The sequence below is a fragment of the Arthrobacter pullicola genome, assembly GCF_014836875.1.
Classification (GTDB): domain Bacteria; phylum Actinomycetota; class Actinomycetes; order Actinomycetales; family Micrococcaceae; genus Arthrobacter_B; species Arthrobacter_B pullicola.
This window is the reverse complement of the sequence record NZ_JACSQC010000008.1, coordinates 1-115,343: the sequence shown is the minus strand read 5'-3', so window position 1 is coordinate 115,343 and position 115,343 is coordinate 1. Positions and strand designations below refer to the sequence as shown.

General features: G+C 66.1%; 97 protein-coding genes, 1 tRNA gene, 1 pseudogene and 2 riboswitches (1 of these 101 running past the window's edge). Of the genes and pseudogenes, 57 read left to right on the top strand and 42 right to left on the bottom strand.

The window, feature by feature from the left end:
• A protein-coding gene (locus H9638_RS15320; RefSeq protein WP_191748845.1) for a DoxX family protein crosses the window boundary here: on the bottom strand, positions 1-175 show its 5' end (the start). Its footprint begins 197 nt before the window's first position; 175 of the gene's 372 nt are visible here — the first part of the coding sequence; it begins with the start codon at positions 173-175; the stop codon falls past the left edge of the window.
• Between the two features lie 313 nt (positions 176-488).
• Here H9638_RS15320 and H9638_RS15315 point away from each other — a divergent pair, with 313 nt between their 5' ends.
• Positions 489-4,442 carry a lamin tail domain-containing protein gene (locus H9638_RS15315; RefSeq protein WP_191748843.1) on the top strand — a complete coding sequence of 1,318 codons (3,954 nt, stop codon included), beginning with the start codon at positions 489-491 and terminating at the stop codon, positions 4,440-4,442.
• Positions 4,443-4,610: 168 nt separating this feature from the next.
• Here the strand turns inward: H9638_RS15315 and H9638_RS15310 are convergent, their stop codons facing one another.
• Positions 4,611-5,654, bottom strand: a complete 1,044-nt coding sequence (locus H9638_RS15310; protein ID WP_191748841.1) for a LacI family DNA-binding transcriptional regulator — start codon at positions 5,652-5,654, stop codon at positions 4,611-4,613.
• Positions 5,655-5,659: 5 nt separating this feature from the next.
• The gene (locus tag H9638_RS15305; RefSeq protein ID WP_191748839.1) at positions 5,660-7,384 is read right to left on the bottom strand and encodes a glycoside hydrolase family 13 protein; all 1,725 of its coding nucleotides are present in this window, start codon (positions 7,382-7,384) and stop codon (positions 5,660-5,662) included.
• Positions 7,385-7,664: 280 nt separating this feature from the next.
• Here H9638_RS15305 and H9638_RS15300 point away from each other — a divergent pair, with 280 nt between their 5' ends.
• The 3 genes from H9638_RS15300 (at position 7,665) to H9638_RS15290 (ending at position 11,567) form a co-directional block, all read left to right on the top strand.
• Positions 7,665-8,951 (top strand): sugar ABC transporter substrate-binding protein, encoded by a 1,287-nt coding sequence (locus H9638_RS15300; protein WP_066301830.1) that lies wholly within the window; start codon positions 7,665-7,667, stop codon positions 8,949-8,951.
• Positions 8,952-9,027: 76 nt separating this feature from the next.
• Entirely contained in the window at positions 9,028-10,635 is a 1,608-nt protein-coding gene (locus H9638_RS15295; protein WP_191748837.1) for an ABC transporter permease subunit, read from the top strand.
• On the top strand, positions 10,632-11,567 hold the full coding sequence (locus H9638_RS15290; RefSeq protein ID WP_191748835.1) for a sugar ABC transporter permease: 936 nt from the start codon (positions 10,632-10,634) through the stop codon (positions 11,565-11,567). The genes H9638_RS15295 and H9638_RS15290 overlap by 4 nt, the downstream gene beginning before the upstream one ends.
• Positions 11,568-11,590: 23 nt before the next feature.
• Here H9638_RS15290 and H9638_RS15285 read toward each other — a convergent pair whose 3' ends face one another.
• Positions 11,591-12,568: an aldo/keto reductase gene (locus H9638_RS15285; RefSeq protein ID WP_191748945.1), complete on the bottom strand. Its 978-nt coding sequence runs from the start codon at positions 12,566-12,568 to the stop codon at positions 11,591-11,593.
• A gap of 192 nt (positions 12,569-12,760) precedes the next feature.
• Here H9638_RS15285 and H9638_RS15280 point away from each other — a divergent pair, with 192 nt between their 5' ends.
• Together H9638_RS15280 and H9638_RS15275 are read left to right on the top strand one after the other, a co-directional pair.
• Positions 12,761-13,717: a CHAD domain-containing protein gene (locus H9638_RS15280; protein ID WP_191748833.1), complete on the top strand. Its 957-nt coding sequence runs from the start codon at positions 12,761-12,763 to the stop codon at positions 13,715-13,717.
• 134 nt (positions 13,718-13,851) lie between these two features.
• The gene (locus H9638_RS15275; protein WP_191748830.1) at positions 13,852-15,417 is read left to right on the top strand and encodes an MFS transporter; all 1,566 of its coding nucleotides are present in this window, start codon (positions 13,852-13,854) and stop codon (positions 15,415-15,417) included.
• Here H9638_RS15275 and H9638_RS15270 read toward each other — a convergent pair.
• The gene (locus tag H9638_RS15270; RefSeq protein WP_191748828.1) at positions 15,414-16,451 is read right to left on the bottom strand and encodes an LLM class flavin-dependent oxidoreductase; all 1,038 of its coding nucleotides are present in this window, start codon (positions 16,449-16,451) and stop codon (positions 15,414-15,416) included. The genes H9638_RS15275 and H9638_RS15270 overlap by 4 nt on opposite strands.
• A gap of 247 nt (positions 16,452-16,698) precedes the next feature.
• Between H9638_RS15270 and H9638_RS15265 the strand changes: the two genes are divergently transcribed.
• On the top strand, positions 16,699-17,772 hold the full coding sequence (locus H9638_RS15265) for a lipid II:glycine glycyltransferase FemX (protein WP_191748827.1): 1,074 nt from the start codon (positions 16,699-16,701) through the stop codon (positions 17,770-17,772).
• Between the two features lie 27 nt (positions 17,773-17,799).
• Complete coding sequence (locus H9638_RS15260; protein WP_318241903.1) at positions 17,800-19,638, top strand: threonine/serine exporter family protein; 1,839 nt, start codon at positions 17,800-17,802, stop codon at positions 19,636-19,638.
• A gap of 49 nt (positions 19,639-19,687) precedes the next feature.
• Here the strand turns inward: H9638_RS15260 and H9638_RS15255 are convergent, their stop codons facing one another.
• Together H9638_RS15255 and H9638_RS15250 are read right to left on the bottom strand one after the other, a co-directional pair.
• Positions 19,688-20,530 (bottom strand): siderophore-interacting protein, encoded by an 843-nt coding sequence (locus H9638_RS15255; protein ID WP_191748825.1) that lies wholly within the window; start codon positions 20,528-20,530, stop codon positions 19,688-19,690.
• 29 nt (positions 20,531-20,559) lie between these two features.
• Positions 20,560-21,273 carry a uracil-DNA glycosylase gene (locus H9638_RS15250; protein ID WP_318241907.1) on the bottom strand — a complete coding sequence of 238 codons (714 nt, stop codon included), beginning with the start codon at positions 21,271-21,273 and terminating at the stop codon, positions 20,560-20,562.
• Between the two features lie 265 nt (positions 21,274-21,538).
• Between H9638_RS15250 and H9638_RS15245 the strand changes: the two genes are divergently transcribed.
• The 3 genes from H9638_RS15245 to H9638_RS15235 all read left to right on the top strand — a co-directional run bounded on the left by H9638_RS15245 (position 21,539) and on the right by H9638_RS15235 (position 22,906).
• Positions 21,539-21,847, top strand: coding sequence for a DUF3263 domain-containing protein (locus tag H9638_RS15245; protein ID WP_191748821.1), 309 nt, complete (start codon positions 21,539-21,541; stop codon positions 21,845-21,847).
• Positions 21,848-21,880: 33 nt separating this feature from the next.
• A complete protein-coding gene (locus H9638_RS15240; protein WP_191748819.1) occupies positions 21,881-22,501 on the top strand; it encodes a LytR C-terminal domain-containing protein in 621 nt (206 codons plus the stop codon).
• Between the two features lie 201 nt (positions 22,502-22,702).
• Entirely contained in the window at positions 22,703-22,906 is a 204-nt protein-coding gene (locus H9638_RS15235; protein WP_191748817.1) for a cold-shock protein, read from the top strand.
• A 114-nt stretch (positions 22,907-23,020) separates the two neighbouring features.
• Here H9638_RS15235 and H9638_RS15230 read toward each other — a convergent pair whose 3' ends face one another.
• Positions 23,021-23,593: a TM2 domain-containing protein gene (locus H9638_RS15230; protein ID WP_191748815.1), complete on the bottom strand. Its 573-nt coding sequence runs from the start codon at positions 23,591-23,593 to the stop codon at positions 23,021-23,023.
• Between the two features lie 401 nt (positions 23,594-23,994).
• Here H9638_RS15230 and groL point away from each other — a divergent pair, with 401 nt between their 5' ends.
• A complete protein-coding gene (gene groL, locus H9638_RS15225; RefSeq protein ID WP_191748813.1) occupies positions 23,995-25,632 on the top strand; it encodes a chaperonin GroEL in 1,638 nt (545 codons plus the stop codon).
• A 121-nt stretch (positions 25,633-25,753) separates the two neighbouring features.
• Here groL and H9638_RS15220 read toward each other — a convergent pair whose 3' ends face one another.
• The 6 genes from H9638_RS15220 to H9638_RS15195 form a co-directional block, all read right to left on the bottom strand.
• On the bottom strand, positions 25,754-26,044 hold the full coding sequence (locus tag H9638_RS15220) for a WXG100 family type VII secretion target (protein ID WP_191748811.1): 291 nt from the start codon (positions 26,042-26,044) through the stop codon (positions 25,754-25,756).
• Positions 26,045-26,235: 191 nt separating this feature from the next.
• Positions 26,236-27,840, bottom strand: a complete 1,605-nt coding sequence (locus tag H9638_RS15215; protein WP_191748809.1) for a sensor histidine kinase — start codon at positions 27,838-27,840, stop codon at positions 26,236-26,238.
• A gap of 55 nt (positions 27,841-27,895) precedes the next feature.
• A complete protein-coding gene (locus H9638_RS15210) occupies positions 27,896-28,609 on the bottom strand; it encodes a response regulator transcription factor (RefSeq protein WP_066301796.1) in 714 nt (237 codons plus the stop codon).
• A gap of 181 nt (positions 28,610-28,790) precedes the next feature.
• The gene (locus H9638_RS15205; protein WP_191748807.1) at positions 28,791-30,437 is read right to left on the bottom strand and encodes a DNA repair helicase XPB; all 1,647 of its coding nucleotides are present in this window, start codon (positions 30,435-30,437) and stop codon (positions 28,791-28,793) included.
• Positions 30,430-32,865 carry a helicase-associated domain-containing protein gene (locus H9638_RS15200; RefSeq protein WP_191748805.1) on the bottom strand — a complete coding sequence of 812 codons (2,436 nt, stop codon included), beginning with the start codon at positions 32,863-32,865 and terminating at the stop codon, positions 30,430-30,432. The genes H9638_RS15205 and H9638_RS15200 overlap by 8 nt, the downstream gene beginning before the upstream one ends.
• Positions 32,866-32,905: 40 nt before the next feature.
• Positions 32,906-33,094, bottom strand: a complete 189-nt coding sequence (locus H9638_RS15195) for a hypothetical protein (protein ID WP_191748803.1) — start codon at positions 33,092-33,094, stop codon at positions 32,906-32,908.
• 438 nt (positions 33,095-33,532) lie between these two features.
• Here H9638_RS15195 and H9638_RS15190 point away from each other — a divergent pair, with 438 nt between their 5' ends.
• The 3 genes from H9638_RS15190 to H9638_RS15180 are packed head-to-tail and all read left to right on the top strand — an operon-like array spanning position 33,533 to position 35,779.
• A complete protein-coding gene (locus H9638_RS15190; protein ID WP_191748801.1) occupies positions 33,533-33,916 on the top strand; it encodes a cold-shock protein in 384 nt (127 codons plus the stop codon).
• A 15-nt stretch (positions 33,917-33,931) separates the two neighbouring features.
• Positions 33,932-34,450: a DUF3027 domain-containing protein gene (locus H9638_RS15185; protein WP_191748799.1), complete on the top strand. Its 519-nt coding sequence runs from the start codon at positions 33,932-33,934 to the stop codon at positions 34,448-34,450.
• A 54-nt stretch (positions 34,451-34,504) separates the two neighbouring features.
• Entirely contained in the window at positions 34,505-35,779 is a 1,275-nt protein-coding gene (locus tag H9638_RS15180; RefSeq protein ID WP_191748797.1) for an MFS transporter, read from the top strand.
• A gap of 51 nt (positions 35,780-35,830) precedes the next feature.
• Here the strand turns inward: H9638_RS15180 and serC are convergent, their stop codons facing one another.
• The gene (serC, locus tag H9638_RS15175; RefSeq protein ID WP_191748795.1) at positions 35,831-36,958 is read right to left on the bottom strand and encodes a phosphoserine transaminase; all 1,128 of its coding nucleotides are present in this window, start codon (positions 36,956-36,958) and stop codon (positions 35,831-35,833) included.
• Between the two features lie 230 nt (positions 36,959-37,188).
• Here serC and H9638_RS15170 point away from each other — a divergent pair, with 230 nt between their 5' ends.
• The 8 genes from H9638_RS15170 (at position 37,189) to H9638_RS15140 (ending at position 43,878) form a co-directional block, all read left to right on the top strand.
• Positions 37,189-37,896, top strand: coding sequence for a metal-dependent transcriptional regulator (locus tag H9638_RS15170; RefSeq protein WP_191748793.1), 708 nt, complete (start codon positions 37,189-37,191; stop codon positions 37,894-37,896).
• A 135-nt stretch (positions 37,897-38,031) separates the two neighbouring features.
• Positions 38,032-38,244, top strand: a riboswitch (cyclic di-AMP (ydaO/yuaA leader).
• A gap of 3 nt (positions 38,245-38,247) precedes the next feature.
• Positions 38,248-39,015, top strand: a complete 768-nt coding sequence (locus H9638_RS15165; protein ID WP_191748791.1) for a M23 family metallopeptidase — start codon at positions 38,248-38,250, stop codon at positions 39,013-39,015.
• A gap of 125 nt (positions 39,016-39,140) precedes the next feature.
• A riboswitch (cyclic di-AMP (ydaO/yuaA leader) is annotated at positions 39,141-39,297 on the top strand.
• 4 nt (positions 39,298-39,301) lie between these two features.
• On the top strand, positions 39,302-40,099 hold the full coding sequence (locus tag H9638_RS15160) for an NlpC/P60 family protein (RefSeq protein ID WP_191748789.1): 798 nt from the start codon (positions 39,302-39,304) through the stop codon (positions 40,097-40,099).
• A 28-nt stretch (positions 40,100-40,127) separates the two neighbouring features.
• Positions 40,128-40,892: an NlpC/P60 family protein gene (locus H9638_RS15155; RefSeq protein WP_191748787.1), complete on the top strand. Its 765-nt coding sequence runs from the start codon at positions 40,128-40,130 to the stop codon at positions 40,890-40,892.
• Between the two features lie 225 nt (positions 40,893-41,117).
• Positions 41,118-41,615, top strand: a complete 498-nt coding sequence (locus H9638_RS15150; RefSeq protein ID WP_191748785.1) for an HNH endonuclease — start codon at positions 41,118-41,120, stop codon at positions 41,613-41,615.
• Complete coding sequence (gene mobA, locus H9638_RS15145) at positions 41,615-42,262, top strand: molybdenum cofactor guanylyltransferase (protein ID WP_225217502.1); 648 nt, start codon at positions 41,615-41,617, stop codon at positions 42,260-42,262. Before H9638_RS15150 ends, mobA begins: the two co-directional genes overlap by 1 nt.
• Positions 42,263-42,304: 42 nt before the next feature.
• Positions 42,305-42,589, top strand: a complete 285-nt coding sequence (locus H9638_RS16910; RefSeq protein ID WP_225217501.1) for a DUF6457 domain-containing protein — start codon at positions 42,305-42,307, stop codon at positions 42,587-42,589.
• On the top strand, positions 42,586-43,878 hold the full coding sequence (locus tag H9638_RS15140) for a molybdopterin molybdotransferase MoeA (protein WP_191748783.1): 1,293 nt from the start codon (positions 42,586-42,588) through the stop codon (positions 43,876-43,878). The genes H9638_RS16910 and H9638_RS15140 overlap by 4 nt, the downstream gene beginning before the upstream one ends.
• Here H9638_RS15140 and H9638_RS15135 read toward each other — a convergent pair.
• Positions 43,829-46,180 carry an FdhF/YdeP family oxidoreductase gene (locus tag H9638_RS15135; RefSeq protein ID WP_191748941.1) on the bottom strand — a complete coding sequence of 784 codons (2,352 nt, stop codon included), beginning with the start codon at positions 46,178-46,180 and terminating at the stop codon, positions 43,829-43,831. The genes H9638_RS15140 and H9638_RS15135 overlap by 50 nt on opposite strands.
• 76 nt (positions 46,181-46,256) lie before the next feature.
• Here H9638_RS15135 and fdhD point away from each other — a divergent pair, with 76 nt between their 5' ends.
• Positions 46,257-47,120, top strand: coding sequence for a formate dehydrogenase accessory sulfurtransferase FdhD (gene fdhD, locus H9638_RS15130; RefSeq protein ID WP_191748781.1), 864 nt, complete (start codon positions 46,257-46,259; stop codon positions 47,118-47,120).
• Here fdhD and H9638_RS15125 read toward each other — a convergent pair.
• Entirely contained in the window at positions 47,117-48,787 is a 1,671-nt protein-coding gene (locus H9638_RS15125) for a sensor histidine kinase (RefSeq protein ID WP_191748779.1), read from the bottom strand. The two genes, fdhD and H9638_RS15125, sit on opposite strands and share 4 nt — an antisense overlap.
• A 206-nt stretch (positions 48,788-48,993) precedes the next feature.
• Between H9638_RS15125 and H9638_RS15120 the strand changes: the two genes are divergently transcribed.
• From H9638_RS15120 to H9638_RS15105, 4 genes are all read left to right on the top strand, one after another.
• Positions 48,994-50,913, top strand: a complete 1,920-nt coding sequence (locus H9638_RS15120) for an ABC transporter ATP-binding protein (RefSeq protein WP_191748777.1) — start codon at positions 48,994-48,996, stop codon at positions 50,911-50,913.
• 242 nt (positions 50,914-51,155) lie between these two features.
• Complete coding sequence (locus H9638_RS15115) at positions 51,156-51,590, top strand: hypothetical protein (RefSeq protein ID WP_066301744.1); 435 nt, start codon at positions 51,156-51,158, stop codon at positions 51,588-51,590.
• A 49-nt stretch (positions 51,591-51,639) separates the two neighbouring features.
• A complete protein-coding gene (locus H9638_RS15110) occupies positions 51,640-52,302 on the top strand; it encodes a S26 family signal peptidase (protein ID WP_318241902.1) in 663 nt (220 codons plus the stop codon).
• 302 nt (positions 52,303-52,604) lie between these two features.
• The gene (locus H9638_RS15105) at positions 52,605-53,186 is read left to right on the top strand and encodes a hypothetical protein (RefSeq protein ID WP_151724042.1); all 582 of its coding nucleotides are present in this window, start codon (positions 52,605-52,607) and stop codon (positions 53,184-53,186) included.
• A gap of 69 nt (positions 53,187-53,255) precedes the next feature.
• Here H9638_RS15105 and H9638_RS15100 read toward each other — a convergent pair.
• Together H9638_RS15100 and H9638_RS15095 are read right to left on the bottom strand one after the other, a co-directional pair.
• A tRNA-Arg gene (locus tag H9638_RS15100) sits at positions 53,256-53,329 on the bottom strand.
• Positions 53,330-53,451: 122 nt separating this feature from the next.
• Entirely contained in the window at positions 53,452-53,928 is a 477-nt protein-coding gene (locus H9638_RS15095) for a MarR family winged helix-turn-helix transcriptional regulator (protein WP_066301732.1), read from the bottom strand.
• A 90-nt stretch (positions 53,929-54,018) separates the two neighbouring features.
• On the opposite strand from H9638_RS15095, the pseudogene H9638_RS15090 reads away from it, so the two are divergent.
• Positions 54,019-55,980: pseudogene (locus H9638_RS15090) on the top strand (MMPL family transporter); the annotation flags it as partial.
• Positions 55,981-56,004: 24 nt separating this feature from the next.
• Here H9638_RS15090 and H9638_RS15085 read toward each other — a convergent pair.
• Positions 56,005-56,649 (bottom strand): hypothetical protein, encoded by a 645-nt coding sequence (locus H9638_RS15085; protein ID WP_225217498.1) that lies wholly within the window; start codon positions 56,647-56,649, stop codon positions 56,005-56,007.
• Positions 56,650-56,717: 68 nt separating this feature from the next.
• Here H9638_RS15085 and H9638_RS15080 point away from each other — a divergent pair, with 68 nt between their 5' ends.
• The 5 genes from H9638_RS15080 (at position 56,718) to H9638_RS15060 (ending at position 63,895) form a co-directional block, all read left to right on the top strand.
• Positions 56,718-57,518: an inositol monophosphatase family protein gene (locus H9638_RS15080; RefSeq protein WP_191748771.1), complete on the top strand. Its 801-nt coding sequence runs from the start codon at positions 56,718-56,720 to the stop codon at positions 57,516-57,518.
• A gap of 79 nt (positions 57,519-57,597) precedes the next feature.
• Positions 57,598-60,111 (top strand): DNA helicase PcrA, encoded by a 2,514-nt coding sequence (gene pcrA / locus H9638_RS15075; protein ID WP_191748769.1) that lies wholly within the window; start codon positions 57,598-57,600, stop codon positions 60,109-60,111.
• A 210-nt stretch (positions 60,112-60,321) separates the two neighbouring features.
• Positions 60,322-61,491: an ADP-forming succinate--CoA ligase subunit beta gene (sucC, locus tag H9638_RS15070; RefSeq protein ID WP_191748767.1), complete on the top strand. Its 1,170-nt coding sequence runs from the start codon at positions 60,322-60,324 to the stop codon at positions 61,489-61,491.
• A 30-nt stretch (positions 61,492-61,521) separates the two neighbouring features.
• Positions 61,522-62,424 carry a succinate--CoA ligase subunit alpha gene (gene sucD, locus H9638_RS15065; protein ID WP_066301718.1) on the top strand — a complete coding sequence of 301 codons (903 nt, stop codon included), beginning with the start codon at positions 61,522-61,524 and terminating at the stop codon, positions 62,422-62,424.
• Positions 62,425-62,503: 79 nt separating this feature from the next.
• Complete coding sequence (locus tag H9638_RS15060; RefSeq protein WP_191748765.1) at positions 62,504-63,895, top strand: sugar porter family MFS transporter; 1,392 nt, start codon at positions 62,504-62,506, stop codon at positions 63,893-63,895.
• Here the strand turns inward: H9638_RS15060 and H9638_RS15055 are convergent.
• Positions 63,857-64,426 (bottom strand): hypothetical protein, encoded by a 570-nt coding sequence (locus H9638_RS15055; protein ID WP_191748763.1) that lies wholly within the window; start codon positions 64,424-64,426, stop codon positions 63,857-63,859. The genes H9638_RS15060 and H9638_RS15055 overlap by 39 nt on opposite strands.
• A gap of 393 nt (positions 64,427-64,819) precedes the next feature.
• Between H9638_RS15055 and H9638_RS15050 the strand changes: the two genes are divergently transcribed.
• Together H9638_RS15050 and H9638_RS15045 are read left to right on the top strand one after the other, a co-directional pair.
• Positions 64,820-65,458 (top strand): TetR/AcrR family transcriptional regulator, encoded by a 639-nt coding sequence (locus H9638_RS15050; protein WP_318241901.1) that lies wholly within the window; start codon positions 64,820-64,822, stop codon positions 65,456-65,458.
• The gene (locus H9638_RS15045; RefSeq protein WP_191748759.1) at positions 65,455-67,101 is read left to right on the top strand and encodes an MDR family MFS transporter; all 1,647 of its coding nucleotides are present in this window, start codon (positions 65,455-65,457) and stop codon (positions 67,099-67,101) included. Before H9638_RS15050 ends, H9638_RS15045 begins: the two co-directional genes overlap by 4 nt.
• Positions 67,102-67,203: 102 nt before the next feature.
• On the opposite strand, the gene H9638_RS15040 is transcribed toward H9638_RS15045, so the two are convergent.
• Positions 67,204-68,334, bottom strand: a complete 1,131-nt coding sequence (locus H9638_RS15040; RefSeq protein ID WP_191748757.1) for a VIT1/CCC1 transporter family protein — start codon at positions 68,332-68,334, stop codon at positions 67,204-67,206.
• Between the two features lie 333 nt (positions 68,335-68,667).
• On the opposite strand from H9638_RS15040, the gene H9638_RS15035 reads away from it, so the two are divergent.
• The 3 genes from H9638_RS15035 (at position 68,668) to H9638_RS15025 (ending at position 72,500) form a co-directional block, all read left to right on the top strand.
• Complete coding sequence (locus tag H9638_RS15035; RefSeq protein WP_191748756.1) at positions 68,668-70,437, top strand: long-chain-fatty-acid--CoA ligase; 1,770 nt, start codon at positions 68,668-68,670, stop codon at positions 70,435-70,437.
• A 47-nt stretch (positions 70,438-70,484) separates the two neighbouring features.
• Positions 70,485-71,630 carry an AI-2E family transporter gene (locus H9638_RS15030; protein WP_191748755.1) on the top strand — a complete coding sequence of 382 codons (1,146 nt, stop codon included), beginning with the start codon at positions 70,485-70,487 and terminating at the stop codon, positions 71,628-71,630.
• A 291-nt stretch (positions 71,631-71,921) separates the two neighbouring features.
• Positions 71,922-72,500: a helix-turn-helix domain-containing protein gene (locus tag H9638_RS15025; protein ID WP_191748754.1), complete on the top strand. Its 579-nt coding sequence runs from the start codon at positions 71,922-71,924 to the stop codon at positions 72,498-72,500.
• A gap of 4 nt (positions 72,501-72,504) precedes the next feature.
• Here H9638_RS15025 and H9638_RS15020 read toward each other — a convergent pair whose 3' ends face one another.
• Positions 72,505-74,208, bottom strand: a complete 1,704-nt coding sequence (locus H9638_RS15020) for an FAD-dependent monooxygenase (RefSeq protein WP_225217497.1) — start codon at positions 74,206-74,208, stop codon at positions 72,505-72,507.
• Between the two features lie 151 nt (positions 74,209-74,359).
• On the opposite strand from H9638_RS15020, the gene speB reads away from it, so the two are divergent.
• The 3 genes from speB to H9638_RS15005 all read left to right on the top strand — a co-directional run bounded on the left by speB (position 74,360) and on the right by H9638_RS15005 (position 78,682).
• The gene (gene speB, locus H9638_RS15015; protein WP_066301691.1) at positions 74,360-75,331 is read left to right on the top strand and encodes an agmatinase; all 972 of its coding nucleotides are present in this window, start codon (positions 74,360-74,362) and stop codon (positions 75,329-75,331) included.
• Positions 75,328-76,983 carry a thiamine pyrophosphate-binding protein gene (locus tag H9638_RS15010; RefSeq protein WP_191748753.1) on the top strand — a complete coding sequence of 552 codons (1,656 nt, stop codon included), beginning with the start codon at positions 75,328-75,330 and terminating at the stop codon, positions 76,981-76,983. The genes speB and H9638_RS15010 overlap by 4 nt, the downstream gene beginning before the upstream one ends.
• A gap of 118 nt (positions 76,984-77,101) precedes the next feature.
• Positions 77,102-78,682 carry a Na+/H+ antiporter gene (locus tag H9638_RS15005; protein WP_191748752.1) on the top strand — a complete coding sequence of 527 codons (1,581 nt, stop codon included), beginning with the start codon at positions 77,102-77,104 and terminating at the stop codon, positions 78,680-78,682.
• A 24-nt stretch (positions 78,683-78,706) separates the two neighbouring features.
• Here the strand turns inward: H9638_RS15005 and H9638_RS15000 are convergent, their stop codons facing one another.
• From H9638_RS15000 to H9638_RS14985, 4 genes are all read right to left on the bottom strand, one after another.
• Positions 78,707-80,008: an FAD-dependent oxidoreductase gene (locus H9638_RS15000; RefSeq protein WP_318241900.1), complete on the bottom strand. Its 1,302-nt coding sequence runs from the start codon at positions 80,006-80,008 to the stop codon at positions 78,707-78,709.
• Positions 79,972-80,625 (bottom strand): class I SAM-dependent methyltransferase, encoded by a 654-nt coding sequence (locus H9638_RS14995; RefSeq protein WP_191748751.1) that lies wholly within the window; start codon positions 80,623-80,625, stop codon positions 79,972-79,974. Before H9638_RS14995 ends, H9638_RS15000 begins: the two co-directional genes overlap by 37 nt.
• Positions 80,626-80,707: 82 nt before the next feature.
• Positions 80,708-81,901, bottom strand: a complete 1,194-nt coding sequence (locus H9638_RS14990) for a type III polyketide synthase (RefSeq protein WP_191748749.1) — start codon at positions 81,899-81,901, stop codon at positions 80,708-80,710.
• Positions 81,902-82,046: 145 nt separating this feature from the next.
• Complete coding sequence (locus H9638_RS14985; protein WP_191748747.1) at positions 82,047-82,775, bottom strand: cytochrome c oxidase assembly protein; 729 nt, start codon at positions 82,773-82,775, stop codon at positions 82,047-82,049.
• Between the two features lie 209 nt (positions 82,776-82,984).
• Between H9638_RS14985 and H9638_RS14980 the strand changes: the two genes are divergently transcribed.
• From H9638_RS14980 to H9638_RS14970, 3 genes are all read left to right on the top strand, one after another.
• The gene (locus H9638_RS14980; RefSeq protein ID WP_191748745.1) at positions 82,985-83,281 is read left to right on the top strand and encodes a DUF503 domain-containing protein; all 297 of its coding nucleotides are present in this window, start codon (positions 82,985-82,987) and stop codon (positions 83,279-83,281) included.
• Positions 83,282-83,384: 103 nt separating this feature from the next.
• Positions 83,385-84,128, top strand: a complete 744-nt coding sequence (locus H9638_RS14975) for an SDR family NAD(P)-dependent oxidoreductase (protein ID WP_191748743.1) — start codon at positions 83,385-83,387, stop codon at positions 84,126-84,128.
• Positions 84,129-84,130: 2 nt separating this feature from the next.
• Positions 84,131-84,607 carry a MarR family winged helix-turn-helix transcriptional regulator gene (locus tag H9638_RS14970; RefSeq protein ID WP_318241899.1) on the top strand — a complete coding sequence of 159 codons (477 nt, stop codon included), beginning with the start codon at positions 84,131-84,133 and terminating at the stop codon, positions 84,605-84,607.
• 66 nt (positions 84,608-84,673) lie between these two features.
• Here H9638_RS14970 and H9638_RS14965 read toward each other — a convergent pair whose 3' ends face one another.
• Positions 84,674-86,350 carry a thiamine pyrophosphate-dependent enzyme gene (locus H9638_RS14965; protein ID WP_191748742.1) on the bottom strand — a complete coding sequence of 559 codons (1,677 nt, stop codon included), beginning with the start codon at positions 86,348-86,350 and terminating at the stop codon, positions 84,674-84,676.
• Between the two features lie 256 nt (positions 86,351-86,606).
• On the opposite strand from H9638_RS14965, the gene H9638_RS14960 reads away from it, so the two are divergent.
• Positions 86,607-89,018 carry a Tex family protein gene (locus H9638_RS14960; RefSeq protein WP_191748932.1) on the top strand — a complete coding sequence of 804 codons (2,412 nt, stop codon included), beginning with the start codon at positions 86,607-86,609 and terminating at the stop codon, positions 89,016-89,018.
• A 21-nt stretch (positions 89,019-89,039) separates the two neighbouring features.
• Here H9638_RS14960 and H9638_RS14955 read toward each other — a convergent pair whose 3' ends face one another.
• Genes H9638_RS14955 through H9638_RS14945 form a run of 3 tightly spaced genes read right to left on the bottom strand, consistent with a single transcriptional unit; the run spans position 89,040 to position 90,405 of the window.
• Positions 89,040-89,207, bottom strand: a complete 168-nt coding sequence (locus tag H9638_RS14955) for a hypothetical protein (protein WP_191748740.1) — start codon at positions 89,205-89,207, stop codon at positions 89,040-89,042.
• A 33-nt stretch (positions 89,208-89,240) separates the two neighbouring features.
• Positions 89,241-89,918: an HAD family hydrolase gene (locus tag H9638_RS14950; protein ID WP_191748738.1), complete on the bottom strand. Its 678-nt coding sequence runs from the start codon at positions 89,916-89,918 to the stop codon at positions 89,241-89,243.
• Positions 89,911-90,405 (bottom strand): very short patch repair endonuclease, encoded by a 495-nt coding sequence (locus H9638_RS14945; RefSeq protein ID WP_191748736.1) that lies wholly within the window; start codon positions 90,403-90,405, stop codon positions 89,911-89,913. Before H9638_RS14945 ends, H9638_RS14950 begins: the two co-directional genes overlap by 8 nt.
• Positions 90,406-90,531: 126 nt before the next feature.
• Here H9638_RS14945 and H9638_RS14940 point away from each other — a divergent pair, with 126 nt between their 5' ends.
• A complete protein-coding gene (locus tag H9638_RS14940) occupies positions 90,532-91,512 on the top strand; it encodes an asparaginase (RefSeq protein ID WP_191748734.1) in 981 nt (326 codons plus the stop codon).
• A 122-nt stretch (positions 91,513-91,634) separates the two neighbouring features.
• The gene (locus H9638_RS14935; protein WP_191748732.1) at positions 91,635-91,871 is read left to right on the top strand and encodes a YegP family protein; all 237 of its coding nucleotides are present in this window, start codon (positions 91,635-91,637) and stop codon (positions 91,869-91,871) included.
• A 93-nt stretch (positions 91,872-91,964) separates the two neighbouring features.
• On the opposite strand, the gene H9638_RS17000 is transcribed toward H9638_RS14935, so the two are convergent.
• A complete protein-coding gene (locus H9638_RS17000; protein ID WP_263599654.1) occupies positions 91,965-92,096 on the bottom strand; it encodes a hypothetical protein in 132 nt (43 codons plus the stop codon).
• Between the two features lie 185 nt (positions 92,097-92,281).
• Between H9638_RS17000 and H9638_RS14930 the strand changes: the two genes are divergently transcribed.
• Positions 92,282-93,949 carry an FAD-binding dehydrogenase gene (locus tag H9638_RS14930; protein ID WP_191748730.1) on the top strand — a complete coding sequence of 556 codons (1,668 nt, stop codon included), beginning with the start codon at positions 92,282-92,284 and terminating at the stop codon, positions 93,947-93,949.
• 63 nt (positions 93,950-94,012) lie between these two features.
• Here the strand turns inward: H9638_RS14930 and H9638_RS14925 are convergent, their stop codons facing one another.
• Positions 94,013-94,558 carry a hypothetical protein gene (locus H9638_RS14925; RefSeq protein WP_191748728.1) on the bottom strand — a complete coding sequence of 182 codons (546 nt, stop codon included), beginning with the start codon at positions 94,556-94,558 and terminating at the stop codon, positions 94,013-94,015.
• A gap of 296 nt (positions 94,559-94,854) precedes the next feature.
• On the opposite strand from H9638_RS14925, the gene H9638_RS14920 reads away from it, so the two are divergent.
• Positions 94,855-95,487, top strand: a complete 633-nt coding sequence (locus tag H9638_RS14920; RefSeq protein ID WP_191748726.1) for an FMN reductase — start codon at positions 94,855-94,857, stop codon at positions 95,485-95,487.
• Positions 95,488-95,500: 13 nt separating this feature from the next.
• Here H9638_RS14920 and H9638_RS14915 read toward each other — a convergent pair whose 3' ends face one another.
• A complete protein-coding gene (locus tag H9638_RS14915; RefSeq protein WP_191748724.1) occupies positions 95,501-96,304 on the bottom strand; it encodes a cyclase family protein in 804 nt (267 codons plus the stop codon).
• A gap of 166 nt (positions 96,305-96,470) precedes the next feature.
• Between H9638_RS14915 and H9638_RS14910 the strand changes: the two genes are divergently transcribed.
• Positions 96,471-98,129, top strand: coding sequence for a thiamine pyrophosphate-binding protein (locus H9638_RS14910; protein ID WP_191748931.1), 1,659 nt, complete (start codon positions 96,471-96,473; stop codon positions 98,127-98,129).
• Between the two features lie 101 nt (positions 98,130-98,230).
• Here H9638_RS14910 and H9638_RS14905 read toward each other — a convergent pair whose 3' ends face one another.
• Positions 98,231-99,967, bottom strand: a complete 1,737-nt coding sequence (locus H9638_RS14905) for a glycerol-3-phosphate dehydrogenase/oxidase (protein ID WP_191748722.1) — start codon at positions 99,965-99,967, stop codon at positions 98,231-98,233.
• Positions 99,968-100,086: 119 nt separating this feature from the next.
• Between H9638_RS14905 and H9638_RS14900 the strand changes: the two genes are divergently transcribed.
• Positions 100,087-101,073 (top strand): sugar-binding transcriptional regulator, encoded by a 987-nt coding sequence (locus tag H9638_RS14900; RefSeq protein ID WP_191748720.1) that lies wholly within the window; start codon positions 100,087-100,089, stop codon positions 101,071-101,073.
• Here the strand turns inward: H9638_RS14900 and H9638_RS14895 are convergent.
• From H9638_RS14895 to H9638_RS14870, 6 genes are all read right to left on the bottom strand, one after another.
• Positions 101,042-101,737, bottom strand: a complete 696-nt coding sequence (locus tag H9638_RS14895; protein WP_191748718.1) for a DUF4166 domain-containing protein — start codon at positions 101,735-101,737, stop codon at positions 101,042-101,044. The two genes, H9638_RS14900 and H9638_RS14895, sit on opposite strands and share 32 nt — an antisense overlap.
• Entirely contained in the window at positions 101,734-102,456 is a 723-nt protein-coding gene (locus tag H9638_RS14890; protein WP_191748716.1) for an SRPBCC family protein, read from the bottom strand. Before H9638_RS14890 ends, H9638_RS14895 begins: the two co-directional genes overlap by 4 nt.
• A gap of 77 nt (positions 102,457-102,533) precedes the next feature.
• Positions 102,534-102,992, bottom strand: a complete 459-nt coding sequence (locus H9638_RS14885; protein ID WP_191748714.1) for a MarR family winged helix-turn-helix transcriptional regulator — start codon at positions 102,990-102,992, stop codon at positions 102,534-102,536.
• 43 nt (positions 102,993-103,035) lie between these two features.
• Positions 103,036-106,344, bottom strand: coding sequence for a DEAD/DEAH box helicase (locus H9638_RS14880; RefSeq protein ID WP_191748713.1), 3,309 nt, complete (start codon positions 106,342-106,344; stop codon positions 103,036-103,038).
• A gap of 165 nt (positions 106,345-106,509) precedes the next feature.
• Positions 106,510-108,102 carry a sulfite exporter TauE/SafE family protein gene (locus H9638_RS14875; protein WP_191748711.1) on the bottom strand — a complete coding sequence of 531 codons (1,593 nt, stop codon included), beginning with the start codon at positions 108,100-108,102 and terminating at the stop codon, positions 106,510-106,512.
• A gap of 74 nt (positions 108,103-108,176) precedes the next feature.
• Positions 108,177-109,424, bottom strand: coding sequence for an NAD(P)/FAD-dependent oxidoreductase (locus H9638_RS14870; protein WP_191748710.1), 1,248 nt, complete (start codon positions 109,422-109,424; stop codon positions 108,177-108,179).
• Between the two features lie 107 nt (positions 109,425-109,531).
• Here H9638_RS14870 and H9638_RS14865 point away from each other — a divergent pair, with 107 nt between their 5' ends.
• The 5 genes from H9638_RS14865 to H9638_RS14845 all read left to right on the top strand — a co-directional run bounded on the left by H9638_RS14865 (position 109,532) and on the right by H9638_RS14845 (position 114,036).
• A complete protein-coding gene (locus tag H9638_RS14865) occupies positions 109,532-110,041 on the top strand; it encodes an Lrp/AsnC family transcriptional regulator (RefSeq protein WP_191748708.1) in 510 nt (169 codons plus the stop codon).
• A 137-nt stretch (positions 110,042-110,178) separates the two neighbouring features.
• Positions 110,179-110,667: a gluconokinase gene (locus H9638_RS14860; protein WP_191748706.1), complete on the top strand. Its 489-nt coding sequence runs from the start codon at positions 110,179-110,181 to the stop codon at positions 110,665-110,667.
• 35 nt (positions 110,668-110,702) lie between these two features.
• Positions 110,703-112,106, top strand: coding sequence for a GntP family permease (locus tag H9638_RS14855; protein WP_191748704.1), 1,404 nt, complete (start codon positions 110,703-110,705; stop codon positions 112,104-112,106).
• Between the two features lie 95 nt (positions 112,107-112,201).
• Positions 112,202-112,975 (top strand): SDR family oxidoreductase, encoded by a 774-nt coding sequence (locus H9638_RS14850; protein ID WP_191748702.1) that lies wholly within the window; start codon positions 112,202-112,204, stop codon positions 112,973-112,975.
• An 8-nt stretch (positions 112,976-112,983) separates the two neighbouring features.
• The gene (locus H9638_RS14845; protein WP_191748700.1) at positions 112,984-114,036 is read left to right on the top strand and encodes an L-idonate 5-dehydrogenase; all 1,053 of its coding nucleotides are present in this window, start codon (positions 112,984-112,986) and stop codon (positions 114,034-114,036) included.
• A 329-nt stretch (positions 114,037-114,365) separates the two neighbouring features.
• Here H9638_RS14845 and H9638_RS14840 read toward each other — a convergent pair.
• Positions 114,366-115,343 (bottom strand): HNH endonuclease (locus H9638_RS14840; RefSeq protein WP_191748698.1); only part of this gene is annotated, 978 nt, incomplete at its 5' end.

The following is a 115,343-nucleotide window of genomic DNA, read 5'->3' as shown; positions in this document are numbered from 1 at the left end:
CGATCGCTCCGAGGATTTCAGCGACGCCAATGAGCTTGACCGCCCAGGCCGGGAAATCGGCCGGCCAGCGAAGCACCCGGACCAGTTTCGAATACGGCTGAACCAGGCGCATCGCGCCCAAGCCAAAGTAGAGCAGTGCCATAACGATCTCTGCCACCCATAGAAACACCAGCATTGATGATCCTTCATTCCCCCTGAGTTGCCGGAAGCCCGGCACCGCCATCCTATCCAGCCGGGCAGACGCGCGTAACACTTTTCGCTCCGTTCACCCGGCGTCCATTTGGGATGGGGACACTCGGCCTGTCTACCTCCCCAGCCGGGCACGCCGAGGCGCCGCGCCGGGCTCCAGTGAAAGGCCACACAACGTGTTACCCCAAAGACAAGCGAGCACCCGGGATGCAGGGTCATCCCGCCACCGCTCCCAGCGATTAGCCGCACGCGCTGCGGGTGCCGCGCTCCTGGCGTCAGTGCTCGGGCTCGGAGCCGTGATGCCTGCCCAAGCGGCGCTGCCCCTGCGCTTCGACGTCCAGCCAGGTTCGGACGTGCTGATTAGCGAGGTGGCCAACGGCGGGGCGGGTGCCAACCCCCAGTCCAACCGGGCTGCGGCCAGGAACTTCATTGAGATCACCAACTACGGCAGCGGCCCGATGGACATCTCGGGTTGGAAGATCTTCCGCTGCGGGCAGACCGGCGGCGGCTACGGCCCGCAGGCAGTGATTCCGGACGGCACCGTCCTCTCGCCCGGAGACCAGTTCACCGCGGCCAGGGATACCTCCGGGTACACCGCCGATGCCTTCTATGGCACCAGCCTGCATGACTTCGGATTCGGCGCCTTCCTGGAGGACGCCGGCGGCCAGCGGGTGGACGCTGTGGGTTTCTACCATCCCGACGTCGCCACCGACTGTGAGCTGGACGGAAAGTGGCTGCACCGTTCCCTGCAGCACCGCCTCGACGAGTCCCATCAGCGGGTTTCAAACACCGGCGATCTGGAGCAGGACTGGGTGATCGCCACCCGCACCGTGGACGCTCCGAACGCAACGGCCTCCACTGTTAAAAGCGCCGGCAACGGCCTGCGCGTCACGGAGCTGACCAACAGCGGCTCCGCCTCCACCTCGGACCAATACGTCGAAGTTACCAACCTCGGCGACGCCCCCGTGGATATGTCCGGCTACCAGCTCTTCCGCTGCGGCGAGAACGGCACGCAGTACCTGCAGGTAGGCGCGGTTGCTTCCGGGTCCGTTGTCCAGCCCGGGGCGAGCTTCCTCTTTGCGCATGCAGCCGGCGCATACCGGGACCAGGCGGACGCTACGTACGCCACCGGCATGCACTGGAGGGACTTCGGCGCTATGCTGCTGACCGCTGACGACGAGATCGTCGACGGTGTGGGTGCCTACGACAACCGCAACAGTTCCTGCACCACGGGTGCGCCGGTGGAGCAGAAACTGAATGCCTTCGACAACGAGGTGTACCACCGGGTCTCTGACACCGGGAACAACGCCGTGGACTTTGCCGTCACCACCGCCCGGACCCCGGGAACGCACGACCCCGGTGCCGTGCTGGAGACGGCCTCGGTCTCGGAGTACACCGATGTGGCGTTCAGCGAACTGACGGCCGCAGGTCCGCAAGGCAGCAACGACGAATTCGTTGAGATTGCCAACTATGGTTCGGCTCCGGTCAACCTCTCGGGTTTCTCCGCCCACCGCTGCTACGGCACCGGCCAGCCGGGCCTCGGGGCTGAGGCGCAGGTGGCGGACCTCGGTGACGTGGTGCTGCACCCGGGCCAGACCTACCTGATGGCACCCGCCAGCGCCCCGGCGGAGCTGCGCGCAGCGGCCCAGGCAACCTACGCCACCGGCTTGAACCAGGCCGATGGCTACGGCATGTACCTCACCGACCCCGACGGCGCCCGGGTCGACGCCGTCGCCGTCTACGATCTGGGCGTTAATGCCTACACCCCGTGCCGCCAGGGCGAGGAAGTGCGCAACTACACCAAATTTGAGGAAGGCGGGAGCGTTACCCGCGCCCGGCACACCGGGGACAACGAAAACGACTACGCCATGGCTTCCCGCACGCCGGGTGTCCTGCAGGACGCCGTGTACGTCGACCCCGCACTTCCGCTGCCGGGCGAACTGGATCCTGTTTCCCTGCCCGCGAACTCCGTCCCCGGCACTCCCGCGGTTTCGGGCGGTGAGGGAAACAGCCTGGCCGCGGAAATCAGCGTCTCCGATGCTGACGGAGGCCAGCTGGAGGTCAGCACCCGGGTGGCTCCGGTCCTCGGCACTGATAAAGCGGTGGTCCGCGCGGGCATCAGCAGCCTTCCCGTTCCGCTCTCCCTCCAGATCGAAGGCGAACAGGTCCTTCCCGACGCCCGTGGACTGGAAACCCCCGGCACGGCAACGGGTTTCCCGTTCCAGCGCTTCGAAATCCCAGTGGACGACGCCGCTGCGGAGTTCGTGTGGAGCGGCACCACGGAGCCGCGCAACGAAATCCAGCTGCTCGCCTGGACGGGTACAGCATGGGAGGCCCTGGACGCGGCCGTTCCGAGCGCCGACGGGAACATCACCCTGACCGCCCCGCTGCCGGCCGCGGCCCTGGCCGGTGGAACAGCGGACGTCCTGGTGATCGACGGTCCGCGGACCACCGGCGGCCTCCTCGAGGAAGGCGGGGTCACCGACCAGGCCTTCGCCGACCCGAGCCAGTACGACTTTGCCGTGAACCACATGACCGACACCCAGTTCTACTCCGAGGGCTTCCGCGATGTTTTCCGCCGGATGACCAGCTGGGTGGTGGCCAATGCTGACGCCCGCAAGATCGAGTACAACTCGCTCACCGGGGACATCATCGAAAACTGGATCAACGGCAATAACTCCGCCGAACGCGCCAACCGCGAGTTCCAGTCCGCCCAGGACATCATGGGACTGCTCAACGATGCCAATGTGCCCAACGGTGTGCTGCCGGGCAACCACGACAATATGTGGGGGCACAACAACGACAAGTACAACGAGTACTTCCCGGTCAGCATGTATGAAGGTAAGGACTGGTACGGCGAGGCCTGGGCAGCGGGAGACAACTCCGCCCACACCGATTACTTCTCCGCCGGCGGCGTGGATTTCCTGGTGATCAATCTGCCCTACCGTTCCTCGGACGAGCAGATGGCCTGGGCCGCGCAGCAGGCAGCAGCCCACCCGGACCACAACGTCATCCTGGCCACGCACTCCTACATCCACACCAGCGCTGTCCGCGACAACATCGATCTTCGGTACACGGCTACCGGAGAGGAACTCTGGAATACGGTGGTCGCGCCCAATGACAACGTGTTCCTGGTGCTCGGCGGCCACTTCCACGGAACCGTGACCAACTACGCCGATCCGGTGACGGGCGGGCAGGTGGATGCCACCGACGTCGCGAACCAGACCTACGCGATCTCGAACGTTGGTGCCACCGGCCGCACGGTCGTGGAGATGCTGGCCGACTACCAGGGGTACCGCTCCACCCTGCTCGAGGACCCGGCCGCCACCCGCAGTGATCTGCTGGACCGGGACACCGGTTTCCAGCGGCTGCTGCAGTTCGACCTCGACGCCGGGCTGATGGCCGTCAACGCGTACTCGCCGACGCTGGATTCCTTCGAAGCCTGGAAGTATGACGAGCCTGCCTTCCGGGGGGATGCCGCCCGCTACGACGCTTCGGACGACGAGTTCGTAGCCGCCGTGTCGCTGCTGCGCAGCACCACCCTTTCCACCGGAACCTGGGCGCTCACGGGTGCCGGGTCCGTGCTGGAAACAGTGCAGCTCGAATCCGGCAAGCAGCACTCGGTGAAGTTTGAGCCTGCCGCGGCGGACCGTTTGTGGTTTGTTGAGGCCGCCGACCCCAGCGGCAACATGGTCCGCTCCGTTCCCCGGGTGCTGACGGGAACGGGAGATGCCGGCCAGGAACCGGATCCCACTCCCACTCCGGAACCCAACCCGGAGCCCACCACCCCGGCCCCGGATCCGAGTCCCACCCGGGACCCGGAGCCCACGCCGGCCCCGTCTGCTCCCGCGGTTCCGGGTCCCACCGGACCGGGAGCGGGAGTGATCCTGCCCGGCGCCGCCGCACCCCAGCCGGTGCCGAGTCAACGCAGCTATCCTGTGTGGCCTGCCGGTACGCTCCTCCCCAACCTCTTCGCACCGGCGGGCGGGGACAGCGGCGAAGAAACCGGTGCCGAGGAGGAATCTGCCGGGGAACCCGAGGAGAAGGCCCCCGCAGGGAAGCCGTCCGCAGCGCCGCGGGACCCGTCCACCACGGAAACCGGTTCCGGCAGTTTGCAGGCTGAAGAGGAGCGGGCCGACAGCTCCGGCGGGCTGAACCTCGGAGCCCTGGCCCTTGGCGCGGCGGCGGTCGTCCTGCTCGCCGGGGCGGGGCTCCTCATCGCCCGGCGGAGAGGATTTCCCTCCGGACTGTAGCGGCCGCGCCGCAGCGGACTGAACCCGCGATGTGAACGATTAGCTGCGGCCCTGCCGTCCTGGCGGGGCCGCAGCCAGTCTTTCTGTGCCGGGAGGGGTAGACACTCCGGCCGGGCTACGCGGTCATACCGCCTGCCGGGCCCGGGTTTCCACATCGATTGGTGGTTTTCAGGCCCGGAGGGTTGAAGGCACCGCGGTGCTGGAGCGCACCACGAATTCCGTGGGGTAGAACCCATGCAGCAGATCCTCCGGAACCGGGTGGTTCTGCAGCAGGGACAGGACAGCACCGACGGCGGCGGCGCCCTGGCCGGCCGGATCCTGGCTGATGGTGGTCAGCCCAAAAACCGCGGAGAGTTCATGTCCGTCGATGCCGATCACCGAGACGTCTTCGGGAACCCGAAGGCCAAGCTCGCGTGCGGCCAGGATGGAGCCAACGGCAATCTCGTCTGCGGCGCAGAAGATTCCGGTGATCCGGCTGGCAGGATCGGCCAGCAGGCGCTTCGCTGCGGCGAATCCTCCGGCGACGCTGAATTCGGAACTGCTGAGCCAGCGCGGATCCACTGCCAGCCCGGCTTCGGACATGGCCTGCAGATAGCCGTCCTGCCTGGTGCTGCCCAGCCCGAAGTCGCGTTCGAGTTCTTCACCGCCGCCAATGTGCGCGATCCGGGTGTGGCCGAGGGAAATGAGGTGCCGTGTCGCCAGCGCCGAGATGCTGAATTCATCGACACGGATGGTTGGTGTCTCTGGCAGCGGCCCGCCGATGGCCACGATTGGTTTGCCGACCTCCCGCAGCTGCCCAAGTTCCTCATCGGTCAGGCGCAGGGCCACCGTAATGACGGCATCGAGCCGTTTGCGGCGCAGCATCTCCTTCAGGACGCTCTCACGGTGACCAGGTCCGTCACTGGTGTTGTAGAGCGTGAGGTCATAGCCGGCCTCGATCAGCGCTGATGCTGCTCCTTCAAGGACCTGCGAGAAATACCAGCGCCCGACCGTGGGGATGACAATGCCGATGTTCCGGCTGCGCCCTGACGCGAGGGACGAGGCGTTATAGGAAATGACAAATCCAAGCTCGTCTGCCGCTTCCTGGACCTTGCGGCGCGTGGCCTCCGAAACCCTCCCGTTTCCGCTGAGCGCCCGCGAAACAGTCGCCGCCGAGACCCCTGCCAGGGCAGCCACTTCCTTGATACCTGCCCCGCGGGCGTTCCGTTCCACGCTGTTCAGGCTAACCGAAGCCACACGGCGGTGTCCGGAGCCAGGAAACCATCCCTGCCTGCTTCCGGCGCGCTGCTCACCAGCAGTTCTCCGGCCGGGAGTTCCACGGAAGAGGTACCCATGTTCATCACCACCAGCACCCCGTTGTTCAGGAAGGCGACAACGCCTTCGGCGTCGTATTCCGGCCACCACGCGAGCGAGCCGTGACCGAGGGAGAGCTCCCGCCGCAGCCGCAGGGCCGTCCGGTACAGGCTAAGGGTCGACGCCGGCTCCAGGGCCTGCAGGTTGCGCGCGAGTCCGCGCCACTCTTCGGGCTGGGGGAGCCAGGCTTTTCCGGTGCTGCTGAACCCGAACGACGGCGCATCCGCCGTCCAGGGCAGCGGCACCCGGCAGCCGTCCCGGCCCAACCGCTCGCCGTTGGTCCGGTGGAACGTCGGGTCCTGCCGGTGGCCATGGTCCAGTGCAGTGTGGTCGGGCAGGCCGAGTTCCTCGCCCTGATAGAGATAGACGCCGCCGGGCAGGCCGAGCATCAGCAGGCTTGCTGCCCGGGCCCGGGCCTGGCCGAGCACATGGTCGGGCTGGTTGTCCTCCGGACCGAGGCCGTCGCCGGAGCGGGCATGACCGCCGGTAAGCCCGAAGCGGGAGACGTGGCGGACGACGTCGTGGTTGGAGAGCACCCAGGTGGTGGGGGCACCGACCTTATCGAATGCCTTCAGCGAGGCTTCGATGGTGCTGCGCAGATCCCCGGCGTCCCAGGGGTGGTGGAGGTAGGCGAAATTGAAGGCCTGGTGCATTTCGTCGGACCGGACCCAGTCGGTGAGCCGGTCCAGCGGGTCGATGGTCGCTTCGGCGCAGAGCACGCGGTCGCCGTCGTAGTCCTCCAGGATTTTCCGCCAGGACCGGTAGATGTCGTGGATTCCGGCCTGGCCGAACATGGGTGCCTCGTGGCCGGGGAAGCCTTCGATGGAGGCGCCGTCGGCGCGGCCGCCCCAGTCCGGGAGGCCGGACTTCTTGATCAGGGCGTGGGCGACGTCGACGCGGAAGCCGCCGACGCCGCGGTCGAGCCAGAAGCGCAGGATCCGTTCGAATTCCTGGTGGACGGCGGGGTTGTCCCAGTTGAAGTCGGGCTGGGTGGAGTCGAAGAGGTGCAGGTACCACTGGCCGGGGGTGCCGTCGGGGTTGGTGATGCGGGTCCAGGCGGGGCCGCCGAAGTGGGACTGCCAGTTGTTCGGCGGGTTTTCGCCGTTTTCGCCGGTGCCGTCGCGGAAGATGAACATGTCCCGGGCGGGGGAGTTCTCCGGTGCGGCGAGGGCGGCCTGGAAGAGGGCGTGCTGGTCGGAGCAGTGGTTGGGGACCAGGTCAACGATCACGCGGATCCCGTGTTTCTTGGCGGTGGCGACCAGGGCGTCGAAGTCTTCGAGGGTGCCGAAGATGGGGTCTACGGAGCAGTAGTCGGCAACGTCGTAGCCGGCGTCTTTCTGCGGGGATTTGTAGAAGGGGGAAAGCCAGATCGCGTCGATGTCCAGTTCGGCGAGGGCGGGGATTTCGGCGGTGATGCCGGGCAGGTCGCCGATGCCGTCGCCGTGCAGATCGCGGAAGGAACGGGGGTAGATCTGGTATATCACCGAGGAACGCCACCATTGGCGGTCACGTTCAGCGGAAGCCTCATGGACGGGAACAGGGGAGGCTCCCGGCAGCAGTGCGGACGGGGCAGCGACGGAGCTAAGCATGCCTTGCATCCTAAGGGACACCGCGAGCCAAAATGCAAACGCTTGCGCAGAGTTTTGTGGTGTGTCGGGACTCGGCATTTCCGTTCCTGTCTGCAAAGTTGCTTCGAGAGTCGCCTGGCAAGCGGTTCATCAACATCGATTTGGGCTGTGACTAGACGCACAGTGTGCACGCGCTTACACTTTCTCCCATGCCGACGTCCGGTCCCCGGGCAGGCAAACAGCATTTCCCCGGCCCGCAAGGGCTTTCATCCCAGACCTAAACCACAGAAGAGGTACACCAATGAAGGTGCGCACAACGGGTACGCCGGCGTTTGGCCGGCGTACCTTTACTCTCGGTGCCGCGTCGGTCGCCGCAGCCCTGGTCCTCAGCGCCTGCGGCGGTTCCGACGCCGGTGAGTCCGCGGAACCCAGCGACCAGGCCTCCAGCGGAGCCACCACCCTGACCATGTGGGTAGATGCCGAACGCTCACCCGCACTGACCGACGTCGCTGCCAAGTTCAAGGAAGACACCGGCATCGAAGTCAAACTGGTCACCAAGGACTTCCAGCAGGTATCCGACGACTTCATCACCCAGGTTCCCAGTGGCAAGGGCCCGGACCTGATCGTCGGCCCGCACGACTGGCTGGGCAAGTTCGTCCAGAACGGCGTGGTCGCACCCGTCGAACTGGGCGATAAAGCCGGACAGTTCCAGGAGGCCGCCGTGCAGGCCATGACCTATGAGGGCAATACCTACGGCGTGCCGTACTCCATCGAGAACATAGGCCTGCTGCGCAACACCGACCTGGCACCTGTTCCGGCCGCGACCATGGACGAGGTCATCGCCAACGGCAAGGCAGCCGTGGCGGCGGGCGCCGAATTCCCCTTCCTTGTGGGGCTCGATCCCAAGCAGGGCGATCCATACCATCTCTACCCGCTGCAGACATCGATGGGAGCCCCGGTCTTCGGCACCGATGAGACCGGCAGCTACGACGCATCCAAGCTGGAGCTGGGCAACCCCGGCGGTGCCGAGTTCGCAGCAAAGCTGCTTGCCTGGGGCGAAGCAGGAGAAGGCATCCTGAACTCCAACATCACCCCGGACATCGCCAAGGAGAAGTTCAACGCCGGCGCCTCGCCGTACTTCCTCACCGGGCCGTGGAACGTCCCGGACGCCGAAGCCGCGGGCATTAACCTCGCGGTGGATCCGCTGCCCACTGCCGGAGACCTGCCTGCTCAGCCATTCGTCGGCGTCAACGGCTTCTTCATCAGCTCCAAGAGCCAGAATGCCCTGGCCGCGAACGAGTTCGCACTGAACTACCTCACCACCGAGGCCGTGCAGGACGCGATGTTCGAAGCCGGCGGACGTCCGCCGGCGCTGACCGCCTCGTTCGACAAGGCAGCCTCGGATCCGATCGTGGCCGCCTTCGGCGCGATTGGCGCCGAAGGCGTGCCGATGCCCGCCATTCCGGAAATGGAAGCTGTCTGGGCTGACTGGGGCGGTACGGAACTTGCCCTGATCAAGGGCGAGGGCGATCCCGCTGCAGCGTGGGCCGCCATGGTCTCCAACATCCAGTCCAAGATCAGCAAGTAGCGGCGCACAACACGCCGCAGGCATCAGCAGGGACCGGGCGGGTCATCCCGCCCGGACCCTGCTGGAGGAGAACCCCATGGTCGTATCCCTGGACACCGCTGTCCGCCCCACCGAACCCGCACCCGTCCGCAAGCCGAAGCGCGGCCCGGACTCGCTGGCCGGCACGCTGGCCAAGATCCTGCTGCTCGGGCTCGTGGACGCGTTTGCGGTCTACGTCCTGATTGTCCTGTTCCTGGCGGAGGAATGGATTGTCCTGGCTGTCGCCGCAGCCGTGACGCTGGCAATCAACTGGATCTACCTGCGCCGCGGCGGCCTTCCGGCCAAGTACCTGGCTCCCGGGGTGCTGTTCCTGCTGATCTTCCAGGTCTTCGTGGTGGTGTACAGCGGATACGTCGCCTTCACCAACTACGGGGACGGCCACAACAGCACCAAGGACGACGCCGTCGCCGCCATCTCGCTGACAGCCCAGCAGCGGGTGCCGGATTCGGCGGCCTACCAGGTGTCCGTGCTGGAGAAGGGGAACGAGCTCTTCCTGCTGGTGACCGACCCGGACGGGCGGGTCCAGCTCGGCGGCGCCGAACAGCCCCTCGAAGAAGTCCAGGACGCGCAGCTGGGCAGCACCGGCAAGGCGGCCGGCGTCGAGGGCTACGAAACTCTCGCCTTCAATGACCTCCTCAACCGCCAGTCGGAGATCCTGGAGCTCACTGTTCCCTTCTCCGAGGACCTCGACGACGGCACGCTCAAGACCGCCGACGGGTCCAACGCGTACGTCTACAAACCGGTGCTGGTCTATGACGAAGCCGCGGATACCTTTACCAACACCGAGACAGGTGCGGTCTACCGTGACAGCGGGGAGGGCACCTTCGTCTCCGACAGCGGAGAAGCCCTGGCCACGGGCTGGAAGATCGACGTCGGCTTCGAGAACTTCCAGCGCGCCGTCACCGACCCTGAACTGCGCGGACCGCTGCTCAGCGTGATCGGCTGGACCTTCACCTTCGCCGTCGCCTCGGTGGCGCTCTGCTTCGGACTGGGCCTGTTCCTGGCCATTACGTTCAACCACCCGACCCTCAAGGGCAAGCGGACCTACCGGATCCTCATGATCATGCCCTATGCCTTCCCGGCCTTCCTGGCAGGCCTGGTCTGGTCCGGCATGCTGAACCAGGAGTTCGGGTTCATCAATAACTCCCTGCTGGGCGGTGCGTCCATTCCCTGGCTGAACGACCCGTGGCTGGCCAAGGTGAGCGTGCTGCTGGTCAATACGTGGCTCGGGTTCCCGTACATGTTCCTGGTCTGCACCGGGGCGCTGCAGTCGCTGCCGGAGGAGGTCAACGAGGCCGCCAGGATGGACGGAGCCACGGCGTGGCGGATCTTCCGCTCGATCAAGCTTCCGCTGCTGCTGGTCTCCACGGCACCCCTGCTGATTTCCACGTTCGCGTTCAATTTCAACAACTTCAATGTGATCTTCATGCTCACCGGCGGCGGTCCGCGCTTCCCCGGCACCAGCCAGGACATCGGGGCCACCGACCTGCTGATCACAGTGGTCTACAAGGTGGCCTTCGGGCAGGGAACCGGCCGTGACTATGGCCTCGCCAGCGCCCTGGCCATCCTGATCTTCATCATCGTGGCAGTCATTTCCGCCGTCAGCTTCAGGCAGACCAAGTCGCTGGAAGAAGTGAATTCATGAGTACCTCCACCGCAGTTCCGCCCCGTTCCACTTCACCCGAGCCAGGTCCCGGACCGGCCGTCCGCCCCTCGCGGCGCCGTTTCGGTGCCTGGTTCCGGGACACCGGCTGGCGGCATCTGGTGGGCCTGGTCATGACGGCATTCGCGCTGCTCCCGTTGGCTTATGTCTTGTCGGCCGCACTGAGTCCGACCGGCACCCTGGTCGCCTCCAGCGGATTGTTCCGCGATATTGGCTTCGAGAACTTCCAGGCACTCTTCACCGATCCACAGAAGCCCTTCGGCCGCTGGTTCCTCAACACAGTGGTCATCGGCCTGGTCACCAGCGCGGCGACGGTGTTCCTCGGCGCCCTGGCCGCGTACAGCTTCTCCCGGATGCGTTTCACCGGCCGCCGCGTTGGACTGCTGAGTCTGCTCCTGCTGCAGATGTTCCCGCAGATGCTGGGCGTCGTGGCCATCTTCCTGCTGCTCTCCGAGATTTCCGACGTCGTGCCCTGGCTGGGACTGGGCAGCCAGCTGGGCCTGATCATGGTGTACCTCGGCGGCGCACTCGGCGTGAACACCTACCTGATGTACGGCTTCTTCAACACCGTGCCGAAAACCCTGGACGAAGCCGCCCGCATCGACGGTGCCGGGCACTTCCAGATCTTCTTCACGATCATCCTGCGCCTGGTCACCCCGATCCTGGCCATCGTCGGCCTGCTGACCTTCATCACCACCACGGGGGAGTTTATGATCGCCTCGATCGTGCTGAACGATCCGGACTCCCAGACCCTCGCCGTAGGGCTCTATTCCTTCGTGGGGGACAACCAGTCCCGGACCTGGGGCGTCTTCTCAGCCGGCGCTGTGCTGGCGGCGCTGCCGGTGATGGCGCTGTTCCTCTTCCTGCAGCGCTACATTGCCTCCGGCCTGGTCGCGGGCGCAGTCAAGGGCTAGCTCTCCTGAGATCCGGCACCGGGCTAGAAGCCGACGACGCCGTGCGGCACGTAGTGCTCCTCCAGCAGCTCCAGATTCTCCGCGGTGAGCTCCAGGTCAAGGGCGCCGACGTCGTCCTCCAGCTGACTCACGCTGGTGGCTCCGATGAGCGGCGCCGAAACCACCGGATGCGCCAGCACCCAGGCGAGGCCCACCCGCGCCCGCGACACACCGTGACCCTCGGCAACCTGGCCGATGGCTTCGGACACTTGGCGGTCGGCCGCCTCCTGCATCCCGTACAGGGCATCGCCCAGCGTGTCCTGCACCCGCCGGCGGCTCACCTCATCCCAGCCCCGTGCCAGCCGTCCCCGGGCCAGCGGTGAGTACGCGAGGACGCCGATGCCCTGGTCCAGGCACAGCGGATACATCTCCCGCTCCTCCTCGCGGTAAATCAGGTTGTAATGGTCCTGCATGGTGATAAACGGCGCCCAGCCGTGTTCGCGCTGGAGGCAGAGGGCGCGGGCGAACTGCCAGGAGTACATGCTGGAAGCGCCAAGGTAACGGACCTTTCCGTCCCGGACCAGCTGGTCGAGGGCTGCGAGGGTTTCCTCCAGAGGGGTGGACGCGTCCCAGCGGTGCACCTGGTACAGGTCGATGTAGTCGGTGCCAAGCCGCCGCAGGCTTTCCTCCGCCTGCCACAGGATGTGTTTGCGGGACAGCCCCCACCCGTTGGGCCCGGGACCCATCTCCCCGTGCACCTTCGAAGCAATCACCAGTTCCTCACGGCGGGCATATTCACCCAGTGCCTGACCCAGGATCCGTTCGCTGTCCCCGGTCGAGTAGACATTGGCGGTGTCGAAGAAATTGATGCCAAGTTCCACAGCCCGGCGGATAAGCAGCCGTGCCTCTTCCTCCCTGAGCGTCCAGCCATGGGGACCGCGGTGCGGATCGCCAAAGCCGAGGCACCCCAGGCCGACGGCGGAGATGGTTGCTCCGGAATGGCCGAGTTTGACGTAGCGCATGGAGTTCATGGACCTTGCCTCCAGGAAGCCTTGGACAGCAGGAGCACCGGCGCCTGCATCGGTACTGCCGATGCTACGGGGACGGCTCCGCCGGGTACAGAGTTGGCCGCGGGATGCACCTGCAGGCTGCTTGGGAACTGGCCGGAGCGGCGGGGACTGCCAGCCCGGTATCCCACCGACCTATACTGAGCCATGGCTTCCCCAGACCTTCCCGCCGCGGGTGCGCAGCGGCGGGACGATCCAGCACCTGCCGTTCCCCGGCAGGGCGGCCCGGGAACCCGTCCAGGCGGGGAGGTTCCGGCCCGGAAGCTGCTGCTGGACTACCTGCAGGAACAGCTGAAAGAACTGCTCAGGGAACAGGAGCGGGTCCAGGCCGGGGAAGCTGACGCAATCCACAAAATGCGGGTCAGCACCCGCAGGCTGCGCTCAGCCCTGGCCAGTTACCGCAGGCTGCTTTCCCCTGAGCCTGCCCGGTTCCTCCGCTCTGAACTCAAGTGGCTGGCACAGGTGCTGGGGGCCGCCCGCGATGCCCAGGTTATGCGTCACAGGCTGCAGGACCTGGTGGCTTCCCAACCACCCGAGCTGGTCCTGGGTTCTGTTTCGGCGCGGATCGATGAAGTACTGCTGGCTGACTACAACGCAGCGCTGCGCACCATCAGCAAAGAACTGGCAGGGGAGCGCTACCACCGCGCGGTGGAAGGGCTCCAGGCTCTGGCCGCGGACCCGGGCTGGACGGAAGCAGGCCAGGACCGGTCCACCGCCGGCCGGATGATCCGCAAAGACCGGGCGCGCCTGCGCTCACGGGTCCGCCAGGCCCGGCGGGAACACGATCGGGAAGCGCGCGCGGAGATCCTGCACGAAGCACGGAAGGACGCGAAGCGGCTGCGCTATGCGGCCGAGACCTGGAGGCCCGCGGGAGGACAAGCCGCGGAGGCAATGGTGGATGCAGCCGAAGCGCTGCAGAAAATCCTCGGCGAGCACCAGGACAGTGTGGTGGCCCGCGCGCTGCTGCGCCGGTTGGGCAGCACCGCCGGTTCCGGAGAAGACGGCTTCACGTACGGCCGGCTGCACGCTATTGAGGAAGGCAGGGCGGACGCCGCGGAGAAACAGTTCCGCCGCCTCTGGAAGGACTTTCCCAAGCTCCCCTGATTCGCCGGGTCCGGGGTGGGAGATGGACAGGCTATGGACGCCGGCAGCCGCACGGACTTAACCTGCAGGGAGCGGCTGACCGTTCTTCCGGCAAAGACCGGGCGGCGGAGCGCAGCCGCTGACGGAGGGATCCAATGGAATCTCCCTGGGCGCCCCTGCGGAACCGGATGTTCTTCATCCTCTGGCTGGCCCAGCTCGGGTCCAACATTGGTGCCTGGATGCAGACAGTTGGGGCACAGTGGTATCTGGTGGAAACCGGCGCCAACCCGGCCCTGGTTTCCCTGGTGCAGACGGCGTCGCTGGTGCCTACGCTACTGCTGGGACTGATCGCCGGCGTCCTGGCCGATGCGTTCAACCGCCGCCGGCTGATCCTGGGGAGCAACCTCTTCGCGGCCGGGGCCGCGATCCTCCTGACCGTCATAGCCGCCCTTGGCCTCCTCACTCCGGACTCGCTGCTGCTCTACACGTTCCTGATTGGCTGCGGTGTGGCCCTGAGTGCCCCGGCCTGGCAGGCCGTCACCCCGGCCCTGGTTCCCAGGACCCAGATTCGGTCGGCTTCCGCGCTTGGCTCGGTGGCAGGAAACGCCGCCCGCGCCATTGGTCCCGCGGTGGGCGGCCTGCTGGTTTCCCTGGCCGGTCCGGCCTTCGTGTTCGGGATCAACGCGGCATCCTTCCTGGGGACAGCACTTGCCGTTTTCATCTGGCGCAACGCGCCGGATGATCCGGAAGACCGCGAACAGATCGGCGAAGCGCTGGCAGCCGGCATCCGGTACATCCGGGCAGCACCTAGGATCCGCCGGATCCTGCTGCGCTGCGTGTTCTTTATGGTTCCGGCCAGTGCCCTCTATGCACTGCTTCCGGTGGCCGTCAACGGGCACCTGCAGCTGGGGTCAAGCGGTTACGGACTGCTCCTGGCCGCCCTGGGCATCGGCGCAATCCTCGGCGTCGTCCTGCTCTCGCGGACCCGGGCAATCCTGCACGACAACGCCCTGCTTGGCCTGTCCGCAGGGGTCTTCGCGGCCGGTGTCTTCGCCGCCGGGTACCTGCCGGTGCTGCCGCTGGCCATCCTGCTGGTCCTTTCCGGCGCAGCCTGGATCAACACTTTCTCGACATTGAACAGTGCCATGCAGCTGACCCTTCCTGAGTGGGTCCGGGCCCGGGGACTTGCCATTTACCTAATGGTTTTCACAGGAACCCAGGCGATGGCTTCCCTGCTCTGGGGCTCCTTGGCCACCGCCTACGGGTACGCTCCCGTGCTGGAGGCCTCCGCCGTCGTGCTGGTGCTGGTGGGCCTCAGCGTCCTGGTGCTTCCCCTGCTGCCGCGCACCGGGAAACTGGACCGCAGCGTTCCGGATCCGGAGCTGGGGCTGGAAGTGGAAACCGAACCAAAACCAAACGACGGTCCGGTGACGATCCTGGTGGCTTACGAACTCGAACCCGACAAAATACCGGATTTCGTGGAGGCCATGCACGAAGTCCGGCTCTCCCGGATGCGGACCGGGGCCACCATGTGGGAACTGGTGCATTCGGTGACTGACTCCCGGGAGTTCCGGGAGATTTACGACGTCCCCACCTGGCGGGAATACATGCGGCAGGAACACCAGCGCCTGACCGGTGAGGACAGGACCAACATCCGGCGTGCGGCGGCGATGGCGGTGGAGGAACCACGCACCCGGTGGTTCCTCCCCGCTGCAGCCTAGGCCGCCAGTGCTTCGCGGACCCGCGGAGCGACTTCAGTGCCGTAGAGCTCGATTGCCGTCATCAGCTTCTCGTGCGGCAGGGTGCCCAGGCTGTATTTGAGGTCGAACCGGGACAGCTCCAGGGTCCGGGCCGTGCGCACGATCTTGGCGGCCACGGTTTGCGGGGACCCGATGAACAGGGCTCCGTCGGGACCAGCCATGGCCTCGTAGTCCCGGCGCGTCGCCGGAGGCCAGCCGCGCTCGCGGCCGATCCGGTTCTGCATCCGTTCGTAGTGCGGCCAGGCTTCTTCCAGAGCCTGCTCATCAGTCTCGGCGAGATAGCCGGGGGAGTGCGCCCCGATGGGCAGCGCGGGCTTGCCGAACTCCTTCAGTGCCCGTTTGTAAAGGGACACAAACGGCGTGAAACGGGCCGGTTCGCCGCCGATGATGGCCAGCATCAGGGGCAGCCCGTAATGCGCTGCCCGGACAACGGACTGCGGCGTACCCCCGACGGCGATCCACGTGGGGATGGACCCGCTCTCCGTGGGCGGGTAGACCAGCTGGTTCTGGAGCGGGGGCCGGGTGGAACCCTGCCAGGTCACCGGTTCCTCGCGGAGCAGCCGGGTGAATAGTTCCAGCTTTTCCTCGAACAGGACCTCGTAGTCCGCCAGTTCGAAGCCGAACAGCGGGAAGGATTCGGTGAAGGAGCCGCGGCCGAGGATGACCTCGGCCCGGCCGTTCGACACGGCATCGAGGGTGGCGAACCGCTCAAAGACGCGAATCGGATCGTCGGAGGAAAGCACCGTGACGGCGGAGCCGAGTCGGATGCGGCTGGTCTGCCCGGCGATCGCTGCCAGTACCGTCTCCGGCGAGGAGACAGCGAAATCGTCACGGTGGTGTTCGCCGATGCCGATGAAATCGAGTCCAACCGAATCGGCCAGGACGGCCTCGGCCACAACGTTGCGGATTACCTGCGCCATCGGAAGCTTGTCTCCCGCAGCGTCATAGGTCACGTCCCCAAAGGTATCCAGTCCAAGTTCAATGTGCTGTGCCACTCACTCCACCCGCCCGTCGTCGTATGCTTATGCATCTATTATTGCGGACAACCCGCGCGGGGGCTGACCTATTCCCGGCGGGACCCGCCGGACCGCGCGGCCGGCTGCGGCTGCCCGGTGCCGGCCCGCCGCAGCCGGCCGTACTGGTGCCAGGCAGCCTGCGGATAGACTGGGAAACGGCCCGGAGCCGGAGCTCCGTGCGGGGGCAAAAGGATTGATCCACCAACCGAGGACTAGTTGAGGAACTTTGCGAGACTTTAGTGCACGCCTGGCCACTGCCGAGGAGATAGCGGACTGGGACAGCCACGTTCAGGCGAATCCGGGCGGCGGTAACGTCCTTCAATCCGCAGCCTACGCGGAGGTTAAATCGCACCACGGCTGGAACCCAATATATTTGGTCTTCACCTGCGCGGACTACACCTCCTATAACCTGGCGATCGAAAAGAAGGTCCCGGTCCTGGGTAGCCTCTGGTACCTCATTAAGGGTCCGGACGCGGCAGCACCGGAGGACGTCCCCGCCATGGCCGAGGCCCTGGCTGACTTCATCAAGCTGACCGGGCGCCGGGTCTTTGCCCTCAAGGTGGAACCCGATGTGGTGGACGGTGAGGACGTGCGGAAGCTGTTCACCGGTGCCGGCCTGGTCAAGACCTTCAACCTGCAGCCCAACGACTCCACCGCACTGCTGGATACCACTCCGGACACGGAGCAGATCCTCAAGAACATCTCTTCCCGCGCGCGCAACGCCGTCCGCCGGGCCATCCGCGAAGGCGCCGACGTGCGCCGGGTGGAGCCCACGGAGGAAAACATGCGGGCGATGTACAAACTCATGAGCCATATCGAGGACCGGTCCTCCGCACGGATGCGTTCTTATGAGTACTACCGCCGCTTCTGGTCCAACTTCGTGGCCGCGGGGCAGGGCCGCTTCTACTTCGCCTTCGAGGACGGCGAGCCGAGCGTCGGTGCCTTCGTGATCGCCTACGGGAAGAAGGGCACCTACAAGGACGGCGGGTCCAAGCCGCGGCGTAAGCAGTACGGTGACTCCCATCTGGTGCAGTGGACCGCGCTGACCGAACTCAAGGAAGACTTCGGTATCGAGGAATACGATTTCTGCGGGACTCCTCCGAGCAGCGAATTGAAGAACAAGGAACACCCCCATCACGGGCTGGGACTGTTCAAGACCAGCTTCTCAAAGACTGTCACCGACTTCGCCGGGTGTTATGACCTGGTCCTGGATCCGCTCCGTTACCGGATCTGGAACACCATTGGCGAGCGTGTGACGCGCCAGGTCTACTGGCGCCGTCACCACCAGCCGTTCTACTAAACCGCACGCACGAAGGGACCTTCTGGGGTGGACACCGTGGATAACGACGACGACCGCCACAAGCCTGCCTCGAATCCTGAGCCTGTGGCAGGCCTGATTCCGGTCATCAAGGTCCCGGAACGCAACGGCCGGGGAGCCGGGCTCCGCCCCGGGGAAGCACCGCCCCGCCCCGGAGAAGCACCGGGCGCACGCCCGGAGCCTCCGGAGGAGACGGCTCCGCTTTCCGTGCCCGGAACGGGCGGGCTGCGCAGCACCAAACCCAAGCCGCCGCCGGCCACCACATCGGTAGTCCGCCTGGCGAAGGCTGCCGCCCGGAAGACTGCGGCTTCGCAGGGTGCGGGAGCCCCAGCTGCGCCGCGGCCTGGAGCACCAGCCCGGCCCGGGAAGCCGCGTGCCCGCAAAACCACTCCCCGTCAGCACAGCCAGAGTGCCGCTCAGCGCGCGGATTCCTCTTCAGCCGCGGCGCGCAGGATGCTGCGCCGGCTGGTCCAGGGTGAGACTCCGCCGACCCAGGCCATGTCGATCGTTGAACGTCTGGCCGGGAGTCCTTACGCGAACCCCCGGGTCCGCTCGGGCGGCCCGGATGCCAGTGCCCGCAAGACGCTGGACCTGGCGCTGAGCATGGCGGAAACGATGTTCCGCTACGGTGCGGGTGCCCTGGAGGTTGAGACGGCGATGATCGCAGTCACCGCAGCCTACGGCCTGGACAATATCGAGGTGGACATCACCAACCAGTCCGTCCTGCTTAACTACTCGCCCAAGGACCAGACGCCGATTACCGTGATGCGGGTTGTGCGCTCCTGGACGAACAACTACGCCGGACTGGCCCTGGTCCACCGGCTGGTCACGGACATCGTGGACGGCAATGTATCCCGCCCCGAGGCGGCACAGCAGCTGAACACCATAGTTCACCAGCCCAAGCCCTTCCCGCGGTGGGCGGTAACGTTCTCCGCCGGATTGTTCGCCGCGGCGATAGTTGCCTTCATCGGCAGCGGTCCGCTGGGTTCCGCCGTGGCCTTCTTCAGCACCATCCTGGTCAGCCTGCTGCAGCGGCTGCTGGGGCGCTGGCGCGTGCCGGACTTCTTCACCACGGCTGCCAGCGGCTTCCTGGTCACGGCATTGGCCATGCTGTTTTGGGCGCTGGATGCCACGGATTCCCTGGAGCTGGACATCGCGCCGGGAATTGTGGTGGCCGGGGGCATCCTGCTGCTGCTGCCAACCGGCCGGCTCGTTTCGGCGGTGCAGGATGCCATCAACGGCTTCCCGGTCACGGCGGCCGGGCGTTTCCTGTCCGCATTCCTGACCTTTGGTGCCATCGTGGCGGGCATCGCCGTCGCCCTGGTGGTGGGCGCGTTGATGGGCGTGCCCCGCTTGGAAGTCACCGAAGTGGCATCGTCCCAGTACCCCTTCGCGGTGACGGTGCTCATGCTGGCTGTGGCCCTGGCAACCATCAGCGTCACGGAGCAGTCCCCGGTGAACCTGGTGCTGCCCACGGTGCTGATCGGGCTGGGCGGTTTCCTGGTCGGAAACCTCTCCGAGGCGATTGGCGTGGGCCCGCGGCTGACTCCGGCGATCGCCGCCATAGTGATCGGCATGGCCGCGCGCATCGTGGCCTTGCGGATGGGGGCACCGCAGCTGGTGATCGCCGTGCCCGCGGTTCTTTTCCTTTTCCCCGGGCTAAGCATCTTCCGCTCCATGTACGGGTTGAGCATCGGCCTGGACGACGTCTCCCTAGGCGTTATAGGCCTGTTCAACGCGCTGACCGTGATCCTGGCGATCGCGGGCGGGGTGGTCTTCGGCGATAACCTGGCCCGTCCCCTGACCCGGAACCTGAACGGCAACGACCGGCGCAACCGCCGCCGCTGACCCCGGGATCCCGGTTCCGGTCCGGCAGGTTCCGGAACCGGGTGGGGAGCTACAGGACCTTTCCGGCAGGGGTTTTCTTCTCGGCCTGGAAAGCGTCCTCGGTTCGTCCCGCCGCCCAGTAACCGGACAGGGACACCTGGCTGCGTTCGAGTCCATGCCGGGTGAAGAATATTTCCCGCAGGGACTTCATTGCCTCACGCTCGCCGTGCGCGAAGACCTGGACCCGTCCGGCACGCCAGGCCAGTGCGCCCACAGCCTCCGAGAGGGGAGCCCCGGGTGCGGCTTCCCCCCGGTGCACCCAGGTGACAGTCATGCCCTCGGGGGCTGCCAGCGGCAGTTCGTCAGCGGGGCCACCCACCTCGATCAGCGCGTGGCCGGCAGCGTCGGCGCTGAGCGCTTCCAGGGCTGCTGCCGTGGCAGGCAGCGCGGACTCGTCTGCGGCGAAGAGATACCAATCGGCATCGGGATCGGGGGAGAAGGCGCCGCCCGGACCGCCAAACGTAAGCATGTCGCCGGGCTGTGCCGTTTCGGCCCACGGGCCAGCGAGGCCGTCAGCGCCGTGCACCACAAAGTCCATCGCCAGTTCGCGCTTTTCCATATCCACCCAGCGCACCGTGTAGGTCCGGGAGACCGGCCAGTTTTCGCGCTCGGTCTGCTCCCGGAGGTCCTCCAGGCTTACGGAGCCATCCAGGGGTCGGCCATCCGGCCCGAACCAGATTTTGCAGTAGGCGTCTGTCCGCCCGTTCGGTTCGAAGGAATCGAAGCCGTGGCCGCCGGCAACGATGCGGACCATGTGCGGGGAAAGCTGTTCACGGCGCAGCACCTGCATGGTGTGGACCGGGCGTGGACGCCTCGCCGGGGCCTCGACACGGGTGGTAGGGACATCAGGCATAGCGGATTTTCTCCTTGGTGGGTTTGCCTCTACCGTACCCCGGGCAGCCGCCAGTCCACGGGGGCTGCGCCCTGAGCAAGTAACATCTCGTTGGCCCGGCTGAAGGGTCGGGAGCCAAAGAAGCCGCGGGACGCAGAGAGTGGGCTCGGATGTGCCGATTCAATGCGCGGAACACCATCAAGCAGGGGAGCCAGGGCCTGCGCCTGGCGGCCCCAGAGGATTGCCACCAGCGGAAGACGGCTGCCGTCCGGGCGGCGCCGCGCAGCCAGGGCGCGCACCGCCAGGTCCGTAATGGCTTCCCAGCCGTGTCCCCGGTGCGAGTTTGCCGCTCCGGCCTCTACGGTCAGGGCGCGGTTAAGCAGCAGCACTCCCTGGTTGGTCCAGGCGCTGAGGTCTCCGTGCGGTGCAGGAGGAATATCCAGGTCAGCGGCGAGTTCCTTGTAGATATTGGCCAGGGACCGCGGCAGCGGCCGCACACCTGCATCAACAGAGAAGGAAAGCCCGACGGCGTGCCCCGGGGTCGGGTACGGATCCTGGCCGGTGATGAGCACCCTGACCTCTGCCATCGGGCGCTGGAAGGCACGGAGAATGTTATCCGGGCCAGGGAGGATACGGGCTCCCGCGAGGCGCTGCCGCTCCAATTCGTCTCCGAGGGCATAGAGCCGGGATGCCTCAGGCTCCAGCGCCCGGGCCCAATCCGCGGCCATCACCTCCGCAAGCGGCGTGCCGCTGGTAAAGGGGATTGCCGCGCCTTCGGACTGGCCTGGGCCAGGCTCTGCGGGGCAGCCGGCGGCCGGGGGGTCGTAGCTGAAGAGGGCGGGTTCATCGCTGCTTGTCACCCTCCCAGTCTTGGCTATTTGCGGGAAAGATCCCAGCTGGGGCCTGGTCCGCTCAAATGACAACCCTGTTATTCCGGTTTACGATTGCTGCAGGAAGCAGACTCTTTTTCCCTGGAACCCGCGCCATGCGGCTGTGCCCAGGGAACGGCACGGAAACGGGGACAACTCAGTGGCAGGATCAGCCGAAGCCGGGGAATTTTCACTGGACGGTGCCGTCGATCCTGACAGTCCCCTGAGCGAACGGGAGCAGCAGATGCTCTCCCTGGAGCGTTCCTGGTGGAAGTACGCCGGTGCCAAGGAACAGGCCATCCGCGACCTGTTCGGACTCTCTGCCACCAGCTACTACCAGATCCTCAACGCACTGATCGATACCGAGGAAGCGCTCGCGCACGATCCTATGCTGGTAAAGCGGCTGCGTAGACTACGTACTACACGCCAGCGTGCGAGGACCGCCCGCCGTATCGGTTCAGACGCCTAGGCCGAGCCAAAGACCAAGGACAACAACACAACCATGAGCCAATATCCCAGGGACGAGTTCGACAAGGTCCCCGAGACCTCGACGCGGCAGGGTGTCCACCGTGAACGCCTTATTCCCGCCCGCTCCAGCGGCGTCGGACTGATCATCACCGTTGGTGTCCTTGCTCTCCTTGTAGGACTCGCTGCCTACTTCGTGCTGCCGCGGCTCGGGATCGGTGCTGAGGGCAATGCCAGCCCGGCCGCTTCGGAGACACCCGCCGCGGAGCAAAGCGAATCCCCGTCCGATTCCCCGAGTGACTCTCCGTCTCCCGCTCCGTCTCCGTCGTCGACGCCATCGGCTTCGCCGTCAGAAACTCCTGAACCGACGCCCCCGGCCCCGGTGGCGGACAGGACGCAGCCGGTGGTGGTCCTCAACGCCAGCGGGATATCCGGCCTGGGTGCCGGCATCTCGACTCGCATCGGAGCCGACGGCTGGACGACGGCCCAGGTGGGTAACTGGGCAGGGACCCCGCTGCAGACCTCGGTGATCTTCTACAACGGCGAAGCCCAGCTGGCCAACGCCGAGGAGCTGTCCGCACTCCTGGGGATTCCTACGCTGAGCGAATCACCCGAGTTCTCCAACGTCACCGTCGTGGCGGGACCCGGATTCCAGTAGGCCGGCGCGGCCGGTGCCCAGCCATAAGTAAAATCTCGATAACTATCCTCCCGGCCCATGGGTGTTGTTTCCACCTGTGGCTAAAGTAAGGGCCAGCCGCCCGGAAACAGAGACCTGGCCATACATCGGCCCGGCTCAATCCGGCGGCTGTTCCGGTGGACCCACGTCCGCTGGAACGGAACCGAAAAAGGGGAGAGAAGCATGGCGCAGGGGATCGTCAAATGGTTCAACGGGGAAAAGGGCTACGGATTCATCACCGTTGACGAGGCCCAGACCGATGTCTTTGTTCACTGGTCAGCGATCCAGTCCGCAGGATACCGGACGCTGGAAGAGGGACAGCGGGTCGAATTTGACATCGGTGAGGGCCAGAAAGGGCCGCAGGCAGAAGACGTCCGGACTGTGTAGTCCGCCCTCCCGGTGAGAACCGGGACCATCATCAGTGCCGGCAGCCGGAATCACGGCCGCCGGCACTGTTTTGCCCGGCTGCAGTTGTTCGCGCCGCGGTTATTCGCGCAGCGGTTATTCGCGCAGCGGTACTCCGCGGGCATCGGTGCGGAATGTCTGTGCGCCTGCCAGGATCATGATGCCCTCCACGAACCCCCACACCGCACCGAGACCCCAGGTGAACACAGTGACCACGATCTGCACCACACCAATGCTGGTGTAACCAAGGTAGAACCGGTGGATGCCGAAGCCGCCGAGGAAGATCCCGAGCAGTCCGGCCGCCAGCCGGGACTTCGGCGGTTCCACGGCGTAGTAGTAACCGGGAGGGTATTGCCCCTGCGGTGCGGACTGGTAGTAACCGCCGGGGGGTCCCTGTGGATTGGTACCCTGCGGCGGGTAACCCTGCGGGAAGGGCGGCTGTCCCTGCGTACCGTTGCCAGGCTGGGCCTGCTGGTTCCAAGCGGGGCCCGGCCCCTGCTGCCGGTCGTTACCCTCCGGTCCCTGCGCACCGTATTCCCCAGGTGCGCGCCCGTACGGCGGTGGCGGCGGAGCAGCGCTGGCGCCATGGGTGGCCGGCCCGGGCGCTGCTCCGGTGCCGTCGTCCCCTTCCTCTGAAGGATGCTGGTTTGGCGGCTGGTTCATGGACATGGTCCGGTCCTCACGGGGTCGGGGGAGTGCCGGCCGGCTTTGCTGTGCCGGGCGGGCGCCTGGGAGCTGCTGCAGAACCAATCTACGCCGCCCCGCGGTCAATCGGGTGAGGCTCCAGGCAGATTGTCCGTCCGTGTTCGCCGAGGGGAAGAAATAGCACTGAAACCCGGGTCACAAGCCCCCGTGACTGCTTGCACTCAAGGAGCGGGAGTGCTAATTATTGACTTAGCACTCTTACGGGTTGACTGCTAAGTCACCGGTGTTGAGTGAACCAGCAAGCCACTGGGGTGAGGGGTCGGGGTGCACGTAAATAGATCGTGCGCTTTGCTCCGTCCGTCGCGGGCGCCTCAGCCAGGAATGCAACATTCAAGCATGACTGTTCCGGAAGGACGATAGCCGTTATGGCCAAGATCATTGCATTTGACGAAGAGGCACGCCGCGGCCTCGAGCGGGGCCTGAACACCCTCGCCGACGCCGTCAAGGTCACCCTCGGCCCGCGTGGCCGCAACGTCGTACTCGAAAAGAAGTGGGGTGCCCCCACGATCACCAATGACGGCGTTTCCATCGCCAAGGAGATCGAGCTGGACGATCCCTACGAGAAGATCGGCGCCGAGCTGGTCAAGGAAGTTGCCAAGAAGACGGACGACGTCGCAGGCGACGGCACCACCACGGCAACCGTCCTCGCCCAGGCACTCGTGAAGGAAGGCCTGCGCAACGTTGCTGCCGGTGCCGATCCGCTGGGCCTCAAGCGCGGCATCGAGAAGGCTGTCGAAGCCGTCACGGCCGAACTGCTGAACTCCGCCAAGGAAATCGAAACCAAGGAGCAGATCGCTGCCACGGCTTCCATCTCCGCCGGCGACCAGCAGATCGGCGACCTGATCGCCGAGGCGCTGGACAAGGTTGGCAAGGAAGGCGTCATCACCGTCGAAGAGTCCAACACCTTCGGGCTGGAGCTTGAGCTCACGGAGGGCATGCGCTTCGACAAGGGTTACATTTCCGGCTACTTCGTCACCGACGCTGAGCGCCAGGAAGCTGTCCTCGAGGACCCGTACATCCTGATCGTCAACTCAAAGATCTCCAACGTCAAGGACCTTGTTGCTGTCCTGGAAAAGGTCATGCAGTCCGGCAAGCCGCTGCTGATCATCGCCGAAGATGTCGAGGGCGAAGCCCTGGCTACTCTGGTTGTCAACAAGATCCGCGGCACCTTCAAGTCCGTTGCCGTCAAGGCCCCGGGCTTCGGCGATCGCCGCAAGGCCCAGCTGGCTGACATCGCCATCCTCACGGGTGGCCAGGTCATCGCCGAGGAAGTTGGCCTCAAGCTGGAGAACGCCACGCTGGACCTGCTGGGCAAGGCACGCAAGGTCGTTGTCACCAAGGACGAGACCACCATCGTTGAGGGTGCCGGCGACGCCGACGAAATCGCAGGCCGCGTCAACCAGATCCGTGCCGAGATCGAGAACTCCGATTCCGACTACGACCGCGAGAAGCTGCAGGAGCGCCTGGCCAAGCTGGCCGGCGGCGTTGCGGTCATCAAGGCCGGTGCTGCAACCGAGGTTGAGCTCAAGGAACGCAAGCACCGCATCGAAGATGCTGTGCGCAATGCCAAGGCAGCAGTCGAAGAAGGCATCGTTGCCGGCGGCGGCGTGGCACTGATCCAGGCTGGCCAGAAGGCATTCGCGAACCTGAAGCTGGAAGGCGATGAAGCAACCGGCGCCAACATCGTCAAGGTTGCCATCGACGCTCCGCTGAAGCAGATCGCGTTCAACGCCGGCCTTGAGCCGGGCGTTGTGGCTGACAAGGTCCGCGGCCTTCCCGAAGGTTTCGGCCTGAACGCGGCCACTGGCGAATACGAAGACCTGCTGGCGGCCGGCGTCAACGACCCGGTCAAGGTAACCCGCTCTGCACTGCAGAACGCGGCTTCCATCGCCGGCCTGTTCCTGACGACCGAAGCCGTTGTTGCCGATAAGCCTGAGAAGGCTGCTCCGGCAATGGGCGGCGGGGACGACATGGGCGGCATGGGCGGTATGGGCGGCTTCTAGTCCCCACCCCGCCGGCCAGCGCCGGCGAGCCTAAGCAACGCTGAATGGGCGCGGCACCCAACCGGGTGCCGCGCCTTTTTCATGTTATGGGTTAGCCCCTCCGCTGGCAGTCCAAGGCTGTTCAGCGCATAAAGAGCGAGGTGTTCGCTGCCTCCGTCTCGGCGTACTGCGCGGAGGCATACGCCAGCGCCTGGTTGATGCTGGCCAGGGACTCCTCCACCCGTGCCTGGGTGGCCCGCCAATCGGCGATCAGGAGCTGGAAGTTCGCTGATGCCTGTCCCTGCCAGGATTCGCCCAGCGACTGGAGCCCGGCCTGCATAACGTTGACGTCCGCCTGCAGGCGGTCGATCGTCCCGCGCACCTCAGCGCTCTTAGCCGCCAGGATGTCGCTGTCTACAAAAAAACCCGCCATGGAAATCCTCCGATCCTCGTGGCCCGCGCGATGCGTGCCCTGGCGCCAGACTCTAGGTCCGGACCGCCCCGTGCGGACTGGAAGGTGCCGCCCGTGGGAGCAAACCCTCCAGCAGCGGCAGCACGGCAGCGGGATGTGGAGGAAGAGTTGACGGGAGTGGCCCTGCGCCGGTGGCGTACCGGTGGCGGAACCTAGGGGCGCGGCGGATCTTCGGGAGGGGTTTGGCTGCCGGTATCCCGGAGATGCGGCTCGCTCCCGCCCACACCGGAGGTTCCGTCCTGAGCTTCGGTTCCGCGGGCTCCGCCGTCTGCTTCGCCGGTCCCGCCGTCTGGTTCACGGGTCCCGCCATCTGCTTCGCCGGTCCCGCCGCTGCCGGCCGGGGAGGGGGAGCCGCCGTCGTCCTCATGCTCCGGGATGTTTTCGGGCTGCTGGTAGGGGAGCCGGATGGACATCGTGGCCCCGCCGCCTTCCGTTTCGGTCAGCCGGACGGTGCCGTCGTGCTGTGCCACCAGGGCAGCCACGATGGCCAGGCCCAGACCGGTTCCGCCCGTCTCCCGGTACCGTGAGGAATCGGCCCGGTAGAAGCGCTCGAAAACCCTGGCCGCGTCTTCGTCGGAAATGCCCGGTCCATGGTCGCGGACTTCAAGGACGGCGTCCATGCGGTCATGGATCACCGGAGCGACGCCGACGGCCACCTCGATGGGTGAGCCGGCGGGGGTGTAACGCAAGGCGTTGGTCATCAGGTTGGCCACGACCTGCCGCAGGCGGGCTTCGTCGCCCATCGTGGGAGCGGTCCGCGGAGCCCGGCCATCAAGCCCGACAACTCTGATCTCCCGGTCCGGCGCGCTGGCCCGGGCATCGAGGGCGGCATCATTACCCAGGATCATGAGGTCCACGGGACGGTATTCCAGCGGACGCTGTTCATCGACCCGGGCCAGCGTCAGCAGGTCCTCGACGAGCTGGCCCATCCGCTTCGCTTCGCTCTCGATCCGGCCCATTGCCGCCTCCACGTCTTCAGGTTTCTGCAGTGCTCCGTGCCGGTAGAGCTCGGAGAAGCCGCGGATGGTGACGAGGGGAGTGCGGAGTTCATGTGATGCGTCCTGGACGAAGCGGCGCATCTTCTGCTCGGACTGGGTACGGGCAGCGAAGGCGGTTTCGATGTGCGCCAGCATAGCGTTCAGGGAGCGTGAGAGCCGGCCGATCTCAGTGGCGGGGTTGCCTACCTCGACGCGCCGGGACAGGTCACCGGCAGCGATGGCCGCAGCCGTTTTCTCGACCTGGCTGAGGGGACGGAACTGCCGGGTCACAGCCCAGTAGGCGATGCCCGTCGCGCCAAGGGTGCCAAGGAGCCCCACAGAAAAGACCAGGGAGGCTGCCTCGTCCACAGTCTCCGCCACCGAGTCCAGCGGAACGGCGACAGCCACAGACCCCGGGAAATTGGCGATATGGAAGACCTGTACCCGCCAGCCTTTGCTGCCGGGCGCGGTGCCCGGGACGTCGAACCCGCGCGCGTTAATTTCGTCGACGGTTTCCGAGTCGATGGTGCCGAGCATCGGGGTATCGAAGTTGTCCTCGGAATGGGTTTCCGGACCGTGTTCGCCGTCCTCGTTGAGATAGAGGCCGTAGAAACGGAAGAGTGAGGTATCCACGGCTGGACCGCCCGAAATGAGGTAACGGGAGATTGCTGTGGCGTTGTCCTGGATATCGGCGTCCAGGCGGCTGACCAGGATTTGCCGCAGGACATAGATAGTGGCCAGTCCGGTGATGGTTACCGTCACGACCATAAGCACGGCCATAATGGCCACCAGCTGCGATCGCAGTGAGGCCGATCTCCAGCGTCGGGTCAACGTTTTAGCGCTTCTCCGTCGTGCGCAGCAGATAACCGACGCCGCGCTTGGTCTGGATCAGTGCCGGAGCGTCCGGGCTGCGGTCAATCTTGCGGCGCAGGTAGGAAATATAGGACTCCACGATCGAGGCGTCGCCGTTGAAGTCGTACTCCCACACGTGATCAAGGATCTGCGCCTTCGACAGGACACGGTTGGGATTCAGCATCAGATAGCGCAGCAGCTTGAACTCGGTGGGGGAGAGGTCGATGGTGACGCCGCCGCGGCGTACCTCGTGCGCGTCGTCGTCGAGCTCCAGGTCCTCCACCCGGATCACCGCGTCATCATCGTCGAGCGGCTGGGTGCGCCGGAGCACGGCCCGGATCCGGGCGACCACCTCATCGAGGCTGAAGGGCTTGGTCACGTAGTCGTCGCCACCGACTGTGAGGCCGGTGACCTTGTCCTCCGTGTCATCCCGGGCGGTTAGGAAGACGACCGGGAAGTGCCGCCCGGCGGCCCGCAGCCGGCGGGTCAGGGTGAAACCGTCCATGTCCGGCAGCATCACGTCCAGGACCGCCAGGTCGGGGCTGTGCTCATCAACCGCGGCGAGGGCTTCACGTCCGTTCCCAGCCGCGACGACGTCGAAACCTGCGAAGCGCAGCGACGTTGAGAGCAGCTCGCGGATGTTCGGCTCATCATCGACAACGAGGAGGCGTGCTTCGGGTGCAGACGATTTGTTCACCCGCCTAGTTTCTTACATTTAGCTGGACGTTGTCTGTAGGCCGGCCTTAAGCGGGCTGGAAACATCCAATGTGACAGCTGGGGCAGCCGCGCCGTCCAGAGGGTACAGAATCCTTCGGCCGGCGCGGCTTGGAACCGGGGTCCAGCGCCGCGGCGCTGCGCGGATGGAAACGCCGCAGCGGCTACACAGGCTTTTCGATGTCCGCCGCGTCCTGGATGGAGTACGCGTAACCTTGCTCCGCAAGGAACCGCTGCCGCTTCGCTGCGAAGTCCTGGTCCAGGGTGTCGCGTGCGACGACGGTGTAGAAGTGCGCGGCCCGGCCGTCGGCCTTGGGGCGCAGCAGGCGTCCCAGCCGCTGCGCTTCCTCCTGGCGTGAGCCGAAGGACCCGGAGACCTGGATGGCCACGGAGGCTTCGGGCAGGTCGATGGAGAAGTTCGCGACCTTGGAAACCACCAGGGTCTTGAGCTCGCCTTCGCGGAAGGCGGCGAACAGCCGCTGGCGTTCCTTCACCGGGGTCTCGCCCTTGATTACCGGGGCGTCCAGGCGTTCAGCCAGTTCGTCCAGCTGGTCAATGTACTGTCCGATCACCAGGATCTGGTCTCCGTCGTGGCGGCGGACCAGCTGCTCAACGACCTTGGACTTGGTTTCCGACGTCGAGCACAGCCGGTACTTGTCCCCGTCCTCGGCCATGGCGTAGGTGACCCGCTCGTCCCGGGGCAGGTCCACCCGGACCTCGATGCAGTCAGCAGGCGCAATGTAGCCCTGCGCCTCGATGTCCTTCCACGGCGCGTCGTAGCGCTTGGGCCCAATGAGGGAGAAGACTTCGCCCTCCCGTCCGTCCTCGCGCACCAGGGTAGCGGTGAGGCCGAGCCGGCGGCGGGCCTGCAGATCCGCGGTCATCCGGAAGATCGGGGCCGGCAGCAGATGGACCTCGTCATAAATGATCAGGCCCCAGTCATTGGCATCCAGGAGCTCCAGGTGCGGGTAAAGCCCGCCGCGCTTGAGGGTCAGAACCTGGTAGGTGGCGATCGTCACCGGCCGGACTTCCTTCACGGCACCGGAATATTCACCAATCTCATCCTCGGTGAGGGAGGTGCGTTTGAGCAGCTCGTCCTTCCACTGCCTGGCGGACACCGTGTTGGTCACCAGGATCAAGGTGGTGGTGGAGCTGGTCGCCATGGCGGCCGCCCCGACCAGGGTTTTCCCTGCGCCGCACGGCAGCACCACCACGCCGGAGCCACCGGCCCAGAAATTCTCCGTGGCGAGCTTCTGGTACGGGCGCAGTGCCCAGCCGTCCTCATTGAGCAGGATGGGATGGGGGGTTCCGTCAACGTAGCCGGCAAAGTCCTCAGCGGGCCAGCCAAGCTTGAGCAGCAGCTGCTTCAGCTGGCCGCGCATGGCCGACTGCACCACCACGGTTTCGCCGTCGATCCGCGGCCCGAGCAGGGGCTGGATCTTCTTGGCGTGCAGCACTTCCTCGAGCACCGGGTAATCGTTGGTCCGCAGCACCAGTCCGTGCTGCGGATCCTTCTCCAGGCGCAGCCGTCCGTACCGGGACATCGTTTCCTCGATGTCAATCAGCAGCGAGTGCGGCACGGGGAAACGGGAATAGGTCAGCAAAGTGTTCAGCACCTGCTCGGCATCCAAACCCGCGGCCCGGGCATTCCACAGCCCCAGCGGCGTCAGCCGGTAGCTGTGGATGTGCTCAGGGGCGCGTTCAAGCTCCGCAAAGGCGGCGATCGCGTGCCGCGCTTCGGTGGCCTGTGCGTGATCCACTTCCAGCAGGATGGTCTTATCACTCTGGACAATCAAAGGTCCGTCAACCATGTGCCGGGCTGCCCTCCACTAATTCCACGTCCATTATCCGATGTATCGACACTACGCGCTCAACGTCGCGGCGCGGATCGAAGACCCGTACCCGGCCTTCTCCCACTGACAGGGGAACAAAGATCTCCTGCCGCTCATTCCCCTGGCTGTCCACCACACCCATGCGGACTGAACTCTTGGTCCGGATGGCCGTGCGCAGGGTTTCCAGCCCCACCAGCGGCATCGACTCATCGTGCTTCTGGGCACCGGCAGGTCCGCGTCCGCGCAGGGCGGCTATCTGAGCATCGAGGTCGGCGTCGGTCAGTTCCCACTGGTTCACCCGGGTACGGGATGACGACGGCGCGGGCACGGGCGGGCGGGCGTGGGAGCCGTTGGCTTCGCGTGCCCGTCCCTCCATCACCGGCGCATACCCGAGATCCCGGATCGCCAGGGCCAGCTCCTGGGGAGTCGCTGCCGAGGAGATGACGGTGGGTGCAAGCCGGGTCAGCCCCAGGGACGCGGAGCGCGGATCGGCCATCAGGGCATTCAGCCCGGCTTCGTCGTCGCTGCGCAGGTAGCTCCACGCGGCCCCGATGCGCAGGCGTCCGTGCCGGGCAGCGGTGTCCTCCACCAGGTACCGCAGCGGCTGCGGGATCTCGGTGGCGGAATAGTGGGCCAAAAACTCCAGAATGGACGCCGCATCCATCTCGGCGTCCAGCGCCCGCCGGATCGAGTCGGCAGAGAACCGGTAGATTGCCGCGGGGCCCTGGCCCTCGGGGGTGGACATCAGGGCAAGCTGGCGGGCCACTGACGGCTCCAGGTAGCCGGGAGCAACGGCCGTGAGGTCGGCCTGCAGCAGGAAGGAACTGAGCGGCTCGGGCAGGGCTTCGCGGAGCCGGCTGGCCGCCCGGTCAAAGTCGGACGCGGCGACTGCCTCGCCGAGCTCGGTCAGGGCGCCGGACCCGATCAGGCCGAGCTGGGCGGCTTCCTTGAGGATCCCCGGCACCAGGCGGGCGAAGCGCCGCTGCAGCCGCGGCTGGTGCCAGGTGAGGGCGCTGAGCAGATCCTCGACATCGAAGGCGCCGGAATGCGATTCGTGGCCTTCGCCGTCCGCGGAAAGGGCCGCGAGCATTTCCAAGGTTCGACGCCGGACCAGGGGAGCATCCGGGCGGGAAAGCTCCCCGGCGAGGGCATTCAGCGACCCGCCGCCGGGCAGCGGGCCCCCCACCAGGGACGGTGCGCGTTCCGCTTCCAGCCAGGACTCCACCAGGCGGCGCCACTGCACCTCACGGTCCAGGGTCAGCCAGTCGTTCTCCGCGGTTCCCCAGCGGGCGGTGGCGGCGTCGAGGACCAGAAGCCCGGAGAGCGCCGCCAGTTCCAGCAGCCAGGCGGTGGCCCCGATATCCAGCCGCAGCGCTTCGGAGACCCGGCGGACTTCCCGGACCCCGACTCCGCCTGAACGCAGGGTGCCAACGGGTGCCGTACTTGTCAGGGCGAGCAGCTCGGTGAGCAGGCGCAGCGTCTCAGCCACCGCGCCGAAGGCGGCATTGTCCCGCAGGGTGTGCGGCACGGGCCGGGGTTCCGGAGTCACGGGTGCCAGCTGGAAATCCGAGACGATCACATGGCCGCGTGACGCCTGGCCCACCGGCCGGGGCAGCTCCACGTGCAGTGCGTCGAGCGGAACCAGCAGGCCGTGTGCCACGAGCCATTCCACCGGCGTTGGGGAGGGATTGTCGAGGACCGCCCGGCTGATTGCGGCTTTTTTGGGGATCGTCCCGACCGGCGAGTACTTGAAGCGCCGGAGCAGTTCGCCGGTCTGCGGCGGGGCGTCAGCGATTAGTGCCTCCCAGCCTGCCGGGTCGGAGACCAGATGATGCAGGGAATGGGCGGCGGTCGCCGGAGTGTCGGCTTTCTCAAGGGGAAGCCCGCGCTCGCGCAGGTCCTCAACGATCCCCACCAGGCGCTGGCCGAACTCAGGCTGTTGGGCTGCCAGGGTGGAATAGGGCCTTCCGAGTCCCGCCGGATAGGCGCCCAGCGCGTCCCCGAGGACGGAGACGGGCAGATAGAACCGGCGTCCGGCGTCGGCCTTCGGGGCACCCGGGTGCGGCGTGGCCCGGCGAAGGAGCGCGAGGCTGTGCAAATAGCTCAGGATCGAGTCCAGGGCCTTGATGGTGGAACCGGCAATGGCCGCCTTGAGCCAGGATGCCGTGGTGCTCAGATGGGAATCCTCGTTGGTGGTCAGATCCAGTGCTTCCAGGACCTGCAGCTGAGGAGCCGTGAGTTTTTCCAGGGCACGTTGTACGCTGATGCGCGTTGAGGCCCGGGCCGCCAGGGCCTGGAAATCCGGTACCGGGGGAAGGGCCAGATCTGGCCGGGCGGTCAGGAGCTCACGCAGTTGTTCGTCACTGCGCGCTGCAAGGTCTTCAGCCAAGGCTCGGATCGCGGACATCGTCCAATACGTTACCCGAGTGGGACCAAAAACAAACGGGTTAGCCGCGCCGCCGGTGCACGATTGAGTCAATTACCAGCCCGGCCATCAGCAGGAATGCCACCGGCAGGGCGTAGAAAGCTCCGGCAGCGAACCCGGGCCAGATCTCCGCTCCCTGAAGCGCCTGCAGGAGGAGGACCCCCAGGCTGGCGACACCGGCCAGGGCCAGGACGGCGGCCAGTACGGTCAAAACCAGCCGGATGGAGGAACGCCTGGACCGGGGCGGAACGCCTGGGCCCGTGGAAGTGGTTCCAGGTGCGGAATCGGCAGTTCGACCGGTTGATTTCCCGGTGATTGGCAGGCGTGGGTCCATGGTCTTAAACGCTAGCAGCTAAAAACCCACGCCCACGAAGCCATACCCTGAGGCAGGAACCCGTGCAGGGGATATTCTAAAGGGAACAGACTTCACCGTAGTATCTCTGTTGGTGCCCGGCCGTTGCCGGCGGGTGCAGCAGATGCGTACCAACCGGGAAAGCGCAGCAACCGGGGCTGTGCAGCAACGGGGACGTGCCGTATTAATGTAACCAGTACCGGTGCGGCACTGAGGCACCCCGGATGCAGTACGGCAAGCAGTAACATCGTGCGGGCGAGCGCGCCGCACCCATTACACAAGAACGAGGTAAGCGAAGTGCCCATCGGCAAGGTCAAGTGGTTCGACACTGGTAAGGGATTTGGATTCCTGGCCACTGACGACGGCCAGGAAGTGTTCCTGCATGCCTCAGCGCTTCCCTCCGGTGTGACCGAGGTGAAGCCCGGAACACGCATGGAGTTTGGCGTGGCAGACGGACGCCGCGGCCCGCAGGCGCTGTCGGCCCGCATACTGGAGGCTCCGCCGTCGGTCGCCAAGGCCACCCGCAAGCCTGCGGATGACATGGCCGTGATTACGGAAGACCTGATTAAGCTGCTGGATGGTATTTCCAATGGCCTGCGCCGTGGCAGGTACCCGGAGAAGAAGCACGCAACCAAGGTCGCCGCGGTCCTGCGGGCCGTGGCCGACGACCTTGACGCCTAGGGGTAGAACCTCCGAGTGAACACCAACGACACGACTGCTCCCGAAGAACAGCCCGTAAAGTCCGCTGCCCGGAAGGCACCCCGCCGGCCGACGAAGCCGGATGCTGTGCTGGCTGCTGCCATCGAAACGGCACGGGCCGGCCTGCTGGAGGTCGTGCCCGAATCGCAGATTGGCGAGTACATTGGCGCCGTTCCCGAAGCCGACCGGCTGGTGACCCACCGGTTCCAGGCCAACCGGCCCGGCTACCGCGGCTGGCAGTGGTACGCCACCCTGGCCCGCGTTCCGCGCGGCAAGGTGGCCACGGTCTGCGAAGTGGGGCTGCTGCCTTCCGAAGGTTCGGTGCTGGCACCCGAATGGGTTCCCTGGTCCGAGCGGATCCGGCCCGAGGATGTTGCCGCCGAGGCAGCCCAGGCAGCGGCCGAGGCTGCTGCGGCGCAGGCCACCGCTGACGCAGCCGCGGAAGAGAAACCGGAAGAGGCCGGGGAAGCAGAGCAGGGCACCGCACCCCGGACTGCGGCGACGGAGGACGAATAACAGGTGAGTGTTTGGAACGCGGTTCATCATCCCGGATGGGAGGGGTGAACCCAATTGTTCCGTTCGCTCCGCATCTTCAACTACCGCATCTGGTTCATTGGGGCACTGGTCTCCAACATCGGCACCTGGATGCAGCGCACCGCCCAGGACTGGCTGGTTTATGACATCCTGACGAATCAGGATGCGGCGGCCATGGGCATCGTGATGGCGCTGCAGCTCGGTCCCCAGCTGCTGCTGGCGCCGTGGGCCGGACTCATTGCGGATACATATGACCGCCGCAGGGTCCTCCTCACCACTCAGCTGGCAATGGCTGCCCTGGGTGCGGGACTTGGCCTGCTGGTCCTTTCCGGCCATGCGCACCTCTGGCATGTCTACGCGTTCGCCCTGGCCCTCGGCATTGTGTCCGCCATCGACGCCCCGGCACGCCAGAGCTTCGTCTCGGAAGTGGTCAGCGAAGAGAACCTGCCCAACGCCGTCGCGCTTAACAGTGCCTCCTTCAACGGCGCCCGGATGATCGGTCCGGCCGTTGCCGGCCTGCTGACCGTGGCTGTTGGGCCCGGGTGGGTCTTTTTGATCAACACGGTGACCTTCGCTGCCATGATCCTGGCTCTGCTGAAGATGAGGTCCGGAGAACTCCGGATCCTGCCGAAGGCACCGCCCGGGAAGGGACGGATCCGCGCCGGACTGAAATACGTGCGGTACCGGCCGGACCTGATCATGGTGCTGGTGGCCATCTTCATCGTGGGCACGTTCGGATTGAACTTCGCGGTTTACATCGCGGCGATGGCCCGGACCGAGTTTGGGCAGGACGCCGGGATTTTTGGACTGCTGAACTCGATCATGGCCATCGGCTCGGTTGCCGGAGCGCTCCTCTCCGCACGCCGGGATAAACCGAGGCTGCGGTTCATCTTCGGCGCTGCCGGCGCCTTCGGCCTCTCCTGCGCGGTGGCGGCGGTTTCGCCCACCCTGTGGATCTTCGCGCTCTCCCTCATTCCCACCGGACTGTTCGCCCTCACCCTGATGACCAGTGCCAACGCCTACGTGCAGACGACGACGGCGCCGGTCATGCGCGGGCGGGTCATGGCCCTGTATTTCGCCATCTTTATGGGCGGAACACCGCTGGGCGCTCCAATCGTCGGCTGGGTTTCCAACTCCTTCGGACCCCGGTGGAGCCTGGGTGTCGCCGCGGCTTCCGGACTGATCACCGCCGTCATCGGCCTGGTCTGGGCCTGGCGGTCCCACCACCTGCGGCTGCACTATGACCGCACGGTGCGCCGCCGGCTGGTAGTCACGAGCCGGGAAACAGAACAGGACCCCAACGCGCAGTAGCGCATGGGGTCCTGTCCCGGGTCTTGCCCGGTGCTCAGCCTGCCTCCAGGCCTACGAGTGCTCGATCACGTAGTCGATGCAGTTCAGCAGGGCACTGACATCATCCGGCTCGATCGCCACGAACGTGGCAATCCGCAGCTGGTTGCGGCCGAGCTTGCGGTACGGTTCAACGTCCACGACGCCGTTGGCGCGCAGGGTCTTCGCGATCGCCGCGGCGTCGATGGAGTCATCAAAGTCGATCGTGGCGATGACATTGGAGCGGTCTTCCGGCCGGGTCACAAACGGCTTCGCAACGGAAGAGGCCTCGGCCCAGGAGTAGATCCGGTTGGCCGAGTCCGCCGTGCGTCCGGCGGCAAAGGACAGGCCGCCGTTGGAATTGAGCCACTGGACCTGGTCATTGAGCGTCACCAGGGTAGCCAGCGCGGGCGTGTTGTACGTCTGGTTCAGGCGGGAATTGTCGATCGCGGTCTGCAGATTCAGGAAATCGGGGATCCAGCGGTCCGAGGCGTTAATCCGGGCTGCCCGCTCAAGTGCGGCGGGGGAGAACATACCAAGCCACAGGCCGCCGTCGGAGGCAAAGTTCTTCTGCGGTGCGAAGTAGTAGACATCCGCCTGCGCGAGGTCGACATCGAGGCCGCCTGCAGCGGAGGTGGCATCAATCAGCACGAGTGAGCCCTCATCGGCACCGGCAACCCGGCGGACCGGAGCGGCAACGCCCGTGGAGGTCTCATTCTGCGGCCACGCGTACACGTCCACGCCGGCTTCCGCGCGGGCCTCGGGCCGGGTGCCGGGCTCCGCCTTGAGGATGGTCGAATCGGCCAGGAAGGGAGCCTTGTTGGTGGCGGCAGCGAACTTGGAGCCGAACTCACCGAAGGAAAGGTGCTGGGCCTTGTTCTCCACCAGGCCGAAAGAAGCGACGTCCCAGAATGCCGTGGAACCTCCGACGCCCAGGATGACTTCATATCCTTCGGGAGCCGAAAAGAAGGTGGAAAGCCCTTCGCGGATGGAACCAACCAGGTTCCGGACGGGTGCCTGGCGGTGGGAGGTGCCCAGGAGCTTGGCGCCGGCCTGGGACAGCGCCTCGACCTGCTGGGGACGCACCTTGGAAGGACCAGCACCGAAACGCCCGTCCTGGGGAAGAAGTTCTGCGGGGATCGTAAGCGTGGCGGTTTCGCCCATTTTTGTTTGCTCCAAGCGGGTTGGCAGGGTGCTGTAGATACTTCTCTATTCTGCACCTCTGCCCCCTGCGGCAGGTATTTGTGAACGGGAGTTGGCAATGGGCTCCGAAAGTGGATAATTGCCTCCGAATTGGCGGCATGGGCTAACGTGGAAACGAACCTGCGGCGCAGTTTGCGCCGCCGTGGTTTTCAACCCTTTCTCTTCCGCACGAATTCTAGGAGCGGCTGGTCATGACGGACCTCATCGACACAACTGAGATGTATCTTCGAACCATCCTTGAGCTCGAGGAGGAGAACATTGTGGCCCTGCGCGCCCGGATCGCCGAGCGCCTGCGCCATTCCGGTCCGACGGTCTCCCAGACCATTGGGCGGATGGAACGCGACGGGCTGGTTGTGGTGTCGGGTACCCGGCAGCTGGAACTGACCGAACTGGGCCGGCGCCGCGCCACGGAGGTAATGCGTAAACACCGTCTTGCCGAGCGGCTGCTGGCCGACGTGATCGGACTGGACTGGGCCTACGTCCACGATGAAGCGTGCCGCTGGGAGCATGTGATGAGCGAACGCGTCGAACGCCGGCTCTATGACCTGCTGGGGCGCCCCACGGAGTCGCCGTACGGCAATCCCATCCCGGGCCTGGAGGCACTGGGCGGAACAACATCCCTGGCTCCTGCCGGCGGCTATATGGACCTGGTCTCAGCCGTCAGCGCGGCCGCCCCCGGGACAGAGATGAACCTGCTTCGGCTGGCCGAACCGATCCAGGTGGACCCCGAGCTGCTGGCACAGCTGGATGAGGCCGGGCTGCGTCCTGGGGCCTCCATTACCGCAGAGGTCGTCGGAGGCTACATCTCAGTCCGCGTTCCCGGAATTGAGGGCGCCTTGGAACTGCCCACCGAAGTGGCCGCACACGTTTTCGTCACCGGTCAGGCTCTCCCGGCCTGACCCCGCCGGCTGCCCGCAGCCGTTGACCGGCGTTGGCGGCGCTGACCGCTCCGGACCCGGCCGCGGATAACGGAATGGTATCTTTTGGGATTTTTCCCCTATAGTGACTTCTGACTACAGCAACAACACTGATCACCGGTCCGACAGCCGAACCCTGCCACTGGACCGCAGGTGTAACCGTTCGCGGGCAGGGGCGGAGGACCCATCAAGCGGCAGTGGCAGCACTGTCTTGGGGTGAAGCCTCCGAGCAGCACAGGAATATCCGCACAGCGGTAGGCCAGTGCGTCGTGGGCCGAGTTCTCTACTCGAATCCGACAGCTAACTTCGCAGGCTTTGTAGAGAGGGAACCACTTGTCGAAGCACACTGCTTCGGGCAGGCGCAGGGCCGAAACCACGGCCACCCAACTGCGTCCACGTGCCGCCGCCGGGACTACTGGCCGGCGACGCGCTGAAACTGTCCGCCGCCCGCTGGGGGGATCCGCCCAGAAATTCGCCATCACGGCCGCCGCCTCCGGGCTGGTGCTGACCGTGGCACTGCCGACGACAGCAGCGGCCGTAGATCCCGTACCGGCACCGGAAGCCACCGCGGCTCCCGCTCCGGTTTCGGCTGATCCCAATGCAACCCTGGAGTTTGACCGGGCCGCTCTGACCAGCAAGTTCGATCCGGACGCGAAGCTCCAGGGGCTAACCGTCGCCGGCGCGGACGTCACTCCGGCAGCAGCACAGGGTACGCTCGCGACCCCGCTGGACTCCGAACTGGTGCAGACTTCATCCTTCGGTTACCGGGTCAGCCCGATCACGGGAGCGGCGGGTGAACTGCACACCGGCCAGGACTTCGCCGCGGCCTGCGGCACCCAGGTAACCGCGGCCGCCAGCGGCAAGGTCAAGTCCGCCGGTTGGCATGCCTACGGCGGGGGAAACCGCGTAGTGGTGGACCACGGCAACGGGGTGGAAACCACCTACAACCATCTGTCGGCCATCAGCGTCTCCGTGGGCGACGAAGTCCAGCGCGGTGACCTGGTGGGAGCCAGCGGCACCACGGGGGCTTCTACGGGCTGCCACCTGCATTTTGAGGTACTCGTCAACGGCACTCCTGTCGACCCCCTCGGCTGGTTGTGACCGCTCCAATATCCTTTCGTGACCTGAGCGTGACATTTCCTTGATGTTGTTATATTCTCGTCACCGTGCCTGATTGGCCAAAGATCAGGCACTCTCAAACAGATCGCCGAGCTCTGCCACCGTTTGAGATCCGTTCGCAAAATCGCATGGCAGAGGCGGGGGAACCAATTTCGGGTTTCGCAAGAAGCCCTAGGGGTTAAGTTGCCGGACTTAGCAGTCCAGCAACCGGGTGACTCCCATCCGAATCCGACAGCTCACCTCGTAGGCATTGGGAGAGGCAAAAACTGTGTCATCAATCAATTCCGGCCGCCATCGTGCTGCCTCGGTTCAATCCAGCCCGCTTACGGCTTTCTCCAAGGCCGTAACCGCCAACGCAGGAACCGTCGGCCGCCAGGCCGCCGTCGTCGTCGCAGCTTCCGGCCTTGTTCTGGCCGCTGGCATGCCGGCCCAGGCTGCACCGGTTTCCACCGACCGCCAGGCACTTGAAGCAACCCCCCTCAACGTTGTGACCTCCAACGGGACCGTAACGGTCTCCGAGCAGGCACCCTTCGACCTTCCGGTAGCTCCCCTTGCGGGATCGCTCTCCGGGGCCGAAACCCGCGCCCAGATCGCTGCCGCCGAGCTGGCCGCAGCAGAAGAAGCCGCTGCCGCTGTTGCCGCCCAGCAGGAGGCATACGCTGCCCAGCAGGCCGCAGCCGCACCGGCACAGGCACCGGCCTCTTCCGGCGTCACCACCGCATCCTCCGCACCGGCAGCTGCACCCGCTGTCAGCGCCAGCGGCGTCGCTGCAGGCCTGGTTGCCTCCGCCTACTCACAGATCGGCGTGGCGCAGGACTGCACCGCGATGGTCGAGAAGGCACTGCGTTCCGTCGGCAAGTCCGTTGGCGACCTCGCTCCGTCCCAATTCTTCGCCTTCGGTGCCGTAGTCGGGTCCCCGCAGGCCGGCGACCTTGTTATCACCGGCGGACACGTTGCGATCTACGTCGGCAACGGCCAGGTCATCAGCGGTGGCCTGAACGGTATGAACACCGGTCTCCACTCCCTGTCCGACCTTCCCGGCGCAAGCTTCGTCCGCGTCAGCTAACGCTGACAGATAAACGGAGCACACTGCCATGACCTCGACAACTGAGCGCGCCCGTCACCGTGCGCCCGTCCAGCGCACCAGCTCACTGACTGCACTGGCCGACGCCGTCACCTCCAACGCCGGAACGGTCGGCCGCCAGGCTGCCGTCATCGCCGCTGCCTCCGGCCTGGTGCTCAGCACCGGCGTCGCCGCAAATGCAGCCGGACCGGAACTTTCCCGCGATGTGCAGACCAGCAAGCTGGATCTGTCCTCTATCCCACTGCAGGTTCCCGCAGATGCTGTTGGCCCTGAGCTCACGTTCGCTCCGGTCCCGGGCGTCATCGTGGCCGAGGAGCCGGTAGTTGAGGCCGTGACCGTGCAGTCGCAGGAAATCAACGCCCCGGCAGCTGAGGCTCCCGCCCAGGCAGCAACCGCCCAGACCGCAACTGCTCCGGCGGCTTCCGCTGCCCCGGTTGCCTCCTCCGGGATTGCCGCCACAATTGCCGCAGCTGCCTACGCCCAGCTGGGTGTGATGCAGGACTGCACCATGCTCGCTACCAACGCCCTGGCAGCGGCGGGCATCAACTTCCACGGATGGCCGGCGGGTTACCTCTCCCTGGGCCGCACCGTAAGCGCGGGCGAAGCAATCCCCGGTGATCTGATCTACTACGCAGACGGCGGCATGGGCATGGCCCACATTGCTGTTTACGTCGGCAATGGTCAGGCCGTCCACGGCGGTTTCTTCGGCAACCAGACCGTTGTTGCTCCGGCCGAGCTTGGCTCCGGCGGCGTATACATCCGCGTAGGCGGCTAGCAGCAAACCAGAACCTGACACAGTTCGCCAAAGGACCCTCCCGCCCGGGAGGGTCCTTTGTTGTTTCCAACCACGGATGCGCGGCAATCCAGCCGGTATTTCGTGCTGCTTAAATAGCGGGAATCCCCGATCCCGGCTTACCCTTGCAATGAAGATTCGAAGTACCGCAGTGGAACGGTGAACTTTACCCTCGCCGGACCCGCGGGCAGGCGAAGAGGAACGTGCATGCGAACGCTGGTTCTGAATGCGGGCTACGAACCGCTGGCCGTTGTCACCTTCCGGCGTGCACTGGTTCTGGTGCTAACCGGAAAAGCGAGCGTGCTGGCGGAGAGCGGGGTGCCCGTGGTTAGCCCGGCTGATGTCTTCGGACGGCCCTCGGTCATCCTGCTGAACCGCTACGTCAACATTCCCTACCGGGAGGAGACCGTTGCCACCCGCAGGGGAGTCCTGCGGCGCGACGGCCATGCATGTGCCTACTGCGGCAAGCAGGCCGCCACCGTGGACCACGTGGTCGCCAAATCCCGCGGTGGGGAGGCCAGCTGGGAGAACCTGGTCGCGTGCTGCCTTCGGTGCAACAACAATAAAGGGGACAAAACACTGAACCAGCTCGGCTGGAAGCTCCGGTTCACCCCCAGGCCGCCAAACGGTGCCCGCTGGCAGATCCGTGAACTCGACCAGCCGGCCGCGCAGTGGAGCCCTTTCCTTGGCGACACGGCTGCCTGATGGAACGTGAAACGGAACAGCCGCCGGCCTTCAACGCGGTAGTCCTCGCCGGCGGACGGTCATCGCGCCTGGGTGGGGTGCCCAAGGCCGGACTCCTTTTTGATGGGCAGACCCTGCTCGAGCGCACCTTGGGTGCCGTACGGCAGGCCCGCAGCGTGGCCATCGCCGGGCCCGCGGATCTGGAACAATTTCTGCCCGCCGTACCCCAGCACGGGTTTTTTGTCCGGGAGGAGCCCGCTTTCTCTGGCCCTGCGGCAGCTGTCGGGGCCGCCGTGAGCGCGCTTTACAGTACTGATGCCGCGCACGGCAGTGCGCCGCCGTGGACCATGGTGCTGGCCTGCGACATGCCCGGCGCTGCCGGCGCCGTCCAGACGCTCCTGGCCGAGGCAGGCCGGGATCCTGGGCAGTCCGTCATGGCCAGGGACAGCAGCGGGGCTCTGCAGCCTTTGGCGGCGCTTTACCGCACCGAAGACCTGCGCAGTGCGGTGATCCAACAGCCCGGGGGACTGGAGAATCTATCAATGTTCCGCCTCCTTGCTAGGGTGCAGTGGAGAGAGGTTGCCGTGCCGGAGGGAAGCACTGCTGATGTGGACACCTGGGCTGATGCCGGAAAGTGGGGGATCAGGCCGGGCAACCGCACTGTCTGAGGCCCTGCCGGTTCCAGCGACGCCCCAGGAACAAAAGGAGCCATGATGGGAAGCCAGCAGGAAACACTCGAGGCGTGGACGCAGCAGCTGCTGCGGTCCCTTGAACTTGAGGGAACAGCAGTGGACATCGACGCCGTCCTGGACCTTGCGGCAGCGGCAGCCCACAACGTTGTCCGTCCGGCGGCTCCGCTGACGACGTTCATTGCGGGCCTCGCAGCCGGCCTGGCCGCGGGAAGCGGACAGGCCGATGAGAACCTCGCCATGCGCGCGGCTATCCGCGCTGCCCAGCGTGAGTGCGACGCCGCCACTCCGGAGGTAGGCAAGTGAACGGGCCGGCACCGGTAATTCTTCCGTTGCAGCCCAACACCTCCTGGGACCAGGCCCGCAAAGCGGCTTACGCTGCCGCCCGTCCGCTGCCGTTTGAAACGGTCCCTCTCGCTGAGGCGCTGGGACTGACCCTGGCGGTGGATGCCCCCGCTCTCCAGCCGGTTCCGCACTATGCGTCCTCGGCCATGGACGGCTGGGCCGTGGCGGGACCCCCGCCCTGGCGAATCGTCAGCTCGGAGGAACCAGAGCACGAACGCTGGCAGATCCATAAAGAGTCCGGCCGCCGGCCGCTGCAGCCCGGCGAAGCCGTACCCATCCTTACCGGCGGGCTGGTTCCGGTGGGCGGAGAAGCCATCCTGCGGTCTGAAAACGGCCAGTTGAGCCCAGGGGACCCCGCACTACTGGTCCCGGGACCCACGGCTCGGAGCGATGAACCCCGCCCCGGTGAACACATCCGGCCGGCAGGTGAAGAAGCAGCGGCAGGGGAGACGGTCATCGCGGCCGGGACCGTACTCAACCCGGCGCATATTGCGCTTGCAGCCGTCTGCGGCCATGACACCCTGCCCGTGCTGCGTGCTCCGCGCGTTTCCCTGCTGCTGACCGGTGATGAAGTCATCGAAGCCGGGCTGCCGGATTCGGGTCAGGTCCGGGACACCTTCGGACCGCAGCTGCCGCAGCTGATCGGCATGCTGGGAGGCCGGGTCGACGCCGTTCGCCGCCTCGCCGACCGGCTGGAGGACGTCACAGCTGCGCTCAGCACGGACGCTGTGGACGAAGCATCGCTGGCCATGTCCTCCGGGGACGTGCTGGTGACCACCGGCGGTACGGGGACGTCCGCAGCGGATCATCTCCGGCGCGCGCTCAGCGAAGTCGAGGCTGAACTGCTGATCGACGGGATTGCCATGCGCCCCGGCCATCCCACCCTGCTGGCCCGCTTGCCGGACGGACGGTTCGTCGTGGCGCTCCCCGGGAACCCGCTCGCCGCCATGATGGCCGTCTTCACCGTGCTGCAGCCGCTGCTGGCCGGGCTGCGGGGCGCAGAGTTCCCCAGGGAGCGCCACGTCCTGGCCGGCGTCGACATCGATCCGCTGCCTGGCCGGACCCGGCTGGTTCCGAGCCGGATCCAGGACGGACGCTCCGTACCCTCGCAGTACTACCGGTCGGGGATGCTCCGCGGCCTTGCTGACGCCGACGCCGTGATGGTGATCCCCGAAGCCGGCTGCACCGCTGACGAGTCCGTCACCGCGCTTCCCCTGCCGTGGCAGGTGCAGCAGGCTCCAGCCGGATAATGACCGACTTGGAGGTGGGGGTGCCGCTGACATCGGCGACGGAGTCCAGCGGCACCAGCACGTTCGCCTCCGGGTAGTACGCGGCCGCACAGCCTACGGGAGTGCTGTAGGCGACCGCCCGGAAGCCCGGCGCCCGGCGCTCTACGCCATCCTCGTACTCGGAGACCATGTCCACCATGTCTCCGTCCTGCAGACCCGCCGCAGCCAGGTCGGCGGCGTTGACGAACACAACGCGGCGTCCACCGTAAATGCCGCGGTACCGGTCGTCCTTGGCGTAGATCGTGGTGTTGTACTGGTCGTGTGAACGCAGTGTCTGCAGGATGAGCCTGCCTGCGGGAACCTTCGGATACTGAAGCTCATTTGCCGTGAAGCGGGCCTTGCCGGTGGCCGTGGCGAACTTTCGCCCGTCCCGGGGGCCGTTGGGCAGCACGAACCCGCCGCCGCCGTGCTTGAGCTTTGCCTCGAAACCCTCAAATCCGGGGATCACATTTTCGATGTGGCTGCGGATTACCGAGTAGTCTGCCCGGGCGGCTATCCAGTCCAGCTTTGGTGCGTTCGAGCGGAACGGAGCCCGGGTGCCGGTGAAGAGCCGTTCGGAGAGCTCGCACACTATGGCCACTTCCGAGCGGACCTGCGGACCGGGCGGATCCAGCCTGCCCTGGGAGGCGTGGACGGCGCTCATGGAGTCCTCCACGGTGACGCGCTGGTCACCCCCGGCCTGGGTGTCCCTGTCGGTCCGGCCAAGGGCCGGCAGAATCAGCGCGCGGCGCCCGTGCACCAAGTGGGACTTGTTCAGCTTCGTCGATACCTGCACGGTCAGGGCGGTGTTGCGCAGGGCCTCTTCCGTGACGTCGGAGTCAGGCGTGGCACGGATGAAGTTGCCGCCCATGGCCATAAAGACGCGCACCTTGGAATCGCGCATGGCGCGAATCGCGTTGACCGTGTCAAAACCGTGCCTGCGCGGTGATGCAAAGCCGAATTCGCCGTCGAGCCTGTCATGAAAGGCTTCCGGCATCCGCTCAAAGATGCCCATGGTGCGGTCACCCTGAACGTTGGAGTGCCCCCGGACGGGGCAGACACCGGCACCCGGACGTCCCATGTTGCCCTGGAGCAGCAGTACATTGACGATGTCGCGCAGCATGGGTACCGAGTGCTTGTGCTGGGTCAGTCCCATGGCCCAGCAGACCACCGTGGACTTGGCGGCAATCATGCGCGCACCGGCAGACTCGATCTGGGCCCGCGTCAGGCCGCTGGCCGTGCAGATTTCGTCCCAGGAAACCTGGCGGATGGCGGCAAGGTACCCGTCCAGTCCGTCGGTGTAGGAAGCGATGAACTGGTGGTCAAAGACGTTGCCGTGTTCTTCTTCCTGCTCCAGCAGGTACTTGCCCAGGCCCTGGAAGAGGGCCTGGTCCCCGCCGAGCCGGATCTGCAGGAAGTCATCAGCCAGCTGGGTGCCCCCGCCGAACCTGGTGCCCAGGAGCCCCGAAGCCTTCTGCGGGTTGTCGAACCGGAGCAGCCCGGCCTCGGGCAGCGGATTCACCGCGATGATGGTGGCACCGTTCTTCTTCGCGCGCTCCAGGGCGGTAAGCATGCGGGGATGGTTGGTGCCGGGATTCTGTCCGGCCACGATGATGAGCTCCGAGTTCTGGACATCATCCAGGCTGACGGTACCCTTGCCGATGCCGAGGGTCTCGGTGAGGGCGGAGCCGGATGACTCATGGCACATGTTTGAGCAGTCCGGCAGGTTATTGGTGCCGATTCCCCGGACCATCAGCTGGTACAGGAACGCTGCCTCGTTGGAGGTGCGCCCGGAGGTGTAGAACACGGCCTGGTCGGGGGAGTCCATGGCCGCGAGCTCCTCGACGATGATCTCGTACGCGTCGTCCCAGGTGACCGGCCGGTAATGCGCAGCGCCGGCGTCGAGCAGCATGGGATGGGTGAGGCGGCCCTGCTGGCCCAGCCAGTAGTCGTCCTTCTCCAGCATCTCCGCCACCGAATGCCGGGCAAAAAACTCCGGCGGAACCCGGCGCTTGGTGGCTTCCTCCGCGACGGCCTTGGCGCCGTTTTCGCAGAACTCTGCGGCATGCCGCTTGTCGCCTTCCGGCCACGCACACCCGGGGCAGTCGAAGCCTTTCTTCTGATTCACCTGTATCAGCGTCTGTGCACTGCGCAGCGGCCCCATCTGATCGATGGAGATGCGGAGGGAATTGATGACGGCTGGCAGGCCGACAGCATGTGTTTTCGGTTCACCGATCCGCAGCTCGGATTCGTCGATCCCATCTTTCGGAGCCTTGCTTGGCACAGCCATCACGTCCTTGTGTAGGAAATCACCTAGTCTGTTGCTAGGGCCAGTCTAGGACTTATCAAGGAGCTATGGCATGGGACGGGTTTCACGGCGTGGCCGCGTCACGCGGTACCGCACGGATGGCACGGTTAGCCGGCGCGATGACGTGCTGGCAGGTGAAGAACCACTGGAAATCCGATTCGAGGGACGTTCCTTCACCGTGACGATGCGGACGCCCGGTGATGACTTTGACCTGGTGGCAGGTTTCCTGGTCTCCGAGGGCGTGATCTGGGAGGCCGGGCAGCTCATCAGCCTGCGTTATTGCGCCGGGGTGGATGAGGAAGGGCAGCAGACATTCAATGTGGTTGACGTCCAGCTGCGTCCCGGGACCCCGCTTCCCGACACTGGCATGGAGCGGCACGTCTACACTTCCAGTTCCTGCGGTATCTGCGGAACGGCGTCCATTGAGGCTGTCCGCAAGTCTTCACATTTCGACGTGGCTTCCGACGGTGTCCGGGTTCCCCTCGAGGTGCTGGCTTCGCTGCCGGATAAGCTCCGCGGCCAGCAGGCACTTTTTGAGAAGACCGGCGGAGTCCATGCGGCAGGCTTGTTCAGCGCCGAGGGCGACCTGCTGTGCCTGCGCGAAGACGTGGGCCGGCACAACGCGGTGGATAAGGTGGTGGGGTGGGCGCTGCGCGCCGGGCTCCTGCCTCTGCGCGGCACCGTGCTCCAGGTCTCCGGCCGAGCGTCTTTTGAACTTGTTCAAAAAGCACAGCTGGCAGGCATCCCGGTCCTTGCAGCCGTCTCCGCGCCCTCCGCGCTGTCCGTGGATTTGGCCCGGGACGCTGGGATGACGCTGGTGGGTTTCAGCCGCGGGACCTCCCTGAACTGCTACTGCTTCCCGGAGCGGATCGAAGCGAAGTCTCCGGTTGCCGCCGGTACAGAGGCGGGTGCCTAGCTGCTGGGCAGCAGCACCTCCACGCAGGTGCCCTCGTCCACGATGGACTTCAGGGTGATCCGCCCGCCGTGCTGGTGGACTATGTCCTGGACGATTGCCAGGCCCAGCCCGGTGCCGGGAATTGCCGCAGCCGTCGCGTTGGAGGCACGGAAGAAGCGGCTGAACAGTTTCGGCTGATCCTTCGCCGGAATGCCGATTCCCGTGTCCTGGACCCGGACACGGGCCATGGTCGGAGCGCCGTCCATTCCCGGAAGCAGATCGGCAAGGAGCTGGACTGAGCCGTTGGACGGAGTGAACTTCACGGCGTTGGAGGCCAGGTTGGTGAAAACCCGTTCAAGCTGTTCCCTGTCCCCGTCCAGTCGAAGCCCGACGTCGGCACAGGTCAGCGAGAGCCCGACGTTCCGGCTCGCCGCAGCAGGAGTCAAGGAAGCGATGACCTGCTGCAGCAGGTCCTGCAGATCGATGTCCTCGACATCCATGCGGTCTTCTTCAGCGTCGCTGCGGGAGATGGTGAGCAGGTCACCGATGAGATGGTTCAGCCGGTTGGCGTTTCGTCCCACGATCTCCAGCATCTGGGCTGTCTCCGGGGAGATTCCGCCGCCTGAGCCATCCAGGATGAGGTCCAGGTAACCGGTGATGGAGGTCAGCGGGGTGCGCAGTTCGTGGTTGATGGTGGCCACGAAGTCTGTCTTCTCCCGGTCAAGTTCACGCTGCCGGGCCAGGACCATCCGCTGGGCGGTGATCAGGTGGCCCTGAACCAAGCCGTGGGCCAGGTTGCCGCTGACGTGCTGGATCAGTGCGAGCTCGGTGGGTGTCCATAACCGGGCGGTGTTCTCCCCGGCGAGCCAGATGATGCCGAACGGGCGGTCGCCGTGGCCCAGCGGAACGATCACCGATGTGCGCAGCCCGGCGTTCCGCGGTGCCGGGTGGAGAATCGGGTGGGTGTCGCACTCCGGGTCAAGATGGTCCCGGGCCGCCAGCATCTGGCCGCTGTCCCACAGCATGTCGGCTACTGCGGCTGCCTGGCCGGGGTCGGGCGACGGGATGGAAGCGGCCGCGCCCGGGCGGCTCCAGGAGTTCCGCAGTTCCGGAACCCGTTCATCCGGAAAAATGGTCAGCAGGACGTGGTCCGCGCCAAAGGCATCTCCCAGACCTGAGACCACGGCCTCAGCCATAATATGCGGGTCGTTTGTGGCCCGTACTGCGGCCGAGATGACGCGCGTTTTTCCCCTCAGAAGGTTGTTGGCTTCCCGGCGCCTGCGCAGGGCCAGTGACTCCGCCCTGATCAGCGCAGCCCGGTAGGCGAGCTCGTTACCGGTGAGGGGACTCAGCACAAAGTCGGTGATGCCGCGCCGGACCATGTCCTCGACGTCAAGCAGTTCACCCGGCGTGATCAGGATGACCGGCGGGCCGGAACCTTCCGCGGCCGGGAGCAGCCAGCGCCGCAGATCCGGTCCGGCGGCTTCCACGGCTGCAGTGTCGACGACGGCGAGGACGGGAAGCGCGGAATCAGCCCCGGTCCCGGCGGGCACCGGCCGCAGCTGTGCCCGCACCAGCGCTTCCTCAACTGCCGCCCGCAGCCCGGAGTCACTGACAGCAACCAGCGCCGGAAAGTCATCGCTGCGGCTGTCGGTGAGTGAGCCTTGATGGGTCGGCGCCGTAGACATAGGGGCCTTTCGTTCTGTTTGCCCGGCCGGGTGCGGACCGTTTGCAGTGTATCGCAGCGGCGCCGGGTTATCCGTGGTGCAGGACACAGATGGCGGGCGTGTCTGGTCCGGGGAATTCGCCGGCAGGCCAGGCCGTTATGCCCCGCGTCGGAAGGACTGCGCCAGCACCTAAGCTGGAGGGTGCCATTACGTAAGGAAGCCGTCATATGAGCATGGAAGGCGCGGCTTGGAGTTCCCTCTATAAGATCTCCACCGCCAAAGGATCAGACAACAAAATTTCCCGGGCAACGCTGAAACGGATCGTGGCGTTTGCCGCACCCTACCGGCGGCAGCTCATCGGGTTCCTGCTGCTCTCCATCGGCGGCGCTTTCCTTGCCGTTGCGACACCGGTTTTAGCCGGTGAGGTTGTTAACGCGATTGTCGCCGGAACCGCGGTGGACAGGGTCCTGTGGCTGGCCGGCCTGATCGCCGTGGTGGCGGTGGCCGACGCCGGTGTTTCCCTGGCGACCCGCTGGTTCTCCTCCCGGATCGGCGAGCAGGTGATCCTGGACCTGCGGACAGCCGTGTTCGACCATGTGCAGCGGATGCCGGTTGCCTTCTTCACCCGCACCCGCACAGGTGCCCTGGTGAGCCGGCTGAATAACGACGTCATTGGGGCGCAGCAGGCGTTCAGCGGAACTCTCTCCGGCGTGGTCAGCAACATCGTGGCGCTGGTTCTGACTCTGATAGTCATGCTCACGACGTCCTGGCAGGTGACCGTACTGGCGATGCTCCTGCTGCCGGTGTTCCTCATTCCGGCACGCCGGATGGGCGGCAAGCTGGCGGCACTGCGCCGGGAAGCGGCGAACCACAACGCTTCCATGGGCTCCCAGATGACCGAGCGGTTCTCCGCTCCGGGGGCCACCCTGGTGAAACTCTTTGGGCGGCCCGACCAGGAATCCACCGAGTTCGCGGTCCGCGCCGCCCGGGTGCGGGACATCGGCGTGAAGACGGCGATGATGCAGTCCATCTTTGTCACGGCCCTTACCCTGGTCTCCGCCCTCGCGCTGGCGCTGGTGTATGGACTGGGCGGTTACCTGGCCATGACCGGGACACTGAACGCCGGCGACGTCGTGACCCTGGCGCTGCTGCTGACCCGCCTATACGCACCGCTGACCTCGCTGGCGAACGCGCGGGTAGAGATTATGAGCGCCGTCGTCAGCTTTGAGCGGGTCTTCGAGATCCTGGACCTCAAACCGCTCATCTCGGAAAAGGAACAGCCGGCTGCGGTCCCGGAAGGTCCGCTCGGCGTGGAGTTCAATGACGTGAGGTTCGCCTACCCGACGGCGGACAAGGTCTCCCTTGCCTCCCTGGAGGACGTGGCCGTCCTGGACAGCCGCGGCGGCGAAGATGTGCTGCATGGCATTTCTTTCCGGGTGGAACCCGGGCAGACCGTTGCCCTGGTTGGCAGTTCCGGTGCAGGGAAGTCGACCATCGCCCAGCTGCTCTCGCGGCTGTACGACGTCGACGCCGGTTCCGTCACGTTCTCCGGGACGGATGTCCGGGACCTCAGCTTCGCGGGAATGCGTTCTGCCCTGGGCATGGTCACGCAGGACGGGCACCTCTTCCACGAGAGCATCCGGTCCAACCTGCTGCTTGCTAATCCGGGGGCCAGTGAGCAGGAGATCTGGGATGCCCTGCGCCGGGCACGGCTTGAGCCACTCATCCGGTCGCTGCCGGACGGGCTGGACACCATGGTGGGGGAGCGCGGTTACCGGCTCTCGGGCGGTGAACGCCAGCGCATGACCATTGCGCGCCTGCTCCTGGCCCAGCCACGCATCGTGGTCCTCGATGAAGCCACCGCTGCGCTGGACTCCACCTCGGAAGCAGCCGTCCAAGCTGCCCTGACAGAGGCGCTGCAAGGCCGTACCGCCGTCGTTATTGCCCACCGGCTCTCCACGATCCGCAACGCGGACCGGATCCTGGTGATCGAGGACGGGCGGATCGCCGAACAGGGCACGCACACGCAGCTGCTGGCGCAGGAAGGCCGGTACGCCGAGCTGTACCGCACCCAGTTCGCCGATGGTGACGCTGCCGCTGCCGGCACCGCTGCGGAGCCCGGCGCCTCCGCAGGGGCCACGGCCTAGGACCGGCTGGGCGGCTCTTCGCCGGGAAATGGGCGTGTCCGCCGTCTCGTGCGTTCAGTTTGCATGATCCACACAAATTTTTTATTAATGTTTGTAGCGCCGCACCGGTGGGTGATTCCCCCTGCCGCGGTGGTCCTCGTCCTGGGTGCTGAGCCCAGGCGGCCCTGTCGGCGGTGCTGGCGTGGTCGGAGTTTGTCTGCGCGCTCCTGAAGTGAGCGCCCTTTCGAACACGGAGTGACTACATGCCTTCTACCGATACCCGCAATACCCGCAAGAACCGCAATGTCCGTAAGGCCGCTGCCGCTGCCCTCGCTGCCGCAGGTGTAGCAGGCCTGTCCCTCGCTGCCGCTGCTCAGCTGAACCTCGGCACCGGCAGCCTGGGCGCGGGCACCACCGTCGTCGCCAGCTGCCAGGACGAGGGGACGCCGATCGGCGTCAACTTCGAGACCAGCTTCGCGCCGGGACCTGACGCGGGGTACAAGGCGTCCAGCCTCAACCTCACGTCGATCTCCTCAGCCTGCCAGGGCCTGAAGTACAAGGTGACGCTCTCTGATGCTGACGGCACCGCGCTCGGTGCAGAGGCAACCGGGACCGTGTCCGGAACCTCTGTTACCGTTCCGCTGACCGATGTCCCGGCCTCGGAGGTCTCCAACGTTGCGGTTGTCATCCACTCCTAACCGCAGTGTGATGGCCGAACCGTCCTCAGATGATGGGACGACCGCCGGCGTGCCCCGCGCACGCCGGCTTCGGTCATGGTTTACGGGCGCCGTCCTGGCAGCCTTTGTTGCGGGCCTGTTGTACTTCCTCTGGCCGTCCTCCCTCGGAGGATGCAGCACCCTGACGATCGTTTCAGGACACTCCATGGACCCCACCTACGCCACAGGTGACCTCGTATGGTCCCGCTGTGGGGAGCCTTCCGTCGGCGACATCGTTGTGTACAGCCCGGCGGACACCAACGGTGCGCAGGTGATTCACCGGATTGTCGGCGGAGACGCTGAGTCAGGATGGATCCTGCAGGGGGACAACAACGACTTCCTTGACCCGTGGAAGCCGGATAATTCACAAATCGTCGGAATTGCCGCGGTGCACATCCCGCAGCTGGGAAACATCCTCTACAGCTTTGGCAACCCCGGCGTCTGGGGGTCGCTGCTCATTCTCGCCGCAGCGTTCTTCCTGTGGCCCCAGTCCGGCGAGGAAGAGGCCGCCGAAGCCTCCGAGGGTCCGGATTCCGCGGCCAGCCAGGATTCCGCGGCCGGCCAGGATCACGAGGCTAGCCAGGATCACGAGGCAAGCCAGGATCACGAGGCAAGGCCGGAGTCCGATGCGGCCCCCGGGACGGAGAAGCTGCCCGCCCTCAGCCTGCCTGCCTCAAACTTGCCCACCTCATAATCTGCCCGCGCAAAGGAAGGAGTCCTGCACTGAACCGTCAGGGGTACCGTAACGCGCCCTCACGGCGTCGACCGCTGTCCGCGGCTGTCCTCCTCGCAGCGCTGGTTCTGCTTTTGGTCCTCGCCGTGCACCCGGGCGCAGCCGCGCAGCTTCCGCTTCTGCCCGGAAGCGTCCCGAGCGCCTCTGTCGCCGAGCGGTGTACGCCAGCAGTCAAGGCGACCAACGGGACCACCACCGCAGGCCAGGCGTCCACGGTGACGGTGTCCGGCCTGGGCACCGCCTGCGCAGGCAAGGAACTCGCCTTGACGTTGTTTGATGAAGACGGTGCCGCGTTGGCGGCCGGCTCCACGGATCTGGCGGCGGATGCCAGCGGCTCGGCAACCGTAGCGGTGCCCGCCTATAACCCGGACGACGTCGCGGGCGTAGCGCTGACCATCGGAACCTGGGGGGTCCCCGGAATCTGGACGTACGAGCCGTCTATCGAGGCTCCGATGGTCAGCTGCACTGTGCTCAATGACCCGACGGGCACCAAAACCTGCGACGTCACCGATGTGCGGGTGGATGCCTGGGGCTATCCGGAACCGGACAACTTCAACTTCTACGCAACCGTCACCTCTCCCTCCGAGGCTGAAGACGTTGAATGGGAACTCACGCTCAATCTGGCGGATCCCGGATACAAGCTGAACGCCAACGTGGCGGACAGCAACAACGGCGTGACCCTGGCCCCGGGCTGGTCCTGCTCAGAGATGCCGCTGGTGAAGCTGCGCGGGCAGGAGAGCGTGAGCACCAAATACGTCGGCGGCGGCAAGACCGTAACGGTGTGGGTGCAGGGTAAGGCAGCGTCCAGCCCCACCAGCGGGGGAAGCCTGTTCAACTGCTCCTGACGCGCCGCTGGCAAGCCGGCCGGCAGCAGGCCGTCCAGCAGGAGCTGGACGGCCGCACAAACAAAAAAGTGCCCCCGGCCGGAATCGAACCGACGACCTGCCCTTTAGGAGAGGGCCGCTCTATCCTACTGAGCTACGGAGGCGTGACTGCCGTTGACGGCAGCGATAAACAGCTTACCTGCTTTCATCAGCGGGTGCGGCGGGCGGTGCGCCGGGGTCCGCCGGGGAGGATCGGCGCGGCAGGGTGGCGGCCATACCTCCCGGCCTAGCTGCGGGACTCCTCTTCCAATGCCTGGAGATGAGTGGTGTAGGCCTGCCGCATCCCGGTAAGGAAACTGTGGATGGTGCGCAGCTCGGCCTCCGAGTAGCGGTCCATGACTTCGCTGGTCAGTGCGCCGAGGGGACCGAAGAAGGCGCCGGCCAGCTGGCGTGCAAGGGCCTCGAAGTGAAGGGTGACCTTGCGCCTGTCCTCGTCCGAGCGGGCCCGGTGGATGTGGCCGATGCGCTCCAGGCGGTCGATGACGGCTGTCGTCGCGCCGGTAGAGGTGCCGAGGAGACTGCTGAGCCGGCCCGCGGTGAGGGGCTCGCCGCGTATTTCCGCCTCCATGATCAGGGTCAGGGCGCGCATATCCGTGGAATTCAGGCCGTGGCTGTGCGCGAAAGCATCAGCGACCTGCTGGCCGTCCAGGCCCATGCCCCGGACGGCATTGACGATTTCCCGCCTCAGCTCGTTTGTGTCCACGGTCCCATAGTAGCTTCACCTTGAAGTATCTCTATTTTGGAGATACTTTATTCTCTAGTTACTTTGCCGAGCCCCCACAGGAGATATCAGATGCATGCAGGGATAGTCCGCTCGGCCAAGGCAGCGTGGGTCACGCTGCTCATTGGCCTGGCGGTGATAGTGGGGCTTTTTTCACTCCCCGTGCAGGAGAACGAGGCTTCCACCGTAGGCGGCCTCACCGACAAGTACCAGACTACGCAGGTGCAGGAACTGCTTGATGAGTTCCCCGACGCCCAGCAGTCCACCGCGCTGATCGTGGTGTCCCGCACCGACGGCGCTGCCATGAACGACGCTGACCGCGCGGCCATTGCTGACATCAGCGCGGCCGCAGCGCAGGCCGGGGTTTCGACGCCGCCGGCACAGGTTCCGCCGATCGTCTCGGACAACGGACTGGTGGCGCTGGTTCCGGTAACCCTCCAGGCAGTGAGCGACGACGGCGACGCCGTAGGTGCCGAAGTGGAGAGCCTGCGTGAAGCGATTTCCGGTGCGGCCCCCGAGGGTATTACAGCGGAGCTGACCGGCGGTGCAGCATTTACTGCCGACCTCGCCGGTGTGTTCTCCGGAGCCAACTTCACGCTGCTGACAGTCACGGCCGCCGTCGTAGCCCTGCTGCTCCTGATCACCTACCGCTCGCCGTGGCTCTGGATGGTGCCGCTGGTGGTCGTGGCAGCTGTCGAGCAGCTCGCACTGCGGATGGTGGACTTCCTGGCCCCGGTGTCCGGAATCGAGGTGGACCCCTCCGCCGTCGGCATCACCAGCGTGCTCGTGTTCGGCGCGGCGACCAACTATGCGCTGCTGCTCATTGCCCGCTACCGCGAAGAGCTCCGCGTCCATGAGAGCGTCTTCGAAGCCATGGGCGTTGCCCTGCGCCGCACCCGTGAGGCCATCATCGCCTCCGGCGGCACCGTTATCCTGGCCCTGCTTACCCTGCTCTTTACGGACACCCTCAGCTACCGCGGACTGGGCTTCTCAGCCGCCGTGGGAATCGTCTTCGCCATCCTCAGCGCCCTGTTCCTGCTGCCGGTAGCCCTGGTGCTGCTGGGCCGCAAACTCTTCTGGCCGTTCGTCCCGAAGGTTGGCGACCCGGCCCGCGAGGGCAAGTTCTGGGGCCGCCTCGGTGAAGCCACCGCCCGCCGCCCAAAGACGATCGCCGGGATCGCCGTCGTCGTCCTGCTGGTGATGGCCTCCGGGCTCTTCAGTGCCAAGATCGGCCTCAGCGAGAACGAGCAGTTCACCGAGAAGCCGCAGGCTGTGACCGCTGCCGAAACCCTGGCCGAAGGTTTCCCCGCCGGCTCAACGTCGCCGGTGATCGTGCTGGTCAACTCGGACAGTGCCGACGCGGCTGCCGCGGAACTTGGCGGACTCGACGGCGTCGAAACCGCCACGGTCGCTGCTGAACACAACGGCCTGACCCGGATCGACCTGGTCAGCAGCTACGAAGCCGGCAGCGCGGACGCCAATACCTTCATCGAGGAGCTGCGGACCGATCTGGGCGGGCATCCGGAATATGAGGGAATCGTGGGCGGCGAAGCCGCCGAACGCGTTGACCAGCTCGCGGCAAACACGCATGACGTGACCCTGGTGGTTTCCCTGGTGATCGTGCTGGTCTTCCTGGTGCTGCTGGTCCTGCTGCGCTCCCTGGTTGCCCCGGTACTGCTGGTGGCGTCGGTGCTGCTGACCTTCTTCGCCTCAACCGGCGTGAGCTGGCTGCTATTCGTGAACGTGCTCGGGTTCCCCGCGCTGGATACCCTGACACTGCTTTACAGCTTCCTGTTCCTGGTCGCGCTCGGCGTGGACTACAACATCTTCCTGGTCACCCGTGCCCGGGAGAACGCAGCCACACTTGGCACCCGGAAGGGAATGCTCGCGGCGCTGCGCTCCACCGGCGGTGTGATCACCAGCGCCGGAATCCTGCTGGCCGCCGTGTTCGCCGTGCTCGGTGTCCTGCCGCTGGTCACCCTGACCCAGGTGGGCATCACCGTGGCGATCGGCGTCCTGCTGGACACCCTGGTGGTGCGGACCGTCGTGGTGCCGGCCCTAGCCTTTGTCCTGGGGGAGAAGTTCTGGTGGCCGGGGCGTCCGGGAGCTAAAAACCGCAACCACGGACGCCACGAGGCTCAGCCCGAGCAGGACCCAGCGGGCGACCGTGAGCACGCTGGCCAGGCCGGCATCACCGGCTGAGAGTTCGGCGGCGCCCAGGACGTTGTCAATGGCGACGTTCTCCCACAGATCCACGATCGCGAAGAGGATCGGAGCGGTCCACAACACCCAGCGCAGTGCCTTGCGCTGGGTGTTGAGGCCAATGATCAGCAGCCAGGCGAAGCCGAAAATCAGCGGAAACAGCGTACCCGCCGTTTTATGGACATAGCTGAGCTGGCCGAGGGCATCAGCGTCCAGGGCGGAGCGCAGCGCCGCCAGATGATCCATGCTGTATCCGCCAATCAGCGAGTCAGGCATGGCCAGGCCCCCTGACAGCTGCGTCATCTGGTCAAGCACCAGCAAGTGGTAGTACCAGAACATAAACAGAGCTGTGGCCGCCGCGGCGATCAGGAGCAGATTGGCATTGTTCCTGGCCTGCTGCGGCGTACGTTGCGTCGTTTCGTTGGCGGAGGGCTGAGTGGCGGCAGCGGAAACGGCGTTATCGCCGTGCTTCGCTGCGCGCTGTGCCGGAGTTTTTCCCATACCAACAGTATGGCTGAGGCTGGCTTCGGCATCCCCGGCCCCTCGCCGGGCCGGATAGGGTTGGCAGCATGAGTGCGTTCGCCACCGAATCAGACTTTGTCCTGGCCGCCAGCCTCGTCCGTGAGGCTGGCGCGCTGGCCTTCAAGATGCGGCAGGAAGGGGTAACCGGCACACAGAAAACGTCAGTGTCCGACGTCGTGACAGCCGCGGACCACGCTGCCGAGAAGCTCGTAGTGGACACACTGCGCCAGCTGCGCCCCGAGGACGGGATCATCGGGGAGGAAGGTGCCAGCCACGCGGGCACCTCCGGCCGCACCTGGGTCATCGATCCGGTGGACGGCACCTATAACTTCCTGTCCGGGTCCACCTACTGGTGTTCTGCGCTTGCCCTGCGCACTGACACCGCCGAGTCGCCCGACCGTCTTCCGGAGGTGCTGCTGGGTGCCATCTTCCAGCCCCAGGAGGACAAGCTGTGGCTCGGCGGGCCGGGCAGGCCCGCCACACTGAACGAAGAGACGCTGCCCACCCTCGCCGATGCCGGGCTGGGCGGGCTCAGCGCCGGAACCTACCTGCATCCGACCTGGCTGCAGCGGGAGGAAGTTGCCGGCCCGTGGAAACAGGCAGCGCAGGCGGCGGCCACCATCCGGATGCTCGGCTCCGGTTCCTGTGATCTGGGATCCGTCGCCACAGGGGCACTGGGAGCCTGGTTCCAGCACAGCTGCCCGGAGTGGGACTGGCTGCCGGGCAAGGCCATCGTCGAAGCTGCCGGCGGAACCACGGCGATCCAGGAGGTTCACGGCTTCCGCTGGCACATCGCCGGCCCAGCCGCTGCCGTCCGGGAAATCCAGCGCCTGCTGGCCGGGAACTAGCACCCGGGAGCGCACATTCCCCCGCTCCCGGAGGCTCTCCGGGAAATTGTCCGAGGCAGGACCTAGACTTAACCGCACCATGGACTATCTCTTTGATCCGTACTTCTCCACGCCCGGCAAGTCCAAGACCTCTCCTGGGTCCGCCAAGGACGAGGCTGCTCCCGGTGGTGGCGCCGCCGTTTCCGAGGCCGCCGCGCCCGTATCGCAGGCCCGCGGCGAGCACCATTCCGGGCATTCTCCGCGCGTCGACGAAGCCCGTGCGGCGGACCTCCTGCGCGGCCTGAACCCGCAGCAGAAGGAAGCGGTCAAGCATGGCGGTTCGCCGCTGCTGATCGTCGCCGGTGCCGGCTCCGGCAAGACCCGGGTGCTCAGTCACCGGATCGCCTACCTGATGGCGACCGGCCGGTCCAACCCGGGGCAGATCCTGGCCATCACCTTCACCAACAAGGCCGCGGCGGAGATGCGTGAACGCATCGAATCACTGGTGGGCGGCGTTGCGAAGACCATGTGGATCTCCACCTTCCACTCCTCCTGCGTGCGGATCCTGCGCCGCGAGGCAAAGACCGTGGGGATGAACTCCAACTTCTCCATCTACGACTCCGCGGACACGCTGCGGCTGATCACCCTGGTGGCGAAGGGCCTGGACCTGGACCCCAAGCGGTTTGCGCCCAAGGCCATCGCCAACAAGATCTCCGGGCTCAAGAACGAGCTGATCGACGACGAGTCCTACGCTTCCAGCGCCAACTACTCGGATCCCTTCGAACAGGCTGTCGCCCAGGTCTACACGGGGTACACCCAGCGAATGCGACAGGCCAACGCGATGGACTTCGACGACCTGATCGCCCAGACCGTCTTTATGTTCCGGGCTTTCCCCGGTGTGGCCGAGTATTACCGGCGCCGCTTCCGCCACATTCTGGTGGACGAGTACCAGGACACCAACCACGCCCAGTATGCGCTGGTGCGCGAACTCGTGGGTGTACCGGGGGAGGGGCAGCTGGATATTCCGCCGGCCGAGCTCACCGTGGTGGGCGATTCCGACCAGTCCATCTACGCCTTCCGCGGCGCGGACGTACGCAACATCGTGGATTTCGAGAAGGACTACCCGTCTGCCCGCACCATCCTCCTGGAGCAGAACTACCGTTCCACCCAGACCATCCTCACGGCCGCCAACGCCGTGATCTCCCGGAACCCGAACCGGCCGGAGAAAAAACTCTGGACGGCAGAGGGCGACGGCGCCAAGATCGTGGGCTACGTCGGTGAGAATGAACACGAGGAAGCCCGGTTCATCGCCGAGGAGATCGACCGCCTGCAGGATGAGGAAAACCTGCGGCCGGGCGACGTCGCCATCTTCTACCGCACCAATGCCCAGTCCCGTTCGCTTGAAGACGTGCTGGTGCGCGTCGGCCTGCCCTACAAGGTGGTCGGCGGCACCCGGTTCTACGAACGCAAGGAAATCAAGGACGCGCTGGCTTACCTGCGGGTGCTGGCGAACCAGGACGACGTCGTGAACCTGCGCCGCATCCTCAACGAGCCCAAGCGCGGAATCGGGGACCGCGCCGAGTACTCCGTGGCCGCCCTCGCTGAACGCGAGCGGATCAGTTTCATGGAAGCGCTGCGCCGAGCCGAAGACGCGCCCGGCCTGGCCACCCGCTCCCTGAACGCCGTCAACGGCTTCGTCAAACTCATCGATGACCTGGCCGAGGTAGCATCCGGATCCGGCGCTTCCGCGGCCCTGGAAGCCGTACTGGAACAAACCGGCTACCTGGCGCAGCTGCGCTCCAGCAGCGATCCGCAGGACGAGTCCCGGGTGGAAAACCTCGCGGAACTCGTTGCCGTGGTCCGGGAATTTGAGCGGGACAACCCCGAGGGGACTCTGTCCGAGTTCCTGGAACAGGTGTCCCTGGTGGCCGATGCGGACCAGATTCCCGATGCGCCGGAAGGCTCGGCCGAAGAGGTCGCCGCAGCAGTGGAGGAATCCCGCCGGCAGGGTGTGGTCACCCTGATGACGCTGCACACCGCGAAGGGCCTGGAGTTCCCGGTGGTGTTCCTCACCGGCATGGAGCAGGGCATCTTCCCGCACCAGCGGTCCGCCACCGATCCGGCGGAACTGGCGGAAGAACGCCGCCTGGCGTACGTCGGACTCACCCGTGCCCGCGAACGGCTGTACGTGACGCGCTCGGAGGTGCGCAGCATGTGGGGGCAGAGCCAGTACAACCCGGCCAGCCAGTTCCTGGGCGAGGTGCCGGCGGAACTGATCGAGTGGAAACGCGAAGGCATGGACCGGCCGGCGTGGGGCGGAGGAAGCAGCATCACCTCCAGCCGCTACAGCGGATCACACTGGGGTGCCGGGTCGCCGTCGTCCACCGGCGGCAGCATTGCTGCCGCACCGGTGGCCAAGGCGATGGGCCGGGTGCAGCCGCAGAAGGAAGTCATCTCCGTGGTGGTGGGGGACAAGGTCAACCACACGTCCTTCGGGCACGGCACGGTCCTCGCCGTCGAGGGCGCCGGGGACAAAACAGTGGCAAAGGTGAAGTTCGATGCCGGGGAGAAGCGCCTGCTGCTGCGCTACGCCCCGCTCACCAAGGAGGGCTGACGGGCCCATTGGATCCGCTGGCGCCATAGCCGAAGGACGCCTTTTTCTACAAACCATAGAACTGTGCGCTTCGTCACTAAAGCGGTACTCTGTGAGGGGCCTCCGGCGCCAAGGGACTAAAGTTCCTTTGGAGCAGCCCGGCTTCACGCATCTGCTTCCCGATCAGCTGATCGACTGTAAACCTACTTCGACGTAGAAGGACACTAGCCCGTGGACCTGTTTGAATATCAGGCGCGCGATCTGTTTGAGGCGCACGGTGTACCCGTGCTTGCCGGAATCGTGGCGCACACTCCTGAAGAAGCCAAAGCTGCTGCTGAGAAGATCGGCGGCGTCGTAGTCGTTAAGGCTCAGGTTAAGGTCGGAGGCCGCGGCAAGGCCGGCGGCGTCAAGGTAGCCAAGACCGCTGATGAAGCTTTCGAGCACGCCAGCAACATCCTCGGCATGGACATCAAGGGCCACACCGTCAACAAGGTGATGATTGCCCAGGGTGCGGACATCGCCGAGGAATACTACTTCTCGGTCCTGCTGGACCGCGCGAACCGCAACTACCTGGCTATGTGCTCGGTTGAAGGCGGCATGGAGATCGAGCAGCTGGCTGTGGAGCGTCCCGACGCCCTGGCCCGCGTCGCCGTGGACCCAGCCGTCGGAATCGACCAGGCCAAGGCAGAAGAGATCGTCGACGCAGCCGGTTTCGCGCCGGAACTCCGCGAAGGCGTGATCAACGCGATCATCAAGCTGTGGGATGTCTTCGTCAAGGAAGACGCCACCCTGGTTGAGGTCAACCCGCTGGTCAAGACCGGCGCCGGCGACATTGTCGCCCTGGACGGCAAGGTCTCCCTGGATGAGAACGCCGACTTCCGCCAGCCCGGCCACGCCGACCTGGAGGACAAGGACGCCGCGGATCCGCTGGAAGCCAAGGCCAAGGAGAACGACCTCAACTACGTCAAGCTCGACGGCGAAGTAGGCATCATCGGCAACGGTGCAGGCCTGGTGATGTCCACCCTCGACGTGGTGGCCTATGCCGGCGAAAAGCACGGCAACGTCAAGCCCGCCAACTTCCTGGACATCGGCGGCGGAGCCTCGGCTTCCGTTATGGCCGCCGGCCTGGACGTCATCCTCAACGATGAGCAGGTCAAGTCCGTATTCGTGAACGTCTTCGGTGGCATCACCGCCTGTGACGCCGTCGCCAACGGCATCGTCAAGGCCCTGGAGATTCTCGGCGACGAGGCCAACAAGCCGCTGGTTGTCCGCCTGGACGGCAACAACGTCGAAGAAGGCCGCCGCATCCTGGCCGAGGCCAACCACCCGCTGGTTACCCTCGCCACCACCATGGACAACGGCGCCGACAAGGCTGCCGAGCTCGCCAACGCAGCTCGCTGACCGAGCCGACCCCAGAAAGAGAAAACACACATGTCTATCTACTTGAACAAGGACTCCAAGGTCATCGTTCAGGGCATCACCGGCGGCGAAGGCACCAAGCACACCGCCCTGATGCTCAAGGCCGGAACCCAGGTTGTTGGTGGCGTGAACGCCCGCAAGGCCGGCACCACCGTTACCCACGGCGACGTTGAGCTGCCCGTCTTCGGCACTGTTGCTGAAGCGATCGACAAGACCGAAGCCGACGTTTCGATCGTCTTCGTTCCGCCGGCCTTCACCAAGGATGCGGTCATCGAAGCTATCGACGCCGGCATCGGCCTCGTTGTGGTCATCACCGAAGGTGTTCCGGTCCAGGACTCCGCCGAATTCTGGGCCCACGCCCAGTCCAAGGTGGACGCTGACGGCAACCAGGTGACCCGCATCATCGGCCCGAACTGCCCGGGCATCATCACCCCCGGTGAAGCACTGGTGGGCATCACCCCCGCCAACATCACCGGTAAGGGCCCGATCGGCCTCGTCTCCAAGTCGGGCACCCTGACCTACCAGATGATGTACGAACTGCGTGACCTTGGCTTCTCCACCGCCATTGGCATTGGCGGAGACCCGGTCATCGGCACCACGCACATCGATGCCCTCGCAGCCTTCGAAGCTGACCCCGAGACCAAGGCGATCGTGATGATCGGCGAAATCGGCGGCGACGCAGAAGAGCGTGCCGCAGAGTTCATCAAGGCCAATGTCACCAAGCCGGTTGTTGGCTACGTGGCTGGCTTTACGGCTCCCGAAGGCAAGACCATGGGCCACGCCGGTGCCATCGTCTCCGGTTCAGCCGGAACCGCCCAGGCCAAGAAGGAAGCCCTCGAGGCTGCAGGCGTGAAGGTCGGGAAGACCCCGTCTGAAACCGCTGACCTGCTGCGCGAGGTTTTCGCAGCTCTGTAGGCTCCCTCAGCACAACCCCCGTGTTCGGATAACTCCGGTGCACGGGGGTTTTGTGCGTCTCACTGCACGAAAGAACACCATGCACCAAACTCCCACTGCCCCCGCCGTGCCCACCGTCGGCCACCGGAATACGCTCCGCCGGGCGACCTGGATCGCCACCTTGGGCGGCTTCCTCTTCGGTTATGACACCGGCGTGATCAATGGTGCCCTGCCGTACATGCAGGACGATCTGGGCCTGACCCCGTTCACCGAAGGCCTGATCACCTCCAGCCTGCTGTTCGGCGCGGCGTTCGGTGCGCTGGGAGCCGGGCAGCTCGCGGACCGGCTCGGCCGGCGGCGGCTGCTGATCATCCTGGCCGGGGTCTTCCTGCTGGGCGCGGCGGGCACCGCTGCGGCTCCCGGTGTTGGACTGATGGTCCTGGCCCGTGTGGTCCTGGGCCTGGCCGTGGGCGGCGCGTCCGCCGTCGTCCCGATGTTCCTGGCGGAACTGGCACCGGCGGCCCGCCGCGGCCAGGTGGTGACGCGGGACCAGCTGATGATCGTCAGCGGGCAGCTGGCGGCGTTCGTCTGCAACGCCGTCATTGGCAATCTTTGGGGCGAAGAGGGCAACGTCTGGCGCTGGATGCTGCTGGTTGCCACGCTGCCGGCCATCGCGCTGTGGATCGGCATGAACTTTGTGCCGGAAAGTCCCCGCTGGCTCGGTTCCAAAGGCCGCTATGCGCAGATGCTCACCGAACTGCAGCGGATCCGCAGTGCCGAAGACGCACAGGCGGAATACGAGGAGGCCAAGGCACTGGCCAGCGGTGTCCCCACCCGCACCGGCCGCTTGAAGGATTTCGCCGAACCGTGGCTGATGCGGGTCCTGCTGATCGGCATGGGACTCTCCATCGTCCAGCAGATCACCGGCGTCAACGCGATTATCTATTACGGCACGCAGATCCTGGCCGACGCCGGATTCGGCACCGAAGCGGCGCTGACCGCCAACATCGCCAACGGCGTCGTGTCAGTCGGTGCCGCCCTGCTGGGCATCTGGCTGCTCGGCAAGGTGGGGCGCCGGCCCATGCTGATGACCGGATTGATCGGCACCTGCAGCACGCTCGCCATCATCGGCGTCGCCTCGATTCTGCTGCCGGAGGGCCCCGCCCGGGGTTTCACCGTCCTGTCCATGACGGTGCTGTTCCTGGCCTTCCAGCAGGGCGCCGTTTCCCCGGTGACCTGGCTGATGCTCTCGGAGATCTTCCCGCTGCGCGTCCGGGGCCTGGGGATCGGGCTGTCGGTATTTGTGCAGTGGATGGCGAACTTCGCGGTGGGATTCTCCTTCCCGATGCTGATGTCCGCCCTGGGGATCTCCACCACGTTCTTCATTTTCGTGGCGCTGGGGATCTGCGCCGTCCTGTTCGTGAAGCGGTACCTGCCGGAGACCCGGGGGCTGTCATTGGAGGAAGTCGAGCTTCAACTGCGCAGGGCCTAGCCCCGGGGAGCAGGGGCTGCTGATTTCCAGCAGCTGCCGGTACTCGTTGGCCGAGTAGAGCACAGTGCTCCCGGCATAGGCGCCGAAAAACGTGAAGTCCGTCTCCGGCGGGGCATCGGGGCCGGGGGTTAGTGCCGAGAGCATATCGGTTCCGGCTGAGCGAAGCGCCTGCTGGGCCTGGTCGCGGGCGCGTTCAGGCCCAGCCGGCGGCGGGCCGGTGAACGCCGTCGCGAGCTGGTGCCGGCGTGGGCCGGCACGCTCCGCGGTGCAGGGGATAAGACGCGGTGTGGGCGTATCTGCGGCCGAATACTGCGTTCCGTCCACGTACGTCCAGCCCGGGTTCCCGAAGCGCTCCATCAGGACCCGCGCAAGCTGCTGCTGTCCGGACGCGATTTCTGCTGCTGAAAGCTCGGCGCCGCCGGCTGGGGGACCGGCGGCGGGGGCAGCAGGCGGCGGAGTTCCACCTGATCCTGCTACCAGCACGATCCCCGCGGCAAGCACACACAGGGAACGCGGATCCGGCCTTTTCATCTGCGGCATTCTGCAGGTGCTAAGGCGTCATGTCGAGGGTAGGGGATTACACCGGCCGGGTGCAGGGCCGAAGCCGGCTCCAGTTACGCCGGCACAGCGTCCTGGGCAGCCGTTCCTTCGGAACCAGCCGGACGGGTGTCCCCTTGCAGTGCCTAAGCATTTTTCACCTATGTGTCCTCGTCAGTTCCTTGCCAGTCCTGCCGGAAAGCCCATCCATCTCACCGAAGAACGCTGGGGTTGTTCGGCTGTAACCCCCAAAAACCCCCAAAAACAACGCTAGGCCGGATTTTGGAATCTGCACATGGGGAGAACTACCCATGTAGAGTCCACAAGTTCTTGCACGTCTGCAATTTTGCAGTTGTGAAAAATTCCTGCGGGTGTCAAAGTAGTTCGGTGAGTCAACAACTTTCCCTCCGTGATCGCAAACGCGCCGAAACCTGGGCTGCGCTGCATGCCGCTGCTGCACGCCGCGCGATCAAGGACGGATTGGAATGCGTAAACGTTGAAGTGGTTGCCGAGGAGGCAGGCGTCTCAACACGCACGTTCTTCAACTACTTCCCCTGCAAGGAAGATGCTGTCCTGGGCCTCCAGGAACCCTCAGTGGAACAAGCCGCTCTCGACGCCTTCGATATTGAAGGGGATCTGCTCACGGAAGTGAGCCGGCTCATGCTGTCGGTACTGCGCACCCTGCAGGGTGGTGATGACTCTAATGAGCTCCGCAGCCAGATTTATCAGGCCTATCCACACCTGATGCACCGGCGGTACCAGTACATCCTCAAGGTCGAGCAACTGGTCCTTGAGACCGTGCGCGCCCAGCTGGGGGAGTCGCGCCGTTGGAAGGAACAGGCGCCGGGCTCGGCATGGCAAGGGCACAGCGTTGACGACGTGGCCTTCACCATCGTGCTCGCCGCCAGTACCCGCATGCGTTACGTCATGCAGAAAACCTGGTCCAACCCCACCCACACACTTCAGTTCGAGGCTCTCGGGGAGGGCCTTGAACTTCTCCGAGACGTTTTCAAGGAAGTCCTATGACGCGAACAGGTGCTGACGCAGCCCACAAGAGCACCGGGAAGCAACCCAGCCTGGTCCTGGTATTTACCGCCCTGGTCCTGGCCATGCTCCTTTCGGCGCTCAACCAGACCATCCTGGGCACCGCCCTGCCCACCATCGTTGGCGAACTCAACGGCGCGAACCTGATGCTCTGGGTGATCACGGCGTTCATCCTGGCCTCCACGGTGATGATGCCGATCTACGGGAAGCTGGGCGACCTCATCGGCCGCAAGTACCTGTTGGTGGCTGCCATCCTCATCTTCCTGGCCGGTTCAGTGGTCGGTGCCCTGTCTCCGGACATGACCTGGCTGATCATCGCCCGGGTTATTCAGGGGCTCGGCGCCGGCGGCCTGATGATTCTGTCCCAGGCGATTATTGCCGACGTCGTTCCGGCGCGTGAGCGCGGGAAGTACATGGGGTGGATGGGCGGCGTGTTCGCCTTCTCCTCGGTTGTGGGACCGCTGATCGGCGGTTGGCTGACCGAGGGGCCGGGCTGGCGCTGGGCGTTCTGGTTCAACATTCCGGTGGGCGTACTCGCGCTGCTCGGCGCGTTGTTCTTCCTCAAGCCGCGGGCCGTTACGTCGCGCCCCCGGATCGACTTCTGGGGAATGGTGTTCATCGCCCTGGCCACCACCGGCCTTGTGCTCGTCAGCAGCTGGGGCGGCAGCACCTACGCCTGGAGCGATCCGATCATCCTGGGCCTGATCGCCGGTACGGTCATCGCCTCAGTGATCTTTGTGATGGTCGAGCGCCGCACCGCGGAGCCCATCATTCCGATGGAGCTCTTCCACGACCGCAACTTCAACCTCGCAACGGCCTCCGGCCTGCTCACCTCCGTCGCCATGTTCGGGGCCATCGGCTACCTGCCGACCTACCTGCAGATGGCTACCGGTGCCAGTGCCACGGAAGCCGGCATGCTGATGATCCCCATGATGGGCGCCCTGCTCTTTACCTCTGTGCTCTCCGGCTCCCTGGTCTCCAAGACCGGCCGTTACAAGTGGATGCCGATTACCGGCTCCGCCATCATGGTGCTGGCACTGTTCCTGATGGGCACCATTACCGCTGACTCCCCGGTCTGGCAGCTGTGCGTCTACATCGGCATCCTGGGGCTGGGCCTTGGCCTGAACATGCAGATCCTGGTCCTGGTGGTGCAGAACTCCTTCCCGCTGCGCCAGGTGGGTACAGCCACCGCCGCGAACAACTATTTCCGCCAGATTGGCGCCACCCTCGGTTCTGCCGTGGTGGGCAGCCTGTTTGCCCATCGGCTGACGGACCTGCTGGGCGAGCGGCTGCCCGCGGATGCCGCATCTGCCACCGGAGGCGGAAACTCGCTGACACCGAAGCTTGTCCACGAACTGCCGGAAGCGGTCCAGGACATCATCATCCGTTCCTACAACGAAGCGCTGATCCCGTTGTTCCTGTTTATGGTGCCGTTGGCGGTAGTTGCCACGATCCTGTGCCTGTTTATCAAGGAAAAGGCGCTGGCCACCAGGCTGGAACCGGAGGTCATGCCGGAGGCGATCGGTGAGGGCAACGTCCTGATCAGCACCGAGGACGAAGGCAACGGTCCCAGCACCACGGAACTGCGCCAGGTTGGCCACGCATCTGCCGGCCCAAAGGCCTAGAACCCGGTTCCACCGGGCGGGTCCAAAATATCTCAAAAAACAGGGAGCCTTCTGACTGGTCAGAAGGCTCCCTGTCCGTTCGTATCCGCCGGGCAGGTTGGCTCAGACGGTGCCGGTGCCGACGAACGTCCCCAGCAGATAAGTTGCTGCGGCCGCGCCCAGGCCGATGGCCAGCTGCCGCAGCGCACGCTTGAGGGGCGACGCTCCGGAGAGCAGGCCGACAACGCTGCCGGTGAGCAGCAGCGCCAGGCTGACGAGGACGCAGGAGAGGACGACGGCGCTGATGCCGGTCATGCCGAAAATGTAGGGCAGCACCGGAATGATGGCGCCCGAAGAGAAGAAGCAGAAGCTGGAAGTCGCAGTTCCCAGGCCCGTCCCCACGCTTTCATTTGCGTCCGTCGAGGCTTCCTCCTCCTGCTCCGGATTCAGGGACAGCGACGGATCGCAGTCACAGTTGAACAGCCCCAGGCGTTCGGCGGCGCGGTGTTCCGCCGCTTCCCGGGACATACCCCGGGCACGGTAGACAAGCACAAGTTCGTTGGCATCGATGTCCAGGGATTTTGCTGCGGAGAGGGTCACCTGGGTGGGCTTGGATGCCTCGAGCAGCTCACGCTGGGACCGGACTGACACGTATTCGCCGGCGCCCATCGAGAGGGCGCCTGCCAGTAGTCCGAGGATGCCGCTGAAGAGGATCAGTCCGCTGGAAACCCCTGTGGCACCGATTCCCATCACGAGCGCAAGATTGGAGACAAGCCCGTCGTTGGCTCCGAAAATGGCGGCCCTGAAGTTTCCGGAAAGGCGGATCCGCCCGCGCGTCGCGAGCCCGCGGACCACCTCCTCATGGATCTGCTCATCCGCCGCCATGGCACTGGTGGCGCTCGGCTCGCTGCTATAGGGCGAACGTCCTTCCGCCCGCTGGGCCAGGGCCAGGACGAACACTGATCCGAAACGCCGGGCCAGCAGCCCGAGCACCCGGTTCCGGAAAGACGGCCGCCCGGGCTTGTCCGCTTCCGGGCCAAGGAGCTGGCGCCAGTGTTCTTCATGGCGGCCTTCGGCGTCGGCCAGGGCCAGCAGGATGTCCCGCTCTTCGCCCTCCCGGCGTTCAGCGAGGTAGCGGTAGGTAGCGGCTTCGGCCTGTTCATCGGCTAGGTATTGCCGCCAGCGCCGGCGGTCGGCCGCGCTGGGGTGGGGTTGGCCAGGGGATAGGGGCCCCGGCCCCGGTGGGGTAGTCACAAACGCTCCTGGTCATGGCCGGAGCGGCAGGGGGCTCCGGCCAGCTGTTGGGATACTGGCCGAAGGTCTCGCTCGCCGGGTGCGGTGCACCAGCGGTGGACTGCCGGGCTGCTGCTGCAGCCAGTATGTCGACAGGCCTCGGAATCGCAGCCAATTTCGGCGCGGCCGCAGCCGAAAACTAAAATTGGAGTGAGACCGGAGCTACTCCCCTTCGGTTTTCCAGTGTAGCCGAGAACACGGCGCGATTCCCTGAGGAGGGCCAACTGTGATGGGCGTGAAAGCAGCTGTGGCCGGGTGCCTGATCCCGGCCCCGCACCGGATAGAGTTCAACTCGTGAGTAAAGCTGCAAAAGCACTCTTTGACCACCGGCCCTGGATCCGGCACTACGCCGAGGGCGTTCCGGCGGACCTGGTGCTTCCCGAGGGCTCCCTGATTGACATGGTTGAGACCTCAGTCAGTAAATACGGGTCTAAACCCGCACTGCAGTTCTTCGGTGCCGCCACGTCCTACCGGGACCTGGGGGAGCAGATCCGCCGGGCGGCTGCCGGCCTGAAACGGCTGGGCGTCCGCAAAGGGGACCGGGTTGCGCTGGTGCTGCCGAATTCCCCGCAGCACGTCGTGGCGTTTTATGCTGTGCTGCGCCTGGGCGCGGTGGTCGTGGAACACAATCCGCTGTACACCGACAGGGAACTGCGCCACCAGTTTGAGGACCACGGGGCCACCGTGGCCATCGTCTGGGACAAGTCCGTGGACCGGGTCCAGTCCCTCCCCGCGGATATCCCGGTCCGCACGATTGTGTCCGTGGACCTGATTAGTGCCATGCCCCGGCTGACCCAGCTGGCGCTGAAGCTTCCACTGCCGGCAGTCCGCAAAAGCCGGAAGGCGCTCGCAGCGGACAAGTTGCCCCGCAGTGCCGGACGCCGGGTCCTGACCTGGAAGAAGCTGTTGGAGAACAGGCCGCTGCCGCGGCGGCATCCTAAGCCCAAAGCTGAGGATCTCGCGGCAATCCAGTACACATCCGGGACGACGGCGGATCCCAAGGGTGCCATGCTCACCCACGGAAACCTGATGGCGAACGCCGCCCAGGGCCGTGCCTGGATCCCCGGGGTGCGCCCTGGCAAGGAGACGGTCTACGGTGTCCTGCCCATGTTCCACGCCTATGGACTGACGCTCAGCCTCACCTTCGCCATGAGCATCGGGGCACGGCTGGTCCTGTTCCCGAAGTTCGACGTCGACCTGGTCCTGAAGGCCGCCCGCAAGACTCCGCCCACCTTCCTGCCGGCGGTCCCGCCGATCTATGACCGGATAGTGGCTGGAGCCGAGCAGGCGGGCGTGTCCCTGAAGGGAGTCCGCTTCGCCATCTCAGGTGCCATGAACCTCCCGGCGGCAACGGTCGAGGCATGGGAAAAAGCGACCGGCGGATATCTGATCGAGGGATACGGCCTGACGGAAACCTCGCCCGTGGCCCTGGGCAATCCCATGGGCCCGACCCGCAAACCCGGAACCGTGGGTGTGCCATTCCCGCTCACCGACATCAAAGTGGTCGATCCGGAGGATCCCACCAAGGAACGGAAGCGCGGAGAGGCAGGAGAACTGCTGATCCGCGGCCCCCAGGTGTTCCAGGGCTACTGGAATAAACCCGTGGAAACACGTGCGGCGCTGCTCGACGGCGGCTGGTTCCGGACCGGAGACATTGTCTCGGTGGATGACGACGACTTTGTCACCATCCGTGACCGGATCAAGGAACTGATTATCACGGGCGGGTTCAATGTGTCTCCCTCCGAAGTGGAAGAAGCCCTGAAGCGGCACCCGGCCGTCGCCGAAGCAGCAGTAGTGGGCCTCACCCGCACGGGCGGCGGCGAGGACGTGGTGGCCGCCGTCGTGGCCAAGCCCGATGCGGTCTTCGACCCCGACGAACTCCGTTCCTTCGTCCGCAACGAACTGGCCGCCTACAAGGTCCCGCGCCGGATCGTGCAGATTCCGGACCTGCCCCGTTCGCTGATCGGGAAGGTCCTCCGGCGGCACGTGCGCGAATCGCTGCTGGGCAACGAGAACAAAGACAAAGACACAGGCACCGGCCACGAGGCCGGACCCGCAACCTAAAGCCGGCACTGCAACCGGACCGCAACCCAATGGGGGAAACACACACGATGGACAGCCAGCCTGGTTCCGGGCCCAACCTATCCCAACCGCGCCGCTACTGGGAGGACGGCCTCGGCCATGCCGCCCTGCGGTCGGCGCAGGTACTGCTGGTGCTGCTGCTGGTCAGCCTCGGCGTCTTCGCCCTGACCCGGATAAGCCTGGTTGTTATCCCCGTGCTCCTGGCCCTCATTCTCGCTGCGGCCATTGCGCCGTTCGTCAACTGGCTTCGGCGCAAGGGCTGGCCGGGGGCGCTGGCGACGGGAACTTCTTTCCTGCTCCTGCTGGGTGTTTTCGGCGGACTGGTCACGGGAATCGTCTTCGCGATCCGCAGTGAATGGTCCACGCTGGTGGACCAGGCAGCTGCGGGGTTCAACAAGCTCTATGACCTTGTACAAAGCAGCCCTTTCGCCATCGATTCCGATGCGATCGAGGATGCCCGGGACGCGGTGCTGGACTTCGCGACTTCCAGCACCGTCGGCAACGGCGCCATCGCCGGCCTGAGCGCTGCAGGGTCCTTTGCCACCGGATTTTTGCTGATGGCCGTGGTTCTCTTCTACTTCCTGAAGGACGGGGACCGGATCTGGGCGTTCATGCTGCGCTGGTTCCGGGGCGAAAGGCTGGAGAAGGCCACGCTTGCCGGAAACAGGACCATGGAGGTGCTTGGCAGTTATGTCCGCGGTACGGCGATCGTCGCGGCCGTGGATGCGGTCTGCATCGGCGCCGCACTGTTCATTCTGGGTGTTCCGCTGGCACTGCCGCTGTCCGTGATCGTTTTTGTCGGTTCGTTCATTCCGTTGGTTGGTGCGACGGCGGCAGGCATCCTGGCCGCGCTCATCGCGCTGGTTGCCAACGGTCCCCTCGTCGCGCTGATCGTCGTCATTGTGATCATCGCCGTGAACCAGCTCGAGGGGAATTTCCTGCAACCGGTCGTGATGGGCAAGACCCTCAGCATTCACGCTCTGGTTATCCTGCTGGCGCTGACCGCCGGCACTATCCTGGCCGGCATCATCGGGGCGATCCTTTCCGTACCGATTGCGGCCGTCACCTGGGCCATTATCAAGGTCTGGACCGGTGAGGACACCGGTGATCCCGCCGAACCGGCCGAAGTGGCGGAGTCAGCCGACGCTGACGTGGCGCAGGACTCCACGCCGTAAAAAGCACCGGGCCCGGACGGGCAGGGGATGATCCGTCCGGACCCGATGCAGCTAATGGGGCCGCCCAGCCGGCGGCTTCAAGCCGTTTTGCTGCAAGAGGTGTTTGCCGCGAGGAAACGATTGTTTACCCGTACGCTAGTGTGCGCGGTGGGACTGGTCAAAAACCGTGAAATACAGCAGCCGAACTTCGACTTCTCAGCGGCGCCGGGCGACATCTTCTTTCCCTCAAATTCTTCTGCCCGCGAGTCCCGGGTATGCTCGCGGAACGGCGAGGAAAGGAGCTGCCAGCCAATGAAGGCACTCGCAATTGAGCCCAGCAACGCGCCGCTGGCCATCGGATCCCGGATCCGGACTGCACGCCAGGCCCGCCATCTCACGATCGAGCAGGTGGCTGACTCCACCGGCCTGACCAAAGGGTTTCTCAGCAGGGTTGAGCGTGACCTCACCTCACCGTCCGTCGCCTCCCTGGTGACTCTGTGCCAGGTCCTGTCCATCTCCATCGGCGATCTTTTCGTCCCGCCCGAAACCACCTTGGTCCGCTGGCCCGAAGCACCCGGGATTAACCTGGGCGGCGACGGCATCAACGAACGGCTGGTTACCCCGCGCACCGAACGCCGGGTTCAGGTGATCCGCTCGCAGATAGTGCCCGGCGGATCAGGGGAATCGGATTTGTATTCCGTGGACTGCGACGTCGAGGTGCTACACGTGGCCGAGGGCCGCCTGGACCTGGTTTTCACCACCGAAACCATGGCCCTGACGGCCGGGGATACTGTCACGTTCCCGGGGAAGGAACCGCACTCCTGGCGGAACCCCGATGACAGTGCCGCCGCCGTCGTGATCTGGACACTGGTTAGTCCCGGCACCGCTTAGACGGTCAAGCCGTCTGCAGTGACGACCGCTCGCCGGCACCGGTGAGCCGCTCCAGATAGCTGACCGGCCCGTTGATGTTTGTGCCGGAGGAACGGTACCCGATGTAACCGTCGGGGCGGATGACGATGATCTCCGGGCGGCGGGCCGAAAGGCCGAGCCGCTCAAACGCCAGGCCGCTGGTGTCCTGAATGACCCCGGGGCCGCCGGGCATCAGCCGGCTGCCGACCACCAGGCGCTGCACGCTCAGCAGGCCGCCGAGCCCGGACAAAGCGGAATGCAGCTGCTGCGGGGTGTCCTCCGGCCAGCCCGGGCCGGTGAGCAGGACATGGAACCCCGGTGCTGCGACCAGGTCCTGGAGCCTGCGCTCGTGGTCCTGGTAATGCACGACGGCGTCCGGCAGCCGGTCGCCTGGACGCGGGCCGGCCGCGAGGAGGGGAGGCAGCCGGTTGGGTCCGGTCTCTGACAGGGTGCTGCCGCGGTAATGGATACCCAGCTGGGACATGGTGCGGAAGGCACGGCTGCGCAGGCGGTCGCTGGCGGCCACAACGGGTGCCAGCGCGGGAAGGAGCTTGGTCCGGGGCAGCTTCTTCAAAGCATTGCGGCTGGTGGCGAGCTTGAACAGGCGGTCAGTGAAAGCCACGATGCCGCGGGCAACCGGACGGCGTTCAGCCGCATAGCTGTCGATCAATTCCTCCGAGGCCAGGCCGCGGGCGCCGAAAGCCAGTTTCCAGCCAAGGTTCAGGGAATCCTGGATGCCGGTATTCATGCCCTGTCCGCCCACGGGGGAGTGCACGTGAGCCGCGTCGCCGGCCAGGAAGACGGATCCCCACTGGAAGTACTCGGCCATCTGGTGGGACAGTTTGAAGCTGCTGATCCACTGTGGATCCCGCAGGGTCAGGGCTCCGCCGGAGAACCGGTCGGCGGTTTCCTGGAGGGTTTCCAAGGTGGCGCCGCGGCGGTCGCCGCGGTCCTTGAGGCTGATCATCCGCCAGCTGGCGGGGTGCCCGAGCGGGAAGAGCACCATAAAGCCATCCTCGGTGGGGTAGGCATGCACGGCAGCAGGTTCGGCGCCGTCGATCTCCAGGTCCGCCAGCACAAACGTGTCCGTGTACCCGGAGCCGCGGAAGTCCATGCCGGCGCGGCGCCGCACGGTGCTGTCCACGCCGTCGGCCCCCACCACGTACCGGGCCCGGATGCGGTCGATGCCGCGGTCCTGGCGCTGCACGCGGGCTTCCATGCCGGCAAACGGGTCCTCGGGGTCAAGCCGTTCGAGGTCCAGGAGCTCCGCGCCGCGTTCAACGCGCACCCCGCGGCTGGCCAGGTAGGAGGAGAGGATGCGTTCGGTGTCCGCCTGCGGAAGGAAGAGCAGCTCCTGGTGGGCGGAATCTTCAATCCCGGTGTCGAACAGGCCGATCGGCAGCGTCTCGTCGCCGGGCAGGTGGAGCTGGAGCTGGTGGGCCGGCTTGCCGCTGCGCGCCAGGGCTTCGCTGATGCCAAAGGGCCGCAGTGCTTCGAGGGTGCGCGGCTGGACGGCCAGGGCCCGGGACTGCAGGGAAGGAGTCTGCCTGCGGTCGATGATCCGGAAGCTGGTGCCGTAGCTGGAGAGCTGGGCGGCAAGGGCCAGCCCAGTCGGTCCCGCGCCCACAATCAGGACATCGACGTCGTAGTTCATTCCATCATTGTTCGCAAAGCTCGACCGGTCCGCCATAGTCACAGCCTAGTCTTGACGCCGACCGGTCTTCCACTTTAGCGTATCGATAAACATTTGATGCCTATTAGATAACTTTTGCAGCTTGGCCGGATAGCATCGAAGCAGATGCCACCACGGCACCTTCAGAATCAAACGGGAGTGATACTCAGTGGAAAAGAACCAGCCGCGCATCAACGTCAACGGCAAAGTGGGCCCGATCGACGCAGCGCAGATTCCGCGTTATGCAGGGGCAGCCACTTACGCCCGTCTCCCGCGGCTGGACCAGGTGGAGCATGCCGACGTCGCCGTGGTCGGCGTCCCCTTCGACACCGGAGTCTCCTACCGCCCCGGCGCGCGGTTCGGCGGCAACCACATCCGCGAAGCCTCCCGCCTGCTGCGCCCCTACAACCCGGCGCAGGACACCTCTCCGTTCGAGAACCTGCAGGTTGCCGACGCCGGTGACCTGGCCGTAAACCCGTTCAACATCAACGAGGCCATCGAAACGATCCAGGCCGGAGCGCTGGAGCTGACCGAAGGCGGCACCAAGCTGGTGACCCTCGGCGGCGACCACACCATTGCCCTGCCGCTGCTGCGGGCCGCTGCCGAGCGGGCCGGGGAACCGGTCGCCATGCTGCACTTCGACGCACACCTGGACACCTGGGACACCTACTTCGGTGCCGAATACACCCACGGCACCCCGTTCCGCCGGGCGGTGGAGGAGGGAATCCTGGACACCGAGGCGATCTCGCACGTCGGCACCCGCGGACCGCTCTACGGCAAGAAGGACCTGGAGGACGACAAGCGGTTCGGCTTCGGCATCGTGACCTCCTCCGACGTCTTCCGCCAGGGCGTGGATGAAGTCGTCGCGAAGCTGCGGGACCGGATCGGCAGCCGCCCGCTCTACATCTCGGTGGATATCGACGTGCTTGACCCGGCCCACGCTCCCGGCACGGGAACCCCGGAAGCCGGCGGCATTACCAGCCGGGAACTGCTGGAAATCCTGCGCGGCATGCGCGGCATGAACCTCGTGGGTGCGGACGTGGTGGAAGTTGCCCCCGCCTATGACCACGCGGACATCACCGCCGTGGCCGCCTCCCATGTCGCCTATGACCTGATTACCCTGATGGGTCTCTCCGCATGAGCCAGGTGGCGCCCGGTGCCGCGGTACGCAACGGTGGAGACCTCGTCGTCGAAACCCTGGAAGCGCTGGGCGCCACCACGGTCTTCGGCATTCCCGGCCAGCATGCGCTCGGGTTGTTCGATGCCCTGTCCCGATCCTCCCTGGAGTTTGTCTCCTCCCGGGTGGAAAACAATGCCGCCTTCGCTGCGGACGGGTTCTCCCGGGCCACCGGCGAAGTCGGCGTCCTCTTCCTCTCCACCGGGCCGGGAGCGCTGACCTCACTGGCTGGACTGCAGGAGGCCTACGCCACCGGTGTGCCCATGGTTGTGGTGGCCAGCCAGATCCCGATCGAGGGTCTCGGCGCCCGCCGCCGTGGCATGCTCCACCAGCTCGATGACCAGAAGGCCTCTGCCGCGAACGTCACTAAGAGCCAGCGCCTGATCCAGCACGCCTCCGGCATTCCCTCGGCCATCCAGGACGCCTGGACGGAAGCGATCTCCTCGCCCATGGGACCTGTATGGGTCGAGGTGCCGCAGAACGTGCTGCTGGCGCCCATCGTGGTGCCCGCAGTGGAGGATGCCCTGGCCGAACCCTTTGACAATCCGCCGCGCCGAGAACTGGTCACCGAAGCGGTGAAGTGGCTCAGCACCGCCCGCCGCCCGGCGATCATTGCCGGTGGCGGCACCCGCCGCGGCCGCGGCGAGGCGCACCTGCTTTCCCTCGCGGAAAAACTCCGGGCACCGGTGATCTGCACTCCCGGCGGCAAGGGGGCTTTCCCCTGGACCCACCCGCTCTCCCTGCAGTCCTGGGTGGAGGACAAATGGGCCACCGAGCTGCTGGAGGACGCCGACGTCCTGCTGGTCATCGGCTCCTCACTGGGGGAAGTCACGTCCAACTACTTCACCTTCGCCCCGCGCGGGCGGATCATCCAGATTGACGCCGAGCCCCGGGTGTTGGAATCCAACGGTCCGGCTCTGGGTATCCGGGCCGATGCCGGCCAGGCGCTCGCAGCCCTCGACGCCGCGCTCCAGGCTCCCGCCCAGGCTCCGGACTGGCATGGACAGGCACCCGAAGAGCTGACCGCGGACACCCTGGCGCGCATCACGGCCCGGCTTGATGCCCAGGATCTCAGTCACGAACGCACGTTCATGGCGGACATCCGGGCCGCGGTGCCTGCCGGCATGCAAACCTACTGGGACATGACGATCGCCGCCTACTGGGCCTGGAGCTGCTGGGACGCCAAGTCCGGGGGCTTCCACTCCGCCCAGGGCGCCGGCGGCCTCGGCTTCGGCTACCCGGCAGCCATCGGAGCGTCCGTTGGACTCGGCGAGCGGGTGCTCGCCGTTTCCGGTGACGGATCGGCCATGTACTCCATTGCCGAACTTGCGACGGCCCGGCAGCATGATACGCCGGTCACCTGGCTGATTGTGGACGACGGCGGCTACGGTGTGCTGCGCGAGTACATGGTGGATGCGTTCGGCAAGGCCACGGCCACGGAACTGGCCGGCCCCGACTTCGTCCAGCTGGCAGAGTCCTTCGGGATCCCCGCCCGGCGCGTGGCACCGGAGGGTGTGCGCCAGGCACTGGAGGAGTCCTTTGCGCAGGAAGGCCCGAACGTCGTCGTGGTGGAAACCCTGCTGCGGCTGTTCGCGCCGACGCACCTGACGGCGTAGGTCTTCGGAATCCTTCCAGCATGCTGCGATAAAGTTTACTCAGGCAACTACTTGGGAGGTCTGTGGTGAATTTTTACCCGGCGAGGCGGCACTCGGCTGCCCTGGAAGGATTCCAAGCGTGGAGTTCCTGATCCTGCTGGTGGGCCTGCTGTTCGGCACAGTGCTGGTGGTAGGGATCGGTGAACGGATCCGGCTGCCCTACCCCGTGCTGATGCTGATCTTCTCGGCCCTGTTCGCCTTCCTGCCGGTGCTTCCGGAGATTCACATTGACCCGGAACTGATCCTGCCCCTGTTCCTGCCGCCGCTGCTTTATGCGGCCGCGCAGCGCAGCTCCTGGTCCGTGTTCCGGCTCCGCTGGCGTTCGCTGGTGCTGCTGGCGGTGGCGCTGGTGGCGGTGACAGTCATAGTCGTGGCAGGCATCTCCTGGGCGCTGGTTCCGGCGATCGGCCTGCCCGCGGCGATTGCCCTGGGCGCCATTGTTGCGCCACCTGATCCGGTGGCTGTCGAAGCCGTGGCCGGCAAGGTGAACATGCCCCGCCGGCTGGTGACGGTCCTGCAGACCGAAGGTCTTTTCAATGACGCGATCGCCATTGTGATCTTCCAGGCCGCCGTTGCAGCGGCCGTCAGCGGCGGCGACGTCGGCTGGGATGTAGTTCCCAAATTCCTCATCGGCGCGGCCGGTGCCGTGGTGCTGGGCCTGGCCATGGGTTGGCTCGTGGGCGCGCTCAACCGGTTTGTGCCCAATCTGGTGGCCCGGTCGGCTGCGACGCTGGTGGCGCCGTACGCCGTCTACATCCTGGCCGAGGAAGTGCACTTCTCCGGTGTTGTCGCCGTCGTCGTCACCGCATTGGAGCTTGGCCGGCGGGCCCGGCCGCAGGACTCCCAGGAACGCCTGACCCGAACGGCCTTCTGGGACGTGGTGGAGCTGCTGACCACCGGTGTGGCTTTTGGCCTGGTGGGGATCGAGATGCGGTACGTCATCGAGGACGAAGGCAGCGAGATCTTCAGCTTCATCCCCGGCGTGGCTGCTGTCTGCGCCGCGGTGGTGCTGGTGCGTTTCCTTTGGATGTACGGCATTTACCGGTTCGGCGGCACGGAGAAACGCAGCGCCGTGCCGGGTTCGCTCAAGGAGGTCCTGGTCCTCACCTGGTGCGGCATGCGCGGCCTGGCTACGCTGGCGCTCGCGCTGGCACTGCCTGCCACCAACCTCGCCGGCGAGGAGCTGCCGGGCCGGAACTTCATGATCGTCGCCGCCGGGTCCGTCCTGCTGGTTACCCTGGTGCTGCCGGGCCTGACCCTGCCGTGGCTGATGCGCAAACTGAAGCTTCCCAGCGACCACACAGCCATCGAACGGCAGGAGCGGGAGCTGGCCCGCCGCGCGGAACGCACGGCCCTGGAAACCATGAAACGCTCGACGGCGGCGGACGCCCTGCCGCCCGAGCGGCGCGCTGCGCTGGCCCGGCGGATGTCTTCGCTGCATTCCATCCTGGGTGCCGATGCCGAGGATGACCCGCAGAAAATGCTGCAGCTGAAGGCAACCCTGGAAGTGATGGACGCCGTTCAGCGCGAAGCGCTGGCCGCAGCCCGGAAGGAAGTGCTGGCGGCCCGCCGGCAGTCCGGTGTGGATCCCGAAGCCGTGGACCGCGTCCTGCGCCGCCTGGACCTGCGGACCGTCACCCTGGACCACGGCCCGCGGTAAAAAGCTGATCCAGGCCGCCGCCTGTTACTGCATGGTGAACCGGCGGGCCACGAGGTCTCCCACGGGCTGAGTCCGGAAGAGGGCTGAGAGAGCGGTGTTGCGGACCCGCATGAGCCGCGGAGGGAGCGGACGGCCCAGCGCCATGTTGAGCCGGGCCTGGGCTGAGGCAATCCTGGCGGCCCGCCGTCGTCGTCGGTCCCACTGCACCAGCTGCGCCTCGATGCTTTCACCGCGTACGCCGGCCGTGAGGAGCGGTGCCAGTGCCGCGGCGTCGAGCCAGCCCAGGGTGAGGCCCTGCCCGCCGATGGGACTGACCTCATGGGCGGCATCGCCGGCCAGGATGGTCCGGCCATGGACCAGCTGCCGGGGCAGGGCTGTCCGGACAGAAAACGCACTCAGCATGGAATTCCCGGCGGCGCTCAGCTGCTGGCCGGTGCGTTCCTGAACCATGCTGGCCAGGACCTTGGCATCGGCGTCTGCCCGCAGGCTGCGGGTGTGCGCCACCCAGCGCCGCGTGCCTCCGGGCAACGGAAAGGACTCGACGATGCCTTCCGGTTCCAGGTACAGCACGCCCGTTGGGCCGTCGCCGGTGGTATCGGGGAAATCGCCCATCAGATAGTGATCCCGCAGGGTGCGTTCCGTAACGGGGGCCCCGAGCATGCTGCGTACCGGGGACCGGGCGCCGTCCGCCGCGACCGCAAAGGCCGCGTGAACGGCGAAACCCGCGTCCTCACCTGCAACGTCGTCCGCGCCGCCGTCGTCCGGACCGCCGGGGCCGGCTGGGCTGCGGCCCCCGCTGCTGGTGCCTCGAGCGCCGGCGGCTCCACTGCCGGCGAGGAGAACGGAGGAGCCGGTATCCACCAGTGCCGTCACAGTCCGCCCGCGCTGCAGAGCGTTGGGGGCCAGGGACCTGAGGCGTTCCTCAAGGATCGTTTCGGTGCGTTCCTGCGGCAGCGCCAGCACGTAGGGGTAGGGGGTCGGGGTCCGGGAGAAGCGGATGGAAGCCAGGCTCCGGTTTCGGGTGCGGGCCGCTCCCTGCCGGATCTGGACCCCCTCAGCGGTGAGCTGGCCGGACACTCCGGTGCCCTCCAGGGCCACCAGTCCGGGAGGATGAATACCGATGGCCCGGGAATGGCTGCTGCGCTCGGCCCGCCGTTCCAGGACGGTGACCCGCACGCCCTCCTGCACCAGGAGAATTGCCAGGGCCAGGCCCACCGGCCCGCCCCCGATGATGGCGACGTCAACCTTCAGTACCTCCCCGGCGGAGTCCCCGGCCGCCCCGGCCCCGGTCACTGGCCGGACCGATGCAGGAGCAGGTTCTGCCACGGCCGCTGCCGCCGGGTTTCCCAGCCGGCAGGCACCGCGGCCGCCAGCTCGGCGGCCGTATAACTGCGCCTGATCGAGGTCAGGCCGTCCGTCCGGATGTAGGACCCGTGGAAGAAGGGCAGGGTTCCGGCGGAGAACAGGCCGTAGGCCCACGGACTCCGTTCGATGTCGCTGTGCAGCACCAGGCTGCGGGCCAGCGCCTGCGAGTCGGTAAGCAGGCCCTCGAAAGCGCCCGCATCGAGGTGATGCAGCACATGGTTGGAGAGCACGACGTCGAACCGCTGCCCTTCCGCGACCAGCTGCGAACTGAACGCCGCGCGGAACGTTAGGCCCGGGACCTTTGGCCGGGATTCCGCGTAGGCGTGGGCCCGCGGATCCGGATCGATCCCGGTGACTTCCACGGCGAGGCCGTCCTGCCGCGCCCAGCGGACCAGTGCCCGGGCCAGGTCCCCGCCGCCGGACCCGATGTCCAGGACTGTGCCGCCGTCCCGCCCGGCCAGGACGGGCCGCACATACCGGCGGTAGTTCCGCCGCCATCCGGAGACGACGGCGTTGATCAGCGGAAACTGCGCATAGGTGCGTTCCAGCCGGACCGGATCGCAGTCGGGGCGGTCCATTTCCTCTACCGCTTCTACCTCGCGGTGGCTCAAATCCGGCGGGAAAAACGGCGGCGTACCGGCGTCCAACAGCGGCACTGGCCTAGCCCACAGCTGCCGGAACCGGCTCGGAAGCCGCCGCGGCGTGCTGCTCAGCTGCGGGTGTGGTCCCGGGGACCCGGGTAAAGAGCCCGGTTTCCACCGTCAGGCCAGGTCCGAAGGCCATCGAGCAGATGCGCTCGTTGCCTCCGGTGAACGGCTGTTCCAGGATGTGCTTGAGCACGAACATAACCGTCGCCGAGCTCATGTTGCCGAAGTTCCGCAGGGTCTCCCGAGCCGGTATCAGCTGCTCAGGAGTGAGCTGCAGTTTGGCCTCCACCTTATCCAGGATGCTGCGGCCGCCCGGGTGGATGGCCCAGTGGCCAATCTCGTTGTAGTCCAGCCCGGCGAGCGAAGGGTCCCGGGCGAGCAGCGGCTCCAGTGCGCCCACAATATGGTCGTCGATGATGTGCGGCACATAGGTGCCCAAGACCATCTCGAAGCCGTAGTCGCCGATGTTCCAGGCCATGGATTCCTCCCCAACCGGGGTGAGGATGGTTTCGAAGTGGTCCAGGACGATTCCAGGGCTCTGGCCGGGCAGCTCGCGGGCCGTGATCACCGCCGCTGCGGCGCCGTCGGCAAACAGGGAGGAACCCATGATGCTGTCCGGATCGTTGGAGGACCGTACGTGCAGGGAGCACAGTTCGGCACTGACCACCAGGACGACGGCGTCAGGATCAGCGTCGCAGAAGGACTTGGCGGCGCGCATGGCCGGGAAAGCGGCATAGCAGCCCATAAAGCCAAGGTGGTAGCGCCGCACCGACGGATTCAGGCCCAGAGCCCGGACCAGCTTGTAGTCGGGGCCGGGGTTGTAGAAACCCGTGCAGGACACCGTCACCACATGGGTCACGTCCGCCGGCGTGATCCCCGGGCAGTTCTCCACTGCCTTGCGCCCGGCCTCGATAAACAGCTTGGTGGCTTCAACGGCGAAAATATCATTCCGGGTCTTGGTGCTGGGGACCAGCAGCGCTCCGGTCCTCGGGTCGTAGAACTGCGGATCCTCGACCTTGGAGTTGAGCGTGAGCTCTTCCAAGGCGGTCCGGCGGGTGTCGATCGCGGCCGAATTGAAGCAGGTATTCACCAGGCGGGTGCCGAGCCGGGTCAGGCCCGGCTGCGCCGCGAAGACGTCGCGGACCTGGTCCTGGACCAGGACAGTTGGAGGGACAGCAGTTTCGAGGGATCTGAGCGTAACCGGCATCCTCCATTGTTAGGGGAAGGTGCTGCAGGACACAATGGTCCGGTCCGCCCCGGTTCCGGGGGAGGACCGCAGGTGTGGAGGGGCCGCAGCCGTAGGAGTGCACCCGGTGCGGCTACCCGTTGGGCTGCCCGGCCGGCTGCATGGGCTAGGTTTCGTGGGCCTGGGGAAGCTGTCGGCCGAGGGCCTGCCGCTGCTGCAGGAGGATCAGCCCGAGCACGGCCTGGACCGTGGCCCCAAGACCGAGCAGGACCAAGGCCCCCGGCGGTGCCGGTGCCACTCCCGGCGGCGGGAAGAACCAGAGTCCGGCGGCGAGGACGGCGTGTGCCGTGGCCGCCACCACCAGGGCAGCAGCCCGCTGCCGGAAGCTGTGCCGTACCGGGGCAGTGCCCAGAACGGCAGCGGTGAACAGGCAGCCGGTGCCCGCCAGATAAGCCGTGGTCAGCCAGTGCACCGGCATGGCGTCCTGCATCGCAGTGAACAGCCCGGTGTGGAACATCGCCCACATTCCTGCGACCACCAGTACCGTTGCAGTCCAGGGGTGGGAGAGGAACCGGGCAGGGGTGCCCTCCAGGATCCGGCGCAGCCGCCGGGCGGGAAACGGGTCCAGGGTCTGCAGGGCCAGCGCAGCGGGGCGGGAAACCACCAGCAGCAGCGGGCTCACCATGCCGGCGAGGATGTGGGAGAACGCCAGTGCTGTGAAGTCCCGGTGGGCCCATCCGGCCAGAGGTTCAAGCAGCGTTCCCAAAAGGGCCAGGACGCCGCCGATAAAACTGACCAGCCGCCGGGCTGGCCACCGGCCGGACTTCGCCGAGGCCGTTCCGGCCCAGTAGGCCGCGACAGCAGCAACCGCGGGAATCAGGAAGAGTGATTCCACCGAAAACGCACCGTGGTTATGCATCGCGGCGCTTACGCATCGCAGCGGCTAGGCATCGGAGGAAGCCGGGAAACGCACGGTGGGGGACGGCGTCATACGTGCGAACTTAGCACCGCTGCCGCCGGGCATGTACCCCGTGCCGGAAACCGCAGAGGGCAGCACCGGATTCCGCTGTTGACACCCGGCGGCTGGCGGCGAGGATGGAACCCATGTGGATGGGGAGCCTGGAATTCGACCTGCTGCTGGATGACGTGCACTCGCTCAAGCAGAAACGTTCCGTGGTCCGTCCCCTGGTTGCCGAACTGCACCGGAGGTTCTCGGTATCGGCTGCCGAATCCGGCCACCTGGACCTGCACCGCCGGGCCGCCGTCGGCATCGCAGTGGTGGCCGCTGACCGGGCGCACGTGGTGGAGGTGCTGGATGCGGCGGAACGGTTGGTGGCCGGCCGCCCCGAAGTCCAGCTGCTCAGCACCCGGCGCCGCCTCCTGGCCGGCGACGACGACTAGGCCGCCGCGCTCAGCGGGCAGCCGCACAGACCGGCGGGGCAACCACACTCCCGGGTATATGCTGTCCGGACGACAGTAAATTGAATCCAAGAGAGAATCTTCCATGCTTTTTGAGAACCAAGCAGCACTCGTCACCGCCGCCGGAGCCGGAATCGGCCGGGCCATCGCCCTGCGCCTGGCCGCCGAAGGCGCCTCGGTCGTCGTCTCCGACGTCAACGATGAGGCCGGAGCTGAAACGGTGGCGCTGATTGAAGCCGCTAACGGCCGCGCCGCCTACAAGCACGCCAACGTCGCCGATGCCGACGAAGTCAACGCGCTGGTCCCGTTTGCGATCGAGACTTTCGGGCGGCTGGACATGGCGGTGAACAATGCGGGCGTCGGGGCCATGCCCAAGCCCGTGCAGGACATCACCGCCGCAGAATGGGACCGCAGCATCAATGTGACCCTGCGCGGCACCTTCCTGGCCCTGCAGTCCCAGATGGCCCACTTCGTGAAGCAGGGCGGCGGATCCATCGTGAACATCGCCTCACTGGCCGGCATCAGTGCCACGCCGAACCTCACGCCTTACGGGGCGGCAAAGCATGGGGTGGTCTCCCTGACCCGCAGCGTTGCCAAGGAATGCGCGGAGCAGGGCATCCGGGTAAATGCTGTGGCGCCAGGCGCGATCGAAACCGCGGCACTGGCCTCACTGCCGGCCGAAGCGAAGGCCGGTTACGCCGCGGAGATTCCAATGAAGCGGCTGGGCCAGCCGGAGGATATCGCCAATGCCACCGCGTTCCTTCTTTCCGACCAGGCTTCCTTCATCACCGGCGTCGTGCTGCGTGTTGATGGTGGAACCGAAGCCTAGCCGTGGCGGCAGCTGATCAAAATGCTGTCCTGATTGAGGTCCTGAACGGGCTTCTGGCGCAGTGGACAGCTCCCGGGTTCACCACCGCGGTGGCCGCCCGCGAGGGGGTGGTCCTGGACCCGGCGGCGTTGACGCTGTTGTCCATCCTGAACAATGCGGGCGCCCAGCGGCCCTCCGCCCTGAGCGAGCGGATGGTCACGGGAGCTTCCAACATTTCCAAGATCACGGCCCGGCTCGAAGCATCCGGGCTCATCCGCCGGACCCCGGACCCCCAGGATTCGCGGGCCTCGCTGATCGCGCTGACCGACGCGGGGGAGCGGGCGGGGCAGGCCCTGCGGCGTTCGGGGAATTCCCTTGTTGACCAGCTGCTGGAGGGGTGGGACGCCCAGGACAGAAGTGACCTGGTGCGGCTCCTTGGCCGGTTTGAGGCAGAAACCCAGCGGGTGGCAGCTGCGCTGCGGGATGCGCCCAGGCCGTAGCCCCGGCCGGCACCCAGCCCGCAGCCGCTGCGGGCCCGGCCGGCGGACCGCCGGCCGGGAAACGGCCTAGTAGGCTTTGACCCGCTGCTCCACGACCAGGTGGATCAGGGCAAACGTCTTGTCCTCATCAATCGCCTTCAGCGCCGCTTCGAGCGCTGCCGGCACATCGGCGTCGTTCTCCACCTTCACCCCGAAGCCGCCGAAAGCCTGAGCCATCAGCGCGAAGTCGGGGTTTTTCAGCTGGGTGCCGGAAATCCGGTCCGGGTAGTGGCGTTCCTGGTGCGTGCGGATGGTGCCGTATTCCTGGTTGTCCATCACGATCACCAGGGGCGTGGCGCCATACTGTGCGGCGGTGGCGAGCTCCTGCCCGTTCATCAGGAACTCACCGTCACCGGCGATCGTGACGACACGGCGGCCCGGGACCGCCAGCGACGCGGCGATGGCCGACGGAACCGAGTAGCCCATGGAGCCGTTGCGGGCACCCAGCATCGAGGCATAGCGCCGGGTGGGGAAGTAGCGGTGCGCCCAGTTGGTGTGCTCCCCGGCGCCCAAGGTGATCACGGCGTCCTCAGGCAGTGTCGGCACCAGGTTCGCCATCAGGGTGTCCATGCGGGCCTGGCCGGAGGACGGTTCCGCCGGCGGCAGGGCAGCAAACTTTTCCTGTTCCTGCCGCATGCGGGAGGTCCAGGCCTTCCATTCCTCCTTGACCGGCAGGTCCATCAGCACCAGGTCCCGGATGAAGACATCCGGCTTCGCGACAATCTGGTAGGACACCGGGCCGGAGCGGCCGCGCATCGACGGGTCGATGGTGACCAGGAAGTTCTTCTTTTCCCAGTCCTGGCGCACCACAAAACCATCGGTAATCACGTCACCGGGCACGGTGCCCACGAAGACCAGCAGATCCGTCTCTTCCAGCAGGTCGTAGGTGGGCTTGGGTCGGCCGTAGCCGATTGGACCAACGTACGACGGCGAATCGAAGGACACGGTTCCCTCGCAGCGCCATTCCGCGGCGGCCGGCAGATGGTGCTCTTCCAGCCAGCGGGTGAGGGTGTCAGCGCCCTCCTGGGTCCAGTCGTTGCCGCCAGTGACGAACAGCGGTTTGTCCGCTTCCTTCAGCGCAGCCTGCAGAGCCTTCCAATCGGTTACGGTCATGCCGCCGGGGGCCACCGGGATCGGCGGGTGCAGGGTTGCGTTGATTTCCCGCCGGATAACATCTTCGGGGAGGCCGACGACGACGGGACCCGGGCGGCCGCTCATGGCGGCGAAGACCGCCTCGGCCACGATTTCGGACGCGCGCTCGGGGTGGTCCAGCACCATCACACGCTTGGCGCCGGTATCAAACCAGGCCTTGATGTCGAATTCCTGGAACGCTTCACGGTCCCGGTGCTCGAAAGGAATCAGGCCGACGAACAGCACCATCGGAGTGGAGTCCTGCCACGCCGTGTGCAGCCCAACGTGCGCGTTCGCAGCACCGGGGCCGCGGGTGACCATGGCGATGCCGGGCAGCTGATTCATTTTTCCGTCGGCTTCGGCCATGTACGCTGCGCCGCCTTCATGGCGGCAGACCACGGTCTCGACCTCGCTGTTATGCAGGCCGTCCAGGACTTCGAGGAAGCTCTCGCCGGGAACCACATAGGTGCGCTTCACGCCGTGGGCAATGAGGGAGTCGACAATGACATGTCCGGCGGTCTTCACCTCCGCCCGTGCTGCAGCGGGGGCTGGTACCGGGGCAATCTGAGTCATCTTTGACCTTTCTCCATTGAAACGTAGAACACCGCGTACCGGCGCCGCGGCGCGGCCGGTCGGCGCATCCCTATGTTTACCCCATGGGCAGCCCGGTTCCGCAGAGCATGAGCCAATGTGTCAATGACGGCTCGATAATCCGGATCCGACTTCTTCAGGGTTTGACCGCATTCGGCGGTGATAAGGAACAATTGGGCGGGTGAGTCTCACCGTCGCCCCGCAGCCCGCGTCCCACCAGCCCGGATCGGCTTCTTTCGTGCCCGTCCGCACCGATACAGCCGAGCAGCTGTATGCGCAGATCGCCCGTGAACTCGGCGTCGCGCCGTGGCAGGTGCGGGCCGCCGTCGAACTCCTGGACAGCGGGTCAACCGTTCCTTTTATTGCCCGTTACCGCAAGGAAGTGACCGGTACCCTGGACGACGCGCAGCTGCGTGAGCTCGACGAGCGGCTCCGGTACCTGCGCGAACTGGCGGACCGCCGCCGGGCGATTCTTGAAGCCATCGACGCGCAGGGCAAGCTCACTTCCGAGCTGCGTGCGCTGATCGAGGCTGCGGACACCAAGTCCCGGCTTGAGGACATCTACCTGCCGTACAAGACCAAGCGGCGCACCAAGGCGCAGATTGCCAGGGAAGCCGGACTGGAACCGCTGGCCGACTCGCTGCTGGCCAGCCCCTCCCTTGACCCGGAGGCCGAAGCCGCCCGGTACCTGGGCGAGACCGTGCCCGATGCCGCCGAAGCGCTCGCCGGTGCCCGCGCCATCCTCGTCGAGCGCGCAGGCCAGGACGCAGACCTGCTGACCGCGGCCCGCGAAAAGCTGTGGAAACAGGGGCGGTTCCGTTCCTCTGTCCGCCCGGGTAAGGAAACCGAGGGGCAGAAGTACGCGGATTACTTCGACTACTCCCAGGCGCCCTCGGGGATGCCGTCGCACCGGGTGCTGGCCCTGCTGCGCGCGGAGAAGGAAGGCATCCTGGAACTGGGGCTGGCCGAGGCAGACCCGGCTGACGCGGAAGCGCTCGCTGCTGCCCGGCAGCGGTTTGAGAACTCGGTGGCCGCGCGTCTGGGTGTGGCGGCCAAGGGCGGTGCCGCCGATCCGTGGCTGCGCCAGACCGTGCAGCTGGCCTGGCGCAGGATCCAGGCCAAACTCTCCGTGGACCTGAGGGTGCGGCTGTTCCAGGACGCCGAGGCGGAGGCCGTGCGGGTCTTCGCGGCCAATCTCCGCGATGTCCTGCTCGCCGCGCCGGCCGGCAACCGGGCCACCCTGGGGCTGGACCCGGGCCTGCGGACCGGCGTGAAGGTCGCCGTGGTGGACAGCACCGGCCAGGTGGTCGCCACTGACACGATCTATCCGCATGCCCCCGCCCGCAAGTGGGATGACGCCCTGGTCCAGTTGGCGAACCTGGTAAAAAAACACGGGGTGGAGCTGGTAGCGGTGGGCAACGGCACCGCGTCCCGGGAAACCGACAAGCTGGCCGGTGAACTCATGCGGCTGGTGCCGGAGGCGAACCTGCAGAAACTGGTGGTTTCCGAGGCCGGGGCCTCCGTTTACTCCGCATCCGCACTGGCTTCGGCGGAACTGCCGGGCATGGATGTCTCCCTGCGCGGCGCCGTTTCAATCGCCCGGCGGCTGCAGGATCCACTCGCCGAACTCGTGAAAATCGACCCCAAATCCATCGGTGTGGGCCAGTACCAGCACGACGTCACCGCCGCGAAGCTGGACCGGTCCCTGGACGCTGTGGTTGAGGACTGCGTCAACGCCGTCGGCGTGGACGTTAATACGGCTTCACCGGCGCTGCTGAGCCGGGTGGCCGGCGTCGGGCCGCTGCTCAGCGAAAACATTGTGGCGCACCGCAACGCCAACGGGCCCTTCGCCCGGCGCGCGGACCTTATGAAGGTTCCCCGTCTGGGGGCCAAAGCCTTTGAACAGTGCGCGGGCTTCCTGCGGATCACCGGCGGAACGGAACCGCTGGATGCCTCCAGCGTGCACCCGGAGTCCTATAAGATCGCCCGCCGGATCCTGGCTGCGGCGAAGGCGGAGATGAGTCCTGCCGGTGCGGAGCTGGCCGGACTGGATCCCTCCGCTTTCGTTGACGAGTCCACCGGGCTGCCGACGGTTTTGGACATCATGTCCGAGCTGCGCAAACCCGGCCGCGATCCGCGTCCGGCCTTCAAAACGGCCACATTCTCCGAAGGCATCGAGAAGATTGCCGACCTGCGCCCGGGCATGGTGCTCGACGGCGTTGTCACCAACGTGGCCGCGTTCGGTGCGTTCGTGGATATCGGCGTACACCAGGACGGGCTGGTGCATATCTCCGCGATGTCCTCCTCCTTCGTCTCCGACCCGCACGACGTCGTGAAGTCCGGGCAGGTTGTTAAGGTCAAAGTCATGGAGGCAGATCCGGAGCGGCACCGCATTTCCCTCAGCCTGCGGCTCGAGGACGACGCACCCTCGGGCGGATCCGGCAGCCGTTCCGGTAACAGCAGCAACGACCGCCGTGGCCCCAAACCGGCCCGGAACCCCCAAACCGAGGGGAACAATCAGGACGGCCGGACTCGGCATGGCACCAAGCCGAAGAACGCCAAAGCCGGAACAGCCGCCCGGAAGGGGCCGGCTGCTCCCGCTTCGGATGGCGCGATGGCTGAGGCGCTGCGCCGGGCGGGGCTGGTCTAACGGAACCGGCTCAGCCCGGGGTCAGTCATCTGCTCCCTCTGGCTCAGTAAGCGCATCTTCCACGCCGTCCTGCCGTTTTTGACTGGCTTCACCAAAGTCACCCGGAGGCACAGTACCCGGTGCGTGGGTTCCCTGCTCCTCACGGATATTCTGGGCATCGTGGCCGGATTTGGTGGGTTCGGTGGTCATTGCGGGTCCTTTCGCTGGCGTTGGCGGAGGAGGTCAGCGGCCGGCCAGTTGGCCAAGCAAGCTGTCGTCGAGGTGTTCCAGCAGTTCCCGGGGGCCCGCGAACACCTGCTCGGCACCGGCGTCACGCAGTTCCGCCTCGCTGGTGCCGCCACAGGTCAGAGCCACGGTGGGAATCCCCAGTTTGGCGGCGGACTTGATGTCCCAGATGGAGTCGCCCACGAACACTGTGTCCTTGGCCCTCAGATCCGCTGAATCCAGCGCGGCCTGCAGGATGTCCGGAGCCGGTTTACTCTCGACGGCATCGGAGGAGCTGGTGGCCTTGGTGATGGCATCGTCGGCGTCGATCGCCGCGCGCAGAGCATCCAGATCAGCTGCCGAGGCGGAGGACGCCAGCACGACGGCGAGTCCCCGGCCAGCCGTTGCACGCAGCAGGTCGGCGGCGCCGTCGAACGCCCGGAGCGAGGGCCAAAAGGTGGAGAACACCGCCCCGTGCGTGGAGTCCAGTGTTTCTTCGATCTCCGGGTCAGGATCACCGCCGAGCAAATGGCCGATGAGTTTATCCCCGCCCATGCCGATCGCCCGGTGGATGCCTGCCATTGGAATGTCATAGTCCAGCCGGCGGAAAGCCTGCCACCAGGCCACGGTATGGAGGTAATTGGAATCGACCAGCGTTCCGTCGACGTCGAAAAGTACGCCGCGTATCTCAGTCATGCAGGTCCCCTCTGTTTCGGTGCAGTGGTTCTCCTGAGTCTAACGAGGCTGTGGGGGCAGTGCCTGGTGGGCCGAGGAAGGCGGCCAGCTCCACTTCGAGCGTGCTGGTGTTGCGGAGCTCGCACTCCCAGACAACCAAGGCCGTCCAGCCCGCTGCGTCCAGGGCCGCCAATGCTGCGGCATCCCGGGCGACGGTCCGTGCGCGCTTAGCCGCCCAGAACTCAGCGTTGGTGGCCGGGGCGCGGGTTCCGGCAAGGCAGGAATGCGTATGCCAGAAACAGCCGTTGACGAAGATGACTTTCCGTCGGCCGGCGAAAACGAGGTCCGGCTTGCCAGGGAGGCTGCGGCCGCGGGCGGACCCGTGGAGCCGGAAACGGTAGCCGGCCCGGTGCAGCAGCCGCCTAATCAGCAGCTCCGGTTTAGTGTTTTTGGCGCGGATGCGGGACATATTCCGGCTGCGCTGCTCCGGAGTGACCGTATCTGCCATGCCGCCAGTCTATGACCTTGGATCGGGTTGCCTGCCGGACTGCGCGAATACCCCGAAGTCCTAGCCATGGTGCAGGATGCAGGCATATGTTGGCTGTGGTGACGCCGGTGAGAGGACAGGGGTTCAATGGCCCACATCAGGATTATGGCGACCGGCGGGACCATCGCGTCCCGCACGGGCAAGGACGGAGCTACTTCAGCCGAGCGGGCGGAGGAAGTTGCTGCCGGTCTTTCCGGCCGGCATGGCTATTCGGTGCAGGACCTCACGAACGTCAACAGCTTCCAGCTCCGGTTTTCGGACGTGCGGGGGATCGCCGAAGCGGTGCGGGACGCCGTCGCGGATGAAGGCGTGGATGGCGTTGTCATCACCCACGGCACGGACACCATGGAGGAGACCGCCTTCCTGCTTGATCTGGTCCACGAGTCGCCCAAGCCGGTTGTTTTTACCGGTGCGCAGCGGACGGCGGACAGCGCCGGTGCGGACGGCCCGGCCAACCTTGAGGAAGCTGTAGCCGCGGCGGCAGCCAGCCAGCTGCGCGGAGCCGGCGTCCTGATCTCCTTCGCCGGACAGGTCTTCGCGGCACGGGGTACCCGCAAAACACACACCATGGCCGCCAGTCCCTTCTCCGGAGGCGTTCCGGTGGCGCACTTCATTGCCGGCACGCTCCACGTCAGCGCGATCCCGGTCCGTCCTGCCGCGCTGCCACTGCCGGGGGAGGACTTCGATAATGCCCAGGTGGAGATCATCCAATGTGCACTGGGTACGACGCCGGACCTGTTCACTTTCGCTGTCAGGTCCGGGGCCAACGCCGTGGTGCTGGCCGGCACGGGTGCCGGCAACGCGGGTGCGGGTTTCGCTGAAGCTGTCCAGGACGCAGTGCGCGGCGGCTGCCCCGTGATCCTGTGTTCCAGGGTTCCGGCCGGGCCGGTAGTTCCTGCCTACGGTGCCGGAGGCGGGGTGGACCTGGTTCGCGCCGGCGCCATTCCCAGCGGAGACCTTGGCCCGTCGCAGGCGAGGATGCTGGCGGCCCTGCTGACGTCGCTGCCTGCCACGCAGGACGAGATTCTGCAGGCGCTCACGTCCGGTGCGGCCCGCAGCAGCGGCTAGTCCATGGGCCAAAGGTATCGATCAGGTATCTTCGCGGACAGTTACCCAACAGGGGGTCCCAAAGCTGATCAGTCGGCTTACCATTAATGGCACTGAAGGTACCCCTTACAAGGAGGTAAGTGATGTCGGGCTATTTTAAGCTGGTTGACGCTCACGACGGCGCATTCCGGATCAAGCTCATTTCCGGCGATGGAGCGCTCATGGCCGTTTCGGCAATGTTCCCCACTAAGGCGGCTGCCGCGGTCGGAATCGAGCAGCTGCGCGAAATTGCGGGCACCGGCCCCGTGGTGGACCACAGCAAGGACGCCGACGTGATTGCGGACGCCAGCAAAAATCCCGGCCGGGCCAAGGCTTCCTAGCCTCAGCACCCGCATCCAGAAGCGGGGGCCTTCTGTTCCCGGAGCCGAACACGGCACCGGAAACAGGAGGCCTTTGCTATGCCTGGTCCTCTGCTACGCCTGGTCCTCGTCGCCTTCAGCCGCTTCCTGCGAATGCTCGCGGCTGGAGTCCGGCTGGGTGGCCTGCTCGCCTTCTGCCGGGCTTTCGTTGTGGCTACGGTTTTCATCATTTGGAGTGGTGCTCATGAGTACCTCCAGTGGGGTTTTGTCCGTGCCTGGGTCGCAGCCGGCCGGTGCCGGCTCGTTCGCTGAACGGCCCTCGTTGTCCCAGTCTAGGAAGCACCGGTGTTGGTGGACAGGGCCTCGGGACAGGAGCGGGGTCTCCGAACGGGTCTAGGCAGGAGTGCGAGGCGGCCGGTAGCCTGTGCCGGATGCAGCCAATCGACGCAGATGTCATTGTGGTGGGAGCCGGCCTTTCCGGGCTGGCAGCGACCGCTGAACTTATAGACGCCGGGCGCTCCGTCATCCTGTTGGAACAGGAGGGGGAACAGAGCCTGGGTGGCCAGGCATGGTGGTCCTTTGGCGGCTTGTTCTTCGTGGACTCACCCGAGCAGCGCCGCCTTGGGGTCAAGGATTCGGTGGAGCTGGCGTGGCAGGACTGGCTGGGGACGGCAGGGTTTGACCGCGAGGAAGATTACTGGCCGCGGCGTTGGGCCGAAGCCTACGTAAACTTTGCCGCCGGTGAGAAACGCTCCTGGCTGCACCAAATGGGGCACCGCTCCTTTCCCGTGGTTGGGTGGGCGGAGCGCGGCGGCTACGGCGCCACCGGTCCGGGTAACTCCGTCCCCCGGTTCCACATCACTTGGGGCACCGGCCCGGGGATCACCGCACCGTTTGAAGCTAAGCTGCGTGACGGAGTGGACCGCGGCCTGGTCCGCCTGGTCTGTAACCACCGCATGGAGGCGCTGCTGACCAGCGGGGGAGCGGTCACCGGGGTACGCGGGACCGTCCTGGAGCGTACGACGACGCCGCGCGGCCGCCCAGCAGCGCGCGGCGCGGTGGGGGAATTCGAGTTCTCCGCTGGGGCTGTCGTAGTCACCACCGGAGGTATCGGCGGCGACCACGGATTGGTCCGCTCGGCCTGGCCGGAGCGCCTCGGGTCACCGCCGGAACGGATGCTTAGCGGAGTTCCGGGGCACGTGGACGGCCGGGGGCTGAAAGCGGCGCAGGCAGCCGGCGGGCGGATCATCAACCCGGACCGGATGTGGCATTACGTCGAGGGCATCCGCAACTGGGACCCGGTGTGGCCCAACCACGGCATCCGGATCCTTCCGGGCCCGTCATCACTTTGGCTGGACGCTGCGGGCAACCGCCTGCCAGGACCGCTCTTCCCCGGCTTCGATACGCTCGGGACACTGGAGTACCTGCGGAGCACCGGATATGACTACAGCTGGTTCATTCTCAACAAGGCAATCATCCGGAAGGAATTTGCCCTCTCTGGATCTGAACAGAACCCGGACCTGACCGGGAAATCTGTCCGGGACGTGCTCGGCCGGGCGGGTGCCGGGGTGCCGGGCCCGGTGCAGAAATTCCTGGACCATGGGGAGGATTTCCTCACCGCGGGCACTGTGGGGGAGCTGGTTGCAGCCATGAACTCGCTTGCAAAGTCCTCCACGGAGGGCACCGCGCCCGTTGTTTCCGCTGAGTCGGTGCTGGAGCAGCTGCAGGCCCGGGACCGGGAGATCGCCAACCGGTTCAGCAAGGACGCCCAGATTACCGCCATCCGCGGTGCCCGTTCTTATCTGGGGGACCGGCTGATCCGCACTGCCACGCCGCGGCCGATCCTGGAGCCGAAAGACGGCCCGCTGATCGCCGTCCGGCTCTCCGTCCTGACCCGCAAGACCCTGGGCGGGCTGGAAACCGATCTGGATTCGCGGGTGCTCAGCAGCGGCGGTTCGCCGGTTCCGGGACTCTACGCTGCCGGCGAGGCGGCCGGATTCGGTGGCGGCGGAATGCACGGCTACCGGTCGCTGGAAGGCACCTTCCTGGGTGGGTGCCTGTTCAGCGGACGGGCCGCGGGGCGGGCCGCGGCACGTTGAAGCACGGTTAACGCAACGGGGCCGGTACCGGAAAATCCGGTACCGCCCCCGTTTTCCCAGGTGCTAAGCGCCCGGGTTGTAGTTCTTGTACTGCCGGTAGGCTTTGGCGGCCTGGAAGTATTCCGTGGCAGGCTTCATCCACAGCAGAACAACTGCGGTGACGGGGAGCAGTACGCCCAGTCCGGTGGTTATGGCCATCAGCCCACCGGCTGCAAGACCGGTGAGGTTGAACAGGGAGAGGGCAGCGAAAACAGTCGCCACGATCCGGGCCCAGTTGTGGCCCTTGCGGATGAACAGGGCAACGAGTACGGAGATTGCCACGCTGATAACGGCGAAGAACAGGGTGGTCACCACAGTGGCGGCAATCAGTGCGTCCAGCTGCTCGGCGGAGATCCCGGCCCCGACCATGGACTCCTTGTAACCGCTGGAGTTCAGCCAGGCCATGCCGACCGGAATGCTGATGACGCTCAGAACGGCGGCAGCGATCAGCAGCCAGAAGCCCAGATCGACCTGCTGGGGCCGGACCGGAGCCGGCGGTGCTGACGGAGCCTGGTTGCTCGAGTAGGCGTTGTAGCTGTAGTTATTTGCCGGAGGCACTTGCTCGGACATGGTTCCCCTCAGAGTGTCTGCGATGCGGTACGTGCCGGCGGATGCAGGGGCCGCCGACGCATGACGAAAGCCAGCTTAGTGAACTGCAGCCACTTTGACCTCCCCTGTAAGGCGGAATTTTAGGTTCTTTCCTGGCGTCCGGCCGCTGTGGCCTGCCCCGTGCGGACTATGCCCGTGCCCGGAGCTGATGCCGCAGGCTCAATCGCATCCTAGGGCGGGAATAACCGGGTGCCCCGCAGGGTTCCCAAAGTAGATGCAATGACATCTACAGGTTGGAATCTAGGAAAGGGGCCGTCATGGCCGAACGCAGGATCGTAGCTCTCTCCGCCGGATTGGGCACGCCTTCCTCCAGCCGTATGCTGGCTGATCAGCTCAGTGCCGCGGCGCGGCAGAGCCTGCAGGATGCCGGGCATGAGGCCTCGGTGACCACGTATGAGCTGCGGGAGTATGCCGTGGATATCGCCAACGCCATGGTCTCCGGTTTTGCGCCGCCCAACTTGGAGGCGCTTATTAATGAGGTGATCGACGCCGACGCCCTGATCGCGGTGACCCCGGTGTTCACCGCCTCCATGAGCGGCCTGTTCAAGTCCTTTTTCGATGTGGTCGACAAGGATGCCCTGGACGGCAAACCCGTGATGGTGGGTGCCACCGGCGGCAGCGCCCGGCACTCCATGGTCCTGGACTTCGCCCTGCGGCCGATGTTCAGCTACCTGCGTGCCCGCATCACGCCCACCGCCGTCTTTGCTGCCCCGGATGACTGGGGAGCGGGAACCGATGGAACCGGCAGCCTGGACAGCCGGGTCCGGCGGGCGGGATCCGAGCTCGTTGCACTGCTCGGGGACGCCCCCGCACCGGCTCCCCGGCTGGACCCGAACGAATCGCTGCCCTTCGAGCAGCTGCTCGCCCAGGTCCAGGCGCGCCCGGCGTAGGACTGGTTCCCTGCTAGGAGCCGGTGCGTTCCACCAGCGCCAGCACACGTGCCGGACTGGCTGTTCCGCCGACGATTTTCAGCGGGGACACAACGATGAGGGCACCGGTCGGGGGCAGCTGCGCCAGGTTCTGGAGCAGTGTCACCCCGTACTTGTTGTTGCCCAGCAGGTAGTAATGCACCGGGAACGGGGGATCGAATGCGCCGGCGTTACCGGCGTCGATCCCCACCGTTTCCACACCGAGTCCGGCAATCGGGGTTTCCTCCGCCAGCCACTTGGCGCAGGCCGCGGAGAGCCCCGGGGTATGGGAGCCGGTGTCGTCCATATTAAGGAACGCGTCGGCGTCGTCGAAGAACTTGTCCCAACCTGTGCGCAGGAGCAGCCAGCCTCCGTCAGGCAGCGCCCCGTGCTCGGCTTCCCAGGCCTTGATGTGTTCCACCTCGACCAGGAAATCCGGATTGGCTGCCGTTTTGGCGCTGAAGTCCAGGACGACGGCGGGACCCACCAGCCGCTGGACCGGGATCTGCGAGACGTCGTCTCCGTCACGGCCGGTGACCCAGTGCGACGGCGCGTCCACGTGGGTGCCGATGTGTTCACCGGTGTGGATGTTGTTGTGCTTCCAGAACGGGCCGGGCTCGTTGAACGCGCTGACTTCCTCCAAGCTGAAGTCGATCAGGTTCACGAAGGGGGCCGGCAGTTTCAGGGTGGGGATCCCGGCGCTCAGCGGTGCGGTGAGGTCGATGATTTCCAGGGATCCGCCGTCGAGCGCGGCGAGCAGGCCCGGGATGACACCGGGTTCAGTGCTGTGGAGACTCATGTGCTGGTCCTGTTCAGGGTGGAGGATCGTTTGCCTGAGGATACCGTTCGGGCGCTGCGGGAGGGGTAAAGGGGAGTCACACGAGCGGCTTAGGACGGACGCCGTCCTAGAGTTCTTGCTGGGACAGCGTTGAAGACCAGGGCAGGAGCCGCACCGGATGGACAGCATGGATATCGCAGCATTGGTGGGCCGCACCCTGGCACAGCTGGGGGTAGGACATGCCTTCGGCGTGGTGGGCAGCGGAAACTTCCATGTCACGAACGCCCTGCGGGAACACGGTGTGCCGTTCACAGCGGCCCGGCATGAAGGCGGGGCAGCCACCATGGCCGACGCCTATTCCCGGATGTCCGGGCTGGTCAGCGTGGTCACCACCCACCAGGGCTGCGGACTGAGCAACGCCGCCACCGGAATCGGCGAGGCCGCGAAATCCCGTACCCCGATGATTGTGCTGACCGCAGACACCGCCGGTGCCGCCGTGCGCTCCAACTTCCGGATCGACCAGGACGCCTTCGCGCGCAGCCTCGGGGCCGTCCCTGAACGGGTGCATTCCGCGCAGAGTGCCCTGGCCGATACCGTCCGCGCCTTCCGCACGGCATTGAACGGGCGCCGCACAGTGGTCCTCAGCCTGCCCCTCGATGTGCAGGCCCAGCCGGTTCCGGCGGGTGCTCCGGAGTTCGTTCCCCCGGTGGCCCCGGCGGGACGCATCCGCCCGGATTCCATCCTGGTCCGCGGCATGGCCGACCTCCTGGCCCACGCGCAGCGCCCGGTTTTCGTTGCCGGCCGCGGCGCGCGGCACGCAGGACCCGAAATTGCGGCGCTCGCCGCCCACTCCGGAGCCCTGCTGGCTACCTCCGCCGTCGCCAACGGACTCTTCAACGGCGAGGAGTTCAATCTGGGCATTTCCGGCGGATTCTCGACGCCGGAAACCGCGGCGCTGATCAGCGGCGCGGACCTGATTGTGGGCTGGGGCTGCACGCTGAACATGTGGACCATGCGCCACGGATCCCTGATCAATGCCGAAGCCGCGGTACTCCAGGTGGACGTGGACGGCGCGGCGCTGGGGGCCAACCGGGAAATCCACCTGGGTATCACCGGCGACTGCGCGGCAACCGCTGAAGACGTGCTGGCCGAACTTCGGGCCGTGGAGCCGGAACCGGTGGAGAAGTACCGGTCCCGTGCGACGGCGGAGCGGATCGCGGCCGGTTCACGCTGGCGCGACGTCCCTGTCCAGGATCTTTCCACGGCCACGCAGATCGATCCGCGGGTACTGAGCCTGGAACTCGATGCCCTGCTCCCGGCGGAGCGGCTGGTATCGGTGGACTCCGGTAACTTCATGGGTTATCCCGCCACCCATCTCCAGGTGCCGGACGAGTTCGGTTTCTGTTTCACCCAGGCCTTCCAGTCCGTGGGACTGGGCCTGGCAACGGCGATTGGCGCGGCCCTGGCGCGACCGGACCGCCTGCCGGTGCTGGGCACCGGCGACGGCGGCTTCCTGATGGGGATCTCCGAACTGGAAACGGCCGTCCGGCTGCGGCTACCGTTGGTAGCCATTGTCTACAACGACGCCGCGTACGGCGCCGAGGTACACCACTTCGGCACCGGGGACGCACCGGCGGACATGGGCACGGTGACTTTCCCGGACACCGACATTGCCGCGATCGCCCGCGGCTACGGAGCCTCGGGGATCACTGTCCGCAGCCGAGAGGACCTCGCGGCGGTTGCGGGCTGGCTGGCCGGCCCACGGGACGCTCCGCTGGTCATCGACGCCAAAATCGCGTCTGACGGCGGTGCCTGGTGGCTGGCGGAAGCGTTTAAAGGGCATTAGCCCCGGATGTGCTCCGGGGCTAATGGGCTTCGGCCGCACCGATGCAGGTGCCGCCGAAGCCGGCCACGTTCAGCCCGTCCGGGCGGGCCGCTGATCCCCGTTTAGCCCACGGTGCGCGCCACGGCCTCGACAACGCCCGGCACCTCGGAGCGGACGGCTGCAGCGGTGGGTTCGTCCGCGATCGCGGCGGCAGCATCCTGGGCCTCGCAGCGGGCGCGGTACGCCCGCACCTCGGCGTCGCGGCGGGGCTGGTCCCAATCCAGCGCTTCAGCGGCCAGGTCGGCAATCTCCTCGACGGCGTCCAGACCGTGGTTCGGGGCTTCCCAGGTGAGGCGGGTGCGCACGTCGAACAGATCTTCCAGGTGCAGGGCGCCCTCATGGGTGCAGCCATGCACGATCTCCGCCCGCAGGTAAGCCGGGGCACCCTGCAGCGGGGCGGCCAGCTCGGGCCGCTCGTCCACGAGTTCGGTGATCTCGGAGATAGCTGATCCGTAGCGGTCCAGCATCCGGATCACCTGCTGTTCGGTCCAGCCGTACTTCGCTCCCAGCGCGGCGGCCTGGCGGGTCAGCGGCAGATAGCCGTCGGCACCGAGCAGCGGGGTCTTGGCGGTGACGGAGGGCAGCTCCTTGGCGCGTGCGCCCAGGGCCAGGTCCACGGCGTCCTCGGCCATGACCCGGTAGGTGGTGAGCTTGCCGCCGGCAATCGCGATCAGGCCCGGCAGAACCTCGGTGACGGTGTGTTCGCGGGAGATCTTGGTGGACTGCTCGTCGCCCTTAGTGCCCGGCTGCAGCAGCGGGCGCAGGCCGGCGTAGGTGCCAATCACGTCGTCGCGGGTCAGCGGCTTGTCCAGCACCACGTTGGCGTGCTCGATGACGTAGTCGATGTCCGCGCTCGTGGCCACCGGCGTCGACAGTTCCTGGTGGTACGGAGTGTCGGTGGTGCCGATGATCCAGTAGCGCTCCCACGGAATCACAAACAGCACGGACTTCTCGGTCTGCAGGATCAGGCCCGACTCACCGGAAATCCGCTCGCGCGGCACAATGATGTGGATGCCCTTGGACGCAAGTACCTTCAGGCCGCCGTCTGCGCCGGCCAGGTCCTGGGTCTTTTCGGTCCAGACGCCGGTGGCGGTGATCACGGTCTTGGCGCGGATGGTGCGGTCGCGGCCGGTCTCCAGGTCGCGGACGACGGCGCCGGATACCCGGCCGGAGGCATCCTGCGGGAAGGAGACTCCCTTGGCCCGTGTGATGGCCGTGGCGCCCAAGCGTGCTGCGGTGCGTACCAGGGTCAGGACCAGGCGGGCGTCGTCGACCTTGCCGTCCCAGTACTTGATGGCTCCGACCATGGAGCCTTCCCTGATATCGGGAAAGGCCTCCTTGACGCCCTTCATGCCGAGGTGACGCTGGATAGGCATGGTGGCGTTCTTGGCGCCGACGTGCGCCAGGGTGTCGTAGAGGCCGATGCCGGCGGCGACGTAGGGGCGTTCCCAGCCGCGGTGGGTGATGGGGTAGAGGAAAGGCACGGGCTTGACCAGGTGCGGGGCCAGCGAATCGAGCAGCAGCTCACGCTCGCGCAGCGCCTCCGATACCAGCTTGAAGTCCAGCTGCTGCAGGTAGCGCAGGCCGCCGTGGACCAGCTTGGAAGACCACTGGGAGGTGCCGCCGGCCCAGTCCTGGGCTTCGATGATGGCGGTACGCAGGCCGCGGGAGACCGCATCCAGGGCGATGCCGGCGCCGGTCACCCCGCCTCCGACTACTAGGACATCGAGTTCGGGGCCATCAGCGAGCTCGTCCAGGACGGCGTCGCGGTTCCCGGTGGAGGGCAGGCGAGTTGACATGTGGAGGCCTTTCGCTTTCGGGTCGGACCTGTAGATCCGGAGTCTTCGCTGAACCTTAGGCCCCAGCTGGGAGTACGATCAAAGTAGATGAACGAACGTGCACAGTCGAGGGAGATGCCATGCACGAAGATGCTGATCTGTACCGGGCAGCAGAGCTTTACTACATCCAGGGCGCGACGATGGAGGCGGTCGCGGAACGGTTCAATGTCTCCCGCTCCACCGTTTCGCGGATGCTGCAGGCAGCGCGGGAGCGGGGCATTGTCCGGATCACCCTCTCGGCGCCGGTGGACACGCGCAACGAGCTGGTGCGGACCCTGCGGAAGTCCTTCGGCGTGACCACCTATCTGGCTGCGGCACCGGCTACGGCGTCCAACGCGAAACGGCTGGAGGCCGCCGCGCGGCACGCAGCGGTGCTGATCCATGACTGGTTCACCGACGGGATGACCATGGCGGTGGCCTGGGGGACAACGACGTCGGCAGTCGCGGCCGCGCTCCAGCCGAAGCTGACCCGGGACGCTACCGTGGTGCAGATGAACGGCGCGGTGAGCGCCCGGTCGGCGCAGCTGAATGCCTCTCCCGGACTGTTGACACGGATGGCGGCCTCCTTCGACGCCGCGCTGATCCAGTTTCCCGCCCCTGCCTTCTTCGATGACGAACGGACGAGGGAGCTGATGTGGCAGGAATCCACGGTACGGCGGGTGCTGGCGGTGCGGGCCGAGGCGGATCTGGCAGTGTTCAGCGTCGGCGCGTTCCAGGGGCCCTCGCCCTCGGAGGTGTACAGCGGCGGCTACCTGACGGAGGACGCGTTCCGCGAGTTCGCCGCGCACCGGGTGGTGGGCGATGTGTGTACGGTGTTCCTGCGCGAGGACGGCAGCTATGCGGACATCGGGCTGAACCGCCGCGCCTCCGGGCCCACCCCGCAGGAGCTGAGGCAGATTCCCCGCCGGATGTGCGTGGTCTCGGGGGATCACAAGGTGCCGGGACTGCTCGCAGCGCTGCGGGCCGGTGTGATCACGGACCTGGTGCTCGACGACGGCACGGCCCGCACGCTGACCCGTCACCTGTCCCGGGGCGTTAGTCCCGCAGTTCCTCCCGGAGCGGCTTGAGGCCGGCCGGTACCTCCGCGCCGGTGACGGGTACAAAGGCGCAGCTGAACTCTCCGCGGTAACCGAAGAGGAACCCGAACAGGGGATTCCGGACCTGCAGCTGGACCGTGTAGACCTGCCGCTCGTCGTCGTAGGCCTCATACAGGTCCGCCGATCCGGTCAGGAACCGCGGCACGGTGAAGTGCAGCGGCCCTTCATAGAAGCGCAGCGCGGTGGAGCGCAGGTGCAGTGAGCCGTCCTCCCTGACCGCCAGGCGAAGATCCGTGGCCAGGTGCTGGTGGCTGCCGAGGTAGTCCACCACGGTGCCGCGGGCTTCGCTGTAGACCATGGTCGCGTCGAACCGGCGCGGTTTGCCCGGGCGCATCTCCAGGGTGCGGGTGAACGTGACAGTGGGCCGCCCGAACCCGTCGGTGTAGGGATAGTTCTCGATGGTGAAGGGAACGTCCGTGCCGCGTTCGGGAAAGAGAATATTCCGGTACGCACCAACTTTCAGGAACGGTACCGTCCACCAGGCTCCGCGCCGTACTTCAGCGAAGACGCCGTGGCCCAGGCAGGCGTAGCCGGCTGCCGGGTCCACACCGAAACGCTGCTGCAGCATCGGGTGCAGCCGGTCGAAATCCGGGCCCAGGGCGCGGGCAAAGATGGACTGGACGTCACTGCTCATGCCGGTTCCGCCAGCGAAGCGAGCGACGACGGCGCCTGGCCGGCTCTGCGGTCCGGTGGATTCCGCAGGCAGCGGTCCGCCCGCGGAATGCTGGGATGCCGGGGGACCAGGCCGGCAGCGGCGGCAGCAGCAAGGGCGGCCAGCACGGGTACCGGAGTCGGCCTCCGGAACACCAGCGCCAACCCCGCTGCCACCACGCCCAGGCGGGCGCCGCCGTCGAGCAGCCACCGGTTGCGGGCGCGCCGCGGATCCAGGCCATCCTCGGCCCACAGCCGCAGCCGGTCGAAGCTCCAGGCGGTGGCCCAGCCAAGCATTGGGCGGATGAGCGGCTTGTCCAGCCAGGTGCCCAGCCGTCCCCAGCCCGGCGAAAAGTCGTAGCCGGTGATGAACCGGGTGCCGCCGTCGTTGTCGGGAAGGTAGCGCCAATAGCCTGCCCCTGGGCCAATCGGGGACAGCGGATCCTGCGTGCGGAACTTCAGGACCGAGGTGGCGGCACCACCTGCGCCTGTCCTGCCGCCGAGGGAAACTCCGGTGCCGTGAATGGTGTGGAACGGGAGCCGGAATTCGTAGCGGAATTCCTGGGGTGGTCCGTCCGCCACGGGCGCGATGGAGCTGAAGCGGAGGTCCCAGCGGGAATGGAGATCCACTTGCTGTGTCAGCGTCCAGACGGTATCCAGCGGCGCACGGACCAGTATCTCCACATAAATCTGCTTCCCCATAAATGGGAGCCTACCGCTGGCATGCCGGTTTCAGAGGCCGGGTTTTGAAAGTCCGGGGTTTCTCCAGTCCGGGGTTTCTACAGTCCAGGGGTGTCTGCGTCCATGGTGCCGCGGGGTTCGCTCCAGCCCAGGTTGCCTGCCATCCGCTGCAGCACACCCACCAGCGCGGAGTATTCCTCCTCGGACACCTCCGAGGTGAGCTGCTCCCGGATGCGTTCGACCGCGCCGCGCAGGTTTTCCAGGCTGCGCGACCCCAGATCGGTCAGCGCATATTCACCGTCCTGCACCGCGACCCAGCCGCTTTCGGCAAGTTCGTCGATCAGTTCCTTGGAGGAGCCTGCCTCAACCGGCGGGAAGAAAGGACGGAGCTGGTCCGAGAGCTCTTTTTCCGTGGCAGGCCCGTTGGTGAGCATGTTCATCATCTGCCACTGCCGGCGGGTGACGCCGTGTTCCTCGAAGCTGGCGCCGTACTGTTCATCAACCAGCTGATCCACCAGTTTGAGCCAAAAGCCTATGGGACGTTCCTGGGTAGCCATCCCCCCACTGTACAAACGGAACCGGATGCTGGGAATGGCAGAGTCATTCCAGCAGCGAGTGAATATCCTCGGCGGTCAGCGCGGAACTGAAGACGGCGTCGTCGTCCATGACCGAGGAGAACAGGGCGGCTTTCTGTTCCTTCAACGCCATGACCTTCTCCTCGATCGTCCCGCGAGCGACCATCCGGTAGACCATCACGGACCGGGTCTGCCCGATCCGGTGGGTGCGGTCCACCGCCTGCGCTTCCGTGGCCGGGTTCCACCAGGGGTCCAGCAGGAAGACGTAGTCCGCCTCGGTGAGGTTCAGGCCGAACCCGCCGGCCTTGAGGCTGATCAGGAAGACCGGAGCTTCGCCGTCCTTGAACCCGGAAATCACGTCGGCCCGGTTGCGCGTCGAGCCGTCCAGATAGGCATAGGGAATGCCGGCGGCTTCGAGCCGCTGGGCCGCGAGTTTGAGGAAGGAGGTGAACTGGCTGAAGACCAGGGCGCGGTGCCCTTCCGCCGTTACGTCCTCCAGCTGCTCCAGCAGGGCGTCCAATTTGGCTGAGGGGACGCTCTGGTTCTCAGCGTCCACCAGGGAGGCGTCGAGGCTGAGCATGCGCAGCAGCGTCAGCGAGCGGAACACGATCATCCGGTTCCGGTCCATGTCCTGGAGCAGGCCCATCAGTTTCTGGCGTTCGCGCTGCAGATGCGTCTCGTAGATTTTCCGGTGTTTCGGGCTCAGTTCCACTTCCAGGACCTGCTCCTGCTTCGCGGGCAGGTCGGAGGCCACGGCTTCCTTGGTGCGGCGCAGCATCAGCGGTTTGATCCGGCGGCGGAGCCGGCCCAGCAGCGCCATGTCCTGGGACTTTTCGATCCGGCGCTGGTATTCCTCGGCGAACTTCCGGGCGGAGGGAAACAACCCGGGTGCCACGATGGCGAACATGGACCACAGTTCCATGAGGTTGTTTTCCATGGGGGTGCCGGTGATCGCGAGCTTGAACGGCGCCGGCAGGTCCCGGGCACATTGATTGGCCCTGGTGGTGCGGTTCTTCACGAACTGCGCTTCGTCCAGGATCAGTCCGTCCCAGTCCTGTTCCCGGTAGGCGGCGAAGTCGAGCCGAAAGACGGCGTAGGACGTCACCACGATGTCCGCGCCGTCGATGATCTCGGCCAGCTTCCGGCGTGATTTGGTGCTGGTGTCGGTGACGGCAACTGTCCGCAGGCCCGGGGTGAAGCGGGCGGCTTCGGAGATCCAGTTCGGCACCACGGACGTCGGGGCGACCACCAGGAACGGGCGGCGGGCCGGCTGGGTCTCCTGTGCCCTGGCTTTGCCTGCCTGGGTTTCCCGCGCCCGGGCGATCAGGGCCAGGGTCTGCAGGGTCTTGCCCAGGCCCATGTCGTCCGCGAGGACTCCGCCCAGTCCGTGGTCCCAGAGGAAAGCCAGCCAGTTGTACCCCTGCACCTGGTAGGGGCGCAGCTCGGCATGCAAGCCCGCCGGGAGTGGGACCGGGGCGACGGAGTCGAGTTCCAGCAGGCCGCTGACCGAGGATTTCCAGGCAGCAGCCTGCTCGGTTTCCTCCGCCAGCTCTTCTAGTTCCGCCCAGAGCCCGGCCTGGTACCGGCTGATCGACAGGGCACCGGTGTCCCATTCCTGCAGGGCCTGGGCCTCTTCGATCAGGGCATGGAGCTGTTCGAACTCCGGCCGGTCCAGGGACATATAGGTGTTATCCACCAGCTTGAGCTTGGTTTTTCCCTTGGCGATGGCTTTGAAGACGTCAGCGAAGGCCACCTGCCGTCCGTCCACGGTGATCATCACCGACAGGTCGAACCAATCCCGGCGCTCGGTCTCCACCGTGGTGATCTTCAGTTTCGGGGCCGAGGTCAGTTCGCGGTAGTCCGGCCGCTCACCGAGGATATCCACCCGGATCCCATCGGTTTTCTGCAGTTTCGGAAGCGTGTATTCGCTGAACTCGGCGGTATCGATGTCCTGCAGCACGGTGTTCCGCGGTGCGGCACCGAGCACCTGGGTGGCGGCAGTCAGCAGCTCGGCTTCGGCGCTGATATCCCGGGCCGCCGGTCCGCTGGCGGCGGGGTGCGCGTCCAAGGCAATCCGGTGGGCGCTGGTGCCCTGCCGGTATTCGTACTCCCAGGCCAAGGCGAGGTGATCCTCCGGCTGGAAGGCGGCGGTGAGGACCAGCAGCGGCGGCTCGACCTCCGGGAACTGCACGGATTCGTCGCTGCTGGTCACGGGCAGCACCTGGCGGAGTTTCGGATAGAACTTTTCCAGGAACAGGGCGGTGTCGGCCTGGGGGATGGTCACCGGTGCGTTGCCCGCCAGCAGGGCGCGGTCCTGTTCAGTGAGGGTCCGCGGACTCGGCGCCAGCAGGATCGTGCCGTTGGCTGAGCGGACGTACAGGCCGTGGCTTCCGATGATGCCGGCCGTGTCCAGCGGATAGTGCTGGGCATCGATTTCCAGGCTGGGGAGCAGCTGCAGCGGGGCCGATTCACCGGCGGCGGTGGCCCGGACATCGAGGGCCAGGATGGCCTCTGCGCCGAGCTGCACGGTGATGTCCTTCTTGGTTCCGACGAATTCCACACCCAGACGCTGCGCCTCCTCCAGCAGCTGCCAGAGCAGGGGATTGGCGAAGTCGTCCAGGTAGAGCCAGGAGTCGTTCTGGCCGAAATAGGTCACTCCGTTGGACCGGTGCAGGGCCGGGAACTGGGAGAACCAGCGGTGCTGTTCCGGATCGAATTTCAAGCCGTAGGTCTGGTAGGCGAGGTTGGTCCACGCCAGGTTGTTCTTGACCCAGGCGCCCCGGGCGTTACGCACCACCGGCCGGACTCCCAGCCGCCAGGCCGGTGCCCGGGTGCCGCGCCGCGAAGGCGGCGGGCCCCACACGCCGCTGGCGCCGCCGTCGCGCCTGCGCAGCTCAAATTGCAGTCCCAGCGCAGTGGTGCGCCGCGGCTCGCTGCTTTCCGTGCCTTCGAGCAGGTGCTGGAGTGTCTGCTGCCAGGCCGGAACGGCGGGGGTGGCCGGAGGGCTGCGCAGCTCCTGCCGGCTGATCAGGTGGTCCGTGTTGCTCTGCAGCGCTGCTGCGGCGACGTGCTTGCAGTCGTAGCCCACCGGGCAGCTGCAATGGTTGTCCGCCAGGCGGTAGTCGCCCTGCCGCTTGGGTTCCAGGACCAGCATGGTGCGGTAGGGCGTATTGGCGTGTCCACGCACCCGGGCGCGCAGCACGTTGCCCGGTGCATCCCAGTCCAGGGATTCGACGGCTCCGCCCTTGGCATAGCTTTGCCCCCGCTGGAAGGCGGTGCCGCCGACCACGCGGATGATGTCGGTGACATCGACGAGGGGCATGGTCTCAGGCATGAAATTATCGTCTCACGCAGCGCCGACGCCGCTTCACGAAACCTCAATACCGCAGGTCAGGAGCGTCCGCGTGTCTCCATTTAGCCTTCCACGGCGGGGACAGGTAGCATCGCCTGTAACGCGGATCACAATGGCGTGATTCGCGTGCAATCTATTTCGTGCCGGCTATTGAGTGCAGGCCGAACGAACAAATTCGTAGACCGCTGCCGTGAATTCCCGCGGCGGTTCCAGACGCACCTGCCCGCGGTAGCCGCCGGCATGGATCTCCAGCGGCAGCCGCGTGCCGACCTTATCCTCAGCCAGCGCATGGACATCGCAGCGCATGGGGACAATGTGCAGTTCCAGCACGGACGGCGCATCGCTGCCGGAAATCTCCACCTGCCGCGGCCAGGGTTTGCCGGGGGCCTCGGTAATCAAAGTGGTGGTGCCGATCGTGTCCACGGTCAGAGCGCCCTGTCCGCCGGCCGGGGTCACAGCAACAGAGATCACTGCGCTCCGGCCGTCTTCGCTGATGCGGAGGCCCGCCGGGAGCGCAATGACTGCCACCTCATCCATCGACTGCTGCAGGCAGTCCTGTCCATGGACCCCTGCCAGAGACGCATACGGGTCCGGTGCCGCCACGGTATGGGTGCTGCCGTCGCCGAGCGTGAGCCGCACGGAGGCGGCGTTGTCCCCGGAGCCATCCGCCCTGGACGGATCTGCCCCTCCAGGGCAGACCGCGGCCGGCAGCCCAGCAGGCAGCGCAACCCGGCCGCCGGGCCGCACGGTGGTGCCGTCGCCGTCGGCGGGAACCCAGGGGGCCGGAGCGGTATACCAGGGGGAGTCCAGGGCAGCGGCCGTGATTTCCAGGTCCGTCTCCGTGCCGTTGCTGATGACCAGATTAACGCTGCGCTCGCCGATGCTGAGCCGGCTCACGGTGAGGCTGGCACTGATTCCCGATGGCTGCGCCTGAGGTGCCGGAGCTTCCGGCGGCGGCGCCGGCTCCTGCCGCAGCAGGGCCGGAACGGTCTGCAGCAGGACCGCGAGGGCGACCGCGAAGATCATGACGGCGAAGACCCGGCTGACGACGGCGTCGTCCAGGCGGTGCGCGGTCCGTGCGGCGGTGAGGGACGCGGCCATCGCGGCGGCGGCGAAGCTGGCTGTCAGGGCCCAGTCGATGGACAGGCCCTCGAGGTGCGCGGCGAAGCCGGAAGCGGAATTGATGCTGATGATGACCAGCGACGTGCCGACGGCGCGGGAGATGGGAAGTCCCAGCAGCAGGGTCAGGGCCGGGATGATCAGGAAGCCCCCGCCCACGCCCAGCAAACCGGTCAGAAACCCGACGGCCAGCCCCGTCGGGATGCCGCGCAGCGCCAGGGCGCTCCAGCTACGCTCCCTGTGAGTCGTTGGACGCCCGGAAGACGCTGACCTGCTGAGCATGCGCAGCCCGGCCACAATCATGATGGCGGCGAACAGGAGCATCAGCCAGTCCGGGTCCAGCAGGGAGCCGACGGCGGCCCCGGCCCAGGACGCGGGGACGCCGGCCAGGCCGATGATCAGGACCAGCGGCCAGCTGACCTCCGACCGCAGCCGGGGGATCGCACCGGCAATCGAGGCCAGGCCGACGACGATGAGCGAGGTGGGCACCGCCTCTTCCGGGCTGAGCCCCACCACATAGACCAGGGCAGGGACTGCAATGATCGCCCCGCCGGCTCCCACCAGGCCCACCACGGTGCCAACCACCAGGCCTGCGGCCAGTCCGATCAGCACCATGTCCATGGTGGCAAGAGTCCCAGAATCGGGCCGCAGGGAAAAGACTGCGGACCCCGCCGGCGTCGTACCCGCGGTAGTGCTTACCGCAACGGATTGAAGGGCCGGATGGCGTCCGGGGTGGAACCCGTGACAATCTGCTCCGCGAGGAGCTTGCCGGTGGCCGGCCCCAGCACGATTCCCCACATGCCGTGACCGCCGGCCACATAAACTCCCGGCGCCTTCGTGGCCCCAATCAGCGGCAACCCGTCCGGTGTGACCGGGCGCGGCCCTACCCAGATGTCCTGGAGTTCGGTGAGGTCCATGTTTTGGAACAGTGGCCGCACCGAGGCGAGGATGGCGTCGATCCGGCCGGTCTGCAGCGGCTCGTCCGGGCCGCGGAACTCCATGGTTCCGGCGATGCGCAGCCGGCCTTGGTACGGGGTGCAGGCCACACGGCGGGCCGGGAAGTAGATGGGGAACTCGGCCGGCTGGTCCGTGGCCACGCTGAAGGAATAGCCGCGGCCTGCCTGCACCAGGGTCTTCACGCCCAGCGGACGGGCGAGCTTGGGCAGCCACGCACCTGTGGCGAGGACAACGACGTCGGCCGCTGCTGGTTCCTGTGCATAGGTTTCGACGGCGATGCCGGCGGGGCCGTGCCGCAGTGACCGCACCTCTGAGCCGGTGATGATGCGGCCACCGCGCTCCCGGACCGCTGCGGCCAGAGCCTCGACGAACGGGCCGGGCTCCAGGAACCGCTGGCCTTCCATTGCGAACACCGACTCCACATTGGCGGAGAGCTGCGGGACCTTCAGCCGGGCATTCTCCAGCCGCTCCAGCGGAACCCGCTGGCCGGCCGCTTCCACATGGTGGATTTCCTCGACAAACGGCACCGACTGGGCTTCCTTCTCAAAGCCGATGATGAAGGGGCCCTTGCGGGTGTGCGCCTGGACGCCGGAGCTGGTGAGCTCGTCGAAGCACTCCAGCGCCATCCGGTCGATCGGGGTGAGTGCTGCCATCGCCTTGGCCCAGGCACCCGGCGTGGCGTGGGCAGCGAACCGGAGCAGGAAGGACCACAGCTGCGGATCCAGCCGGGCGGGGATGTGCAGCGGTGCGGCAGGGTCAAGCAGTGCTTTGGCTCCGTAACTCCACAAGGACGGATCCGAGAGCGGCATCGCCATGCCCGGGGTCAGCCAGCCGGCGTTGCCCCAGGATGCTCCGGCGCCCACTCCGGACCGGTCCAGGACGGTGACCTCGACTCCCTGTTCCTGGAGATGCCAGGCGGTGGAAAGTCCGACCATTCCCGCTCCGACGACGACGGCGGTACGCGGGGCTGCGGCACGGGGGTACATAAGAGCTCCTAGGGGTCGGTTAAGGCGGCTGGCTTCAGCGCAATCGTCGAATAATCCACATCCCTTAGGCAATGGTTTTGTAGAAAATTCTCTGTAGGCTCACCTCCATGACAAATGATTCGAGCGCGGCCGAGTTTTCCAGTGCTGTACCGAAGGAACGGCGGGGCCTGGATCCGGTGGACCGCAGGATTCTCGAACTCCTTCAGGCGGATGCCCGGATGCCGAACAATGCCATTGCTGCCGCCGTCGGCATTGCCCCCTCCACCTGCCACGGGCGGATTCGAGCGCTGCAGGAAAGTGGTGTGGTCCGGGGTTTTCATGCTGACGTTGATCCGGCGGCCACCGGCCGGGGATTGCAGGCGATGATCGCCATCCGGCTTCATGCCCACGCCCGCTCCAATTTGGCGACCTTTAAGGACTATTTGGCTCAGCTGCCAGGAGTGGAGAGCATTTTCTTTGTGACCGGGGACCGGGATTTCCTGATCCATGTGGCTTTGTCCGACTCGGAAGCGCTGCGGGACCTGGTGGCCCACAACATCAGCGTTCATCCGGAGGTGGCCGGGACTAATACCAGCGTGATCTTCGAGTACGTCTCCGTGCGGCGGCCTGCGGGCTGAGGAGTTTCCTTGTGCTATCTTGGACCTGATAAATCTGATTTATTACTGGCTCAGCCACGAGCAAATCAGATGTAATGGAGCGTCTGAGGAGTTTTGCCATGCCGTTGGCGGACAAGCCGTATACCCCACTGGTGGTTATGGGAGTGCAAGGTTGTGGCAAGTCCACAGCGGGCCAGGCAGTTGCCGCCCGCCTGGGACTGCCCTTCCTGGATGGAGATGACCTTCATTCGGTCAGCAACAAACAGAAAATGGCCTCCGGGCATCCCCTAACCGATGCCGACCGCGAACCGTGGCTGCGTGCCATCGGACGTGAGCTGGCTGCGGGCCTGCAGAGGGGAACCGCCACGGTGATCGCCTGCTCTTCCCTGAAGCGGCAGTACCGAGACCTGATCCGCTCCTATGCACCCGAGACCCAGTTCATTCACCTGGACGGATCCAGGGAACTGATCGCGGAGCGGCTCACCCAGCGCGACCACGAATACATGCCACCCACGCTGCTGGATTCCCAGTTCGCAACCCTGGAACCCCTCGGTGAGGACGAAGCCGGCATCCGGCTGGACATCTCGCTGAGCCTCGACGAAATCGCGGCCGCCGCAGCGGAAGCCTTCGCCCCGGCCGGGCACTGAGCCCGGCTTACTCACCTCACCCTGATAGGACAACGATGACCGATCTTGAGCTCAACTGGACGCTGGGTACACCCGGCCTCCTGTTGGTCGCAGTTGCAGCCATTGCGCTGCTGCTTGTGCTGATTATGAAGTTCCGCATCCATGCGTTCCTGGCACTGATCACGGTTTCCGTGCTTACCGCCATCGCAACCGGCGTTGCGGCGGCTGACCTGGTACCCACGCTGCTGAGCGGCTTCTCCTCGACCCTGGGCAGCGTCGCGCTGCTCGTTGGCCTTGGCGCCATGCTGGGCCGCATGCTGGAAGTCTCCGGCGGCGCGGAAGTGCTGACCAACGCGTTGATCAACAAGTTTGGCCAGAAACGGGCCTCGCTGGCCCTCTCCGTGGCCTCGCTGCTGTTCGGCTTCCCGATCTTCTTCGACGCAGGCCTCGTGGTCATGCTGCCGATCATCTTCACCGTTGCCCGCCGTATGGGCGGCTCCCTGCTGACCTACGCCTTCCCCGCAGCGGCCGCATTCTCCGTGATGCATATCTTCGTTCCGCCGCACCCCGGCCCCGTGGCAGCCACCGGCCTGTTGGGCGCCGACGTCGGACTGGTCCTGATCTTCGGCCTGCTCGTCGCGATCCCCACCTGGTACCTGACCGGCTACCTCTTCGGCCACTTCCTGGGCCGCAAGTTCAACATCCCGGTTCCGACCATCCTGGACGCTCCGAAGGGTTCCGCTGAGTCGGAGTTCCGCTCCAGCCCCAGCCTGGGCACCATCATCACCCTGCTGGTCCTGCCGTTCATCCTGATCTTCCTGAACACCGGCCTGAACATGGCTGCTGCAGCAGAACTCGTATCCCTCGAGGACACCTGGGTGCAGGTGCTGCGTACGTTCGGTGAAACCCCGATCGCCCTGCTGATCACCGTGTTCCTGGCCATGTGGCTGCTGGGTCGCCGCCAGGGCAAAAAGGGCACCCTCATCGAGACTGTCGTGGACAGCGCCCTCGGCCCGGTATGTTCCATCATCCTCATCACCGGTGCCGGCGGAATGTTCGGTGGCGTGCTGCGTGCCAGCGGTATCGGCAACGCCATCGCCGACTCACTCGATGCCATCGGCCTGCCGGTCATCGTTGCAGGCTTCGTGATCGCTGCCATCGTCCGTATGGCACAGGGTTCGGCTACTGTCGCCCTGACCACCGCCGCCGCCCTGGTGCAGCCCGTTGTCCTGGACAACCCGGACTTCAACGCCGTGCAGACCGTCGCGATCGTCCTGGCCCTGGCTGCCGGTTCGGTCTTTGCCGGCCACGTGAACGACTCCGGCTTCTGGCTGGTGAGCCGCTTCTTCCAGATGGACACCAAGACCACGCTGAAGACCTGGACCGTCGGGCAGGCGCTGATCGGCGCCGTCGGCTTCATCCTGGCCCTTGCGATCTACCTGGTCGCATCGAGCGTCTAACAATGTAGTACGGCCGGGGGCGGCAGCAGCTGCCCCCGGCCGCTTTGGCATCACCGCCCCGTTGGTGCTGGTGGTGCAGGAAAGGAATGCAGCACATGGCTGAGAACATGTTCGATATTTCCGGGCGGATCGCCCTGGTCACAGGCTCGAGCCGGGGGATCGGCAATGCAATTGCCCGCGGCCTCGCCCGCGCCGGCGCGGTTGTGGTCCTCAACGGTCTTGACGCCGACAGGTTGGAGGCCGCTCGCGCCGCTCTGGCTTCGGAGTTTGGCGAGGATCGGATCTTCGCCCGCCAGTTCGACGTCACCGATGCGCAAGCAGCGGCCGACGGCGTTGCCTGGGTGGAGCGCGAAGTTGGTCCGCTGTCGATCCTGGTCAACAACGCCGGAGTGCAGCACCGCGTGCCGATGCTGGACCTCGACGTCGCCGACTGGGAACGCGTGATGCGCACCAACCTCACCAGCGCGTTCCTGGTGGGCCGGGAAGCTGCCCGGCACATGATTCCGCGCGGTGCCGGAAAGATCATCAACATTGCGTCGGTGCAGACCGACCTGGCACGTCCCACCATTGCCCCGTACACCGCGTCCAAGGGCGGCATCCGGAACCTCACTCGCGCGATGACCGCGGAGTGGGCCGGCGAAGGCCTGCAGATCAACGCGATCGCCCCGGGCTACATCCACACGGAAATGACCCAGAACCTGGTCGATGACGAGGCGTTTAACTCCTGGATTCTGGGGCGCACCCCGGCCAAGCGCTGGGGCACGGTCGAGGACATTGTTGGCCCCGCGATCTGGCTCGCTTCTGATGCCTCCAACTTCATCAACGGTCAGGTCGTCTTCATTGACGGCGGCATGACCACAGTGGTCTGAAAGGCGGAATGATGATTCCTGAAAGTGTTCTTGGCGTTGTAGCCCATGGTGCTGGTGACCTGCGGGTTGAGCCCGTCGAGCTGGCTGCTCCCGGCGCCGATGAGGCGGTGGTTGAGGTGGCTTACGGCGGCGTCTGCGGGTCCGACCTGCACTACTGGCAGCACGGCGCGGCAGGCGAGTCCATCCTGAAAGCACCGATGCTCCTCGGCCACGAGGTAGTGGGCCGGGTGGCTCGTGCTGCGGCGGACGGATCGGGCCCGGCTGCCGGTACGGCTGTGGCCGTGCATCCGGCGACCCCGGGTCCGGGTGACGGATCACGCTACCCCGAGGACCGGCCGAATCTTTCTCCGGGGTGCACCTACCTCGGCAGCGCGGCACGGTTCCCGCACACCGAAGGTGCTTTCGCCCGGTACGTGAACCTTCCGACGCGGATGCTCCGGGTGCTTCCGGAGGAACTGCCGATGCGTCGTGCTGCTCTCGTGGAGCCGGCTGCAGTTGCCTGGCACGCTGTTTCGCGGGCTGGTGATGTGCGCGGCAAGCGGGTGCTGGTTATCGGTTCCGGTCCGATCGGCGCGCTGATCACTGCGGTGCTGAAGACCCGCGGTGCCGGTGAGATCATCACCACCGACATGCACGAACAGCCTCTGGCTACCGCCCGCAAAGTGGGGGCGGACCGGTCGGTCCTTGCGACGGAAGCCGAAGCTATCGCCGCTGTGGACGCGGATATCTGCTTCGAATCTTCCGGCAGCTACCGTGGCCTGATGTCCGCCGTCCAGGGGGCGACCCGTGGCGGACGCGTCGTTATGGTTGGTTTGCTGCCGTCGGGCGAGCAGCCGGCGCTGATCTCCCTGGCCATCACGCGGGAGCTGGAACTGGTTGGCTCCTTCCGCTTCAACGACGAGATCGATGAGGTGATTGCGGCGCTGGCTGACGGGACCCTGCAGATCGATCCTGTCATCACGCACGAGTTTGCGGCAGAGGATGCCTTGGAAGCATTCAGTGTTGCCCGGGACGCGTCCGTAAGCAGCAAGGTCCTGCTGCGGTTTGGTGGGACGGAGTAGCTTCCGAACCTTAGTTTCGGCACGTCGCTTTAGTGGGACGGGTGCAGCTGTTCATGGAACAGATGCACCCGTCTTTTTGCGTGGCGGGGTATCCGTTGGTGGAGCGGAAATCCGTAGGGGCGTTGGGGTGTTGGGGCGTAGGGGGCGTAGGGGTTGGCTGGGGTTATGCCCGTTGATCTCGGCGATGGGGACGCTTGCCGGATGCCGGATGCCGGATGCCGGATGCCGGATGCCAGGCGCCGGAGTTGGCTTACGCCCGAACCGGACCGCCGCCGAACCGGTAGGGAGCGGGCTGGTAGGAGGAACGGACTGGCTATTTCTGCCGCCACTCACCGGTTTACCGGGCGGCCCCGGGAAGTGGCGGTGCCATGAAGAAGGGGCGGTGCCGTGGAACGGTATGCGTGGCCGGTGGGTGTGACGGTTCGGACGGTGTGGCGTTGGCCCGGGATACAGGTCGATTCTGCGGTCCAGCCGGGTGCTTCTTTGGCGTGGTTGCAGGCTTCGCAGAGCCCTTGTCCGTTGGTGTAGCTGGTGGGCCCTGCCTCGGAGTACGGGCGGATGTGGTCGATGTGCCGGATCGGCGCATCGCACCACGGTGTCCGGCAGGTCTGGTCGCGGGTACGGATCAGCCTTGCGAGTCCGGGCGGGAAGTACCGGGCTTTGGAGTCCATCGCGATCAATTCACGGCTTTCCGGGTCCAGGAAGAGCCGACGCAGCGTGACGCGGGCTGGATTGCGGCTTTCGTCGTTGGCATCGCGGCCATTCGAAGCCGGAACGTCCTGATTTGGATTGGGCTGTTCGGGCGGGTTGTGCCGATAAGGCGGGATGCGGTCGCCGGGCGGGATGTGCTGTTCGGGCCGGTGGTTGTTGGAAGCCAGGTCCGGGCCCTGCCCTCGAAGAGCGTCGGTGATGAGATCCCTGGCCCATTGACCGGGAACGATGCCGTATCCGGGGAAGTACGCTGGCTCGTCCCGCGGAGGTGTCGACGGCGCTGTGACGGGTGGCCCGGTCATCCGATTGCCCGATGGAAGGTGACCAGTTCGTTGGCCTGCGGCTCCGACGGGCCGAACATTCTCTGCGGCAGCGTTCGGGGCGGAGGTAGAAGCAACGGCAGCCGCTGAAGGATCTGCTGGAACCGGATCGGGCGCCTGGTCCAGGGTCGGGAAGGCTTGATACTCGGGGATCGTGCTACCACTTGCGCCAGGGCCTGCCTGCTCGGGTTCGAAGACGCTGGGGAAGAGTGTCCGGTCGGTCATCACGAGCTGCACCTGAACCGGAACCTGGGCCGCGGTGGCCTGCCCGGTGAT

Coding starts and splice junctions, on each gene's coding strand:
- H9638_RS15315 (WP_191748843.1), top strand. CDS start 489: ATGCCTGCCCAAGCGGCGCTGCCCCTGCGCTTCGACGTCCAGCCAGGT.
- H9638_RS15305 (WP_191748839.1), bottom strand. CDS start 7,384: ATGCTTAGCTCCGTCGCTGCCCCGTCCGCACTGCTGCCGGGAGCCTCC.
- H9638_RS15300 (WP_066301830.1), top strand. CDS start 7,665: ATGAAGGTGCGCACAACGGGTACGCCGGCGTTTGGCCGGCGTACCTTT.
- H9638_RS15295 (WP_191748837.1), top strand. CDS start 9,028: ATGGTCGTATCCCTGGACACCGCTGTCCGCCCCACCGAACCCGCACCC.
- H9638_RS15290 (WP_191748835.1), top strand. CDS start 10,632: ATGAGTACCTCCACCGCAGTTCCGCCCCGTTCCACTTCACCCGAGCCA.
- H9638_RS15285 (WP_191748945.1), bottom strand. CDS start 12,568: ATGCGCTACGTCAAACTCGGCCATTCCGGAGCAACCATCTCCGCCGTC.
- H9638_RS15280 (WP_191748833.1), top strand. CDS start 12,761: ATGGCTTCCCCAGACCTTCCCGCCGCGGGTGCGCAGCGGCGGGACGAT.
- H9638_RS15275 (WP_191748830.1), top strand. CDS start 13,852: ATGGAATCTCCCTGGGCGCCCCTGCGGAACCGGATGTTCTTCATCCTC.
- H9638_RS15255 (WP_191748825.1), bottom strand. CDS start 20,530: ATGCCTGATGTCCCTACCACCCGTGTCGAGGCCCCGGCGAGGCGTCCA.
- H9638_RS15240 (WP_191748819.1), top strand. CDS start 21,881: ATGAGCCAATATCCCAGGGACGAGTTCGACAAGGTCCCCGAGACCTCG.
- H9638_RS15235 (WP_191748817.1), top strand. CDS start 22,703: ATGGCGCAGGGGATCGTCAAATGGTTCAACGGGGAAAAGGGCTACGGA.
- H9638_RS15230 (WP_191748815.1), bottom strand. CDS start 23,593: ATGTCCATGAACCAGCCGCCAAACCAGCATCCTTCAGAGGAAGGGGAC.
- groL (WP_191748813.1), top strand. CDS start 23,995: ATGGCCAAGATCATTGCATTTGACGAAGAGGCACGCCGCGGCCTCGAG.
- H9638_RS15220 (WP_191748811.1), bottom strand. CDS start 26,044: ATGGCGGGTTTTTTTGTAGACAGCGACATCCTGGCGGCTAAGAGCGCT.
- H9638_RS15215 (WP_191748809.1), bottom strand. CDS start 27,840: ATGGCCGTGCTTATGGTCGTGACGGTAACCATCACCGGACTGGCCACT.
- H9638_RS15205 (WP_191748807.1), bottom strand. CDS start 30,437: ATGGTTGACGGACCTTTGATTGTCCAGAGTGATAAGACCATCCTGCTG.
- H9638_RS15200 (WP_191748805.1), bottom strand. CDS start 32,865: ATGTCCGCGATCCGAGCCTTGGCTGAAGACCTTGCAGCGCGCAGTGAC.
- serC (WP_191748795.1), bottom strand. CDS start 36,958: ATGGGCGAAACCGCCACGCTTACGATCCCCGCAGAACTTCTTCCCCAG.
- H9638_RS15170 (WP_191748793.1), top strand. CDS start 37,189: ATGACGGACCTCATCGACACAACTGAGATGTATCTTCGAACCATCCTT.
- H9638_RS15155 (WP_191748787.1), top strand. CDS start 40,128: ATGACCTCGACAACTGAGCGCGCCCGTCACCGTGCGCCCGTCCAGCGC.
- H9638_RS15150 (WP_191748785.1), top strand. CDS start 41,118: ATGCGAACGCTGGTTCTGAATGCGGGCTACGAACCGCTGGCCGTTGTC.
- mobA (WP_225217502.1), top strand. CDS start 41,615: ATGGAACGTGAAACGGAACAGCCGCCGGCCTTCAACGCGGTAGTCCTC.
- H9638_RS16910 (WP_225217501.1), top strand. CDS start 42,305: ATGATGGGAAGCCAGCAGGAAACACTCGAGGCGTGGACGCAGCAGCTG.
- fdhD (WP_191748781.1), top strand. CDS start 46,257: ATGGGACGGGTTTCACGGCGTGGCCGCGTCACGCGGTACCGCACGGAT.
- H9638_RS15125 (WP_191748779.1), bottom strand. CDS start 48,787: ATGTCTACGGCGCCGACCCATCAAGGCTCACTCACCGACAGCCGCAGC.
- H9638_RS15120 (WP_191748777.1), top strand. CDS start 48,994: ATGAGCATGGAAGGCGCGGCTTGGAGTTCCCTCTATAAGATCTCCACC.
- H9638_RS15115 (WP_066301744.1), top strand. CDS start 51,156: ATGCCTTCTACCGATACCCGCAATACCCGCAAGAACCGCAATGTCCGT.
- H9638_RS15085 (WP_225217498.1), bottom strand. CDS start 56,649: ATGGGAAAAACTCCGGCACAGCGCGCAGCGAAGCACGGCGATAACGCC.
- H9638_RS15080 (WP_191748771.1), top strand. CDS start 56,718: ATGAGTGCGTTCGCCACCGAATCAGACTTTGTCCTGGCCGCCAGCCTC.
- pcrA (WP_191748769.1), top strand. CDS start 57,598: ATGGACTATCTCTTTGATCCGTACTTCTCCACGCCCGGCAAGTCCAAG.
- sucD (WP_066301718.1), top strand. CDS start 61,522: ATGTCTATCTACTTGAACAAGGACTCCAAGGTCATCGTTCAGGGCATC.
- H9638_RS15060 (WP_191748765.1), top strand. CDS start 62,504: ATGCACCAAACTCCCACTGCCCCCGCCGTGCCCACCGTCGGCCACCGG.
- H9638_RS15055 (WP_191748763.1), bottom strand. CDS start 64,426: ATGAAAAGGCCGGATCCGCGTTCCCTGTGTGTGCTTGCCGCGGGGATC.
- H9638_RS15045 (WP_191748759.1), top strand. CDS start 65,455: ATGACGCGAACAGGTGCTGACGCAGCCCACAAGAGCACCGGGAAGCAA.
- H9638_RS15030 (WP_191748755.1), top strand. CDS start 70,485: ATGGACAGCCAGCCTGGTTCCGGGCCCAACCTATCCCAACCGCGCCGC.
- H9638_RS15025 (WP_191748754.1), top strand. CDS start 71,922: ATGAAGGCACTCGCAATTGAGCCCAGCAACGCGCCGCTGGCCATCGGA.
- H9638_RS15020 (WP_225217497.1), bottom strand. CDS start 74,208: ATGGCGGACCGGTCGAGCTTTGCGAACAATGATGGAATGAACTACGAC.
- H9638_RS15010 (WP_191748753.1), top strand. CDS start 75,328: ATGAGCCAGGTGGCGCCCGGTGCCGCGGTACGCAACGGTGGAGACCTC.
- H9638_RS14995 (WP_191748751.1), bottom strand. CDS start 80,625: ATGGACCGCCCCGACTGCGATCCGGTCCGGCTGGAACGCACCTATGCG.
- H9638_RS14990 (WP_191748749.1), bottom strand. CDS start 81,901: ATGCCGGTTACGCTCAGATCCCTCGAAACTGCTGTCCCTCCAACTGTC.
- H9638_RS14980 (WP_191748745.1), top strand. CDS start 82,985: ATGTGGATGGGGAGCCTGGAATTCGACCTGCTGCTGGATGACGTGCAC.
- H9638_RS14975 (WP_191748743.1), top strand. CDS start 83,385: ATGCTTTTTGAGAACCAAGCAGCACTCGTCACCGCCGCCGGAGCCGGA.
- H9638_RS14965 (WP_191748742.1), bottom strand. CDS start 86,350: ATGACTCAGATTGCCCCGGTACCAGCCCCCGCTGCAGCACGGGCGGAG.
- H9638_RS14955 (WP_191748740.1), bottom strand. CDS start 89,207: ATGACCACCGAACCCACCAAATCCGGCCACGATGCCCAGAATATCCGT.
- H9638_RS14950 (WP_191748738.1), bottom strand. CDS start 89,918: ATGACTGAGATACGCGGCGTACTTTTCGACGTCGACGGAACGCTGGTC.
- H9638_RS14945 (WP_191748736.1), bottom strand. CDS start 90,405: ATGGCAGATACGGTCACTCCGGAGCAGCGCAGCCGGAATATGTCCCGC.
- H9638_RS14940 (WP_191748734.1), top strand. CDS start 90,532: ATGGCCCACATCAGGATTATGGCGACCGGCGGGACCATCGCGTCCCGC.
- H9638_RS14935 (WP_191748732.1), top strand. CDS start 91,635: ATGTCGGGCTATTTTAAGCTGGTTGACGCTCACGACGGCGCATTCCGG.
- H9638_RS17000 (WP_263599654.1), bottom strand. CDS start 92,096: ATGAGCACCACTCCAAATGATGAAAACCGTAGCCACAACGAAAGCCCG.
- H9638_RS14930 (WP_191748730.1), top strand. CDS start 92,282: ATGCAGCCAATCGACGCAGATGTCATTGTGGTGGGAGCCGGCCTTTCC.
- H9638_RS14925 (WP_191748728.1), bottom strand. CDS start 94,558: ATGTCCGAGCAAGTGCCTCCGGCAAATAACTACAGCTACAACGCCTAC.
- H9638_RS14920 (WP_191748726.1), top strand. CDS start 94,855: ATGGCCGAACGCAGGATCGTAGCTCTCTCCGCCGGATTGGGCACGCCT.
- H9638_RS14915 (WP_191748724.1), bottom strand. CDS start 96,304: ATGAGTCTCCACAGCACTGAACCCGGTGTCATCCCGGGCCTGCTCGCC.
- H9638_RS14910 (WP_191748931.1), top strand. CDS start 96,471: ATGGATATCGCAGCATTGGTGGGCCGCACCCTGGCACAGCTGGGGGTA.
- H9638_RS14905 (WP_191748722.1), bottom strand. CDS start 99,967: ATGTCAACTCGCCTGCCCTCCACCGGGAACCGCGACGCCGTCCTGGAC.
- H9638_RS14900 (WP_191748720.1), top strand. CDS start 100,087: ATGCACGAAGATGCTGATCTGTACCGGGCAGCAGAGCTTTACTACATC.
- H9638_RS14895 (WP_191748718.1), bottom strand. CDS start 101,737: ATGAGCAGTGACGTCCAGTCCATCTTTGCCCGCGCCCTGGGCCCGGAT.
- H9638_RS14890 (WP_191748716.1), bottom strand. CDS start 102,456: ATGGGGAAGCAGATTTATGTGGAGATACTGGTCCGTGCGCCGCTGGAT.
- H9638_RS14885 (WP_191748714.1), bottom strand. CDS start 102,992: ATGGCTACCCAGGAACGTCCCATAGGCTTTTGGCTCAAACTGGTGGAT.
- H9638_RS14880 (WP_191748713.1), bottom strand. CDS start 106,344: ATGCCTGAGACCATGCCCCTCGTCGATGTCACCGACATCATCCGCGTG.
- H9638_RS14875 (WP_191748711.1), bottom strand. CDS start 108,102: ATGGACATGGTGCTGATCGGACTGGCCGCAGGCCTGGTGGTTGGCACC.
- H9638_RS14870 (WP_191748710.1), bottom strand. CDS start 109,424: ATGTACCCCCGTGCCGCAGCCCCGCGTACCGCCGTCGTCGTCGGAGCG.
- H9638_RS14865 (WP_191748708.1), top strand. CDS start 109,532: ATGACAAATGATTCGAGCGCGGCCGAGTTTTCCAGTGCTGTACCGAAG.
- H9638_RS14860 (WP_191748706.1), top strand. CDS start 110,179: ATGGGAGTGCAAGGTTGTGGCAAGTCCACAGCGGGCCAGGCAGTTGCC.
- H9638_RS14855 (WP_191748704.1), top strand. CDS start 110,703: ATGACCGATCTTGAGCTCAACTGGACGCTGGGTACACCCGGCCTCCTG.
- H9638_RS14850 (WP_191748702.1), top strand. CDS start 112,202: ATGGCTGAGAACATGTTCGATATTTCCGGGCGGATCGCCCTGGTCACA.
- H9638_RS14845 (WP_191748700.1), top strand. CDS start 112,984: ATGATGATTCCTGAAAGTGTTCTTGGCGTTGTAGCCCATGGTGCTGGT.